Source organism: Actinopolyspora mzabensis, assembly GCF_900101095.1.
Classification (GTDB): Bacteria; Actinomycetota; Actinomycetes; order Mycobacteriales; family Pseudonocardiaceae; genus Actinopolyspora; species Actinopolyspora mzabensis.
This window is the reverse complement of the sequence record NZ_FNFM01000005.1, coordinates 1-115343: the sequence shown is the minus strand read 5'-3', so window position 1 is coordinate 115343 and position 115343 is coordinate 1. Positions and strand designations below refer to the sequence as shown.

Annotated in this window: 94 protein-coding genes and 1 pseudogene (1 of these 95 running past the window's edge); 25 read left to right on the top strand and 70 right to left on the bottom strand. The window is 68.1% G+C overall.

Annotated elements, in window-relative coordinates:
* Both BLR41_RS09595 and BLR41_RS09590 read left to right on the top strand, forming a co-directional pair.
* On the top strand, positions 1-194 hold the end of the coding sequence (locus BLR41_RS09595; protein WP_092627688.1) for a purine-cytosine permease family protein. 1474 nt of this gene lie to the left of the window's left edge; only the last 194 of its 1668 coding nucleotides appear in the window; the start codon falls outside the window, past its left edge; the stop codon is at positions 192-194.
* A 237-nt stretch (positions 195-431) separates the two neighbouring features.
* Positions 432-1085, top strand: a complete 654-nt coding sequence (locus BLR41_RS09590; protein WP_092627687.1) for a DedA family protein — start codon at positions 432-434, stop codon at positions 1083-1085.
* 28 nt (positions 1086-1113) lie between these two features.
* Here BLR41_RS09590 and BLR41_RS09585 read toward each other — a convergent pair whose 3' ends face one another.
* On the bottom strand, positions 1114-2142 hold the full coding sequence (locus BLR41_RS09585) for a DUF2157 domain-containing protein (protein ID WP_176797912.1): 1029 nt from the start codon (positions 2140-2142) through the stop codon (positions 1114-1116).
* 418 nt (positions 2143-2560) lie between these two features.
* On the opposite strand from BLR41_RS09585, the gene tkt reads away from it, so the two are divergent.
* The 6 genes from tkt (at position 2561) to pgl (ending at position 10959) form a co-directional block, all read left to right on the top strand.
* Positions 2561-4630, top strand: a complete 2070-nt coding sequence (gene tkt, locus BLR41_RS09580) for a transketolase (RefSeq protein WP_092627685.1) — start codon at positions 2561-2563, stop codon at positions 4628-4630.
* Between the two features lie 52 nt (positions 4631-4682).
* On the top strand, positions 4683-5789 hold the full coding sequence (gene tal / locus BLR41_RS09575; protein WP_092627684.1) for a transaldolase: 1107 nt from the start codon (positions 4683-4685) through the stop codon (positions 5787-5789).
* A gap of 258 nt (positions 5790-6047) precedes the next feature.
* Entirely contained in the window at positions 6048-7673 is a 1626-nt protein-coding gene (locus BLR41_RS09570; protein ID WP_092627683.1) for a hypothetical protein, read from the top strand.
* 27 nt (positions 7674-7700) lie between these two features.
* Positions 7701-9230 carry a glucose-6-phosphate dehydrogenase gene (zwf, locus tag BLR41_RS09565; RefSeq protein ID WP_092627682.1) on the top strand — a complete coding sequence of 510 codons (1530 nt, stop codon included), beginning with the start codon at positions 7701-7703 and terminating at the stop codon, positions 9228-9230.
* The gene (opcA, locus tag BLR41_RS09560; RefSeq protein ID WP_092627894.1) at positions 9227-10195 is read left to right on the top strand and encodes a glucose-6-phosphate dehydrogenase assembly protein OpcA; all 969 of its coding nucleotides are present in this window, start codon (positions 9227-9229) and stop codon (positions 10193-10195) included. Before zwf ends, opcA begins: the two co-directional genes overlap by 4 nt.
* Positions 10195-10959: a 6-phosphogluconolactonase gene (pgl, locus tag BLR41_RS09555; RefSeq protein WP_092627681.1), complete on the top strand. Its 765-nt coding sequence runs from the start codon at positions 10195-10197 to the stop codon at positions 10957-10959. The genes opcA and pgl overlap by 1 nt, the downstream gene beginning before the upstream one ends.
* A 121-nt stretch (positions 10960-11080) precedes the next feature.
* Here pgl and BLR41_RS09550 read toward each other — a convergent pair whose 3' ends face one another.
* The 4 genes from BLR41_RS09550 to BLR41_RS09535 all read right to left on the bottom strand — a co-directional run bounded on the left by BLR41_RS09550 (position 11081) and on the right by BLR41_RS09535 (position 14192).
* Positions 11081-11482 carry a VOC family protein gene (locus BLR41_RS09550; protein WP_176797911.1) on the bottom strand — a complete coding sequence of 134 codons (402 nt, stop codon included), beginning with the start codon at positions 11480-11482 and terminating at the stop codon, positions 11081-11083.
* Positions 11483-11713: 231 nt separating this feature from the next.
* Complete coding sequence (gene rraA, locus BLR41_RS09545) at positions 11714-12190, bottom strand: ribonuclease E activity regulator RraA (RefSeq protein WP_092627679.1); 477 nt, start codon at positions 12188-12190, stop codon at positions 11714-11716.
* 488 nt (positions 12191-12678) lie between these two features.
* Positions 12679-13326, bottom strand: a complete 648-nt coding sequence (locus BLR41_RS09540) for a 4'-phosphopantetheinyl transferase family protein (RefSeq protein WP_092627678.1) — start codon at positions 13324-13326, stop codon at positions 12679-12681.
* On the bottom strand, positions 13323-14192 hold the full coding sequence (locus tag BLR41_RS09535; protein ID WP_176797910.1) for a metallophosphoesterase family protein: 870 nt from the start codon (positions 14190-14192) through the stop codon (positions 13323-13325). The genes BLR41_RS09540 and BLR41_RS09535 overlap by 4 nt, the downstream gene beginning before the upstream one ends.
* 235 nt (positions 14193-14427) lie before the next feature.
* On the opposite strand from BLR41_RS09535, the gene hypF reads away from it, so the two are divergent.
* A complete protein-coding gene (gene hypF, locus BLR41_RS09530; RefSeq protein ID WP_218120040.1) occupies positions 14428-16812 on the top strand; it encodes a carbamoyltransferase HypF in 2385 nt (794 codons plus the stop codon).
* A 135-nt stretch (positions 16813-16947) separates the two neighbouring features.
* Here hypF and BLR41_RS22440 read toward each other — a convergent pair whose 3' ends face one another.
* From BLR41_RS22440 to BLR41_RS09515, 3 genes are all read right to left on the bottom strand, one after another.
* Positions 16948-17847: a hypothetical protein gene (locus tag BLR41_RS22440; protein WP_143013033.1), complete on the bottom strand. Its 900-nt coding sequence runs from the start codon at positions 17845-17847 to the stop codon at positions 16948-16950.
* Between the two features lie 161 nt (positions 17848-18008).
* Positions 18009-20402, bottom strand: a complete 2394-nt coding sequence (locus BLR41_RS09520) for a coiled-coil domain-containing protein (RefSeq protein ID WP_245694028.1) — start codon at positions 20400-20402, stop codon at positions 18009-18011.
* Positions 20366-20758: a type VII secretion target gene (locus BLR41_RS09515; RefSeq protein WP_176797909.1), complete on the bottom strand. Its 393-nt coding sequence runs from the start codon at positions 20756-20758 to the stop codon at positions 20366-20368. Before BLR41_RS09515 ends, BLR41_RS09520 begins: the two co-directional genes overlap by 37 nt.
* Before the next feature lie 262 nt (positions 20759-21020).
* On the opposite strand from BLR41_RS09515, the gene BLR41_RS09510 reads away from it, so the two are divergent.
* Complete coding sequence (locus BLR41_RS09510; RefSeq protein ID WP_143013032.1) at positions 21021-21632, top strand: DUF6518 family protein; 612 nt, start codon at positions 21021-21023, stop codon at positions 21630-21632.
* Positions 21633-21727: 95 nt separating this feature from the next.
* Positions 21728-22126, top strand: a complete 399-nt coding sequence (locus tag BLR41_RS09505; protein ID WP_176797908.1) for a hypothetical protein — start codon at positions 21728-21730, stop codon at positions 22124-22126.
* A 67-nt stretch (positions 22127-22193) separates the two neighbouring features.
* Here BLR41_RS09505 and BLR41_RS09500 read toward each other — a convergent pair whose 3' ends face one another.
* The 24 genes from BLR41_RS09500 to BLR41_RS09380 all read right to left on the bottom strand — a co-directional run bounded on the left by BLR41_RS09500 (position 22194) and on the right by BLR41_RS09380 (position 48693).
* The gene (locus BLR41_RS09500; RefSeq protein ID WP_092627673.1) at positions 22194-23018 is read right to left on the bottom strand and encodes an ESX secretion-associated protein EspG; all 825 of its coding nucleotides are present in this window, start codon (positions 23016-23018) and stop codon (positions 22194-22196) included.
* Positions 23019-23081: 63 nt separating this feature from the next.
* Complete coding sequence (locus BLR41_RS22830; protein WP_176797907.1) at positions 23082-24569, bottom strand: hypothetical protein; 1488 nt, start codon at positions 24567-24569, stop codon at positions 23082-23084.
* Positions 24570-25045: 476 nt separating this feature from the next.
* Positions 25046-25243 carry a DUF397 domain-containing protein gene (locus BLR41_RS09485; protein ID WP_092627891.1) on the bottom strand — a complete coding sequence of 66 codons (198 nt, stop codon included), beginning with the start codon at positions 25241-25243 and terminating at the stop codon, positions 25046-25048.
* Positions 25244-25815: 572 nt separating this feature from the next.
* Entirely contained in the window at positions 25816-26712 is an 897-nt protein-coding gene (locus BLR41_RS09475; protein WP_092627670.1) for an NADP-dependent oxidoreductase, read from the bottom strand.
* 149 nt (positions 26713-26861) lie between these two features.
* Positions 26862-27767 (bottom strand): hydrogenase nickel incorporation protein HypB, encoded by a 906-nt coding sequence (hypB, locus tag BLR41_RS09470; RefSeq protein WP_092627669.1) that lies wholly within the window; start codon positions 27765-27767, stop codon positions 26862-26864.
* Between the two features lie 60 nt (positions 27768-27827).
* A complete protein-coding gene (locus BLR41_RS09465) occupies positions 27828-28175 on the bottom strand; it encodes a hydrogenase maturation nickel metallochaperone HypA/HybF (protein WP_092627890.1) in 348 nt (115 codons plus the stop codon).
* Between the two features lie 347 nt (positions 28176-28522).
* On the bottom strand, positions 28523-29563 hold the full coding sequence (gene hypE / locus BLR41_RS09460) for a hydrogenase expression/formation protein HypE (RefSeq protein ID WP_342745357.1): 1041 nt from the start codon (positions 29561-29563) through the stop codon (positions 28523-28525).
* 191 nt (positions 29564-29754) lie between these two features.
* Positions 29755-30879 (bottom strand): hydrogenase formation protein HypD, encoded by a 1125-nt coding sequence (hypD, locus tag BLR41_RS09455; RefSeq protein ID WP_092627668.1) that lies wholly within the window; start codon positions 30877-30879, stop codon positions 29755-29757.
* 431 nt (positions 30880-31310) lie between these two features.
* A complete protein-coding gene (locus BLR41_RS09450; RefSeq protein WP_092627667.1) occupies positions 31311-31583 on the bottom strand; it encodes a HypC/HybG/HupF family hydrogenase formation chaperone in 273 nt (90 codons plus the stop codon).
* Positions 31584-31738: 155 nt separating this feature from the next.
* Positions 31739-31843, bottom strand: coding sequence for a DUF6893 family small protein (locus BLR41_RS23995; protein ID WP_425426900.1), 105 nt, complete (start codon positions 31841-31843; stop codon positions 31739-31741).
* The gene (locus BLR41_RS09445; protein ID WP_092627666.1) at positions 31843-32373 is read right to left on the bottom strand and encodes a hydrogenase maturation protease; all 531 of its coding nucleotides are present in this window, start codon (positions 32371-32373) and stop codon (positions 31843-31845) included. The genes BLR41_RS23995 and BLR41_RS09445 overlap by 1 nt, the downstream gene beginning before the upstream one ends.
* The gene (locus BLR41_RS09440; RefSeq protein ID WP_176797906.1) at positions 32370-33971 is read right to left on the bottom strand and encodes a proline-rich domain-containing protein; all 1602 of its coding nucleotides are present in this window, start codon (positions 33969-33971) and stop codon (positions 32370-32372) included. The genes BLR41_RS09445 and BLR41_RS09440 overlap by 4 nt, the downstream gene beginning before the upstream one ends.
* A complete protein-coding gene (locus BLR41_RS09435) occupies positions 33968-34609 on the bottom strand; it encodes a DUF6084 family protein (protein ID WP_092627665.1) in 642 nt (213 codons plus the stop codon). Before BLR41_RS09435 ends, BLR41_RS09440 begins: the two co-directional genes overlap by 4 nt.
* On the bottom strand, positions 34602-35324 hold the full coding sequence (locus tag BLR41_RS09430) for a DUF5947 family protein (RefSeq protein WP_218120037.1): 723 nt from the start codon (positions 35322-35324) through the stop codon (positions 34602-34604). Before BLR41_RS09430 ends, BLR41_RS09435 begins: the two co-directional genes overlap by 8 nt.
* Positions 35321-36262: a NifU family protein gene (locus BLR41_RS09425; RefSeq protein ID WP_176797905.1), complete on the bottom strand. Its 942-nt coding sequence runs from the start codon at positions 36260-36262 to the stop codon at positions 35321-35323. The genes BLR41_RS09430 and BLR41_RS09425 overlap by 4 nt, the downstream gene beginning before the upstream one ends.
* A gap of 317 nt (positions 36263-36579) precedes the next feature.
* On the bottom strand, positions 36580-38370 hold the full coding sequence (locus BLR41_RS09420) for a nickel-dependent hydrogenase large subunit (RefSeq protein WP_092627663.1): 1791 nt from the start codon (positions 38368-38370) through the stop codon (positions 36580-36582).
* 23 nt (positions 38371-38393) lie between these two features.
* Entirely contained in the window at positions 38394-39422 is a 1029-nt protein-coding gene (locus tag BLR41_RS09415; protein WP_342745356.1) for an NADH-quinone oxidoreductase subunit B family protein, read from the bottom strand.
* 106 nt (positions 39423-39528) lie between these two features.
* On the bottom strand, positions 39529-40239 hold the full coding sequence (locus BLR41_RS09410) for an SIS domain-containing protein (protein ID WP_092627886.1): 711 nt from the start codon (positions 40237-40239) through the stop codon (positions 39529-39531).
* 98 nt (positions 40240-40337) lie between these two features.
* A complete protein-coding gene (locus BLR41_RS09405) occupies positions 40338-40577 on the bottom strand; it encodes a HypC/HybG/HupF family hydrogenase formation chaperone (protein ID WP_092627662.1) in 240 nt (79 codons plus the stop codon).
* Positions 40574-41203, bottom strand: coding sequence for a D-sedoheptulose-7-phosphate isomerase (locus BLR41_RS09400; RefSeq protein WP_092627661.1), 630 nt, complete (start codon positions 41201-41203; stop codon positions 40574-40576). Before BLR41_RS09400 ends, BLR41_RS09405 begins: the two co-directional genes overlap by 4 nt.
* A gap of 367 nt (positions 41204-41570) precedes the next feature.
* Complete coding sequence (locus tag BLR41_RS09395) at positions 41571-43862, bottom strand: GmrSD restriction endonuclease domain-containing protein (RefSeq protein ID WP_092627660.1); 2292 nt, start codon at positions 43860-43862, stop codon at positions 41571-41573.
* A 63-nt stretch (positions 43863-43925) separates the two neighbouring features.
* Complete coding sequence (locus BLR41_RS09390; RefSeq protein WP_092627659.1) at positions 43926-46019, bottom strand: UvrD-helicase domain-containing protein; 2094 nt, start codon at positions 46017-46019, stop codon at positions 43926-43928.
* A 126-nt stretch (positions 46020-46145) separates the two neighbouring features.
* Entirely contained in the window at positions 46146-47792 is a 1647-nt protein-coding gene (locus BLR41_RS09385) for a serine/threonine-protein kinase (RefSeq protein ID WP_176797939.1), read from the bottom strand.
* Between the two features lie 538 nt (positions 47793-48330).
* Positions 48331-48693 (bottom strand): hypothetical protein, encoded by a 363-nt coding sequence (locus tag BLR41_RS09380; RefSeq protein ID WP_092627657.1) that lies wholly within the window; start codon positions 48691-48693, stop codon positions 48331-48333.
* 64 nt (positions 48694-48757) lie between these two features.
* Between BLR41_RS09380 and BLR41_RS09375 the strand changes: the two genes are divergently transcribed.
* From BLR41_RS09375 to BLR41_RS09365, 3 genes are all read left to right on the top strand, one after another.
* Positions 48758-49174 carry a hypothetical protein gene (locus tag BLR41_RS09375; RefSeq protein WP_143013031.1) on the top strand — a complete coding sequence of 139 codons (417 nt, stop codon included), beginning with the start codon at positions 48758-48760 and terminating at the stop codon, positions 49172-49174.
* 218 nt (positions 49175-49392) lie between these two features.
* Positions 49393-53478, top strand: a complete 4086-nt coding sequence (locus BLR41_RS09370; protein WP_092627655.1) for an AAA domain-containing protein — start codon at positions 49393-49395, stop codon at positions 53476-53478.
* On the top strand, positions 53475-54326 hold the full coding sequence (locus BLR41_RS09365; protein WP_092627654.1) for a hypothetical protein: 852 nt from the start codon (positions 53475-53477) through the stop codon (positions 54324-54326). Before BLR41_RS09370 ends, BLR41_RS09365 begins: the two co-directional genes overlap by 4 nt.
* Positions 54327-54458: 132 nt before the next feature.
* On the opposite strand, the gene drmC is transcribed toward BLR41_RS09365, so the two are convergent.
* The 3 genes from drmC to drmA all read right to left on the bottom strand — a co-directional run bounded on the left by drmC (position 54459) and on the right by drmA (position 61426).
* Entirely contained in the window at positions 54459-55247 is a 789-nt protein-coding gene (drmC, locus tag BLR41_RS09360; protein WP_092627653.1) for a DISARM system phospholipase D-like protein DrmC, read from the bottom strand.
* Between the two features lie 10 nt (positions 55248-55257).
* Positions 55258-57162, bottom strand: coding sequence for a DUF1998 domain-containing protein (drmB, locus tag BLR41_RS09355; protein ID WP_092627652.1), 1905 nt, complete (start codon positions 57160-57162; stop codon positions 55258-55260).
* Between the two features lie 331 nt (positions 57163-57493).
* Positions 57494-61426 carry a DISARM system helicase DrmA gene (drmA, locus tag BLR41_RS09350; protein ID WP_092627651.1) on the bottom strand — a complete coding sequence of 1311 codons (3933 nt, stop codon included), beginning with the start codon at positions 61424-61426 and terminating at the stop codon, positions 57494-57496.
* A gap of 1069 nt (positions 61427-62495) precedes the next feature.
* On the opposite strand from drmA, the gene BLR41_RS09345 reads away from it, so the two are divergent.
* Complete coding sequence (locus tag BLR41_RS09345; RefSeq protein WP_092627650.1) at positions 62496-63020, top strand: hypothetical protein; 525 nt, start codon at positions 62496-62498, stop codon at positions 63018-63020.
* 30 nt (positions 63021-63050) lie between these two features.
* Here BLR41_RS09345 and BLR41_RS09340 read toward each other — a convergent pair whose 3' ends face one another.
* From BLR41_RS09340 to BLR41_RS09315, 5 genes are all read right to left on the bottom strand, one after another.
* Positions 63051-63356, bottom strand: a complete 306-nt coding sequence (locus BLR41_RS09340) for a transcriptional regulator (RefSeq protein WP_218120034.1) — start codon at positions 63354-63356, stop codon at positions 63051-63053.
* Entirely contained in the window at positions 63353-63760 is a 408-nt protein-coding gene (locus BLR41_RS09335; RefSeq protein ID WP_092627649.1) for a hypothetical protein, read from the bottom strand. The genes BLR41_RS09340 and BLR41_RS09335 overlap by 4 nt, the downstream gene beginning before the upstream one ends.
* Positions 63761-64479: 719 nt before the next feature.
* On the bottom strand, positions 64480-66237 hold the full coding sequence (locus BLR41_RS09325) for an ATP-binding protein (RefSeq protein WP_092627647.1): 1758 nt from the start codon (positions 66235-66237) through the stop codon (positions 64480-64482).
* A 626-nt stretch (positions 66238-66863) separates the two neighbouring features.
* On the bottom strand, positions 66864-67187 hold the full coding sequence (locus BLR41_RS09320; protein WP_092627646.1) for a hypothetical protein: 324 nt from the start codon (positions 67185-67187) through the stop codon (positions 66864-66866).
* On the bottom strand, positions 67177-67584 hold the full coding sequence (locus BLR41_RS09315; protein ID WP_143013030.1) for a hypothetical protein: 408 nt from the start codon (positions 67582-67584) through the stop codon (positions 67177-67179). The genes BLR41_RS09320 and BLR41_RS09315 overlap by 11 nt, the downstream gene beginning before the upstream one ends.
* A gap of 286 nt (positions 67585-67870) precedes the next feature.
* Between BLR41_RS09315 and BLR41_RS09310 the strand changes: the two genes are divergently transcribed.
* Positions 67871-68683 carry a helix-turn-helix domain-containing protein gene (locus tag BLR41_RS09310; protein ID WP_245694027.1) on the top strand — a complete coding sequence of 271 codons (813 nt, stop codon included), beginning with the start codon at positions 67871-67873 and terminating at the stop codon, positions 68681-68683.
* A complete protein-coding gene (locus BLR41_RS09305) occupies positions 68680-68871 on the top strand; it encodes a DUF397 domain-containing protein (protein ID WP_092627643.1) in 192 nt (63 codons plus the stop codon). Before BLR41_RS09310 ends, BLR41_RS09305 begins: the two co-directional genes overlap by 4 nt.
* A 108-nt stretch (positions 68872-68979) precedes the next feature.
* Here BLR41_RS09305 and BLR41_RS09300 read toward each other — a convergent pair whose 3' ends face one another.
* From BLR41_RS09300 to BLR41_RS09280, 5 genes are all read right to left on the bottom strand, one after another.
* The gene (locus tag BLR41_RS09300; RefSeq protein ID WP_245694026.1) at positions 68980-69525 is read right to left on the bottom strand and encodes a DUF3558 family protein; all 546 of its coding nucleotides are present in this window, start codon (positions 69523-69525) and stop codon (positions 68980-68982) included.
* The gene (locus BLR41_RS09295) at positions 69522-69941 is read right to left on the bottom strand and encodes a hypothetical protein (RefSeq protein WP_139183022.1); all 420 of its coding nucleotides are present in this window, start codon (positions 69939-69941) and stop codon (positions 69522-69524) included. The genes BLR41_RS09300 and BLR41_RS09295 overlap by 4 nt, the downstream gene beginning before the upstream one ends.
* A 171-nt stretch (positions 69942-70112) precedes the next feature.
* The gene (locus BLR41_RS09290; protein ID WP_092627642.1) at positions 70113-74279 is read right to left on the bottom strand and encodes an Eco57I restriction-modification methylase domain-containing protein; all 4167 of its coding nucleotides are present in this window, start codon (positions 74277-74279) and stop codon (positions 70113-70115) included.
* Positions 74276-77422 carry a DISARM system SNF2-like helicase DrmD gene (gene drmD / locus BLR41_RS09285; RefSeq protein WP_092627641.1) on the bottom strand — a complete coding sequence of 1049 codons (3147 nt, stop codon included), beginning with the start codon at positions 77420-77422 and terminating at the stop codon, positions 74276-74278. Before drmD ends, BLR41_RS09290 begins: the two co-directional genes overlap by 4 nt.
* A gap of 265 nt (positions 77423-77687) precedes the next feature.
* On the bottom strand, positions 77688-79844 hold the full coding sequence (locus BLR41_RS09280; protein WP_092627640.1) for an N-6 DNA methylase: 2157 nt from the start codon (positions 79842-79844) through the stop codon (positions 77688-77690).
* Between the two features lie 242 nt (positions 79845-80086).
* Between BLR41_RS09280 and BLR41_RS09275 the strand changes: the two genes are divergently transcribed.
* From BLR41_RS09275 to BLR41_RS09265, 3 genes and pseudogenes are all read left to right on the top strand, one after another.
* Positions 80087-81313 (top strand): DNA sulfur modification protein DndB, encoded by a 1227-nt coding sequence (locus BLR41_RS09275; RefSeq protein ID WP_176797904.1) that lies wholly within the window; start codon positions 80087-80089, stop codon positions 81311-81313.
* Positions 81314-81857: 544 nt separating this feature from the next.
* Entirely contained in the window at positions 81858-82625 is a 768-nt protein-coding gene (locus BLR41_RS09270; RefSeq protein WP_092627639.1) for a DUF4190 domain-containing protein, read from the top strand.
* A 61-nt stretch (positions 82626-82686) separates the two neighbouring features.
* Positions 82687-82860, top strand: a pseudogene (locus BLR41_RS09265) (NADAR domain-containing protein); the annotation flags it as partial.
* 121 nt (positions 82861-82981) lie between these two features.
* Here the strand turns inward: BLR41_RS09265 and BLR41_RS09260 are convergent.
* From BLR41_RS09260 to uvrC, 9 genes are all read right to left on the bottom strand, one after another.
* Positions 82982-83335 (bottom strand): RNA polymerase-binding protein RbpA, encoded by a 354-nt coding sequence (locus BLR41_RS09260; RefSeq protein WP_092627638.1) that lies wholly within the window; start codon positions 83333-83335, stop codon positions 82982-82984.
* Positions 83336-83436: 101 nt separating this feature from the next.
* On the bottom strand, positions 83437-83676 hold the full coding sequence (gene secG / locus BLR41_RS09255) for a preprotein translocase subunit SecG (protein WP_092627637.1): 240 nt from the start codon (positions 83674-83676) through the stop codon (positions 83437-83439).
* 282 nt (positions 83677-83958) lie between these two features.
* A complete protein-coding gene (gene tpiA, locus BLR41_RS09250) occupies positions 83959-84750 on the bottom strand; it encodes a triose-phosphate isomerase (protein WP_092627636.1) in 792 nt (263 codons plus the stop codon).
* Positions 84747-85949 (bottom strand): phosphoglycerate kinase, encoded by a 1203-nt coding sequence (locus tag BLR41_RS09245; protein ID WP_092627635.1) that lies wholly within the window; start codon positions 85947-85949, stop codon positions 84747-84749. The genes tpiA and BLR41_RS09245 overlap by 4 nt, the downstream gene beginning before the upstream one ends.
* A gap of 98 nt (positions 85950-86047) precedes the next feature.
* A complete protein-coding gene (gene gap, locus BLR41_RS09240) occupies positions 86048-87058 on the bottom strand; it encodes a type I glyceraldehyde-3-phosphate dehydrogenase (RefSeq protein WP_092627634.1) in 1011 nt (336 codons plus the stop codon).
* A gap of 634 nt (positions 87059-87692) precedes the next feature.
* A complete protein-coding gene (whiA, locus tag BLR41_RS09235; RefSeq protein ID WP_092627633.1) occupies positions 87693-88709 on the bottom strand; it encodes a DNA-binding protein WhiA in 1017 nt (338 codons plus the stop codon).
* Positions 88700-89698, bottom strand: a complete 999-nt coding sequence (locus BLR41_RS09230) for a gluconeogenesis factor YvcK family protein (RefSeq protein WP_092627632.1) — start codon at positions 89696-89698, stop codon at positions 88700-88702. The genes whiA and BLR41_RS09230 overlap by 10 nt, the downstream gene beginning before the upstream one ends.
* Before the next feature lie 255 nt (positions 89699-89953).
* The gene (gene rapZ / locus BLR41_RS09225; RefSeq protein WP_092627631.1) at positions 89954-90832 is read right to left on the bottom strand and encodes an RNase adapter RapZ; all 879 of its coding nucleotides are present in this window, start codon (positions 90830-90832) and stop codon (positions 89954-89956) included.
* 3 nt (positions 90833-90835) lie between these two features.
* A complete protein-coding gene (uvrC, locus tag BLR41_RS09220) occupies positions 90836-93193 on the bottom strand; it encodes an excinuclease ABC subunit UvrC (protein WP_245694025.1) in 2358 nt (785 codons plus the stop codon).
* A 405-nt stretch (positions 93194-93598) separates the two neighbouring features.
* On the opposite strand from uvrC, the gene BLR41_RS09215 reads away from it, so the two are divergent.
* Positions 93599-94300 carry a hypothetical protein gene (locus BLR41_RS09215; RefSeq protein WP_092627630.1) on the top strand — a complete coding sequence of 234 codons (702 nt, stop codon included), beginning with the start codon at positions 93599-93601 and terminating at the stop codon, positions 94298-94300.
* Positions 94301-94385: 85 nt separating this feature from the next.
* Here BLR41_RS09215 and BLR41_RS09210 read toward each other — a convergent pair whose 3' ends face one another.
* From BLR41_RS09210 to rpe, 7 genes are all read right to left on the bottom strand, one after another.
* The gene (locus tag BLR41_RS09210; RefSeq protein WP_245694024.1) at positions 94386-95411 is read right to left on the bottom strand and encodes a beta/alpha barrel domain-containing protein; all 1026 of its coding nucleotides are present in this window, start codon (positions 95409-95411) and stop codon (positions 94386-94388) included.
* Positions 95412-95846: 435 nt separating this feature from the next.
* The gene (locus BLR41_RS09205; protein WP_092627629.1) at positions 95847-96308 is read right to left on the bottom strand and encodes a PH domain-containing protein; all 462 of its coding nucleotides are present in this window, start codon (positions 96306-96308) and stop codon (positions 95847-95849) included.
* Positions 96305-96805: a 6,7-dimethyl-8-ribityllumazine synthase gene (gene ribH, locus BLR41_RS09200; RefSeq protein ID WP_092627628.1), complete on the bottom strand. Its 501-nt coding sequence runs from the start codon at positions 96803-96805 to the stop codon at positions 96305-96307. The genes BLR41_RS09205 and ribH overlap by 4 nt, the downstream gene beginning before the upstream one ends.
* Positions 96802-98127, bottom strand: coding sequence for a bifunctional 3,4-dihydroxy-2-butanone-4-phosphate synthase/GTP cyclohydrolase II (locus BLR41_RS09195; protein ID WP_092627627.1), 1326 nt, complete (start codon positions 98125-98127; stop codon positions 96802-96804). Before BLR41_RS09195 ends, ribH begins: the two co-directional genes overlap by 4 nt.
* On the bottom strand, positions 98124-98774 hold the full coding sequence (locus BLR41_RS09190) for a riboflavin synthase (protein WP_092627626.1): 651 nt from the start codon (positions 98772-98774) through the stop codon (positions 98124-98126). The genes BLR41_RS09195 and BLR41_RS09190 overlap by 4 nt, the downstream gene beginning before the upstream one ends.
* A gap of 143 nt (positions 98775-98917) precedes the next feature.
* Positions 98918-99958, bottom strand: a complete 1041-nt coding sequence (gene ribD, locus BLR41_RS09185) for a bifunctional diaminohydroxyphosphoribosylaminopyrimidine deaminase/5-amino-6-(5-phosphoribosylamino)uracil reductase RibD (RefSeq protein WP_092627625.1) — start codon at positions 99956-99958, stop codon at positions 98918-98920.
* Positions 99955-100632 (bottom strand): ribulose-phosphate 3-epimerase, encoded by a 678-nt coding sequence (gene rpe / locus BLR41_RS09180; protein WP_092627624.1) that lies wholly within the window; start codon positions 100630-100632, stop codon positions 99955-99957. The genes ribD and rpe overlap by 4 nt, the downstream gene beginning before the upstream one ends.
* 174 nt (positions 100633-100806) lie before the next feature.
* On the opposite strand from rpe, the gene BLR41_RS09175 reads away from it, so the two are divergent.
* Complete coding sequence (locus BLR41_RS09175; RefSeq protein WP_176797903.1) at positions 100807-101295, top strand: nitroreductase family deazaflavin-dependent oxidoreductase; 489 nt, start codon at positions 100807-100809, stop codon at positions 101293-101295.
* Positions 101296-101397: 102 nt separating this feature from the next.
* Here the strand turns inward: BLR41_RS09175 and BLR41_RS09170 are convergent, their stop codons facing one another.
* The 7 genes from BLR41_RS09170 to BLR41_RS09140 form a co-directional block, all read right to left on the bottom strand.
* Entirely contained in the window at positions 101398-102828 is a 1431-nt protein-coding gene (locus BLR41_RS09170) for an amino acid permease (protein WP_245694023.1), read from the bottom strand.
* A gap of 176 nt (positions 102829-103004) precedes the next feature.
* A complete protein-coding gene (locus BLR41_RS09165; protein WP_092627622.1) occupies positions 103005-103457 on the bottom strand; it encodes a nucleoside deaminase in 453 nt (150 codons plus the stop codon).
* Between the two features lie 149 nt (positions 103458-103606).
* The gene (locus BLR41_RS09160) at positions 103607-104023 is read right to left on the bottom strand and encodes an OsmC family protein (protein WP_092627621.1); all 417 of its coding nucleotides are present in this window, start codon (positions 104021-104023) and stop codon (positions 103607-103609) included.
* A gap of 45 nt (positions 104024-104068) precedes the next feature.
* On the bottom strand, positions 104069-105490 hold the full coding sequence (locus tag BLR41_RS09155) for an RsmB/NOP family class I SAM-dependent RNA methyltransferase (protein ID WP_092627620.1): 1422 nt from the start codon (positions 105488-105490) through the stop codon (positions 104069-104071).
* Complete coding sequence (gene fmt, locus BLR41_RS09150; RefSeq protein WP_092627619.1) at positions 105487-106425, bottom strand: methionyl-tRNA formyltransferase; 939 nt, start codon at positions 106423-106425, stop codon at positions 105487-105489. The genes BLR41_RS09155 and fmt overlap by 4 nt, the downstream gene beginning before the upstream one ends.
* 2 nt (positions 106426-106427) lie before the next feature.
* Positions 106428-107093, bottom strand: coding sequence for a peptide deformylase (gene def / locus BLR41_RS09145; RefSeq protein WP_092627618.1), 666 nt, complete (start codon positions 107091-107093; stop codon positions 106428-106430).
* A 173-nt stretch (positions 107094-107266) separates the two neighbouring features.
* Positions 107267-108925 carry a putative glycoside hydrolase gene (locus tag BLR41_RS09140; protein WP_092627617.1) on the bottom strand — a complete coding sequence of 553 codons (1659 nt, stop codon included), beginning with the start codon at positions 108923-108925 and terminating at the stop codon, positions 107267-107269.
* A 185-nt stretch (positions 108926-109110) separates the two neighbouring features.
* Here BLR41_RS09140 and BLR41_RS09135 point away from each other — a divergent pair, with 185 nt between their 5' ends.
* A complete protein-coding gene (locus tag BLR41_RS09135) occupies positions 109111-110199 on the top strand; it encodes a polysaccharide deacetylase family protein (protein ID WP_092627616.1) in 1089 nt (362 codons plus the stop codon).
* A 72-nt stretch (positions 110200-110271) separates the two neighbouring features.
* Here BLR41_RS09135 and BLR41_RS09130 read toward each other — a convergent pair whose 3' ends face one another.
* Positions 110272-112323: a primosomal protein N' gene (locus tag BLR41_RS09130; RefSeq protein WP_092627880.1), complete on the bottom strand. Its 2052-nt coding sequence runs from the start codon at positions 112321-112323 to the stop codon at positions 110272-110274.
* Positions 112324-112617: 294 nt separating this feature from the next.
* Between BLR41_RS09130 and BLR41_RS09125 the strand changes: the two genes are divergently transcribed.
* Both BLR41_RS09125 and BLR41_RS09120 read left to right on the top strand, forming a co-directional pair.
* Positions 112618-113073, top strand: a complete 456-nt coding sequence (locus tag BLR41_RS09125; protein WP_092627615.1) for a tRNA (cytidine(34)-2'-O)-methyltransferase — start codon at positions 112618-112620, stop codon at positions 113071-113073.
* Between the two features lie 413 nt (positions 113074-113486).
* Positions 113487-114782: a serine hydrolase domain-containing protein gene (locus BLR41_RS09120; protein ID WP_092627614.1), complete on the top strand. Its 1296-nt coding sequence runs from the start codon at positions 113487-113489 to the stop codon at positions 114780-114782.
* 69 nt (positions 114783-114851) lie between these two features.
* Here the strand turns inward: BLR41_RS09120 and BLR41_RS09115 are convergent.
* Positions 114852-115343: methionine adenosyltransferase domain-containing protein (locus BLR41_RS09115; RefSeq protein ID WP_176797902.1), on the bottom strand; the 492-nt coding region annotated here is incomplete at its 5' end.

Genomic DNA, 115343 nt, shown 5'->3' with positions numbered 1-115343 from the left:
CGCCGGTGGCGACCTCGTATCGCTGCCACGTGTGCGAGCAGGACTTCGAACGACCCGACGTGCTGGCCTGCCCGAGGCACGAGGACGTCGTCTGCTCGCTGTGCGCCACCACGGACCGGACCGGAACGCATCTGCTGCCGCCGCAGTCGAGCGCGCCGTGCCGCGAACGGGACCGCGTGATCGCCGGGAGGTAAGCACTCGAACACGGTCGTCGTCGGGTTTCCGCCCGGCCGATTCTCATAATGCCGGGTGATCACCCGCGGCGGTTTGTCGTGCCTGGCCGCGGCGGGAGTCCGCGGGGGGTGCCGCCCCGGAAACGGCCACGAAAACCGGGGCGACGAGATCCTACTGAGAAACTGAATCGAAAGAGAGCCTGTGTAGGATCGTGCGGGAACTCCCACGCGATCACTACGTAGTTCTGGAGCACACGAATGCCGCTGGTCTCCGACGTGTTGGACACGCTTTCGTCGCTACCCGACGAGCTGCTCCTCGCCGTCGCGGGAGCCATGGCGTTCGTGGAGTCCGGACTGGGGATGGGGATGTTCATCCCCGGCGAGACCGGGGTGCTGATCGCGGGGGCCTCCGTGGACAACCGGGCACTGCTCGGGGTGATGCTGCTGGTCGTCACCGTGTGCGGCTCCGGGGGTGATCACGTGGGCTACCTGCTGGGCAGACGCTACGGGCCGGCGATGCGCTCCACCGCGATCGTGCGACGCATGGGCTTGGACCGCTGGGACCGTGCCACCGCCGCACTGGACCGGCACGGGGGCCTGGCGATCTTTCTGACCAGGCTGGTGCCGATAGTCAGGACCTTCACCCCCGCGGCGGCGGGAGTCTCGCAGCTGCGCTACAACCGCTTCCTGCTGGCCTCGTTGTCCGCGGCGGCACTGTGGTCGCTGGTCTACGTGAGTACGGGAGCGTTGGCCAGGGCCTCGCTGAAACGCGTGGGGGCGATACTCGGCAACGCCAGTTGGGTGGTCTTCGGCGTGCTGGCCGTCGGAATCGCGGGGTTCGTGCTCGTTCGGCGTGCTCGTGCGCGCAGCCAGCAGCGGGCAGCACCGGAGCACTGCTCCGAGGCCGAGTGAGCTCGTCCGAACCGGAACGCCGGGTGCGTCATTCCTCCGGTTCGGAAGCGTTCCCGGCAGCCCCGCCCCGCGCGGAACGCGAACCGGCGGGGTCCGGGCGGCGCATGGCGAACGCGCCGAGCGACATCGTCAGCGCCCCGAGCACCAGCACCAGCACCGCGAGGCCGACGCTTCCCATCAGGTCCGCGACGGTGTCGCGCACCCCCGCGATCAGCGCCACCAATCCGCCGACGAGCAGCACCAGGTCACGGCGCCACACGAATCCGGCCAGCAACAGGGCGGCCACGAGCAGGGCGAGGGCGTGGCCCCACCAGCTCTGTCCGACCGAGGAGACCCAGAAGGAACCGAGCAGCACGATGGTGACCCCGAGCGCCAGCGCGAAGGTCGGGGTGACCGTCACCCGACGCGCGGCCCACAGGCACCAGAGCGTGCCGAGCAGCAACAGCAGCAGTCCGGTCAATTCGCTCTGCCCGAACTCCGATGCCGGGGCACGCTCCGAGAGCACGTGGTCGAACCAGAATCCCGCGAACGAGTGCACCGTGGCGACGGCCGCCACGGCCAGCGCCGGCAGGCCGGGCGGGGCCGGCACCGCCAGCCAGCCGAGCAGCGCGAGTACCAGCCCGGTGACCATCGCGGGCAGCAGCACGAAGTCGGGCACCGCGACGCTGACCGCCGAAGCACCGGTGAGGGCGCAGAGCGCGAACAGCAGGGACGACAGTCGCCGCCGTGCTCCCGGCACCGTTTCCCGGGTGCGCGGGCCGGGCCGTCCGCCGAGCAGATACAGCCCGGTGGCGGCGAACAGCAGGCTCACCACGAGCAGGATCGCGACGCGTGTCGGCCGGGCCAGGGTGTCGTAGGTGAGTTCGGCCAGCAGGCCACCCCCGGCGAGCACCAGCGCGCCACCGAGGTAGCCCGCTGTTTCCCGCAGTATCCGGCGGGAGCCGGTGCGCGACTCGCTTTGCCGCAGCGCTTCGAGGGCTGCCTCGGCCTGCTCCGCGCTGAGCACCCCGTCGTCGACCAGCTCGTACAGCGCGGCGTGCCGTGTCCGGTTCGTCACTGTGCGTCTCCGGCTCGGGTTCTCGGTCCGGTCGGAACCACCCGAGCGGCGCATGCGCCCTCCCGACGGTTCCACCTGTGATCGGGTCATCATATTCACCGCGGCGTCGGCACCCGGTTCGTGGGAAACGAATCCGTGCTTTCAGCGGTTCCCCTCGAAGGCGGCAACCCCCATCGAAGTGATCACCGGAAGTGATGATCCGGACACGGAGAGCCCGTTTCGCGTCCTCATGCGAACGGGGGTGAGGCATCGAACGCATCCACGTGGCGGACGGGTCGCGACACCGGCCACACAACAGGATTACGCTGCACGTTGGACGAGGGATAACAGCGGAACGAATCGGTCAAGTTCGACCGGATTCACCGCGCGAGGGAAACTGGAGCCGCGAGGAGTGTCCGTCACAGACGACCTTGCCCGTTTGACCACCAAACGAGTTCCCGAGGACTGGACCGAGCTGGACCAACGCGCCGTGGACACGATCCGCGTGCTGGCCGCCGACGCGGTCGAGAAGTGCGGCAACGGCCACCCCGGTACCGCGATGAGCCTGGCCCCGGCCGTGTACGCGCTGTTCCAGCGGGTACTGCGCCACGACCCCAACGATGCGAGCTGGATCGGCCGGGACCGCTTCGTGCTCTCCGCCGGGCATTCGAGCCTGACGCTGTACCTGCAGCTCTACCTGTGCGGATACGGGATGGAGCTGGAAGACATCAAGGCGCTGCGCACCTGGGGCTCGGCCACGCCCGGGCACCCGGAGTACGGCCACACCACGGGTGTCGAGACCACCACCGGCCCGCTGGGCCAGGGACTGGCCAACGCGGTCGGCATGGCGATGGCCGCCCGGCGCGAGCGCGGTCTGTTCGACCCGGACTCCGAGCCGGGCGAGAGTGTTTTCGACCACCAGATCTACGCGCTGGCCTCCGACGGTGACATCGAGGAAGGTGTCACCTCCGAGGCGTCCTCCCTGGCCGGGACCCAGCGGCTGGGCAACCTCACGGTGATCTACGACGCCAACGAGATCTCTATCGAGGACGACACGCACATCGCCCTGTCGGAGGACACGGCCAAGCGCTACGAGGCCTACGGCTGGCACGTGGTCACCGTCGACGGCGGCGAGGACGTGCAGGGCTTCCTGGAGGCGGTGGAGGCCGCGCGCGCCGAGACGGACCGCCCGAGCCTGATCGTGCTGCGCACGGTCATCGGCTACCCGGCGCCGAACAAGATGAACAGCGGCAAGTCCCACGGCGCCGCACTGGGCGGTGAGGAGGTCGCCGAGGTCAAGAAGGCACTGGGCTTCGACCCGGACAAGTCCTTCGAGGTGGCCGACGAGGTGATCGCCCACACGCGCACGGTCGCCGAGCAGGGCAGGGCCGCGCACCAGAAGTGGCAGATCGCCTTCGACTCGTGGGCGGCGGAGAACCCGCAGCGCAAGGCGCTGCTCGATCGGCTGAGTGCCCGTGAGTTGCCCGCCGACTGGGCGGACGCGCTGCCCAGCTGGGAGCCGGACGCAAAGGGCATCGCCACCCGCAAGGCTTCCGCCGAGGTGCTGGCCTCGCTCAGGGACGTGCTGCCCGAGCTGTGGGGCGGTTCGGCCGACCTGGCCGAGAGCAACAACACCACCATGAAGGGTGCCGACTCGTTCGGCCCCGAGAGCATCTCCACGGAGATGTTCCAGGCACAGCCCTACGGCCGCACGCTGCACTTCGGCGTCCGGGAGCACGCCATGGGCTCGCTGCTCAACGGGATCGCGCTGCACGGCGGCACCCGGCCTTACGGCGGCACCTTCCTGATCTTCTCCGACTACATGCGGCCCGCGGTACGACTCGCGGCGCTGATGCGGGTTCCCACCATCTACGTCTGGACCCACGACTCGATCGGACTGGGCGAGGACGGGCCGACCCACCAGCCGGTGGAGCAGCTGGCGAGCCTGCGCGGGATCCCCGGGCTGTCGATGGTGCGCCCGGCCGACGCCAACGAGACCGCGGCCGCGTGGAAGAGCGTGCTGGAACGCCCCGAGGGACCGGCCGGGCTGGCGCTGACCCGCCAGGGCGTGCCGACGCTGGAGGGCACCGACAGCGAGGGTGTCGCGCGGGGTGGCTACGTGTTGGCCGATGCCTCCTCGGGTACACCAGAGCTGGTACTCATCGCCACCGGCTCCGAGGTGCAGCTGGCTGTGGAGGCCCGCGGGATCCTGGAGAGCGAGGGTGTCCCCACTCGCGTGGTCTCGATGCCGTGCGTCGAGTGGTTCGACGCGCAGGACGAGAGTTACCGGGAGCGGGTGCTGCCGTCCGCGGTGCGCGCGCGGGTCGCCGTCGAAGCGGGCATCGCACAACCGTGGTACCGCTTCACGGGTGACAGCGGCGAGATCGTCTCGCTGGAGCACTTCGGTGCTTCGGCCGACTACAAGACGTTGTTCGAGCAGTTCGGCATCACCACCGAAGCCGTGCTCGCCGCCGCCCGACGGAGCCTGAGCAGCGTGCGGTCGAACTGAGAACGGTCGCACCCGACCGAACCGCAACCGCTGCGAACGACGGAGGTAACTAGTGAGCGGCTACAACAATCTACAGGCACTCAGCGACGCAGGCGTGGCCATCTGGCTGGACGACCTGTCCAGGCAGCGGATCAACTCGGGCAACCTGGCCGAGCTGATCGCGAACAAGAACCTGGTGGGAGTCACCAGCAACCCCACGATCTTCGCGAGCGCGCTGTCCAACGCGGAGGACTACAGCGGCCAGGTACGCGAACTCGCCGACCGGGGTGCCGGGGTGGACGAGGCCGTCCGCGAGTTGATCACCAAGGACATCCGCGACGCGGCGGACGTCTTCCGCGAGGTGCACACCGCCACCGGTGGTGAGGACGGCCGCATCTCGCTCGAGGTGGATCCTCGACTGGCCCACGACACCGAGGCCACGGTCAAGGAGGCCCAGGAACTGGCCAAGGCGGTGGACCGCCCCAACCTGTTCGTCAAGATCCCGGCCACGGTGGAGGGACTGCCGGCGATCACGCGCACGCTGGCGGAGGGCATCAGCGTCAACGTCACGCTGATCTTCTCGGTGCAGCGCTACCGCGAGGTCATGGACGCCTTCATCACCGGGCTGGAGCGGGCCAGGGAGAACGGCCACGACATCAGCCGGATCTTCTCGGTCGCCTCGTTCTTCGTCTCCCGCGTGGACTCGGAGATCGACAAGCGACTGAAGCAGCTCGACGCCCCCGAGCACCTGTACGGCAAGGCGGCCATCGCCAACGCCCGGCTGGCCTACGCGGCCTACGAGGAGGTCTTCGCCGAGCAGCGCTGGCAGTCCCTCGAGCAGGCGGGAGCACACCGGCAGCGGCCGCTGTGGGCCTCGACCGGGGTCAAGGAACCCGCCTACTCCGACACCCGCTACGTCGACGAGCTGGTGGCGCCGCACACGGTCAACACCATGCCCGAGTCCACTCTGGAAGCGGTCGCCGATCACGGCAACATCCTGGGCGACACGGTAAGCGGCACCGCCGGGGTGTCGCAGCAGGTGTTCGACTCGCTGTCCGAGATCGGCATCGACGTCGACGACGTCTACACCGTGCTGGAGCGGGAAGGCGTGGAGAAGTTCGAGAAGTCCTGGGACGAGTTGCTGCGGACGGTTTCGCAGCTGCTCGAACAGACTCGGTAACGGTGCCTCACCCGTGTGGGGACCACTCCCCGCACGGGTGAAAACCGCGCGAACGCAGGCGGCCGCCCGGTCGGATCGAGGAATCCTGACGAGTGGGTGTTCGGCACGGATGACCGGCCGGAACACGGCGGTGGTACCGGGAAGTCCATCCCGTGCACCGCCCTCGCTCGTGAAAGGGCCTCACGAACCGGCGGTCGCCTGTAAACGTGTGCACCATCCGTCTCGTCGTGTGTTGACGAGTGAACGCGAAGGAACCATATGACGACTGAAACCTCAGCCGAGATCACCGATCCTTCGCTGGCACGGGAGGCCGAGCCCCTGGTCCAGCGGCTGGTCAACGACCGTGCCGCGAGCAGACTCGCCGCGCAGGATCCGACGCTGTGGGGTCCGGAAGCCGAGTCGGAGGCATCGATCCGGCTGTCGTGGACCACTCTGCACGAAACCTCGCGCGGCCTGGTCGCCGAGATCGACGCGCTCCGCGCCGAGCTCCACGAGGAGGGGCTGACCCGGGTCGTGCTGGCGGGCATGGGCGGCTCCTCGCTGGCCCCGGAGGTGATCACGTCCACGGCTGGCACCGCGCTGGTCGTGCTGGACACCACCGATCCGGCCCAGGTGCGGGACGCTCTGGAGGGCGAGCTGGAGCGCACCGTGGTGGTGGTCTCCTCCAAGTCCGGCACCACGGTGGAGACCGAGAGCCACCGACGCATCTTCGAGCGGGCGTTCTCCGAGGAGGGCATCGATCCCGCGCGGCGCATGATCGTGGTCACCGACCCGGAGTCCCCGCTGCAGACCACGGCGGAGGAGTCCGGCTACCGCAAGGTGTTCACCGCCGACCCGAACGTCGGCGGACGCTACTCGGCGCTGAGCGCCTTCGGTCTGGTGCCCGCCGGACTGGCCGGTGCCGACATCGCGGGCCTGCTGGACGACGCCGAGGCGGTCTTCCCGTCCGTGCGTGCCGACGAGGAGTCGAACCCCGCCATCCGGCTGGCCGCCGCGCTGGCGGCCGCCCACCAGTCGGGGGCGGAGAAGGTGGTACTCGCCGACAGCGGATCCGGGATAGTGGGCTTCGCCGACTGGGTCGAACAGCTGATCGCCGAATCCACCGGCAAATCCGGGGTCGGGCTGCTGCCCGTGCCGGTGGAGAACGTGGAAGCGCCCGGTTTCGCCACGGCGGGCGGCGACGCCACGCCGGTGGCGATCGGCCCCGCGGCGGGTGCCGCCGCGGTGGGCACGCACGGCTCGCTGGGTGGCCTGATGCTGCTGTGGGAGTTCACCACGGCACTGGCGGGCAGGCTGCTCGACATCAACCCGTTCGACCAGCCCGACGTCGAGGCCGCCAAAAAGGCGGCACGCGGCCTGTTGGACGGCCCGGCGGGAGGCCCCGTGGCCACCCCGGCCGCCGTGGACGGGGCCATCGAGATCCACGCGGCCGGTGAGTGGCTCTCCCCCGGTGTCGGCACCGTGGCCGAGACGCTGCGGGCGCTGCTCAACGCCGCCCCGACATCCGGTTACATCGCCGTGCAGGCCTACCTGGACCGGATCGACGACGCCTCGATCAGCGTGCTGCGTCCCGAGCTGGCTCGCCGCAGCGGTCTGCAGACGACTTTCGGCTGGGGTCCCCGCTTCCTGCACTCCACCGGCCAGTACCACAAGGGCGGTCACCAGAACGGGGTGTTTTTGCAGTTGACCGGCGCGGTCGGTGAGGACATGGAGGTTCCGGGACGCCCGTACACCCTCTCGGGGCTGCAACGTGCCCAGGCCCTCGGGGACGGTCAGGTTCTCGCGCAGCAGAACCGGCCGGTGCTCCGACTGCACCTCACGGACCGGACCACCGGACTGGTGGAGCTGGTCAAGGCGGTGCAGGATCTGCGTACGGCGGGCTGAGGCGCGAGCGGCAGGAAAGGAAAACACGTGAGCTCCCCCGAGCACAATCCACTGCGCGATCCGCGTGACAAGCGGTTGCCGCGCATCGCGGGCCCGGCAGGCCTGACGATCTTCGGCGTCACCGGGGATCTGTCCCGCAAGAAGCTGATGCCCGCCATCTACGACCTGGCCAACCGGGGGCTGTTGCCGCCGGGATTCGCCCTGACGGGAGTGGCCAGGCGCGACTGGGAGAACCAGGACTTCGGCGAGGTGGTCTACGAGGCGGTCAAGGAGAACGCGCGCACGCCGTTCCACCAGGCCGTCTGGGACCGACTGGCCGAGGGGATCCGGTTCGTCCCCGGCAGTTTCGACGATCCGAACACCTTCGACCGGCTCACCAGGACGGTCAAACAGCTCGACGCGGAGCGCGGCACCGGTGGCAACCACGCGTTCTACCTCTCGGTTCCGCCCTCCATGTTCCCGACGGTGTTGACCCACCTGTCCAACTCGGGACTCGCCGAGCAGACCGAGGACCAGTGGCGCCGGGTGGTCATCGAGAAGCCCTTCGGGCACGACCTGGAGAGCGCCCAGGAGCTCAACCGAATCGTCAACGAGGTCTTCCCCGAGGACTCGGTGTTCCGCATCGACCACTACCTCGGCAAGGAGACGGTGCAGAACATCCTGGCGCTGCGGTTCGCCAACCAGCTGTTCGAGCCGTTGTGGAACGCCCACTACGTCGACCACGTGCAGATCACCATGTCCGAGGACATCGGGCTCGGCGGTCGTGCGGGCTACTACGACGGAATCGGCGCGGCCCGCGACGTGATCCAGAACCACCTGCTGCAGCTGCTGGCGCTGACGGCGATGGAGGAACCGCTGTCCTTCGCGCCGGGCGACCTGCGCGCCGAGAAGAGCAAGGTGCTCTCGGCGACCAAACCGGTCGGCCCGTTCGCCGACACCACCGCCCGGGGGCAGTACACCGGCGGATGGCAGGGCGGCCAGCAGGTTCCCGGGCTGCATGAGGAGGGCGGTTTCGCCTCGGACTCCAAGACGGAGACCTTCGCGGCGATCACGCTGGAGATCGAGAACCGCCGCTGGGCCGGTGTGCCGTTCTACCTGCGCACGGGCAAGCGCCTCGGCAGGCGGGTCACCGAGATCGCCGTGGTGTTCAAGCGGGCGCCGCACCAGCCCTTCGACGACACCATGACCGAGGAGCTCGGCCAGAACGCCCTGGTGATCCGGGTGCAGCCGGACGAGGGCATCACGATGCGGTTCGGCGCGAAGGTTCCCGGCACCTCGATGGAGGTGCGGGACGTGACGATGGACTTCGGCTACGGCCACGCCTTCACCGAATCCTCCCCGGAGGCCTACGAACGGCTGTTGCTGGACGTGCTGCTCGGTGAGCCCTCGCTGTTCCCGGTGAACGAGGAAGTGGAGAAGTCCTGGCAGATCCTGGACCCGATCCTGGACTACTGGGCCGAACACGGATATCCGGAGAAGTACAAGGCAGGAAGCTGGGGGCCACCGTCGGCGGAGTCGATGCTGGCCCGCACTGGACGCGTATGGAGGCGGCCGTGATCGTCGATCTGCCCTCCACCACCACTTCGCAGGTCAACAAGAAAATGGTCGAGCTGCGCGAGTCCGGTGGTGCCGTCGCACTCGGCAGAGTGCTGACGCTGGTAATCGTCACCGGGGACGGGACCGAGACCGAAGAGGCGATCCAGGCGGCCAACGAGGCCAGCCGGGAGCACCCGGCGCGGGTGATCGTGGTCGCCAAGGGCGCCCGGCAGGCCGCGGCCCGGCTGGACGCCCAGATCCGCATCGGCGGCGACGCCGGGGCCTCGGAGGTGGTGGTGCTGCGGCTGTACGGCCCGCTGGCCGAGGAGGGAGCGGGCTCCGTCGTGCCGCTGCTGCTGCCGGACGCCCCCGTGGTGGTGTGGTGGCCCAACGACGCCCCCGAGTTCCCGGGCCAGGACCCGATCGGGGAACTCGCGCACCGGCGGATCACCGACGCCGCCGCCGAACCGGACCCGATCGAGGCGCTGCGCACCAGGGTCCGCTCCTACGTGGACGGCGACACCGATCTGGCGTGGACCAGGCTCACCTCGTGGCGTGCCCTGCTGGCCGCCTCGCTGGACCTGCCGCCGTTCGAACCGATCGAGGGAGCGGTCGTCAGCGGCGAGTCCGACTCGCCCTCCACGGATCTGCTGGCGGGCTGGTTGGCGGCCAGCCTCGGCATCCCGGTGCGCCGAGAGGTCCACCGGGGTCCGGGCATCGTCTCGGCGGTGCTGGAACGCTCGAGCGGGAACGTGGAGGTGGTTCGCCCCGACGGCAAGGTCGGCTACCTCACCCAACCCGGCCAGCAGGACCGCAGGGTGACGTTGAACCGCAGGGCGGTACGGGACTGCCTGGCCGAGGAGCTGCGCAGACTCGGCCCGGACGAGATCTACGAGAACACGTTACGCGGCCTCTCGGACGTGGTGCGGGGCGAGAGCTCCGAGAACGAGGAACAGGCGGAACCGGTCTCGGCGGGACAACAGTGATGAGCGACAACGAGATGATCGTGCACCCGGACGCGGATGTGCTCGCGGAGGCGACGGCCGCCAGGCTGCTCACCAGCATCGTGGACGCCCAGGCGGCCCGCGGTGTCGCCTCGGTGGTGCTGACCGGCGGGCGCACCGGGATAGGCGTGCTGGAACGGGTGCGGAACTCGACCGCCCGCTCGGCCGTGGACTGGTCGACGGTGAACCTGTTCTGGGGGGACGAGCGGTTCCTGCCCGACGGCGACGGGGAGCGCAACGAGACCCAGGCGCGCGATGCACTGCTGGATCACGTGCCGCTCGACCCGCGGCGCGTGCATCCGATGGCCCCGTCCGACGGCCGCTTCGGCGCGGACGTCGAATCGGCGGCGAACCACTACGCCGAGATGCTGCGCACCCTGGCGGGCACGGAGTCGGAGACGGGAGTCCCCAGGTTCGACGTGCTGCTGCTGGGCGTCGGGGAGGAGGGGCACACCGCCTCGCTGTTCCCCGACACGCCCTACGTACGTGAACGCGAGCGCAACGCGGTGGCGGTTCGGGACTGTCCGAAACCACCGCCGACGCGGATCTCGCTGACCCTGCCCGCGATCGAGGCGGCCTCCGAGGTGTGGCTGATGACCACGGGAGCGGGCAAGGCCGAGGCGGTGTCCCGGGCACTCACCGGGGCCGATCCGGTCGACATCCCCGCCGCGGGTGCCCGGGGGCGGGACCGGACACTGTGGCTGCTGGACCGCGAAGCGGCCCGGGAATCCCCCCTCGGCGACTGAGAACGCGTGCCGAGAGCTCGGCCCGCACGGGCTCGCCCGTGGCTTTCGAGCACGCGTCGCCGCCCCGGTACCGCCGGGGCGGCGAACCGCCGGGAACCGACCTAGCACCATCGGCGTCGAATCACGCCCCCCGTTCGGTGAGCCCGTAGAGCGTTCCCTCCGGATCGGCGAACTGCGCCCAGCGGGTTCTGCCCTCGGGGTCCCACGGCGCCGCGCGGGGTTCGACCGGGAACCGCACTCCCCTGGCCGTCAACTCGTCGAAGGTGGCGTCGAGGTCGTCGCAGTCGAACCAGACGTGGCTGAGCTCGCCCAGCCGCTGCAACACGAGATCACGCACCCGCGGATCCCCTTCGGCGAGCACCAGGTAGGTCTCGGCACTCGGCACGCTCACCTCTATCCAGCGCTGGCCGTCCCCGTAGGAGGCGTCGGTCCGGACCTCGAACCCCAGTTTCCGGGTACAGAAATCGAGCACGGTCTGCTGGTCGCTCACGTAGAGCACCACGAACTTGGGATTTGTGATCATCGAGCACCTCGCGTCCACCGGCGATGTCGAGGACCCCGAATCACGGGACCGGATTCGATCGGACATCGACTTCCGAACGGCAGTGAGACGGATCCCTCGCATCACGGTACGAGTTTTCCCCGGGATCACCAGTCGGTGCGGGCCGCCGCAGCGAGCGCTCCGATGTCGGAGCTCCGGAACTACGGTTCCCGCCGCCCGCCCACCGCCGAGGACCGAACCGCGGCCACCCGATCAGTCCAGCCGGGTCCGGCTGACCACCACCCCGTCTTGATCGCTGAGCAGGTACTCGCCGGGCACGAAGTCGATCCCGCCGAACTCGACGACGACGTCGGACTCACCGGCGCCGGCCTTGGAGCTCTTGCGCGGGTTCGTTCCCAACGCCTTGACCCCGAACTCCATCCCGTCGATCACGGCGGAGTCCCGGATCGCGCCGTTGACGACGAGTCCGTTCCAACCGTTGGAGCGCCCCAGTTCGGCGATCAGGTCACCGACCAGCGCGGTGTGCACCGAACCCGCCCCGTCGATCACCAGCACCCCGCCCTCACCGGGATCCGAGAGAATCCTCTTGAGCAGCGCGTTGTCCTGGAAACACCGCACTGTGCGGATCGGGCCGGAGAACACCTCGCGGTTGCCGAAGCTTCGCAGCTGCAGGTCGCAGCTGCGGACCTCGTCGCCGTCGCGGTCGGCCAGGTCAGCAGTAGTAATCATTTCCACTCCTTTCGTTGGTATAGCTGCACCACCTCGGCTGCCGAGGTGGTGCCGTGGCGGAACCTCTCGCACGGCTCTCGCTGCGGGAGGCCCGACATCGAGTAGCCACCTACGCCACGTCGGGCCTTCCTCGCGAGAGCCGCACGGGAGAACCCGCGGTCGGTACTGCTGCGAAGGTGGTAGGAGTTCGGCCTGCTTCGGTGGCCCGGCGATTTCGCTTCGCTTCAACCGGTGAATGCAACACGTGGCTTGACCTGGGGTTAGGGCGCATAGGCTGGCCGTCCATCGGGCAGTCACGACCTGCCCGGCAACGAGCCCGATCAGCGCCCTCACGAGGTCCCTGGTCGAGCCACTCCAAGCTGTTGCATTCACCCTTTGAGACCGCCCGAGAAATTGACGCCGACTGCGGGGGAGGTCTGGGTTCGGCTTGCGGGGAAAAGCAATCGAACGGAAACCGACCCGAGCGAACTCCGCAGCATGGGATGAGATCAGTCGGGGAAGACGGTCACGGCGGTGATCACCAGACCGGATTCGAAGCGGAACCGGCCGGAGAACCCGGTGAGTTCGCCCGCCGAACTCGGTGCGGGTGCTTCGACCAGCTCGGCGTGGAACTCACCCGGGGGATCGATCCGCACGAAGGCGTCCTCGAAACCGAGCCAGCGGCCGGTCAACGGGAACCACGCCTTGTAGACGCTCTCCTTCGCGCTGAACAGCAGCCGGTCCCAGTTGGCTCCGGCGGGCAACCCGGCCAGCAGGTCGCGTTCCCGCTCCACGGTGACCTGCCGCAGCACGCCCTCGGGCAGCGCGTCGTCGATCTCCGCGTCGATGCCCAACGAACAAACCACCGAGGTCGGTGCCACGGCCGCCGCGCAATAGCCCCGGCAGTGCGTGATGCTGCCGACCACGCCGTGCGGCCACTTCGGTTCCCGCCACTCCCCGCTGTGCACCGCGAAGTCGGGATGGCCGAGCTCGCCGAGCGCGCGCCGGGCACAGCTCCGGGCGAGGGTGAACTCGCGCCTGCGTCTTTCCACTGCCCTGGCGACGTACTGCTCCTCTTCCGGCAACAGCCGCGCGTGCGGGTCGTCGCCGAAGACCTCGGATGAAACGGCCGCCTCCGGCAGGATTCGTTCGATCACCGGTGGGCCCTCACCAGTTCCTCGAAGGTCCGCTCGGGCGCGGCGGGCAGGATGCTGTGCAGCGGATCGCCCGGTCCGCCCCGCCTGCGCCACTCCCTGGGGTAGCCGAGTGAGACCTCCTCGAAGGGCACACCGTCGACGCGGTCGGTCACCGGGATGTGCAGGTGGCCGTGCACCTCGGCCACGGCCCGGAACCGCAGGTGCCAGTCGGCGGTGAGCTCCGTGCCGCACCAGATGCCGAACTGGGGGTAGTACAACCGCCTGGTGGGATCGCGGTGCAGCGGCCAGTGGGAGATCAGCACCGTGGGCAGGTGCTCCGGGATGGCCTCCAGCCTCGGCAGGGTCTGCCTCACCCGTTCGTGGCACCACTCGGTGCGCGACTCGTACGGATCGGGGTGCAGCATCACCTCATCGGTGCAGACCACGTGGGTGTCGTAGGCGTGTGCCAGGGCCTGCTCGGCATCGAATTCCGGCGCCCGGAAGCTGTAGTCGTAGAGCACGAACAACGGTGCCACCACCACCGAGCGCTGCTCGTCACGCCACACCGGGTAGGGATCCTCCGGCGTGGTGACGTCGAGCTCCCGGCACATCCGCACCAGATGGTCGTAGCGCTCCACACCCCTGGCACGCACGTCGTCACCGGGGGGAGTCCACAGCTCGTGGTTGCCCGGGACCCAGATCACGCGGGAGAACCGTTCCCGCAGCTTGCCCAGCGCCCAGCCGATCGTCTCGGTCGTCTCGGCGACGTCCCCCGCCACGATCAACCAGTCCTCGTCGGTGTGAGGCCGAATCTCGTCCAGTACCGGGCGATTGTCGCGGTGCGATACGTGCAGATCGCTGGTCGCGAGTAACGACGGCGCCACCATGCGCCAGACCCTACCGGCCGGTCACCCCGTTGGGGAGGAGATGTGTCACACATTCGGAGAAAGCGGGAGGGCGCGGACCCGGTTTCCGCTGCTGGTTCCGCACCGGTCCGTCCGGTCCGGCACCGGTCCCGGCCCGCCGCACGGCCCGGAGGCGGCGGAACCGACCGCCGAACGGGTCCGGACACGCGGGGCCGTTCGAGTAGCCGCGCACCCTGCGGACGCGCAGACTGAGCGAGTGGACGATCGAGTTCGCGAGCACATCCGGGTGGCGGGTGTGGTGCAGGGTGTCGGTTTTCGTCCCTTCGTGTATACATTGGCGCGTGAACTGGGGTTGACCGGTTTCGTGGGAAACGACGTGCACGGGGTGTTCGTGTTCGCCGAGGGACCGCCTTCACTGCTGGCCCGGTTCCGCACGGCACTGTCGGAGCAGGCACCGCCGCTGGCGGTGGTGGACGAGGTCACCGCCACCGCGGTCGAGCCCCGTGGCGACGAGACGTTCGAGATCGCGCTCAGCGACTCCTCGGGGCAACGGGCCACCCTGGTCTCGGCCGACAGCGCGACCTGTGTGGACTGTCTGGCCGAGCTGGGCGACCCGGGCGACCGCCGCTACCGCTACCCGTTCCTGAACTGCACGAACTGCGGCCCCAGGTTCACCATCGTGACCGACGTGCCCTACGACAGGCCGCTGACCACGATGGCCCGGTTCGAGATGTGCGCCGACTGCGCGGCCGAGTACCACGATCCGGCGGATCGGCGGTTCCACGCGCAGCCGGTGTGCTGTCCGGCCTGCGGACCCGAACTCCGGTTGACCGACTCGACCGGAACCGTGTTGCCCGGCGATCCGCTGGACCGAACCGTTGCCGCGCTGCGCGACGGGGGGATCGTGGCGCTCAAGGGCCTGGGGGGCTACCACCTCGCGGTGGACGCGGCGAACCCCGACGCGGCGGCGACGCTGCGCAAACGCAAGCACCGCGAGGAGAAGCCCTTCGCCGTCATGGCCCCCGACACGGCGTGGGCACGCGCGCTGTGCGAGGTCGACGAGCACGAGCGGGAGCTGCTGGAATCGCGGCGCAGACCGATCGTGCTGCTCGACAGACACGCGGACGCGAGTGTGGCCGAGGCGGTGGCCCCCGGCAATCGGCAGCTCGGGATCATGCTGCCCTACACCCCGTTGCACCACCTGTTGCTGGCGGCCACGGGGCCGCTCGTGCTGACCAGCGCGAACCTTTCCGACGAACCGATCGCCTACCGCGACGCGGCGGCGCGGGAACGGCTGGCCGAGATAGCGGACGTGTTTCTCTGCCACGACCGAGGGATCCACATGCGCACCGACGACTCGGTGGTGCGTTCCTTCGAGGGCCGGGAACTGTCGGTGCGACGCTCCCGGGGCCGGGCGCCGGAGCCGGTACGGCTGCGGCGGGAACTCCCACGCCCGGTGCTGGCCTGCGGTGCCGAGTTGAAGAACACGTTCTGCGTTGCCAAGGGGGCGAACGCCTTCGTCTCGCACCACATCGGTGACCTGGAGAACTACGAGACGTTGCGCTCCTTCACCGAGGGCATCGAGCACTTCGAGCGGCTGTTCGACATCGCCCCGGACGTGGTGGCCCACGACCTGCACCCGGAGTACCTGTCCACCAAGTACGCCGCGGAGCGGGAGAACGTGGAGCTGGTGGGGGTGCAGCACCACCACGCACACATCGCCTCCTGCCTGGCCGACAACGGTGAGAGCGGTCCGGTGCTCGGGGTGGCCTTCGACGGGCTCGGGTTCGGCACCGACGGGACGATCTGGGGTGGTGAGTTCCTGCTAGCCGATCTGGCGGACTTCCGGCGACTGGCGCATCTGGAACAGGTGGCGATGCCGGGTGGGGACCGAGCGGTGAAACAACCGTGGCGGATGGCGGTGTCCCAACTGCTGTCGTGCTACGGAACCGAACCGCCCGGCGAGCTGGGGGTGCTGCGACGCAACGAACCACAGCTGGCGGCCCTCACTCGGATGTGCGAAGGCGGGGTGAACGCGCCGCGGACCTCCAGCGCCGGTCGGCTGTTCGACGCGGTCGCCGCGATCCTGGGACTCCGGGACGCGGTCAGCTACGAGGGCCAGGCCGCCATCGAGCTGGAGCAGCTCGCGGACCGGGAGGAGCGTGGCCACTACCCGGTGGCCCTGCCGGCTTCGGGAACACTGCCAAAATCGGACGCACTGCCGGATTCGGACGCACTGCCGGATTCGGAGGCACTGCCGGATTCGGTGTTTATCGACGACGGGGGTCCACCGCTTCCGGTGCCCGCCGGGCAGCTGGTCCGGGCGGTGGTCGAGGAGCTGCTCGGTGGGCAGCGGGGCGAGGTGATCGCCGCCAGGTTCCACAACGGAGTCGCCGAGCTGATCGCTCGGTTGTGCCAGCGCCTGCGGGATTCGACCGGTGTCGGCGAGGTGGCACTGTCGGGCGGGGTGTTCCAGAACATGCTGCTGCTGCGGCGGACCGTGGACGCGCTGCGGCGGCACGGTTTCCGGGTGCTGCTGCACTCCAGTGTGCCCACCAACGACGGCGGCATCTGTCTCGGCCAGGTGGCGATCGCGGGGGAACGTGACCGCAGAGGTGAATGCTCCCCGGAGCTAGGTTAGCGACTCGCCGGTCAGGACCTCGCGGACTCCCGGTCCGGGAGTCCGCGAGTGGAGTCGTGCCGCCGCCACGCACGTTGCCGGGGTCGCGGCCCTTGGATCCGGCTGCGTCGCTCCGGTAGCGTCACTCCGGCTGCGTCACTCCGGCAGCGGGCACTCGGCCCGCTCGGCGGCGGCACGGGCGAAGTGGTCCAGCAGAACATTGTTCGCGTGCTTATCGGAAAGCTGTTCACTCCACCGACTGGAGTCGTCCTCGCTGGGGGCATAAATCCGATAGGACACCGGCTTGCCGTGGCACATCACGTCGTACTCCGAGCGGGAATACTCGGGCAACTCATGCCGCATCTTCGCAAAGATTCCCTTGTAGATCACGAACGCCACCTTGGGGCGACCGGATATTTCATCGACGGTCAGATAATCTCCCTCCCCGACTCGGACGTCACAAACACTGATCAACTTACTGGGCAGCGGTGTTCCCATTGCCCAGACCTTTTTGTCAGCACTGCCGTAGAAAGGAAGGAACGACCGCATCTCGGGGGGACATGCCGTGTCACTGTCCCACTTCTCACTCACCGGTTTTGCTCTGTCCACCCCGAAATCAGGGATATCCGGCAGCTCACTCGGCAACGGCAACGCGTTCGCCGACTCCGCACAGCCGAACCGTGCACGCGCCTTGTTGGTCGTGTCCACCAACAACCGCGCCATCGCCAACCGTTCTTCGGGATTGTCAAGCTCGGTCGAATCGATACTGATCGAGTTTTTCAGGGTTATTTTTTTGGAATCCCTAGTACACGAAACATACAATCTTCCGTGATCGTGCATCACGAACCCCGGAAGGCCAGAAATAGGCACCAATAGCGGCCCAGGAGGACTATACCCACTGGCCATATAGCCAGCTTCAGCCGGATAGTTACCAACCCCAAGCTCATCCCCCCCTATTTGATTGCAATCAAAAGAGGGACGATCATTTTCTATTTCAACGCTTGCCCCCTCGGCCCTCGGTTCACCAAGGCCCGCAATCTGGATCAGATCGACCATCAACCTCGGACTCGTCATACCTTCGCACGACAAGTAGTCTGGCGGTGATCGCACCCACGCAGGGATCTCCGACTCCTCATCCGACCCCGAACAACCGCTGAGCACAAGCAGAGAGACCAAACAACCGGTGGCCAGTCGACTCCAACGCATGCGCATGCCCTTCATTCGGTCTCGCTTACCGACACGGGTCGATTACCGGTAGCATCGGAGTAAACTGCGGCGCCATTCTGGTAAGTATTCTGCACGACTTGCTGATCGAATCCATAAGGATTGTATTCGCTTATCCAGTCTTTCATGCTGCGCGGCATATTGCCTTCGGAATCGACTAGTCGGTTCGGGTTGTCGAGTTCCTCGGATCCAGGGGAGATGGGCGGTGGGTAGACGTCGTCCTGCCACATCCGGTGCTGCCACAAGGACTGGTTCAGCAGGTCGCTCGCATCGCTGGGACCGCTCTCCTTGATGGCGGCGGTATCCCTGGTCACGACATTGGAGCTGTCCTGTTTGAGCTGCTCGGCGATCTGGTTGACCGCCTCGCCACCCACCGTGCCACCGATCCCACCCGCGGCCCCGCCGACGGCACCACCAGCCCCGGTAAGAGCCCAGGAGGCCAGCGTGCCACCCGCGTCGATCATCGCGTTGTGGTCGGCATCCTCGTCGTCCTTGGCCTGATCCACCGCGTAGGTACGCGCCTCGTCCAGCGCCCCGAACACCGAGGCGGACTCCTTCGCCACCATTGCCATTTGGTCCCGCCGATCACCCATCGACCGACCGTCGTCGCCCGCGATCTCGTCGAGCCGCTGTCCGGTGTGCACCATGTTGGCGTCGCGCATCTGCGCGTAGGCCTCGGAATCGTAGGCCGCGGACCCCATCACCTTGTACACCTCGCCCTGGCTGAACCGGGGACTCATCTCCCCGGTCGTGCCCTTCGCCCACTCCGGGTCGTCCCCGTCCAGGCCCAGCGAACCGCTGCTGTTCGGGGACACCGACCCCGAGTCGTGCACCGCGTCCATGTTGTGCGCGAGCATGCGGCCGACGCTGTCGCGCATCGAGTTCGGCACCGTTCCCTCGCCGGGGTTCTTCATCGACTGCTCGGTGTTGGCCAACTCGTGCACCATCCCCGACATCACGCGGGCCCCTTCCGCGGTGCCCTGCTGTTCCCCGAGGGTCGCCGACTCCAATGCCTTGCCGAGCACGTCGTGCCCCAGTCCTTTTTCCCGCGGGTCGGGTGTGTAGTCGCTGCCCGGCCCCGGGGCGTGGTCGTAGGTGTCGACCGGCCAGTCCCGCTCGATCAGATATCCCATGTGGCCGGTTTCCCGCGCGGGGTCGAAGAAGGAACCGGCTGCGTCGGGGCTGTGCTCCATCGCCGTCATCAGCCCCACGAGCGGGTCACCGCCTCGGCCGCGATCGTCCACGTGGTTGAGGTCGTTGCTCTGGATCCGGTCGAAGGTGTCCTTCTTGTCGGACTCGATCATCGCGTCCCCGACCGGGTTCAGGAAGTCCGCGGAGTACTCGCCGCTGTGCAGCAGCATCCCCAGCGCGCGGTAGCCGGTGTCCTCGTGATCCCCGAAGCCGAGAAACCCGGTGTCCCAGTTCTCCGACGCCCGCACGAGCCGCTTGCCGTAGGTCTCGGCCCGGTTCTCGAGCTTGTCGTCCGCCCCGTCGCCGTGCAGGTCCTCGCCGAGGTAGCGCCTGCCGCTCTCGCTCGTACCGGCAGCCAGCGTTTCGCCGAGGTTCCGCTGCAGCTCGCCGATCAGCTCGGAGCGGTTCGGACCGGATTCCCCGTGGTGGCCGTCCCAGTGGGTCATCCCCATGTCCTGCAGGTGGCCGGTCAGTTCGAGCAGTTGTTTCGGCCGCACCCGCTCCAGGAACTCGCCCGCGAAGGCGGGGTCCTGCCCGTTCTCCCGCAGCAGGCGTGCGAGCCGCTCGCCTTCCGCGAAGTCCAGTTCTCCCGGTGGTTGCGAGGCCAGTTTGGCCGCCTGTTTGGCGGCCTGTTCCTGTTCGGCACGCTCCTCGCGCAGCACCTCGTCGAGATGGCCGAGTGAGTCGTCGGCTTCGCCGAGGGCGCGGGCAGCGTCCTGATCGGCCTGTTCCGCCCTGGAGAGCAACCCTTCGATCTCGGCGGCGTAGGACTCGTAGCGGGCCTGTTGGTCCTCGGGGTACTCGATCCGACCGTCGCGGTAAATCGTCCAGTGCTCGCCCTCGTTGATCTCGTCGGACAGCCGCTCCAGACGCGCCCGGCAGGTCTCGATCTCGGATGACGCCCGTTCCAGCGTCGTGGGGACCGACTCGATCCTGTCGAGGTACTCGCGCATCTTCTCGCGGATGCGTTCGGCGTGAGCGGTGGCGGCGTCCTTGGCCTCGCCGTGCCAGGCCTCCTCGTTGTCGAGCGGCTCCCGCACCTCCGCGTCGAAGTCCCCGAGAACCTTGTCGTACTTCCCGGCCAGCGATCTCCACGCATCGGCTGCTCGGGCGATCGCCGACGGCTCGGCTTCCATCAGCTGTCGGTAGTCCACGGCGCTCAGACCCCCACCCCTCGGAGCTTCGCGACCGCCCACTCGTCGGTCTCCTCGTAGTTCCGGGCCGCGGCCATCAGCCTGTCCCCCATGTCGTCGAGCCAGCGGCCGAACCCCTCGACGTTGTGCTCGCAGCTGGACTGCAACCGTTCCAGCGCGGCCGAGAACGCCCAGTCTCCGTGGGTGCGAACGGCCGCGGCGGAGTCCTCGGCCGTGGCACGCTTCAGTTCGAGCAACCTCTCTCCCAGATCGGCGGATCTCTCACCGATCTTCGTCAGCTCCTCGGGATGGACGGCGTAACGACCGCCATCGGCGGAACTCCCCATCTCGCGCCCCCAGGAAAACGACACAGCGCTGTTGCGGACCGAGAAACTACCGACGTACCGCGAGATCGTCACTCCGAAGTGATCGATCGCATACGGCGCGCGACGGGACGATCGAACGAGGCCCTGCGGCCGCTGGGGAGCCTTGACGGACTCGCGAAGCGGCTCGGGGACCGAACGTGAGACCTCGGCGTGTCGCTGCCACGGAAGTGACTGGTCACGGCCTCGATTTCCGCCATCCGGTAGCATTCGACTGTTCGGTGCCGGTCGTCCGAGAGAGTGAGCAGTGCCAGCCACAGTCGCGGAACGCGAGGAAACGCATTCCGATCGTTCGCTCGTGAAATCGACGGGTGTCCAGCTGGGAATCGTGGTGTCGGGAATGTTCTCCGGCGGGTTGGCCGCGATTTCCTACTACGCGCCCGGACTGGAGTGGCTGGCGCACGGTTTCCTGATCTGGATCGTGCTGGGAGTGACGACCACTGCGGGCCACACGCTGCGTACGGCGGTGCGGCGGGCATCGACAGCGCTGCTGAGTGGCGTGCTGGTGTTCTATCTCGGCAAGCAGTGGGTGCACGTGCTGCAGTACGCCGGGGCGGAGTACTCGGTCGACCCGGTACGAATGACCGCCTGGCTGGCCGTGGCGGTGCTGGCGGGTATCACCTGCGGTACCGTGTTCCGACACATCGGACGGGAGGGCTGGTCGGCGGCGATCGCCACGACCACCGCCATCGGGCTGTTGTCCGGTGACGCCGCCCGGGAGCTCTACCCCACGCTCAGCGCCGACCCGGTGTTCCTGGTGTGCACCATGCTGGTCGTACTGGTGATCCTGCTGCTGGCGGTGGTGTCGAAGCGGCAGTTCGGCAGGATAGTGCTGATGGCGCTGCCGTGCGCCGGTTTCGGGCTGGCCCTGCTGCTGGCCGCGGAGCTGCTCGAGCGCCTCACCTGGTAGCGAGGCTTCGCTGCTCGTGGCACGGCCCGAATGCGGAACAGGCCCGCGGGCAACCACGACCGTGGCGTAGCCGCATTTCGTGGCACGATCGGGGAATGGACGAGGCAGCCGGTCGGGACGAGCAGGACGACATCGAATCTTCCGGCCCCTCGGGCGCCGATGCCGGGAAAGACCGAAACGCCGGGCACAGCGACTTCGGCGAGTTGCTGCGCAGCCATTCGGCGGGTTGGCGGCTGCTGGCCGAACGGATGCACCCGGACCAGCAGCCCGCGCTGGAGAGACTGGACGAGATCGGCATGGACAGCGCCCTGTTGCGGGATGCCCTCGACGGGTTCCGGCAGCAGGCCCTGCTGATACACAGCGCCGTCTCCGCCCAGGCACGTGCCTACGAGGAGATGCTCGAGGCGGGCGGCCCGGACGATCCCGAGGCCTACGAGAACTACTGCCGAACGATCGAGTTCCTCCACGAGCTGCTGCCGGGTGGCAAGCACTGAACGAACCCGACCGCCGCGCTCCGGTGGCCACGGCTCCCGTGGTGACGGCTCAGCCGGGCCGAGCGGGTCACCTGATCTCGGTCACCAGCTCCTCGATCTTGCCGCCGAGCGCGCGTGCGTCCACCGGGGTGAGTGCGTAGACCCGCTCCCCGGTGTTTCCTCGCTCGTTGTGGTCGAGGTAGCGCCCGTCGGGTTCGACGTTGTCGAACCAGCGCACCACTCGGGAACGGGTGACGCGGCCGTTGCGGTCCCGGACGTTGGCGGCGAGCTGGCCCGCCCGGAGGTGTTCGGCCGCGCCGAGCGCGCGGTAGAGCGCCAACTGCCGGTCACCGCTGCCACCACCGGAGGACCCCGCGGCGGGACGCAGCAAACCGTGGGACTCGGAGTCCGCTTCGGACTCCTGCCCGGGGAAGGAGCTCTCGGGAACTCGCACCGGCCCCTGGTTGCCCGGTGGTGCCGGGGGCAGCGTGGGCAGCAGTGCCTGGGACAGGCTCACCCGGTCGTGGAGTTCGACGGTGAGCGGGCCACCGTAGCGTTCGGTCTCCCCCGGCGGTTGCACACCGAGCACCACCCGGTTGCCCGCGGTGACGGCGGCGACCGTACGCCACATCGGGTCCTCGCCGAACCTCGGCAACCACATCGAGTCGACCCACAGGTAGGGCTTCGCCAGCACGGCCAACGCGTGCGCGAGGCCGGGCTCCACCTCGTCGTCGACGATCAACCCTTCGGAACGCATCGTTTCGTACTCGCGCTTGCCCACCTCGGCGAACTGCTGCCGGGTGTGGGTGTAGGGCTCCACTTCCAGCGGAAGCGTCAGATCGTCCAGTCCGAGATAGCTGTGCAGGAAGTACAGGTGCAGCGGGTGCAACTGCCAACGGCCGGAGACGGCCACGGTGTTCCTCTCGTGCCGGGGCGCGCCCGAGCCCTTCCGGGGCCGGGCGCACCTTCGCTGCTGTCACTCGATGACCGGTGGAGCGGTTCTGGGCATGTCGTTGAACCACACGTCCTCCCACTCCTCCAGCCAGCTGGGACGCTCGTGCTCCTGATCCTCGTCGCTGCCCTGGCCGCGCCCGCCGGGAGCGCCCGCCATCGGCGCGCGTCCCCCTCCGGCACGCCCCGAGGTGGCGCCGGTGGCCGCGGTTCCGGAGGTCGGCGAGCCACCTCGGACCGGGGCGCTACCCGAACGGCCCCCCGATCCCGGCGTGGTGCCGCCCCGCCCCGAGGTGGAGGGCGTTCCGCCACCCGCTCCCCCACCGACGTAGCCACCGACTCCGCCGACACCTCCCGCGCCGCGCCCGGCAGCACCGCCGCCTGCGCCGGAGCCGCCCGCACTGCCCGGCCCGCCCGGAGTGGCGGAACCCCCGGGACCGGAGGTCCACGCGGACTCGCTGCCCGCGGAGCCGTTGGAGTAGTCCCCGGAGCCGGGCGACTGCCCCGGGCTGAAGCCGTTCCCGTGCTGTCCCGGCAGTGAGCCCCCGTTGCCGGACCCCCCGGAACCGGTTCCACCGGACCCCACGCCACCCCCGGAACCGCCGCCACCGGGGTAACCACCGGGCACGTTGCCCGGACCGGTTCGTCCCGGTGGCACGGCGGGCGGCACCGGCGGTGGTTCGTCACCGGAGGGAGTCGAGGGCGGAGTCGCCGGTTCGCCGTTCAGCTGCCGGTAGGCGGGCACGGTGGAGTCCACGTCCTGATAGGTCGCGCTCAGCACCCGGTTCATCGTCTCCTGGGCGTGGCGCTCCTCCTGCTGCCGTTCCTGCTGCTGCCGCTTCGCGTCCTGACCCGCGCCACCGGGTCCGCCCGCGATGCCCGCGACCATGGAACGGCTCACGTTGTAGTCGCGCGGCGGCGGGACCATCTCCTTGACCTGGCCCGCGGCCGTACCAGCCTGTGCGATCTTGTTACCGGTCATCCGGAAGCAATCACCGCTGCCACTGGCCCAGGTGGCCAGTGGTTGCGCGGATTGTTTGGCCGTCTCGGCCGCCTGCCCGGACCAGCCACTGTCGATCGCCTTGGCGGAATCGTTCTGCAGTCTTGCACCGAGCTCGCTCAGTTTCCCGCCGATGTCGCACCAAGCATCGCCCACGGCCTTCGCGTCGGAGTGGCTGAGCGTGCTCTGGTTGGTGTCGTAGATCTTTTTGTGATCGTAGGACTGCCAGTTCTCGTGCTGCTTGATGGACGGCGGGTCGTAGCCGGCGGGGGCGTCCAGTTTCCGGTTACGCTCTTCGAGCTCCTGCCGCTGCTGCTCACCCTGCTGCTCGGCGGCCTCGGCCTGTTCCTGCTGCCGGTTCTCGGCACGCGTGTCGTACCCCAGTAGCTTGCCCACGTCGTCGCGCAGCGTACCCGGAATATCGCTTATGGCCCCGGGTAGGTCTTTCACCACGCCGCCGATGGCCTCGTCCACCGACCCCATCTTCTCGTCCAACCAGGATCCGATACCCATGACAGCGCCCCCTTACGCCGGTTCCGGAACGTTCGGCTCTACCTTCTTCGCGTTCTCCGTAGCAACCCAGTGCTGCATGGTCTGCCGAAACAACTTCGTCCTACGGCGCGGCTGCTCCGAGAAGTGTCCCGGCAGTTCCGCCGCTCCGGCAGAACCGTTAGCTGTCTTAAACCCGAACTCGTTCGCCAACTGTCGCTCCGGCGGATAATCCCCCAAGCTCGGCACCTGTTGCGACCCGGTTGCGGAGTGAGCGAACCGATCAGCTTCCAAAGCCTCCCGCTCATGAATCGCGGCGGCACTGTCGGCGGCCTGCGGCTCCCTCGCGCCAGTGAATCCAGCGGTCCCGTCCGCCATCACAGCCCCTCCCAGCTCCGAACAAGCTCACCGCGACAGATGTCACCCCGACCGAGCGATCAGCCTAACCCACGCGTATGACCATCATCCGGCAAACCGACAAACCCGAACAGTGACCCACTTCACTCCAATGAGGACGGCGAAGCTGCCAGGAACTCGGCCCAGCGAGGACGATCCACCACCGTCATCCCGGCGTTCGGGGCCTTCGAGTCCCGTCCTGCTATCGCACCGGGCAAGGTAGTCACCTCCACGCAGTCGCCGTTGCCGCCGCTGTAACCACTCCGACGCCAGTACCTCGTGGACGGTTCCATCGCGTTCATCGACGCCACCACCTCGCGAGGGCTCGGGTACAGGCGAGGCAGTACCGCAGGACTAACCGAGCCGGAACGCGGAGCAAAAAGCCACTATCCGCGTTCACAAATACCACCGGACTCCTGGTGAAGTCATCAGCCGTACCGGTGACAGAGCGCTCCGCACCTCACTTCGAAAGCTTGGTCACGAACACGGCCCAGCGGCGACGGTCCACCACCAACACCCCCGGCAGGATCCTTCGAGTCCCGGATCTGTAGCAGGCAGGGAACCACGAGCTGCTCATAATCGAACTCACGAATCGCCTCACCCTCCGAGCCGAGGAAGAACGCGAACCACTCCTCGACCACATCTGAGTAAGGCGTCCACCCACCCGGCCCGGCCGGTCACCTTGCCCGCCCAAGACGCGACAACGGCCCGCGAGCGCCGGACCTGCCGACGAAATACGCACCTCGTCCGGCCGCACCAACCACCCGACCCGCACTGACTACAGCACAGCACCGACCACACGCGAAGACCGCCCGGCGCGCCGAAGCGCACCGGGCGGTCACATCTCGATTTTTTCGATGGCAGCCGGGAACGCTCAGCTCACTTCGAGGGTGATCTTGCCGCCGCTGTGGCCCGCCTCGCTGTCGTCCTGCGCCGCGGCCGCGTCGGACAGCGGATACGCCCGAGCGTGCTGGAGGTCCAGCTCACCCGCGACGACACGATCGGCCAGTTCGGACAGCACCTCCGGCGTGCGGTCCCACTCCTTGCCGCTGGAGAACGGTACGCCCGATTCGGCGGCGTTCGGGTCGGCGATGGTGATGATCCGCTCGGTGCCGCCGCGCAGCTCCACCGACTCCGGCAGCACGCCCTTGCCCGCGGCGTCGAACACGGCGTCCACTCGCAGCACCAACTCACGAACCCGGTCGACCAGGCCCTCGCCGTAGGCCACCGGAACGGCACCGAGCCCGCGGAGATCGTCGAACCGCCCCGAACCTGCCGTGCCGATCACCGTGGCTCCGAACTCGACGGCCAGTTGCACCGCGATCCGCCCCACCGCGCCGCTGGCACCGTGGATCAGCAGCACATCGCCGGAACCGAGTTCGAGCTCGCGCAAAACCCGCAGCGCGGTGGCTCCGGCCACCGGCAGCGCGGCAGCGTCCCCCCAGGACATTCCGGACGGTTTGCGTGCCAGGATCGTCGCCAGGGCGTACTCGGCGTAGGAGCCGGTCTCGGACCAGCCGAACACCTCTTCTCCCACCTCGAACGGAGCGGAATCACCGACCGCGTCGACGACACCGGACAGCTCCAGCCCCGGTCGGTGCGGCAGTGAAAGGCCGGGCATCACACCACGACGTAGTTTCCAGTCCAGCGGATTCACCCCGGCGACGCGAACGGCGACCCGGACCTGTCCCGCACCCGGTTCCGGCCGGTCGACCTCGTCCATCCGCAGCACTTCCGAGGAGCCGGTTTCGTAGAACTGGACGGCACGCATGAGAACTCTCCTTCGGTTTTCCGGTGCGGCCCACTCTGCCACCGGGCGTCGATTTCTCGCGAAATCGTCGTACCGGCACCGCCGTACGGGTGATGTCGATTTCTCGCGAAATTTACGCCGCGGGAGACTCCGGCCGGACCTCCCGGTGGTCAGACTTCCTGGTGCACCGGGGCATAGACCTGCCCTGCCAGCCAGTCGTACCAAGCCGGGAGTCCTTCGCCGGTGGTGGCCGACACCGGCAGGATCTCGACACCGGGGTTGATCCGGCGGGCGTACTCGGCGAACCTGTCCATCTCGAACGAGAGGTGCGGCAGCAGATCCGTCTTGTTCAGCAGCACCAGATCGGTGTGGGCGAACATGTTGGGGTACTTCAGCGGCTTGTCCTCCCCTTCGGTCACCGCCGCGATGACGACCTTGGCGTACTCGCCCAGGTCGAACAGCGCCGGGCAGACCAGGTTCCCCACGTTCTCCACCAGCACCACCGAGCCGGGTGCGGGCTGCAGCGCACGCACTGCGCCCCCCACCATCTCGGCGTCCAGGTGACACCCGGCGCCGGTGTTGATCTGCACCACGTCGGCACCCGCGCGGCGCAGCCGCATGGAGTCGCGCAGCGTCTCCTGGTCGCCCTCGATCACCGCCAACGGGACGGAGGAGCCGGAGTCCGCCAGGGTTCGCTCCAGCAACGTGGTCTTGCCCGCCCCGGGCGAGCTCATCAGGTTCAGCGCCAGCACACCCCGCTCGGTGAGCCACTGCCGATTTCGCTCGGCCAGCGTGTCGTTCTTGGCCAACACCTCGCGTTCCAGCTCCACCCGGCGAGTGGCACCGTCCTGCTCCGGCACATCGAGTTCCGAGTCGTCGGACGCGTGCGCACCGTCCTCGTGCGAGTGGCCGTGCCCGTGAGGATGCTCGTGATCGTGTTGGTGCTCGTGGGAGTGGGAATGTGGCCCGCCGGGGTGTTTCCCAACCCCGGCACCGGACTCGCCGGCCGCATCGACCGCGTTGCGGGCTCCCACCCGAGCACCGTTCTCGTCACCGCATCCACAGGTAGCGCACATCGTTCTTCCCTTCCCACAACGTCGAACCGAACAATCGAAAGAATCCGCGTACCCAGCAACTCACGAAGCGACGGTCCCGGATGCCACGTCCACCGCTCTGATCCGCAGTTCCCGTCCGGAGAGCACTTCGACATCGGGACTGCCGCACTCACAGACCGCGAGCAGGTCCTCGAGTACGAGGCGCCGGTCACAGTCCCGACAGCGACCGCCGCCCGCCGGAGTCACGATGTCCAACCGCGCACCGTCCAGCGCCGTGCCGGTGACCACCAGGTCGAAACAGAACCGCACGGAATCCGGCACCACGCCGGAGAGCTTGCCGATCTCCAGTTCCAACCTGGTGACGCGCGGCTCGGTGACCGCGTCGAGCACCGCGTCCACGACGCTCTGGGTGATCCCCAGCTCGTGCACCGCTCTCCCCTCCCACAACCACTTCACGGAAATCCGTTTCGGGCGGCCTCGATTTCTCGCGAAATCGCCGCTCCCGAGACCGCCATCGGGAAGCGACCATGCGGATGTGCAGCGCGGGTGTCCCCGGTGCGTGAGTCGGATGCGTCGTGAGCGGGTTTTTCACTCGGCGCGGCAGCGCCGAACTACCACGCACGCAACCGGCACCGCCGCGGGTTCTCCCGCGTCGCGCTCTCGCGAGGAAGGACCGATGTGGCGTAGTACCTACTCGATGTCGGTCCTCACGGAGCGAGAGCCAGCGGGAGGTTCCGCCGAGCGACCACCCTCGACACCCGACCGGGAAGTTGCGATCAACAGATCCGGGGTAGGGGGTCGCCTACCAGCAGATCCACGATCCGCGTCCCACCGAACGCGGTGTTGAGCATCACCAACCCGGGCGGGTCCTCGCCGATCCGGCCGATCACCGCCGCGTCCGAACCATGCGGGTGCCCGCGCATCGCCGCCAGCGCGGTGTCGACGGAATCACCGTCCACGATGGCCACCATCCGGCCCTCGCAGGCCACGTACAGCGGGTCGATGCCGAGCAGTTCGGAGGCACCGCGCACCTCGGTGCGCACCGGAACCTCGCCCTCCTCGACCACTACCGAGACGTTGGCGGCGGTGGCCACCTCGTTGAGGATCGTCGCCACACCGCCCCTGGTGGCGTCGCGCATAGCCCGCACACCCGGGGTTGCCTCCAGCAGTCCGGCGACCATGTCGTGCAGCGGGGCGGTGTCGGACTCCAGGTCGGCATCGATGTCCAGCTCACCGCGCTCCAGCATCACCGTGACGCCGTGGTCCCCCACCGGACCGGAGACCAGCACGGCATCGCCCGGCCGGACGGTTTCGATGCCGAGCTCGTGCGCGGTCCGGCGCACTCCCACCCCGGTGGTGTTGATGTAGCAGCCGTCGGCCTTGCCCTTCTGCACCACCTTGGTGTCACCGGTTACCACCCGTACCCCGGCCCGCTCGGCGGCCTCGGCCATGGACCGGACCACGCGCCGCAGCTCGGAGATCGGGAATCCTTCCTCGACGATGAACCCGGCGGAGAGGTGGAGCGGCGTGGCGCCGGAGACGGCGAGGTCGTTGACGGTGCCGTTGACGGCGAGCTCACCGATGTCGCCGCCGGGGAAGAACAGCGGGGAGACCACGAAGGAGTCGGTGGTCATCGCCAGCCGCGAACCGTCCACCGCGAACTCGGCGCCGTCCTCCAACTTCTCCAGCTGGGGGTTGCGCAGCTCCTCCAGGAACAGCGCCTCGGTCAGCGTCTGGCTGGCCTTGCCTCCGGCGCCGTGGGCGCTGGTGACGCGCTCTTCCTTGATCTTCGGCTTGCGGGCGCGTGCCTTCTCGATGCGATCGAGGACCTGCTGCTCCCTGCTGCGGTAGTCGCTGCCCGGTTGCGCGGTGCCGTGCGCGGGCTCGGCGGCACGGTGTACGGCTTCGGCAGGACCGTGGTCGGCTGCCGCGGCGGAGTGCTCGGGGGGCGTCCCGGCATCGGTCGCTGCGGAGATCGACTCCGTGCCGGTCTCGTTCTCGATGCTCACTACTTGCTCGCCTCCTTGACGCGTTCCCGGCTGAACCGGCCGAAGTTGTAGTAGGCGGCGCAGGCCCCCTCCGGGGAGACCATGCAGGTGCCGATCGGGGTCTCCGGGGTGCAGGCGGTGCCGAACACCTTGCACTCCCAGGGCTTGAGCACGCCCTTGAGCACCTCGCCGCACTGGCAGGCCTTGGGGTCGGCCACGCGCACGCCCGGCAGTTCGAAGCGGCGTTCGGCGTCGAAGTCGGCGAACTCCTCGCGCAGCCGGGTGGCCGAGTTCGAGATGAAGCCCAGACCGCGCCACTCGAAGTAGGGCCGCAGTTCCATGGTCCGGTTGATGGCGTCCAGCGCCACCTCGTTGCCGTTCCACGGCACGACCCGCGAGTACTGGTTCTCCACCTCCGAGCGGTTCTCGGCCAGCTGCAGCATCAGCATGTAGATCGACTGCAGGATGTCCAGCGGCTCGAAACCGGCCACCACCAGTGGTTTGCGGTAGTCGCGGGCGATGAACTCGTAGGGCTTGCAGCCGATCACCGTGGAGACGTGTCCGGGTCCGATGAAGCCGTCCAGCCGCAGGTCCGGCGAGTCGAGGATGGCTTTGATCGCCGGGATGACGGTGACGTGGTTGCAGAACACCGAGAAGTTCGCCAGCCCCTCGGACCGGGCGCGCAGCAGCGTCATCGCGGTGGAGGGGGCGGTGGTCTCGAATCCGATCGCCATGAAGACCACGTGCTGTTCGGGGTTCTGCCGCGCCAGCTTGAGGGCGTCCAGCGGGGAGTAGACCATCCGGATGTTGGTGCCCTCGGCGTTGGAGTCGAAGAACGACCCGTTGCTGCCGGGCACCCGCATCATGTCGCCGAAGGAGGTCATCAGCACCCCCGGCTGCCTGGCGATGTGGATGGAGTCGTCCACCCTGCCCATCGGGATCACGCAGACCGGGCAGCCGGGCCCGTGGATCAGCGAGATGTTCTCGGGGAGGTAGTCCTCCAGACCGTGCTTGTAGATGGTGTGGGTGTGGCCACCGCACACCTCCATGAACTTGTACTGCCTGCCCGGCTCGCACAGTTCGGTTATCTTGGCCGAGAGCGCACGCGCCTTGTCCGCGTCGCGGTACTCGTCGACGAACTTCATGGCACCTCCTCCGAAACCTTTCGGGTGAAATCAGACGAGACGAAAATCGATCGGCCACGAACAGCCCGAAACGGGAATCCATCGGATCAAAACAGTTCTCACATCACCGGATCGACCAACTCGACGAATTCATCCCACACGATCCCGAATACGCCCGACCGACACGCCCTGAAACGATCACACCCACTGGCAGTGCGTTTTCGAGTCTCGATGAGCTCGCCAGAAGTAGCGTCCCACCGGTTTTCTTCGGCACTCCCGCTTCCGGACTCCCACCACCCTCGCAATCGGCACCGCCGCGGGTTCTCCCGTGCGGCTCTGGCGAGGAAGGCCCGACGTTGTGTAGTAACTACCCGATGTCGGGGCACCCGCAGCGAGAGCGCTGCGAGAGGTTCCGCCACCCGAGCCCCCGCGAAAACGCGGACACAATTCGCTCAGTCGATGTAGGAGTCCTGCAGCGCTTCCAACTCGTCCTCGTAGGCCTTCCCGATGTCCTCCAGGAATTCCAGTGCGGCCTGCGCCTCCTGCTCGTCGATCTTGGAAAGCGCGAATCCCACGTGGATCAGAATCCAGTCACCGGCCACCGGACGGTCGTCGTCGAGCAGACCGATATTGATGTTTCGACGCACCCCGCTGACGTCCACCTTGGCCAGATCGGGCCGGTCCGGTAGTACTTCTACCACTTCACCCGGAATTCCCAGACACATTCACGTTCTCCTCGTTGCAGCTCGTTGTTCGCCTTGCTGGGGCGGTCACTCGGCGGAACCTCTCGCGGCGGTGCCGGTGGACGGTACGGCCGGTGGCGGCCACACCATTCGTCCGTCGATTTCTCGCGAAATCGCCGCGCCGAGAGCGCGGGCGGTCACATGCGGCTGATCCGCACGTAGCGCTTCACGTCCGGGCCGAACAACCACGCCAGCGTGGCGATCACTCCCACCACCAGCACCAGGAACAGAAAACGGCGCACTACCGATCACCTCCTTCGACGACTCCTCGTCCGAGTCCGGCCGACTCGGATCCGTCAGGTTCGGCGCGTACCAGTTCGTGAACCCGCCGTACCGCCGCCGGCACGGCACGTTCCACGATCCGGCTCAGGCCGATGCGCTGTTCCAGCTCGGCGGGTTCGCAGCCGAGCACGAAAACCCGTCCGGGATCACCGCCCAGCAGGGTGACCAGGTCCAGCACCACATCGGGCTGCATACCGTGCGCGTCGGTCAGCGTCGCGGTGTCCCGCCTGTCGGCGTGCCCGATGTCGGTGGGCCGTAGCAGGGTCAGCGTCCCCGGCGGATCACCCCTGGACACGGCGTCGACCAGCACGGTGGTCGCGTAACCGTCGAGCAGGTCGAACGCGAGATGCATCCCGCTGGTGCCGTAGTCGCCCGCCCAAACCCCCTCGGGCAGCTCGGTCTCGGCGAGCGCGCGACCGACCTCGGGACCGAACCCGTCGTCGCCGAGGAAGATGTTGCCGATACCCGCGATCAGCACCCGGCGGCTCATCGCCGCACCTCGTGCTCACCGGCCGGCGCGGCTTCCTCCGGTCGTCCGGACGGGTCCGCCGCACCTGCCAGCGGACTGACCTCCTCGGTGCCGAAGTAGCGGAACCGCCCGTTGGCACCCTGGATCTCCGCTCCCGGATCGTCGTCCAGGGTCACGGCGAGGTGACTGCCACCGTCCACGTCGAAGTACACGGCGCGCACCGTGGCGATGCGCCCGGTCAGGAACATGTCCTGCGCATCGCCGCCACTACGGGGCCGCAGGGTGACCTTGCTGCCGTTGGACACCGACTGCCCGTCCACCTCGACGCTGTCGTTCTCCGGCGAGACCGCGGCGTCGGCACCGGGATCCCACCAGGGGACACCGGGCTCGGGGAACGGTCCCGCGGCCTCGCCGGAGATTCCCGCGCCGGACGAACCGGGCGGGGCGGGGAGGTCCGTTTCCACATGCGGGCTCGACGGCGAAACCTCGTGCCGCGGGCCCTCGTGCTCCGGACTTCCCGGCTGTGAGTTCCGCTGCTGCGAACTCCGCTGCTCTTGTGGGCTTCCCTGATCCGGTGAGTTCCCCTGATCCGGCACCGACTCCCGCAGGTATCGCAGCGTGCCGTGCAGCCGTTCCAGCATCTCGGGCGGCATGTCGTCGACGCCGTCGATGATGTCGCGAGCTCGCTCGTCGGTCTGCCTGGCCTGCTGTTTCTCCTGCTCGGTCAGCGCCATGGTGCGCAGCGTCAGAATCTCGTCGATCTCGGTGGCGTCGTGCAGCTGCCGCGGGCTCTCCGGGGCCACCCGCGGATCGTCGTAGAGGATGATCGGAGCCGCCAGCACCGCGGCACTCCGGTTCCCGGGCCCCAACAGCACGGGCCAGCAGCGCACGTTCTCGCATTCGGCCACCGCGGCGGCCGCCCATTCCGGGGGGTCCATCGAGGACAGCAGCGACCCCTGATCCAGGCCGAGCAGCAGATGGGTCGCCACGAAGGCGTGACGCAGTGCCCGCTGCCTGTCGGCGTCCGCTGCCCGCCACTCGGAGGTGTTGACCACACTCACCCGCAGCCGCAGACCGCCGTAGGGGCCCGCGATCCGCTCGGCGTCGACCCGCAGCCTGCCCCGCAGCGGACGCAGTTCGCGAACGATCCGCCCGCGGAGCTCCCCTGTCTGGTCGCGGACCTCCTCGGTGCTGCGGGCGGCGTCGTCGCGAACGGCGAGCTCGCATCCGCCGTCGATCAGGTCACCGAGCCGGACCAGCAGGTCGTGTTCCTGCTCGACCGCCTCGTCGAACTCCTCGATCACGCGGTCGCCGACCGGCAGCGATGCGACCCGGCGGTACTGCCCCCGCTCGTCGAGCGATTCGACCGAGCGCTGCTGGATGCGCAGGAAGCGCAGCCGGACGTGCACCCGGGCGTCCTCCGGCGCCTCCAGCAGGCATTCGGTGCGCAGGTCGGTGTACTCCCCGATCGAGTCGTCGGCGTGGCTCGGCGGCATCAGCACCCCGAACTGCCAGCGCACCTGGTTCTTCGGTGAGTCGGCGGTGTAGGGGTAGAGCAGGTACCCCTCGTAGAGGACGGCGTCGGCCACCGCCCTCGCCTTGTCGAACAGTTCGGTCACGGGGTCACCTCGCCCGCGTTGTCCAGCAGCGTTCCGATGGCGGCGTCCCAGGTGGGGATCGCGTGCCGCGACTGGTAGCGCAGCAGGGCGTCCACCGTGTCGCGGTGCAGGCGGACCCAGTCGGCCCGCGGGAAGTACAGCTCCTTGAGCCGCTGCCACACCTCGATCGGCATGGCGTAGTCGGCCTCCAGCTCCCAGGGGACCTGGTGGACCCAGAAACCGTTGGCGCCCTTGCCGAAGACGGTGCCGCTGAACAGCAGCACCATCGGCACCGAACCGGAGCGCAACGAGTGCAGGTACTTTCCCGAGGCCACCTCCATGTCGAAGGTGCAGGGCACGGGAACGTCCACCCGGATGGAGTCGGTGAATCCGGGCACCTGCGTGGCCACGTTGGCGAACCGCAGGTTCCGCAGCGTGTGGCCCCAGCGGTCCCGCCCGCCGAAGAGGTGGCCGAGCAGTTCCTCCTCGGAGCCGTCGTAGTCCCGCTTGCGGGGCTCGATGTCGATGGCGCAGCGCAGCGATATCGCGTGGATCGGGTCCTCGCCGGACTCGTCGATGCGCAGCCGGAACAGCAGGGTGGGGCCGGCGCCGTAGCGTTCGCAGCGCACGTCCTCGCACGTGACGGAGAGGTCAGCCATCGCCGCGCTCCCATCCGGGCTGCGCGGAACCGACCCGCTCCCCGCGCTGCCGGAGCCCGGTGAAGAACTCCTCGATGTGCTCGCGGGCCTGGCTGCCGCCGTCGAAACCGCGCCAGTACGTGCGGACCAGCCCGACCAGCCGGTAGCAGGTGTCGATCGGCACCAGGAAACCCTCGAACTCGGTGCCGGACTCGCCGAGCTGGTTGATCAGCAGTGCCTCCACGTCCTCGGCGATGTCGGCGAAGGCCGGTTCACCGGCTGTCACCTCGTCCCAGTCCTTCGGCGGCAGCGTCGCCTCGGTGGCTCCCGCCGGGCTGGGGTAGAACAGCACCGGACCGGTGGTCGAGCTGCGGAAGGCGAAGGCCATGCCGACGGGTATGCCGGTGGCCTCCCACAGCGCGACGCCCGGCGGAAAGGTCGGTGCGTAGCGGTAGCGCTCCGGGACCGCGCGGTGTTTGCCGCTGCCCGCGCCCGGGTGGGTGAAAAGCAGGTAGCAGGCGCGGCAGGTGCACAGGATGCGGCGGTTTTCCACGTTGACCACGTGGGAGTGCCCCGTTTCCCACAGCTGTTCCGAACACATCTCGCAGCTGGTGCCGGGCGCGCGTTCGGCTCGGGCGGACTCCCCGCGAGGACGCAGGAAGCGGCGCAGCCCACCGGGGTCAGTGGTGCCCGCGGTTCCGGAGGTCGCGGAGGTGGGGGATGTCTCCGGTCTCACCGCGCGACCTCCGGAACCGCGAGGCGGACACCACCGTCGTCGGCCAGCAGCGGCAGCGGTTCCAGGTGCAGGTTCGACTCCTGCTCCTCCCGACCCGCCAGCCGTACGTCGTAACTTCGCGCGCAGCCGGGACACCGCAGCTCACCGCCGTGCAACTCCGCCTGCCCCAGTTCCGTCCCGCAGGCGGGGCAACGATCCCGGTAGGCGTAGAGCACTCCGGCCGCGTTGCACACCAGCACGCTCGCGCCACCGATCCCGACCGAGGTGAGCTCGCCCTCGGACAGGCTCACGAGCTCGTCCAGGTTCACCCACTCCGCGGTCTCGACCGAGGGCGTCGCGCCGTTGTCCGAACCGGTCGCCAGCGGCAGCAGCGGTCGGCCGCCGGGTCCGGTGGCGGTGGTTTCCGGTTGGGCCATGCCCTCCACGGCGATGTCGGCGATCTCCGGGGCCGCCTTGCGGACGGCGTCCTCGATGGCCAGTTTCACCGTGACGGCCGAGGACGGGCAGCCGTCGCAGTTTCCCTTCAACCGCAGCCGCACGACACCTTCCTCGTCGATGTCGAGCAGCTCCACGTCCCCGGAGTGCGAGCCGAGGTAGGGCCGCACGCTGTCCAGCGCGTCGGACACGCGCTCCCGCACCGGAACCGGGTGCAGATCGTGCAGCGCGAACAGTCCACCGACCAGCTCGTCGGTCGCCAACCGGTCGAGCAGCTCGGAGCCGGAACGGTGCTCGGCCAGCAGTGTCGTGATCCGTTCGATTCCGGAGCCGTAGAACCGCATGATGGTGGCGACGAGGTCCTCGGCGGCCTCGCGGACGCCGGGTGTCTCGACGTTGTCGAACTTGCCGAGCAGCTCGTCCACGCGGGCGGCGACCGCGCTCGCGTCGTCCTGCTGGGACTCCGCCCGCGGCGGTGTCCCCGTGGTGGTGGATTGCGTCATCAGTGGGGAGTCCTCGCGTGAGTGGGTCACGTCCCGGCGCCCGCCGGAAGCGTGGTCACCGGAACGATCGTTCGGAGTTGTACGACTGGTGTGTAACCGGGGTCTTCCGGAGCAGGTGGCGGATCGGGTGGTTCCTGCGGTGCGCGGCGCGATAATCCGCTCTCGCAGCCCAACCATCCGCGGGTTCTCGCGTGCGGCTCCCGCGAGGAAGGCCCGACGTGGCGTAGGTGCCTACTCGATGTCGGGCCTCCCGGAGCGAGAGCCGTGCGAGAGGTTCCGCTACCTGACCACCCCGCCAACCCGACCGGGAAACCCGATCAAGTCTGGCTGTCGAAGGCGTGGGGGGTGTGCGTCTTGTCCAGCTCGAAGCCGTCGCCGGTGTACATGTGCACCCCGCACGGCAGGCAGGGATCGAAGCTGCGCACGGCGCGCATGATGTCGATTCCCTTGAAGTTCTCCGGGGTGTTCTCCTCGAAGATCGGGGTGTTCTGCACCGCGTCCTCGTAGGGCCCCGGGGTTCCGAAGGAGTCGCGCACGCTGGCGTTCCACGGCGTCGGCGGGTAGGGGTGGTAGTTGGCGATCTTGCCGTTCTGCACCACCATGTGGTGCGAGAGCACCCCGCGCACGGCTTCGGTGAAGCCGCAGCCCACGCTCTCGTTGGGCACGTCGAACGGTTCCCAGGTCTGCGTGTTGCCGCCGCGGACCTCGGCCAGTGCCTTGTCCACGAAGTGCAGCGCCGCCGCCGCGCAGTAGGCCTGGAAGTAGGTCCGGGCCCGGTTGCGCTCGATGGCGTTGCTCCACTTCGGAATCTTCCACTCCAGCGTGCGCTCGCCCATGGTGGCGCTCTTGGGCAGGTTGATCTCCACACTGTGGCCGGTGGCACGGACGTTGCCCATGTCCACCAGCCCGGCCAGCGCGGTGGTCCACAACCGCGCGATGGGACCGCCGCCGGTGTCCAGCGCCAGGTGCTCGGAACCGTCGAACCAGCGCGGCGACATCACCCAGGAGTACTTGTCGTCGAAGTCCCGCTTGGCCGGTTTGGGAATGGTGTGCTGGTTCCAGGGGTGGCGCTGGTCGACCGGGTTGCCCAGCGGGTCGCGGTCGACGAACGTCTCCTGGCCCTGCCAGTCCTCGTAGTAGGAGCTGCCGAGCAGGATCCGGATGCCCAGGTTGATGTCGACCAGATCGGTGGTGACCAGCTGCCCGTCCACGACGATGCCCGGCGTGACGAACATCTTGCGGCCCCAGTTGTTCATGTTCTCGTACTGGAAGTCGCAGTGGTCCGGGTCGTTGAGGCTGCCCCAGCAGGCGAGCATGATCCGGCGCCTGCCGACCTCCTCGTAGCCGGGCATGGCCTCGTAGATGAAGTCGAACAGGTCGTCGTGCATCGGCACGCAGCGCTTCATGAACTCGACGTAGCGCATCAGCCGGGTGAGGTAGTCGGTGAACAGCTGCACCGTGGCGACCGTTCCCACCCCGCCGGGGTACAGCGTGGAGGGGTGGACGTGCCGTCCCTCCATGAGGCAGAACATCTCGCGGGTGAGCCTGCTGATCTGCAGTGCTTCCCGGTAGAACTCACCCTCCAGCGGGTTGAGCGCCCGCATGATGTCGGCGATGGTGCGGTAGCCGTGCTCGGAGGCGTTGGGGGCCTCGGTTCGTTCGGCCAGTTCCAGCACGCCGGGGTTGGTCTCGCGGATCATCTTCTCGCAGTAGTCGACCCCGACCAGGTTCTCCTGGTAGATGTTGTGGTCGAACATGTACTCGGCGGCCTCGCCGAGGTTGATGATCCACTCCCCCAGTTTGGGTGGCTTGACCCCGTAGGCCATGTTCTGGCTGTAGACCGAGCAGGTGGCGTGGTTGTCCCCGCAGATGCCGCAGATGCGGCTGGTGATGAAGTGCGCGTCGCGGGGGTCCTTGCCCTTCATGAAGATGCTGTAGCCGCGGAAGATCGAGGAGGTGCTGTAGCACTCAACCACCCGTCTGGCCTCCCAGTCGATCTTGGTGTAGATACCGAGGCTGCCGACTATCCTGGTGATCGGATCCCAGGACATCTCCATCAGATCGGATTTCGACTTTCCCGTCTTGGCGGCGGGATCGGTCTGTGTCATGTGGGTACCTTCCTCGGATCGGATCACCAGGTCGGCAGGTAACCGGTGTAAAGCTCACGTCCTTTGCCGCGCCAGGACGGTTCCTTGTCCGCGGTTCTGCGGGTGATACCGCGGAGTCTGCGGATCGCGGCGCCGTAGCCGCCGATCGCGGCGGTGGACAGCAGCGCACCGGGGGGTTCGTCCATGAACGGCATGAACTTGTCCGGGAAACCGGGCATGGTGCATCCGATGCAGATGCCGCCCACGTTGGGGCAGCCGCCGATGCCGTCCATCCAGCCGCGTTTGGTCACGTTGCACTGCACGACCGGTCCCCAGCAGCCGATCTTGACCAGGCACTCGGGGGTGCCGTAGTGCTCGGTGAACTGCCCCTGCTCGTAGTAGCCGCCCCGGTCGCAGCCCTCGTGGACGGTGATGCTGAACAGCCACTTCGGCCGCAGCGCGTCGTCCAGCGGGATCATCGGAGCCTGCCCGGCGACCTGGTAGAGCAGGTACAGCAGCGTCTCGGACATGTTGTCCGGCTGCACCGGGCAGCCTGGAACGCACACGATCGGCAGCCCGGCCTTGGACTTCCACTGCCAGCCCAGGTAGTCCGGCACCCCCATGGCCCCGGTGGGGTTTCCCGCCATCGCGTGTATCCCGCCGTAGGTGGCGCAGGTTCCGGTGGCCACGATGCCCAGCGCCTTGGGGGCGAGCCGGTCGATCCACTCGCTGGTGGTGATGGGCTGGCCGGTGTTGGGGTCGTTGCCGAACCCGCACCAGTAGCCCTCCTCCTTGATGGCCTCGTTGGGGATCGAGCCCTCGATGACCAGCAGGAAGGGTTCGAGCTCACCGCGGTCGGCCTTGTGGAACCACTCGATGAAGGTGTCCGCGCCCTGCTCGGGGCCGCTCTCGAAGTCGATCAGCGGCCAGTGCACCTGCACCTCGGGTAGCCCGGGAAGCGCCCCCAGCACGATTTCCTCGATGCTGGGCTGCATGGCCGCGGTCAGCGAGACGGAGTCACCGTCGCAGCTGAGTCCGGCGTTGATCCACAGAATGTGAACCGGCCCCGGCATGCCGTCTCCGGTCTCGCTCTCGGCCCCCGCCCCGCGGGTGGTCGGGTCCTGGTCGGGAACGGGTTTCATGTGTCGTTCGTTGGTCGGTGCCACGTCGGATCACTCCTCACTCACGCATCGAGGCCGGTGTGCCCTGCGGTGCCGCACCGTCCCGGTTCCGGGAGAGCGCGGATTGGGTGAGCTCCCAGAGCGCGTGGTAGAGCGTGGTCTGGGCTTCCTGAATGCGGTGCACGGAGGGTGAGGGCACCACGAACAGGTGATCGATGCTGTCCGATTCGGACATCTTGCCGCCCTCGTAGCCCGCGATGCCGACGGTCAGCATCCCCCTGCTCCTGGCCTCCTCGAAGCCCGCGAGCAGGTTGGCCGAGTTTCCGCTGGTCGAGATGCCGACGGCGATGTCGTTGGGGCCGCCGAACGCGCCGAGCTGCCTGGCGAAGATGACGTCGAAGCCGACGTCGTTGCACAGCGCGGTGACGACCGCGATATCGCTGGTCAGCCCGAGTGCGGGCAGCGCGGTGCCGCCCGCGTCGGGATGCAGGAACTGGCTCGCTATCTCCTGGGCGTCGGTGGAACTGCCCCCGTTGCCGAAGGCGAGCAGCCTGCCGCCCACGGCGAAGCGTTCGGCCATCGCTTCGGCGCAGCGGAGGAGGTTGGCACCGTCACGCCGGTGCACCTCGACCCGCAGCTCCCTGATCTCGTGGGCCTTGGCCTCGATGGAGTGACGCACCTGGTCGAACACGGCGTCGACGTCGACCGGCGCGTTGGTCAGGAACGGGTACAGCGTCCCCGCCGATCCGATGTCGCCCGCCGATCCGATGCCGCTCGCCGGTCCGGCGTCGGGACCGGTGCCGGTTTGAGTGGCGGGAGCGGGGTGAGCGGCGGGTCCGGTGTGGGTGTCGGTCTGGTCCACGGTGTTCACTCCTCGACGGTCGCGATGGCCTCGCCCGCGTGCACGAGCACCGTGTCGCCGACGGCGGCCGGAACCAGCGCGACACTGATCCGTTCGGTTCCCAGTTCGGTTTCCACGTCGGCCATGCCGTCCGCGAGCAGCCGCAGCACCGTGACGCGCACCGCCTCGTCCGAGCAGGTCACGCAGTGCTGTCCGTCGCAGCTCGCGCCGGAGGGCACCGGGTCGGGAAGCGGTTCCTCGCTCATACCGTCACTTCCGAGGTCAGTGCGCCGGGCTGCTCGAGGAAAACGTGCACCAGTTCCCAGAGGATGTGGTACATGGTCACGTGCACTTCCTTGACCACGCGCGGATCGGTGGCTCGCGCCGTGAGCACGTGGTCGGTGCCGGAATCCGCCATCGCCCCGCCGTCGCCACCGACCAGGCCGACGGTCAGCAGCCCGAGATCGCCGCTCTCCCGCAGTCCGCGCAGCACGTTGGCGCAGTTCCCGTCGGTGGAGATTCCCAGCGCGATGTCGCCCGGGTCGGCCAGGTGCCGGATCTGGTGGGCGAACACCTCGTCCAGCCCCTCGGCGCTGCCGGTGGCGACTCCGGTGACCGTGGCCACGTCGGAGGTCAGTGAGACGGCGGGCAGGGCTCGTTTGCCGACGATCACCGGATGCACGAACTCGACGGCGACGTGCTGCGCGTCGGTACTCGCCCCGCCGTTTCCGAAAACGACCAGTTTTCCACCCTCGTGGAATCTTCGGGCAACGGCATGACAGGCTCGGGCCACGTTCTCGGCGTTCGCCAGGATTTGATTGACGGGTTCGACACGACGTTCAAACAGGCGATCGACCGTTTCGTGTGCACCGTTGTCCGGGGACGATGACATCGGTGATCACTTCCTTGTGGTGGTATGCGGCATCACCCAAGCTAGAACAGAGTGAATCAGTTCACAACTTGATATTGGAATTCAGCAGCGCACCACGAATCGACGAGCGAAATTCGTGAAAACATTACCACGACGCGAACCGAGAAAATGAGACGGTTCCAGAATTGCACACGAAAACGTCGGAAATTATCCCGAAAAACCGGGAATCGGCGTGTCGTTGTTGACGAATCCCGCGGGATCCGGCACCGCCCCCACGTCCTCTGGTGACGCGATGCCGGATCACCGTGCGGGAGCGGCGGGTGATCCGTCGCGAGAGGCAACGGATCACCCACCGAGCATCACCACTGACCGACCGGCGGAACTCGGCTCAGGTGGCGTAGCCGAACTGGCTGAGTCGGTGCTCGGCCGTCCGCAACTCATCGGTCGAGAACAGCTCGGCGAACCGCGGCTCGGTGGCCAGTGCTTCGACGGTGAGGTCGAGCCTGCCGCGTTCCCAGAGCGCGGCGAACCCGTCGGAGACGCCCCCACCGGCGAGAAGTTTGTGCGCGGTGGACAGTCCGCCGTGCTCGGCGAGCATGCTCAGGAAGTACGTGGCGGTGTAGTGCGCCTCCTTTCGGCCTCGCTCGTACAGCGAACGCATCCGCTGCTCGAACTCGGCCACCAACGGTTCCCGCACGGGGTCGGGCTCACGGGACTGCTCGGTCGCGGCGGAGTCGGCATCGGAGTCCGGCTCGGGCTCCGGCTCGTTGCGGTTGCGGCGCCGCACGTAACCGCGCAGCGCGTCGACCGAGGTGAACACCTCGTAGCCGAGCTCCTCCAGTCGGGGCAGGTCGGCGTCGGCGGTGTCGAGTTCGAGTACCACCGGACTCCCCTGCCCGGTCTGCAACCCTTCGGGCCAGAACGCCTCGGCCACGGCCAACGCCCGACCGGTGCGGGGATCGGCGATCTCGGTGTCGGTGGACGGAGGTGCGCAGCCGAGCTCGACCAGCTCGGAGATGAGCCCGTTGACCTGGGCGACACGGGCGTCCATGTCGTCGTCCCCGGCGATGGACAGCGGTTGCAGCTCTTCCCGGTCGGCGGTCTCTTCCCCGGTGCGCAGCTCGGTCAGGAACGACTGCGCCGCCTCGGCCAGCAGCTCGCGCCGTGCCTGCAGGAAGTCGGGATAGCGTTCGATCTTCCACAGTTCCGGATCGTTGGGGATCCACTGCGAGGCCAGGACACCGGGGTGTTTCTCCTCTACCTCGGCGAAGTACTCCTCGGGCGGCCGGTTTCCCACCACGAGGTTGGTGTCCTGGGTGAGGAAGCAGAAGTTGGCGATTGCGTTGACCTGGGAACGCTCGTAGCCGGCCTGGTACAGCAGCGATTTGGGGAACAGGTGGTGCACCTGCAGCGAGGAGTTCCTGCCCAGCATGTCGGCGCGCAACGGCATACCGCTGCCGAAGTCGCAAGCCTGGTTCACCCTGGTCAGCATGTACAGCAGCGGGTAGAAGCGTGATCCCTTGGTCGACCCCTCGAAGTCGTGCGCGTGCACGTCGAGGTTGCCGCCGCGCCACCGCTCCAGCGAGGTGATCAGCCCGTCGATGCCGGACCGTTCGACGGTCTCGTAGTCCTTCTGTAGGAACGTCTCGGTGGAACCCGCGAAGCGCCCCCAGAGCGCGGCGTGGACGTACCAGTACAGCACCCTGTCCTGGTGGGAACGGTCGTCGAACCGGCCACCGTTGAGTTCCAACAACCGCGAGACCACCGGGAAGGCGTAGCGGGCCATCAGCACCCGGTCGTGGTCCAGGCCGAGCCGCCCGGAGACCAGGTCGAGGAACCGGCCGATGTAGCCGGTGGACCTGTACAGCGCGTCTCGGAAGTCCCCGGCCGAGACGTTGTCCAGCGCGGTGAACAGGGCTCGGCCGGTCGCCACCGCGTTGGCGTTGCGCAGCAACCAGTCCAGCGTGAAGTCGAAGCCCGCCTCCTGCCACTCCCGCAGCTTCTCGCGCATCTCGCCGCGCGCGTCGCTCCACTGCGAGCAGATCTTGGCCAGGGCGAGATCACCCTTGGACAACTTCGTCCCGCCCGAGTTGACCCGGTTGAAGATGTCGACCACCGTGTCCACGTTCTTGTCGTCACCGATGATCTTCTCGGCATGGAACTCGCGTTCCATCAGATTCTGCAGCCGGTTCAGCCGGTCGACATAAGCATTGAGGTTCTCCGGATCGTACTGGCTGAATGTCTTGACGTAGTCGCCGAAATTCTTCTCCAGGAACAGTTTGGTCACGTCCACCCAGCGGTAGTCGTCGGCCATCCTGGACGGCGCGTAGAACTCGAACTTCTCCTCGGCGACGTTGAAGTACAGATTGGTGAAGACCGACGGGTCCCCCTCGAAGAACGCCGGGGCTTTGCCGCGCACCACGCCGTACAGCGAGGTGATGCGCTGCTGACCGTCCAGCAACAGCAGATGGTTTCCCTGTTGGCCTCCCGGGTCACCCCGGACGGAAACCCCTTCGGCGTCGGTCTCCCACATCAGCAGTCCGCCCACGGGATGCCCCCGGTACAGCGACTGCATCAACTCCCGCACCTGGTCCCGGTTCCACACGTAGCCGCGCTGGAACTCGGGAAGCAGCACGGAACCGGAGTCGATCTGGTACAGCAGTGCGGAAAGCGTCGGCATGTTCTTCCTTCCTGTGGTCGTGGCGGGTCGCGCGGTGTACGGAAACCTCGGGCGCGACCGGTGTCAGTTCTGGGTGTGCAGGAACGGGCTCTTGCCGCCGTGCCAGGACACGGCGAGTTGTTCCCGGGCGCGGGTACAGGCGACGAACAGCAAGCACCGCTCGCGCTGGGTGTCCCTGCGGTGTGCCGAGGCGTCCTCCTCGGCGGGTGTGATCGCGCTGGGAGGCGGCACTTGGTGCTCGGTCACCCCGACCACCGCAAGGCAGCGAAACTCCAGCCCCTTCATCCGGTGCATGGTGCCCACCCCGACCGCGTCGTCCTCCTCGGTCGTGCCGCCCTGCAGTCGCACGCTCGGAATCCCGGCTTTTCCGAGTTCGTCCCCGACCGTTTCGACGAGTTTGTTGGAGCGCACCGCCACACCGATCTCGCCGGGAGCTATCCCGGTGTCGACCCATCCCCGCAGCGTGGTCACCAGCTGTTCGAGCTCGGCGGTTCTGGTGGGGAAACCGCGAACCCACGGGTGCTTGCCGCGTACCTCCGAGCGGCAGCCGGCGATGGCTTCGAGCCCCTCGTCCATGTCGTCGATGGTTTCGCCGCGCAACAGCCCGAGGCTCCAGGCGAGGATCTCGGCGGTGGTCCGGTAGTTGACGTTCAACCGGCTCGACCGCCCGGTCACCCGGATTCCCACCTCGCGCAGGCTCACGCGGTTGTTGTAGATGCGCTGGTGCGTGTCACCCGCCAGGAAGATGTCGTCGGGCCGCTCGGGGGCGGCGGCGCGCAGCAGCCGCCACTGCACCGGGCTGAGATCCTGGGCCTCGTCGACCACCACGTGCCGGTAGGGCTTGTCGGTTCGCTGTTCGAGCAGCCTGGTGGCCTCGACGCAGATCGTCTCGTGGGTCCACACGCCCCGCCGCCGCAGCTCATTCTCGAACTCCCAGATCGCCTGCCAGACCTGCGCCCGCTGCCGACTGCCGAGGCCACGTCCCCGGCCGTCGCGTTTGGCTCCGAGATACTGCTCGGCGCTGCCGACCCCCTGGGCGAGCACGACCTGCCGCCACTCCTCCGCCAGGAAGTTGGCCGAGAACGACACGTCCAGCTCGGTGACGATCGACTGCCACAGTTGCCGTTGCTCCTCCGCGCTCAGGATCGTGGGGGCTTCGTGGTGTTCGCGGAACACCCGATTGGCGAACTGGTCCACGTGGTGCACGTGGATGCGTTCACGCACCTCGGAGTCCTCCACGAGCAGTTTCACCCCGGTGTCGAGCGAGTCGGCCAGGGTCGAGGTGAAGGTGGTCATCAGCACCGGCCCCGTCCCGTTCACCGCCAGCTGGTGGGCACGGTGCATGGTCACCACGGTCTTGCCGGTGCCGGGGCCACCGGTGACACGCGCGGGACCGTTGTAGGAGGCCTCCACCGCCGAGCGCTGCACCGGGTGCAGGTAGATCCGCCACGTGGCCAGCGGGTGCCGAAAGACCGCCATGAGCTCTTCGGGTCCGTCGACGAGCACGACACGATCGGGGCTGCGCTCCACCGCCGCGTCCAGATCGTCCGGGTCGAACCCGGCGTCGCTGACCTCGGCGGCCAACTCCGCCCAGACCTGCTCGGGGGTGTAGCCGGTGGCCAGCCCGAACAGCACGTCCCACTGGTTGCCCGGCAGGAACGATTTGGCCGCGTCGAGCTGCGCCGAATCGGTGAGTGCACGCGCGAAGGCAAGGATTTGCTCGTCGAGGCCCAGTTGTCGTAGCTGGGAGTCCTTGACGTGGTCGAACAGGCGGCTGGGAGCGGTTTCGGCCAGTTTGGACAGCCCGGGCAGACTGTCCTCCACCGCCGCGACGTCGCGGATCTCGATCCGCCCGGTTGCCGCGTTGACCGAGGCCTTGCGCCGCTTCGCCCAGGCGTAGGCGTCGTCGTGCGGCAGCACGGTGAGCAGGGTGTAGCTGTCCCCGGAGTCCGGTGCGAGCACGATCCCGCGCCAGAAGTCGCTGATCCGGATGGAGCGGAACCGGGAATCGCGCGCGTTGGCGATCTTCTCCAGGTGTGCTCCGGCGTGGCTGACCTGATCGAATTTCGCCAGGGTCTGGCTCACCTTCTCCTGAACCTGCTTTTCGAGTTTGGTGAACTCGTGCAGGAAGTCCTTGTCTATGCCGAGTCGGGCCACTTGTGTCTCCGGTACCGCTGTGTGTCGTTGTCGATGTCGTCGGCGCCGCGTCGCCCGAGCAACGAAAGACCCCAGTCCGTCCGATTCGACCGTTTTCCCCGATGGGGCTCCGGACACCGCTGATGATCATCCTCCTCCACCCGGCAATCCGTCGAGCAGTTCGCGCACTTTGACGACGAGGGAGTGCTCGGGGTCGTGGGTGCGAAGCAGGTCGTCGAGCAGCGTGCTCAGGGTCGTCTCGGCTTCCTCCGGCTTGCCCGCCCCGAGCTGGAGCAACCCGATCTGGCATCGCAGGTCCAGGGTGCGGGGATGGTCGTCGCCGAAGACGCGTTGTTCGTCGGCCAGCAGGCTTTTCATGGCCCGGAGCGCGTGGCTGTGGTTACCGCCGAGCGCGTGGCAGCTCGCGTTGCGCAGTCGGCAGTGGAAGACGAGTTCGGTGTCGAGCCCGTCGCGCTGTGCCAGGTCGGTGGCCAGCGCATGGTATACCGGTCCGGCCCGCTGGTACTGGCCACCGTCGTAGAGCACTCGGGCCCATTCCAGGCGCAGTTCGATGACGTCACCGTCGGTGCTGCCGAAGACCCGGCTCGCTGAATCCACTGTGGCCCGCAGCAGTTCGGCGGCCTCGTCGTATCGGGAGTGCTGTACGCGGGAGTCAGCCCGGTTCTTGGCCGCCGCCAGCTCGTCCCGGGTTATCGCGGGAGTCTCCTCCGCCGCCGCACCGGGGTCGGGGTGGCCCGTTCGCTCACCGGTTTCCGGTGAGTCCTGGTTCGGCGGATCGGGGCGCTCCGAGGCGCTCCCCCGCCCGGAAGGCCTCTCGTCGGGAGCCACCTCGTCGGAAGCCGTGTCGGCCGGGGGCTCCTCCGGTGAAGGCGCGCTGTCGGAGGCCTTGCCCGCCGGCCTCGGGGACGGGCTGCCGTAGGGAAACACCCGACTCAACACCGAGGCGTACATCCGGGTGGGACTGGGAATCGCGGGGTTCGCGAGCGCTCCCGGCAGCGCTTCGACGTCCGCCGCGAACGGCAGCAGCCGATGGTAGACGGTGGGCGCGCTCTCCGGGCGATCCTCGGCTTCCTTCGCCAGCAGGTCGGTGACCAGCTCCGTCAGTTCCGACGGAACGTCCGGGCGGTACTCGCGTAGCGGTGCGGGCCGCTCGCCGACCTGCTTGCTCATCACGGCGTAGTCGGTGGGGCCCCGGAAAAGCCGCATCCCGGTGAGCGACTCGTAGAGCACGCAACCCAACGAGTAGAGATCGCTGCGGGTGGAGCTGGTGGCGTCCTGGATCTGTTCCGGAGCCATGTAGGCGGGAGTTCCGATGTGTTGGCCGGTGCGGGTCAACCGGGAGATGTCCGCCACGTCGAGCGCCACGGCGAGTCCGAAGTCGAGCACCTTGACGGTGCCGTCCGGTTGCAGCATCAGGTTGGCCGGTTTGAGATCGCGGTGCACCAGCTGTTCCTGGTGGGCGGCGGTGAGCACCGAGCAGGTCTGCGCGGCGATCGCCGCGGCCCAGCCGAGCGGTAGCGTGCCGTGTTCGGCGATCAGGTCGGAGACGCTGATGCCGTGGACGAGTTCCATGACCAGGTAGGGCCGCCCGTTGTGGCTGCCCACGTCGAAGATCGACGGGACACCCGGGTGCCGTAGTCGCGCGGTGACGCGGGACTCGCGGCGGAATCGCCGTACCAGTTCCTCGTCGTCATCCGCGTCGGGGAACCGGATGAACTTGACGGCGATCTCCCGCTCGAGTTTGGTGTCGCGTCCCGCCCACACTTCCCCCATCCCGCCCTTGGCCAGCGGAACGGCCTGGAGTTCGTAGCGATCGTTGATCACTGTCGGTTCCGCCACGTTTCCTCCCCGAAGCCACGTACGCGCGTCTCGCTGCTTTCACGGTTCCATCCGAACCCGCTGTATCGACGGTCGCCGGTGGACCTCACCGACGCCGGAATATTCCGCCACATCGGACGTAATCGTGAGTTCCGATCGGAACGTGGCCTCGAGTCGCCTGATACACGGGAAGCGGGAAACTGTCGAACGCGCCCCCGCCCGGTCGAGATCAATCGTTTGTCCCCTTTTCGGGCTGGTGCGGACCCCCATCGACGTAGTCCGCACACCCCGAGCTCTGTCACGGTTTCTCCCGTCGCCACAAGATAGCGCAGTCCGTTGTCGGACAGTTCACGCCACCGGAAAATCCATACGTTACCGAATTGTTTCCCGGATTCCGGTAACGCTTCCCGATGTCGATTACCGCACCCACCGGATTCTGCGTACTCGAGTCGGCAACGCGCGGAACCGACTCCGTGCCGGAAAAGTCGTTTCATCAGGACTCCGCCCGTTCGATACCCCGAAGTCTTTCGGGGTCCACCTCGCCGGTGACGAAGCCCTGTGCCGAGGCATCCGGAGTGTCCGCCACGCCGGTGATGCCGCTCAGCAGGGTGTTGTAGACGGCCGCGCGCTGCTGGTAGTCCCGCCACGACTCCGCCGCGTTCTGCCGCCCGGCCACTTCGTGGGCCCGCCGCGCCGCATCGTTGATCCGTTCGACCCACGGTTGTTCCAGCAGGTCCTCGTGCCGGGCGACTGCGCGCAGCGAGGCCTGTTTCCTGGCGCGGCCGGCGAACATCATCCGCAGCTTGCTGCCCGCACGTCCTGCCACCGGGCGGACCGAGTCGAATTCGACGGACAACGCGTCGATGCTGTCGCCGAGCTCGTCGACGGTGGCTTCGGCGGTTTTCTCCCCGACTCCGGGGATGTCGACGCAGCTGTTCGGGACGCGCGGACAGCACCTGGCGGACGTTGCGGTACCCGGCGCGTTCCAGCGCGTCGAGTCGGCTCCTGCTACCGGCCACCTCGCGCAACTTGTCCAGCGGAGTGTCCTGCAGCCGCGCGGCGACGGCACGGCGGTGGAGCTCCGCGTGCTGCTCGCGGGCTTGCTCCCGCAACCGTTCCGGTGCGGAGCGAAGCCGGTCGGCGGTGTTCCTCGTTTCGTCGGCACGGGACAACGTGCCACGCGCGAGCGCGCCGACGACCGCACGATCAGCGATTTCGGGAGCGGCGTCCGGCTCGTCGTCCGCAGCGGTCGGCTCGTGCAATGCGTCCCCCTCGGTTTGTTCCGACAATCACCGCTCGCGCGCCCCGCGATCGGAAAGCCCTCCATGGTCTCGTAAAGCCCACTACAGGAAATCCGCCGAAAAGGTGAATAATCCGGATTCCGGGCCGCCCGGAGCGGAATACCGTGTGCAGCACGTCACAATCACCCCGAGTTGATCTCACCCATTCGGTTTATGGCAACGCCTTACCCGTTGCGGCATCCTGAAGGGCTGATCACAGACAGGTCAGCCCGGAATCTCAACGGTCCAGGGCACTCTGATGGGGACTGCGGGGCATGTCGACCGAGAACGACCAGGAATTACAGGAACTGGTGCGCGCGAAAGCCGAGGAATGGGCGAACAAGCTCGTCGACCTCGGAAACACCAACACGCTGCTGCACTTCAAGAACAGGAAGAGGACGACGCTGGACCTCTCCTCCGCCGACCCCGATGCGTTGCGCGAGCTGCTCAGCGGTTCGGAAACGCGGTTGAGTTCGCTGTTCCGGGAAATAGACGTGAACAAGGACGCGAGCAAACGGATCCGCGACATAAGGCGCAGGATCAACGCGGCCGAGGAGGAACAGGGCGTCGAGGTGGGCAAGGTCGCCCAGGGATTGGTGCGAACCGAGCAACAGGTGCGGGGAAGCGAATCGGTTCCCGCTACCCGAGCACCGCTGCTGCTGCGAACGCTGCGGATCGAGTCCCGAACGGTCTCGGAGAACGACTTCGTGCTGCGGCTCGACGACGTCGAGATCAACCAAGTGCTGCTGTACGCCCTCGACCGCAAGTACGGCTTGGACATCGATCACGAGCGGTTCACCAGCGCCGTCGAGGATCGGTTGAGCCAGCACGAGGACCCGGGGGAACAGCTCGAGGGCGTTTACGGGGAACTGGCCGATCTGGCGGCGCGGCAGGACATGGGAATCGAGCTCGAACGTTCGGTGGTCATCGGCCTGTTCAACTACGAGAAACTGCCGATGGTCAAGGATCTCCGCAGTTCGACCGGACTGCTGGCCCAGCACGAGCTCGTGGCCGCCCTGGCCGGTCACCGAGCCAGTACGGAAGCGGTGCGGGAGGAGAGCACCGGTTTCGCTCCCCCACCACCGGACGAGATCGCGCCGAACACCGAGCACCCGGTGCAGGACGCGGACTCCTCGCAGCAGGGAGCGATCAACAGCGCCCTGTCGGACCAGCACGTGCTCGTCGAGGGGCCACCGGGTACCGGCAAGAGCCAGACGATCGCCAACATCATCGCGGGCGCCACCGCGCAGGGAAAACGGGTGCTGTTCGTCTCCGAGAAGCGTGCGGCCATCGAGGCGGTGACGAACCGACTGGCCGAGGTGAACCTGGCGGACCTGGTGTTCGATCTGCACCAGCGCAAGGTCGACAAGAAGCAGCTCGCGCAACAGTTGCAGGAGAGCCTACAAGCCACCAGCAGGCAACAACCGGCGGAAACCGGGGATCTGCACCAACGGTTGGCGGAACGACGCGATTCGCTGCGCACTTCGTCCGACGAGCTGCACGCTCGGCGTGATCCCTGGGAGAAGAGCGCCTATGAGGTGCAGCTGGAGCTGCTCAAACTCGGGGATCAGCATCGGACGGACCACTTCTTCCGTGGCCCGACGCTGCGCGCGCTGGACGCGGCGACGGTGCGCAGGCTGGAGCAGGAGCTGCATCAGTTCGTCGATGCGGGTGGACTGCGGATCCTCCGTAAGGAGTCACCGTGGTGGCAGGCCGACATCCGGGGCGAGGAGGACCTCGAACGTGTGATGGCCGAGCTCGACGAGCTGACCACCCGAACCCTGCGGGACGGTCAGCAGGGGATGCACGCCCTGCTGCGCCAGACCGGTCTCACGCCGCCCACCGATCTCGAGGGGTGGCAGCACGTGCTGGAACTGCTCGACGAGGTGCACAGCAGCGTCGAGGCTTTCGGTTCGGACGTCTTCGGCACCCGACTGGACGACTGGTTGCTCGCCACGGCGAGTCGTAAACAGCGTGCGCGATACGGCCGGAAGCTCGGGTGGCGGCAGCGCCGAACGCTGCTGAAGGAGGTCAGGCGGGCTTCGACGGACGGCATCACCAAGAAGTGGGCGTTGCACGCGAAGTTGTCCGAGATCGTGCGACAGCGTGACCGCTGGAACGAGCTGGGCGGTGGCCAGGTGCAACCGGCCGAGGTCGTGGACCTGCGACAGACCATGGAGACCTTCCACACGCTGCGAAACCAGCTCACCTCGGTGGCGATGTGCGCGCGGCTCACCGACTACGAGTCCCGCCCAACCGAGCAGGTCCAGGAGGAACTGCACGAACTCGCCGCCGACAAGAACACGATGTGGCAGATGCCCCGGATCAACGAGCTGCTGGACAGGTTCCGCGGCCTGGGCTTGGGGGAGCTGCTCGACGAGGCGGCCCGCCGCGACGCCACGGGGGAACAGACCTGGCTGCTGTTCCGGCACTGCTGGCTGAGGTCCCTGCTTGACGAGTTCAAGCTGCGGGTCCCGGCGCTGCGGGAGGTCAACGGCGAGCAGCGGAACAGAACAGTGGACGAGTTCCAGGAGGCCGACCGGGAACACCGTGGGACCTCCGCGCAGCGGGTGCGGTGGTCGGTGGCCGACGCGCTGCGCCGGGTGCGCGACGACTTCCCGGAGGAGACCGAACTACTGCGGAAGCAGGCGAACAAGAAGTCCCGGCATCTGCCGATCCGGCGACTGGTCGAGCGTGCCCCGCACGTACTGCTGGCGCTACGGCCGTGCTGGGCGATGTCTCCGCTGGTGGTCAGCAGCACGCTGCCCGCCGAGCGGCTGTTCGATCTGGTCGTGTTCGACGAGGCGAGCCAGATCGAACCGCACGACGCGGTCACCTCGCTCGCCCGTGGCCGCAGGCTCGTGGTCGCCGGGGACGACAAGCAGTTGCCGCCGACGAACTTCTTCAGCCGGATGCTCGAAGAACCCTCCGAGGCAGCGGACGAGGATGAGGACGAGGGCGATCTGCGGGACTACGAGTCCATCCTGACGACGATGCGTTCGCTGATCCCGCTCCAGCGAACGCTGCGGTGGCACTACCGGAGCCGGGATGAACGGCTGATCGCCTTCTCCAACGAGGAGATCTACAACAACAGCCTGGTGACCTTCCCCGGGGCCCGCTGGGACACCCCGGTCACGCTCGACGTGGTCGACGGGGTCGCCTCGCCGGGTCAGGACGGCTCGGCCCCGGAGGAGGTCGAGCGCGTCGTCGAACGGGTGTTGGAGCACGCCGAGTTCCGCCCGCACGAAAGCCTCGGGGTGATCACCATGGGCCAGAAGCACATGACCCGCGTGGACGACGCCATCCGAAAGGCGCTGCGGGACCGGCCGGAACTGCAGGACTTCTTCGACGAGAACACCGAACCCAGCAGGCGATTCTTCGTCAAGAACCTCGAACGCGTGCAGGGTGACGAGCGTGACGCGATCATTCTGACGCTGGGGGTGGCCAAGCGGGCCAACGGCACCGTGGCGCGCACCGGCTTCGGTCCGCTCAACAACGAGGGAGGGCCGCGCCGGCTGAACGTGGCGGTCAGCCGCGCCAAGACGAGAATGACGGTGGTCAGTTCCTTCGGCCCCCACGATCTGGCGCCTCGGGAGGAACGTACCGGCACCGAACTGCTCCGCCGTTATCTGGAGTTCGCCCAGAACCAGACGCGGATCGACCAGGTCGGAAGGCAACAGCCGGTCGAGTTGAACGGGCTGGAGCAAGACATCCACGACGCACTGCGCGAACGCGAGATCGAGGTGTACCCGCAGTGGGGGTATTCCCAGTACCGCATCGACTTCGCGCTGGCACACCGCGACGAGCCGGGCCGGATGATCCTGGCCGTCGAGGCCGACGGCGACAGCTATCACAGGTCGCACAGCGTTCGGGACCGGGATCGGTTGCGGCAGGCCCATTTGGAGAACCTCGGCTGGCGGTTCCACCGGGTGTGGGCCTCGGCCTGGTTCGCCGACCGGGAGGGCGAGACCGAACGCATCGTCAAGGCCTGGGAACAGGCCATGATCGATGCCGAACGCGAGCCCGCGCCTGCCGTTCCCGACAAACCCGATACCCCGGAGAGCACTGAGCACACCGGGGACACCGGGCACACCGGGGACACCGCGCCGCCCGAGGTCACCATCACCCGTGGCCCGCGTCCCGCGATCACACCCGGGTTGCGGATAGCGGATTACGGCGAGGAGGAGCTCGTCGAGCTGTGCGGTTGGCTGCTGACCGACCGGTTGCCCCTCGACCGGCAGGAGCGGATCGAGCAGGCGATGCGGGAACTCGGTTTCAAACGCAAGGGGTCGCGCATCGTGGAGCGACTGACCAGAGCCGTCGACATCGCGCAGCGACAGGCCGAGAAGGAGCAGAGTTGACGTTCCCGCTGGACGATCGGACCGCCGAACGAATCGCCGAGGTGATCGTCGACATCGGAGGTCCCTACGAGCGCAAGACGTATCAGCTGGAGAAGCTGCTGCGGCACGCGGGCTGGTCGGATCCGCCCGAGTACGACGGATCACCACGAATCGAGTGGCTGTCCGAGCAACTGATCGACCGCAAGGAGAACCGTTCCGACATCGAACGGTTACTGTGCCGGGTCTGCGATCCCCGGGAGTACGAGGACGGCGAGAGTTCCGCCGAGGAGTTCCGCGAGGCGATCAACACCAGGCTGGCGGCGGAACGGCTGGTGGTCTCCCAGACGGGAGGCCGTCCGGTGCTCGGCACGCTGGACTCCGACGGGGAGCAGGCGGTCTTCTTCGCACCCGAGGACCTGGACCGACGACTGCGGCTGTTGATCGAGGAGGAGGAAGCGGTCGACCTCCTGGTCAACCGGGTGAACGAGACCCGATTGTGCCAGGACAGCGGTGCCCACACCATGGCGATCATCGGTATCGGGAGTTTCGTCGAGGGACTGCTGTACGCGTTGCTGACCGAACGGGACGAGAAAATCCGGAAGAACGGTTTCGTCGGGAGGAACGGCAGGAACACCCCCGCCAACCGCGCTGGGTTGGAGCTCATGCTCGACACCGCACACGAGAAGGAGTGGATCCAACTCGACGCGAAGGACTTCATGGACAACGTTCGCAAGTACCGGAACTTCATCCACCCGCGTGCCGAGCTGGAGAAGCAACCGAAGTTCGACAAGGGCAGCGTGGCACTGTGCTGGGGCCCGGTGCAGGCGATCCTCAACGACATCGAGGAAAGCATCGAACCAGTCCGGTGACACCGACCGGTAGCACCTGATCCGTCGGATTCAGGGAACGCCCGGCGGTACTTGCGACTTTCCGGCGCGGTCGCCGAAGCCGGGGAGTCCGGGGCATTCCCGGAACCCGCCCCGGCTTCATCCGCCCGGGCTTCACCCGCCCTCTTGCTGCCGCGTCTCCCCCAACCGTTCGAGGATTCCCCGGGTCTTGAGTTCGGTGAGGTGCTCGGCGGCGCGCTGCGGGGCGGTCCCGCCGCGCACCCGCAGCCCCGCCTCGATGTTGCGGTCCACTCCGGACTGGGTGAGGTTGGCGCTGGAGACCAGCAGTTCGCGCCGGTCGGCGACCGCGATCTTGGCGTGGGTCCTGGAGTTGCGCTCGGTGCGCTGCCGCGGCGGCCAGTGCCACAACTCGATGCCGCCGATCCCGGCGAAGGCATCGGCCGGTTCGGGGCCACCGAGCGCACCCCGCGCGCCCCGCAGGGTCTCCACGACCACGGTGACGGCCACTCCCCGCTCGACCGCCGCGCGCAGCGCCCGCCGCAGCTGCTCGTGCGGCCGCGCCGAGTAGGTCATCAGCATCAACTCGTGGTTCGCCCGCTCGATGAGTTCGACCAGCACCCGCGCGGTGGCGCGCACCGGCACCGGGTGGGTGCCGGGGCCGCTCCAGACCGGTTCGACCGCGATCTCGGCGGCACGGCGGTTGTATCCGGCGGCCAGTCCGCGCAGGAACCCCGCGGTCTCCTCGGCCGAGCGTCCCTCCGTCGCCTGGGCGTCGAGGACGGCCCGCGCGGTCTCGGTGTATTCCTCCCCCGGCCCGGACAGCACGGCCTGTTCCGGCCAGCCCGCCTGGATGCGGTCGGCCAGCGTGCGCAGCGCGCTCGCGCCGAGGCGGGGTAACGCCTCGGCAGCGACACTTTCCAGCTCGGACGGTTCGCCGGTCATGCCCACATCCTCACGGCCGCTCGCGGTACAGCGCCAGGTCCTCGTGCTCGTCGACGGGGACCACGAACCTGCGGTCCAGGAAGCGGTTGCCGCGTTCGCAGGTGGTCTCGGAGACGAACAGGCAGACGTGGCAGGCCGCGCCGTGCAGGTGGTCGGCGGGCGGCTGCGGGAGTCGCTCGGCGCACAGCGGGTCGGAGGAGCAGCGCCGCGCCTCGCTCAGCGCGCGCCGGGTGAGTCGCACCAGCCGGTCGGGTTCGGCCTGCGAGACCAGCCCGCCGAGGGTGCCCTCGGCGTCGGGCACCGCGGTGTAGAGCAGGATGCCGCTGCGCGGATCGTCCTCGGTGCCCGCGTAGATGCGTTCGGACAGATTGGCCGAGCTGTAGCCGCACTCCAGGGCGATGGTGCGGATCAGCAGGTGCGAGAGGGTGTGCAGCGCGAGGTAGCGGGGGCCGGGCCAGTTGCGCATCTCGTCGAACTCGCCGGGGATGCGGTCGGAGTAGCGGTTCTTGCGGAACTCCGCGTAGGCCCGCCGGTGGCGGTACATCGCGTGCGACTCGGCGGCGCGGCTCTCCCAGTCGCGCAGCAGGTCCTCGGGCACGCGCAGGAAGATCCCCTCACCGCGCACCTCGCTGGCGGGCACCCACTGCGGCGTGGAGCGGGCCAGCGGGGCGCGGGTGACCAGCTTGGGGTCCTCCGGGTCGGGCGCGTCGAGCCGGGTGAACCCGGTCAGCGCGCGGACCTCGCGCAGCCGTTCGGCCTGCACCACGTCGGCGTAGTAACCCGCCAGTTCGGGGGGCACCTCGGCGCGGCGCAGCGTGAAGTCGTCGGTGGGTGCGGGCAGCTCGGAGGCGGCGAACACCTCCCACTCCGGGGTGCGCAGGTCGAGCTGCTCGGTCTCGCTGTCCTCCTCGCTCTCCTGCTCCATCCTGGCCCGCACCCGCTCGACCGCCGCCTCGATCTCGGCGTCGCTCCAGCCGGTGAGCTCGTGGAAGGCGGGCACGTTCTCCCGCGCGTAGGGATACATCGCGGCGGGCAGCGTGGACACCGCGTTCCAGTGCTGCTCGACCTTGGTCTCCAGCTCACTCGCCTCGGTGCGGGGAACCGCCAGCACCGAGAGGTTCTGCGGAAACCACTGGTTGGAGGCACCGACCGTGAGGACCTTGGGTGCGCACTTGCAGCCCTGCGGGTCGAACCGGTTCAGGTGCGGGTGCCTGCCCCGGCAGCGCGGCAGGTTCTGCTCGCCGCGCTGCCCCATGGCCTGGCCCATGTTGCGGTGCTCACCGCAGCTGACGCATTTGATCTCGACGTTGACGCCACGGTTGCCGCCGCGGTCCTCCATTCGCAGCCGGGGCTGTTTCACCTTGGGGCACTCGGCTCCGTGGTGGACGAACTCCGGGTAGGGGAAGTCGTCCAAGTGTCCGGCGGTGCAGGAGATCAGGAACCGGGAGGAGATCGCCAGCGGCGGGGCTCCACTCTTCTTGACGCCGCACCCCTGGTGGAAGAACCGGGCGTCCTGCGGCCTGCGGGGCACCTCGTTCTCGAAGCCGAACACCCGCGAGTCCACCGGGGCGAGCTCGTTGCAGGCGGTGCAGCGCAGCCAGGAGGGGAACGGCACGGTCGGCACGCCCACCCGGGAGGCCGGGCCCCGCGGGTCCTGGTCGAGGCCGTCCAGCCAGGGCGCGGGCAGCAGTTCCTTGACGTTCTTGCCGAAGATGCCCTGCACCGCGGACAGCAGCCGGGGTTCGGCGATCGGTTTCCAGTCGTGTCGGTCACGGACGTCGTTGTAGTTCCAGTCGTCGAGCCCGCGCACCAGCACGGAGAAGTTGGGCATGTCGACCAGCGCGCCGACCCCGCTGGTGAACATGAGGTGGCTCGGGCGGACCGAGCCCACGCGACGGCGATGATTAGTGGTCATAGAGCTCCTTTCCGGAGCGGGCGTCAGAAGTTGTGGGGGCTTGCCAGGACCCTCGCTTGGCGGAACCTCTCGCACGGCTCTCGCTGCGGGGAGGCCCGACATCGGGTAGCGGCCTACACAACGTCGGGCCTTCCTCGCGAGAGCCGCACGGGAGAACCCGCGGGTGGTCGGGCTGCGTGAGTGGTAGGAGCGCGGCCTGCGGGGGCGGTAGGTGCTCGGCACCGCGCCGAGGGCACGGCGATTTCGCGAGAAATTGACGCCACTGTGCCGGAGAGTCCAGTGCGTGCGGCACCGCCAACACCGGGGAGAGCCGAGCGAGGGTGGGGCGCTGTCACGGTTTGCGTTTGGTGGTGGGCAGTGCGGTGTCGCCGAGTTCGTCGCCCTCGGGGATCTCCTCGTCCTCGGCATCGGCCTCGCCGTCCGGTGCGGGCGCGAATGTCCAGGCGGGAGCGTTGTAGAGGGTCTGGAACAGCTCCTCCCCGCCGGGCACGAGCAGGTTGATCTCGTTCTCGGTCTCGCGCATCGACTGCGCCACGGTGCTGTCCCGCCAGGCGTGGTCGCCGGGTTTGGTCAGCAGCGCCCGGCGGGACTGCTCCCCGCGGCCCGAGGAACGACCGACGTAGCCGACCGAGTGCTCGCCGTCCTGCTCGCCGCTCCAGAGGTCCTTGGTGCGGCCGAGCCGTTCCGCCAGGTAGTCGCGCCCCCGCTGCCCCCGCACGGCTTCGGCGCGGTCGAGCATCCGTTCGGTGATGCGCTCCACCAGCGGGGAGTCCAGCGCCACTTCCTGTGCGTCGTTCTCCCCGGAGTGCGGCTCGGCGGCGTTGCGCACCGCCGCCACGAACGCGGCGGTCACTCCCCGGTCCAGCGCGCGGCGGGTGTAGGGGGTGACCGACAGCGCCTCGACCTGGCGATAGAAGGTGGCGTGGTAGTGCTCGAAGTCCTCGTAGTGCGCCAGGTCGCGGGGCCTGGTCCAGTTGTAGAGGGTGACGACCAACCCCGGCCCGCTGTCGGTGCGGCCCACGCGGGAGGACGCCTGGATGTACTCTGCGGTGTTCTTGGGCTGGCCGGTGACCATCATCAGCCCGAACCGGGAGACGTCCACGCCGACCTGCAGCATCGAGGTGGCCAGCACCACGTCGACCGGGTCGCGGCCGTCCTTGCGGCGCTGTTCGCGGCGCGCGCTGAGCGGATGCGGCTCGGGAACGTCCTTGCCGCGGGAGGATTTGCGCCGCTGCCCGTAGATCTCGCGCAGGTTCGCGCGGATGGCGTGGCGCCGCGTGGTGGTGTCGATCTCGGCGTCGAAGCCGTTCTCCAGGTGGGTGAGCACCTCGCTGATGTCGGCCGAGGAGATGCGGGAGGTCAGTTCCTGGATGTTGAGCATCGCGGCGCGGCTGGGCAGCCGGTCGGAGATGCCGCGCCTGCGGCCGTGGGTGCGGACGCGGGTGGCCACGTCGTCGTCGAGGGAGCGCCGCATCCCGGCGAGTTCCCTGGTGGCGTTGAAGTAGCCGACCAGCGTCATGTACGGATCGGCCGCCGCGCCGTGCTGGTCGAACAGGGTCTGCCCGGCCAGCAGCAGGATCTCGGCGACTCGGATCTCGGCGGATTTCAGCCGCACCCCGTGGGCGCAGATCCCGAGGTAGCGCCTGCCGGGTTTGTCCGCGGTGGACACCTGGTGTGAGAAGAACGTGTCGGAGACCTCGGTGACCTGCGGCGGGAACACCGCCAGGTCGCGGTTGAACACCCCGCGCACCTGCTCGCCGGAGCGTTTGGTGGTGGCGGTGGAGGCGATGATCTTCGGCCCGGCCTCGTTGCCGCTGGGGGTGCGCCAGCAGCACAGCTCGTCCACCGCGGACTCGAACAGCCCGACGGTGGTGCCCAGCGCCCCGGAGATCAGGTGCAGCTCGTCCTGGATGATCAGGTCGGGCGCGCGCAGCCGCGCCACGGGTTTGCTGCTCACATTCGGGTGACCGCTCTTCTGCTGGTGCTTATCGGCGCAGCCGGTCTCGGCGTCGAGGTCGGCGTGGCGGTAGCCGTGCCGGGGGCACCAGCGGCGCACCCGGCCGAACAGCATCCCGGCGTAGCCCTTCCAGGGCAGCTGGGCGAGCTTGTCCACTGTGGCGATGACGAGGCTGGGCAGCAGCCGGTAGATCTCCTCGTCGACGGTGAGGATGGGCAGGCCCTCGGGCGAGTGCGGTTTGGAGAACGGGCAGGCGTCGCTGCCCTCGGCGTTGGGGCAGTGCAGCAGCACCCGGCGGGTGGCGGTGTCGACCTCGGCGTCGCGGTGGGCGAGCAGCGCGGAGCCGCACCAGGGGCAGGCCAGGGTTTGCAGCACGTTGGCGCGTTTGCCGTCGCCGGCCTCGCGGGCGTCCCGGATCTGCTGTTCGGCCTGGCCGAACCAGTTGGGTGAGACGCTGCCGCCCACCCACAGTCCGATGCGGAACGGCTCGCCGCCCCAGGTGCCCTCGTCCTCGCGCCGGATCATCTCCGCCGCGCACACCAGCGCCGCGGCGCGCTGGAACTGCTGCGCGGTCAGCAGCCGCAGGGTGTAGCGCATCAGCACCGCCACCCCGGCGCCGCCGTCGCGGGCGTCCTCGCCGCTGCCGTAGAGGCCCTGCAACCGGCGGATGGCGAAGGTGAACGCGGTCAGCCCGAGGTAGGCCTCGGTCTTGCCGCCGCCGGTGGGGAAGAACAGCAGGTCGAGCACGGCGTTCGAGTCGGCGGCGCGTTCGGCGTGGTCCGGGTCGACCAGCGAGGGCAGGTTCAGCAGCACGAAGGCGAGCTGGAACGGCCGCCAGGAGGCCCCGGCGGCGCCGTTGGCCTCGACCCGCTGCTTGGCCTCGGGGTAGCCGATCTCGGTGGTCTCGCGCAGCCGCGCGAGGTCGGTGTGGCGGCGTTGGGCGGCCATGGCGCGGTTGGCGAACCGGAACGCGGCCAGCGCGTCGGCGTACCCGGGGTGGTCGGGGTCGGTGAGCAGGTCGATGCCCGCCTGCACCCGGTCGGCGGCGCGGCGTGCCTGGAAGACGGCGGACTCAGCGGTCTCGCGCAGCGAGTCGGGCAGTTCCCGCGCTTCGGACTCGCGCTGGTCGAGCCAGCGGCGGTAGCCCTCGGACAGCGGTGCCAGCCCGGTGCGCAGTTCGGACGGTTCGGCGGTGGCCAGGGTGTCCATGGCGAGTTCGGTGCCCGCCAGCGGGCTGCCTTCCCGGTTGCCGGGCGCGACGGTGGCGGGGACCTCGTAGGTGGGCAGCCAGGTGGTTTCGAGCTGGTGGGCGCGGCGGGCGCCGGGGTTGGTGTGCGGGTGCACGGCGACGTTGTGACCGGAGGCGTAGCGCAGCTGGCCACGGTAGAGCAGCCGCAGGTGCTGTTCCTCCGGGTCGTCCTCGGCGGTGCTGTCGTGCAGCGGGTCGTCGGCGGGTAGGAACACCGGGGCCGCGCCGTCGAGGGCGGTGGCGCGCAGTCGGGTCTGGAACATCCAGGACTCCTCCTGCGGGGTGCCCTCTCGTTGGGCGTTGACCAGGGTGAGTTCCACGACGCGCTTGCCGTCGCGGTCGCGCGCGGCCACGGCCAGCAGCACGCCGGGTTCCTCGGCGGTGTCGGCGGTCAGCGGCAGGCGGTGCGAGCCGGTGCCGTCGAGCCGCACCTCGCGGCTGACCGTGACGGGTTCGCGGGTCCAGAGCCTGCGTTTGGCGCCTTCGGCGGTCTCGGTGTCCTCCTTGGCGTAGCGGCCCCATTCGGCGGTGACGTGCAGCGCGGTGGTGTCCCGCGCGACGGTGCAGCTCAGCCCCATCGAGGAGGCCCAGATGCGGCCGAGGCTCTGCGGGCTGAGCACGTTGGGCAGTTCGCCGCCGCCCTCGCCGTTGGCCTCGCCGCCGGTCTCGGCCCCGGTGTCCGGCGCGGGTTCGGCGTCGGCGGTGGGGCGGGCGTCCTGTTTGGGGCCGAGCATCCCGACGAGGTAGCGCTCGCGGGGGCCGCTGGAGCCGTAGGGCAGCTGCTCGGCCTCGCCGTCCCACGGGCCGAGCAGGTCGCGCACGATGAGTTCCTGCAATCCGTCGCGCACTTGCGCGCCGCTGGTGTCGGGGAACCGCTGTTCGGTGTCCAGCAGCCGGGTCGGGTCCGGCCGTGCGTCGGCGTCCTCGCCGCCCGCGTCGGGCTCGCCCGTACCGGTGTTGCCGCCCGAGCCGCGCGCCGTACCGGTGGGCATGTCGAGGCTGCCCTGTTCACCGTTGGGGTTCATGAACAGTCCGTCCGAGCTGTCCGGGGTGGTCATTTACGGTTGTGCTCCCTCTCGGTGGCTCTTCTGGGGGCGGTGGCTCGCTATCGGTGGCTCGTGTCGGTCAGTCGGGGGAGACGGCTCCACGGACCGGGAAGCCGGTGCACCCCGCGCCGCGCCGGTCCGGCGGTGCCGCGCGGCACCGCTTCGCGCACGCGCCCGCCCGGCCCGGGGATCACGCGGTTCGGTGATCATCCCGATTTCTCTCACACGGGTCCGACACCGGTTGCCGCGCCGGGCGGCACGCCCGGACTCTCGTCGAACAAGGCGTCCAACGGCGGGGTGTCCTCGAAGTCCCGCCTATCAGGCGCGAAGATCGTTGTCCCACCAGCGGCAGAGGATAAACCAGCTCACGGCGGAGTTGGCCCGAAATTCGCATACATCGGATACCGATTGTTCAACGGACCTGACCCAGTGCGTACGGCGTGCCCGTACGGAGCTACTTCGGAGCCCGGAGTGATCGATAAGCGGTGGCTACTGTTGCTCCGTCCGGTAGCCCAGCCAGCTTCGCTCTCGGATGCGTGAGTTCACGTCGACATCTCCACGAAGGCTCACCTGTCATCAACACCCGACCACTGCCACCAAGCCCACCGACCAGATACGCGTCGAGGCCAATTCGATCGTCATTACACCCAAGCGCGGCAACACCCCATCCATCAATTGGTGGCAACCCAAGCACTGAAAGTCCGATTCAGCCATACTCTAATAATCGAGATTTGCCGGTCAGAGCAATTTCTCGGCATTCCCATTTTTAACAGTCAACCAAACATGGGATCATGTGATGATCTACACAGCTTGTTGTTCCAGTGATCATCAAACTCTATGGTGATCATTGCTGTGTTGATCACCTGATTGATTTTCAGGGGCACATCGCAGCAAAACCCAGGAAATCATATTGTTTACGGATAGAATCAAATTGATAGATCCTCAGAAGAGCTCGCTGCGTTCCGGAACAGCTACCACCCCACAGAAGGTGGGACGGAACGGTCTCGTCGTTGTCACGGCCATAGGAGTACTTTCCGGCATCGGGGCAGTCCCAGCTGCCGCTTCATCGGATTTCACGGAGGTGAGCAGCGCTCCGGAGGTTCAGCGAGTCACGACCCAAGCCGCGAGCAGTCAAACACTGGCCTCCGCTGACCCCGCCGAGATCGACCCTAGCGATGTTGAGGAGGTCGCTTCGTACCTCAAGCAGGTTGGCGCCGGTGAACTGTTGGGGCCTGACAATCGCTTTGACTATGAATCCGCGAAAGCCGCTTTCGGTGAAGACTTCGCTTCGCGGTTTCAAGAGCAATGGCAGAAACATATCGGTCGAACGGCTCAAACAACGGACGGCGTTACCACAGCGGCTTTGGCCAGAAGTTCCGACAGCTATGCCGCTTGTGTCCTGAAGGGTGTCGGCCTCGGCGGATTGGTCGGCGCGTCGACCGCGATCGCCAACGCCATCGCCGACAAGGCCTGGAAGAAAGCCGCTGGACTCATTTTGAAAGAAGCGGCGAAACGCGGTATCAAGGTAGCCGTCAAGGGCGGTGCCGTCGGCTTGGCGGGCGCCCTCGGTGGGTATGCCGTATGGTGCGCCACCCCCTGGTCGTAATCCAGGCTCGCCCGGCTGTCACCTGCGTCATTACTGCCCGAAAGCTACTTGGTGCAGCTCAGCGAGGTAGTTTTCGAAACGGGACCGCCCTTGCTCGGACAATCGGGCTCTGGTGATGGTGTGGCGGTGGCGCTGCACCTTTTTGATCTCGATCAGCTCCTCACGCTGCAACACGCCAAGCTGGCGTGACAGTTCGGCAGTGGTGATTTCCAGGCTGCGTTGCAGGTCGCCGAAATCGGCGGCCTGCACGTGCCGCAGCGCTCCGAGGATCGCCAGTCGCACCGGTGAGTGCAGGATGGTCGGAAGTGCTTCGCGGGGGTCTCGGGCCGTGCTCATCGGCGCCACCGCACACCGATGAAAACCGCCAGCATCACAGTTGCTACCGCCGAAGCGACCCAGGCGGATGTCCCACTGGAGCCATCGGACCAGAGCAATTCGTATACGGGAAACGTGCCCGCGAGCAGCGCCGCGCCTGCCAGGAGCGTGTCGATACGCCGCCACGGTGCGCGCCCCGGAGCACGCAACGCCGCCCAGTGCCACGAGAACGGAACAGCGAGGATCGCCAGGGCCGCCAACAGCGACCACACCAGCGGCGGATCGGATTGGATCAACCAACTCGCCCCGGCACTCAACGCACCGAGGCTGATCACCGCCAGTGCGATCTCCGCGACGCGCGGTCGCCGATACAACGAGGGGGCGTGACGGACGCTCTCCAGAGCCTCTCGTGCCTGGTCGGTCATCTTCGCTCCTTTCAGGGCTCAGCCAGATGATTCGATTTTCGCAACCAGTTACAAAAAACGCAACAGCACACCGGAGTCAACCACTACCCCACGAGCTCGTCGCAACGATCCGGTCTGTGATCACGTTCGAGGTGGTCGCCACGTCCAGCCACGAGGCTGGGCTGCTCACACCCCGGAAGCTGAGTGCCCCAAGCGATCCCCCTTGCAGCCCGAGCGGCACGCCGTGCCCGTGGGCATGTCGAGGCTGCCCTGTTCAGCGTGGGGGGGGGCGGTGGCTCGTCCGGGGTCGGTCGGGGGAGACGGCTCCACGGACCGGGAAGCCGGTGCACCGCCGCGCCGGTCCGGCGGTGCCGCGCGGCACCGCTTCGCGCACGCGCCCGGCCGGTACGGGGATCACGCGGCCCGGTGATCATCCCGATTTCTCTCACACGGGTCCGACACCGGTCGCCGCGCCGGGCGGCTCGCCCGGAGGCTCCTCGAACAAGGCGTCCAACGGCGGGGTGTCCTCGAAGTCCCGTTCACCGGGACGCGAAGATCGTTGTCCCACCAGTGGCAGAGGATAAACCAGCTCACGGCGGAGTTGGCCCGGAATTCGCATCTCACTCGGCATGCTTCCTGACATCTCACCGTAGTGCTCCGAAGCCGTCCTGAAGAAACAGCGAGGATCTCGATCCGCTGTGGTTCGTGAACACTCCACCCGAGGCCATCGAAAGGCTCGACTACTGTTCCGCTGCCTCGTCGAGCGTGCTCTGACCGGTTCTGCGGTAGCGAACGTTCGGACTGCGCGTGCTCGGTTCGGTCATCGCGAGTACTCCTTCTCGCACGAGATTACTGAGCCATCGGGAAACGGTTCGATCGGTCAGTCCGGTGCGGTTGACGAGTTCGGCACGGGTGCATTCCTCATCACCCAGCGCTCGCAGTAGTTCCTTCCGGCGGTTCGTGCGTTGACTTAAGGCACCGGCCTCGTCCTCGTGTTCCTCGGTGGCTTCCGGAACGAGCCCCTCCGCGAGGCGATACCGGGCATGGCGTCTACCACCGGTGGGAACGACCAGTTCACGTGAAACCAGGTCACCGAGCTCGCTCGTCGCGATTCGCGAGTCCAGGTCGTTGGCGTTTCGGTATGTCTGGTTGTTCAGCGTCTCACCGTGATACAGCATGGCCAGCCCGTGGCACTGGCTCTCGGTGAGCCCCGGCTCCTGGAGTGAGCCGATCCATCGCACGACTTCTTCGCCCATGAGGGTGTGGTTGGGGAACGTGACGGTGAAGGTGGCGATGTTGTCGTCGAATCGCGGCGGATTGAGACGGGCCTCGCGTAGCGCCGCGAGCATCGTGGGGATTCCCGATCCTCGGTTCTCGCAGATCGGCCTGTCCGAGCCGGGAAGCGGGACGTCTTCGAGAATCTTCAACAGTGTGGCGTTCCGGGCCGAGGAGGTCCCTTCCTCACCGAGGTTTTCCTCACTGACCGAACCGTGCAGTCCTCCGGGATTACGGATCACCAGCCGATCCGGGTACATCTCGACCTGGACCTGGGTGCCATGGGAGATGGCTGAGTAGTCCCGGTGTACGAGCGCGTTGACGATCGCCTCGCGCAGCGCTGCCTCGGGGTACTCCCAGGTGTCGGCTCGACCGGCACCAAGAACCGTGGAGCGACGGCTCATGTTGCGTCGTAGCGCGATAAGTGCCTCGTCCAGGATCACCGGAATAGGGCCTTCCGCCGCGACGTTATCGATGAACCGCGCTCCGCTGGAGGGCTCCGGTCCGGTCTTCGTAGGGTAGTGCACGAAGGTCAACATCAGTTGTGGGAAGAACTCCTGCGGATATTCGCCCAGTGCCAACAGTCCGGCGAGTGAGAGTTCGTCCGCCACGAGGACTTTGGCTCGACGAAGAGCCGCTGTGGCATCCAGGTGCGCGAACGCTCGCGCTCTTCTCCTGCGTATCCGGCTGAGGAACGTTTCGACGAGGGGTGTGTCGAGATGTTCGATGTTCGTTCCCGGGACCGCCTGCTCGTCCTCTCGTGGCTGACCCCGGTTGGCCAGCAGCACGTGCACCTCGTAGGGAGTCAGTTTTCGGTCGCCGTCGGCGACCCGGACGAAACTGCCTTGTGCCATGCTCGTCCCCCGGCAGTGAGCTGGTTTGGCGGCGGGATCGAGTTCGGCGACCTCGGCCACGAGAAGATCTACCCCTTCGAAGCGGTGGGTCTGGATGAGTGGGCGCAGGGGTGGCTCCATGTCCTCCGAACACATCGCACAGAGGTCGGCGGCCAGCTTCGCCGCGTCCTGCACTCCGGTGGCCTGGAACCCGGTGGCCTCATCGAGCCCCAGGACGAGCACCCCACCGCTGGTGTTGGCGAAGGCCGACAGTGTCTCGCGCACGCTCTTCGGCAGCTTCGTTCCGGCGCGTTTCGCTTCCACCGTGGCGTGGTCGTCCCCCAGCTCCCTGAGGTTTTCGATCATCTCGGCCAGCTCGTCATCAAGCATTACCCACCTCAGCTTCGCCACCTACTTCGCCACTGAATCCTAACGGCGAAGCAAGTGGCGAAGTTCGTGGCGAAGCTGACGAAGATCAGCACTTCGAGTAATGAATCTTCTACCTGTAGCAATAACTCCTGGTAAGAACCTCAGACTTGATCGTTCAAGCCCTTGCTCGACAACATCACGAAACCAGTGATATCGCACTCGCTCGGCATCCGAACCCTTCGAACCGCCTCAGAAGCACCCGTAACTTCGCCACTAGCTTCGCCACTTCGACCCAGTGGCGAAGCTAGTGGCGAAGCTGTGATGAGGCTCGTGGCGGAGTAGGTCCGCTGCCCTCCCGCCGATCCGACGACTCCCTACCGCGCAGCCGAGCGGGAAGACTCTTCCGCCGTCAGCGCGAAGCGCCCGCGAAATCGCCGCACCTGCGGTATTCCTGAAGTCAAAACCGAATATCCTCGCAGGCCGCACTCCAACCACTCTCGCCATCGGCGCCGACGCGGGTTCTCTGGTGCGGCTCTCGCGAGGATGGTCCCGACGATGTGTAGTAACTACCCGATGTCGGGGCACCCGCAACGAGAGCCGTGCCAGAGGTTCCGCCAAGCAACCACCTCAGCAAACCGGCCGGAAATTCATCTCCCTGATGCGGGGACGAGTTCGGAGCATCCGGACCAGCAGAGGTAGTCCTCGATGACCTCGGTGTCCTCGGCGATGAGGTCGTGGAAGGCGTTCTCGTCGGGTCTGTCGTGATGATCCAGCGGCATGATCGCGATCTGGTACATCCCGAACCGTTCTTCGGTGCGGTCGAGCACGGCCAGCGCCCATTCACGCAGCCGGGGCAAGGCTGCGGCGTCGTCGACGCGGTGCTCGGTGGGCTGGTGGTGCAGCAGCTCGGTGTAGGAACCCAGCGAGTCGGGATTAACCACCCGGTACAGCGTCATGGCGTTAGAAAACATGGTTGCCTCCTGATTCGTGACGGTCGGATCGTTCGGGCCGGTGGTAGGGGCATTCGCAGGGGCCGAGCGGGTCGAGATGCAGGTACAGCTCCCCGCTGGTGGTAAGGATCAGCGCGTCGAGCGGATAGCCCAGCGACAGCAGGTAGTGGTCGCCGCAGCTGTCCCGCGACTCGGTATCGGCTGGGGCAGGGCCGGTGGCGGTGTTGTGCCGCACCGCCACCGCCTCGCCGCGGTAGCGCTGCACGGTTCCGCCCAGCCAGGCCGCCGCGGCCTGCGGCGTGAACAACACCGCCACCGGCCGCCGCCTACGGCGAGACCTGGAACAACTGGCCCGCAGATCCACATGGGCGTGCCAATGCAACGCGAGATCGTGCCAAGCGCTTAGCGGCGGAGTCACCGGACCACTCCGGTAGAGGCAGCAACAGCCATGCGCCGCAGCGCGAATAGATGCCCGCAGCCCACACCCGCCACAACGGGCTCTTCCTGCGACGGAACGTACGGGGATCTGTCTCTCGTGAACATGGCGTTGCCTCCGAGATACCCAAGGACTTGTTGATTACCAGGCAAGTATTGGTTATCTGGTAAGCATCCAACAATCCTTCGATTGGGTGTTTGTCCGGTAAGCAACCGATGTCTACGCTAATTTCATGGCTGGTAACAACGAGCATCCTCCGAAAGCACGTGTGCTCGGCGCGGAACTACGACAATGCCGCGTTTCCGCAGGCATGAAGCAACGCGAACTCGCCGAGCGACTCAACGTGAGCTACGTTTCGATTTCGCGCTACGAAACCGGAGCGCGTACTCCGAATCCTGAGGATGTCGCTCAGATCCTCGCCACTCTCGGCATCACGGGGGCGAGATACGCGGAACTGGTCGACATGGCAAGGGATGCCGACCAGCCGAACTGGCTGGACACCGGCCACACCGGCGCTCGCCGTGAACTCACCACGTTGATCGAGTTCGAGCGCACCGCTCGGCGCATCACGGATGTCGCCACCATCGTGATTCCAGGGCTACTTCAGACAGCGAACTACGCACGAGCCATCCTCGGCGAGACCACCAGCGATCTCGATACCCGCGTGACCATGCGGGTCGGACGACGGGACGTGCTGTTGCAGCGCGAGGCTCCCGAGTTCATCGCGTTGATCTGGGAAGCCGCGCTGCGCGAACCACTCGGCGGCCACCAGACGATGGCCGACCAGCTGCAACACATCATGACGATGAGCGAGCGCCCGAACGTCACAGTGCGGGTCATTCCGATGGGAAGCACGCGATGGCATCCCGCTCACGCCGGTGCGTTCCTCGTCTTCCACTTCCCCAGGTCAGCACCGATCGTGCACGTCGAGAACTTCCACTCGACCACGTTCTTGCACAAGAGTAGGGATGTTGCCGCGTACGATACGGCGGCGACCACCCTGCAACAGTTGGCGATGACCCCAAAAGACTCGATCGGGCTCATCGCCAAAATCAAAGACGAGATGGAAGGGCAAGTATGACGATGCCCCCGCAAGGCTGGCGCAAGTCGAGCCGATCCCAGCAACGTACGAGCTGCGTCGAGGTCGGCCGGGTCGGCGACGGCGCGGCGGTACGCGACACCAAGGACCGCTCGCTCGGCTACTTCACCACCACGAGCACGCAGTGGCAGACGTTCCTGCACGCGGTCAAGAGCGACCGGTTCAGCTGAGACAGCCCCGGCGCCACAGCGCCTCCGCCAACACCGGAGGCGCTACCCCGCCCATACTCCTGCCAAGACCGAAGCGCGCCTGCCGGTGCATAGTGCCGCAACGCCCGCTCACGCGGGCTCAGGAACATTCGGCTCGATCTTCTTCGCGATCTTCAAAGCCTCAGCGCACTCATCCTCGTCGTCAGGCAAACGGATCTCACGGGCTCGGACTTGGACGATTCCTTCTCCCGCGTCGAACATAACGCCGCAAGCCCGCGTCTGTGTTGCTCCTTTGGTGATCACTCGGGCTCCGGAGCGACCATTGACCTCAAGACGCTCAAACTCAGCCCAAACTGATTTCTGCGCGGATGAATCCACCGTTTGACGGGTGTTTTTCTCCATCCTCACAGTGAACGGATCACCTTCGTAGTAGCAACCCGGCTTCCATGGTAGTTCACTTTTGGTCTTTCCCGGCACTTCCAGCCCGAATGAACTTAGGGTATCCGAGGAAAGCATTTCGCACGGTTTAACACTCGCTAATGCCTCACTGGAAGACGAGTTCCCACTCGTCTCTGACGAGCCGTCACCAGTACCTTCACTCGGCGAACATGCGGAAGCCGCAATCAACGCCGCCCCAGCAACAACGGTCAACAACGAGCGTGTCCACAATTTCACTGCGCACCCCTCCGCAGATCATCGGCAGCCTGTTCATCGGTAGCCTGATAGTTCTTCTTCGCCTGCTTGAACAGATCCGCCTTACGCCGCAGCTCATCAGCAAACTGTTCAAGCAGATCAGCTGCACCGTTCGAGCCGTTACGGGCCTTGTTCCCGAACTTGGCCGCCAACTGCTGCCCAGAGGTGTAGGCCCCGAGACCTGGTACCTGCTGAAGGCCAATAGCAGCGTCGATAAGTTCGTCGACTTTCCCGGCTTCGCGCAAGTACACCTCGGCTGCCTTGTCGGCGGCTTGGGGTTCCATGCTCAGCCCGCCGCCCGAGATCTGCTGCTGGATCCAGGAGTTCTCGTCCCGGATCGACTGCAACGCCGCACCAGCACCCACGAAACCGGACGCATCGGCACTCTGCTCCGCCATCACGGCTCCCTTCGCATCACAGGCACGCTGACCGTGCACGATCCCACTCGCTCACGATCACCCTAGCCGACCAAGCACCCACGTTGGCCCGCAATCGGCGGACCGGACTGTGGCAGCGATCCTGGCCACCAGGTTGATCGCAGCTTCGTTGCCGGTCAGCCGGACAGCCGATCAGAACAGGGCCTCGGTGCCGTTCTGCTGGCCGGAGTCGCGCGAGGTGTTCTTCTTGGTGGTCGCCTGCTTGTTGCTGCCTTTCTTCTTGTCGTGGAGGCCCTGGGCGACTTCCTGTTGGTAGCGCTCGTGGTTGAGTTCGAGCAGGCTATCCAGAATCTCGCGCTGGGCCGCGAGGCCGATGGTGTAGCGGGTCTCGCGGCCGACCGGATGGAAACCGTGGTCCAGGCCGCCGACCGCGTCGATGCGGTCCTGCCAACCGTAGGCGCGCACCGTGGCCTCGTCGATCTCGCGGTGAATCCGCCGCAGCTCCTCAATATCCGAATCGGTGCACTCCGGATCGAACACCAGGTTGTAGGTCTTGGTCAGCCCCGAATCCCGCGCGAGCATCACGTCTCTGCGGTAGCGATCCAACTCGTCGCCAAGGTCCCGGAGTTCCTGGGTGAGTTCCGGCAGCGGGAAGGTTTCAAAAGCATCGGTAACTGTGTAGCGAATTGTCAGCCCCAGAGTTGAAGAACGACTCGCTGTCCAGTAATAGTGGAACGAACTTGCCAACACAGAAAGAAATCCTTTGTTTTCTACAGCAAAAACGACGAGTGTTTCACCGAATACTTGATTCGCTTCAACAAACACGGGAGTTACAATCTTACCAACCCGTACTAGCACTACTACGTAAGCGAATCCGCTTATTTTCTCGTAAAGCTCTTCGCGGGGCGCCCAGTACTGCCACCATTTATCACGTATTCTGCGATATGCAGAACTTTTTAGTTTTTTCCTTTCAGGGTAAACACGATCCTTAACCCAGCCAAAAGGTTCACTATATTTTTGAACTTCTTTTTCTTCCATTTTTCGGAAGAAAATAGCGCTCCGAGAGGAGCGGAAATCGGGATTGTTTGCTACGTCTTCCCCTGCAAGAAAGGGGAGAACAACATCGGCATTCTTCGAATCAGCTTCTACCATACCCGATGCTTCCTCGTGAGGTACCACGAAACCAATCCCGTGCATAACAGATCCTTGATAAGCCAATTTTCGGTTGAAGAACAATCTTTCCGGGGTCCCACCAGAACGGGATATTTGATCCAGGGAAGTATTTATCCCCTGAACACCAGCATCATCTAGTATGCAGTTGGAGTAGCTTGGTTGCTGCGACCCAGTCAACCAGATAGCCGAATAGTCCAGATTCGCACTCTTGCTTGGCCATTCCTTGCTTTTTACGCCCCGAAAAATGATCCACCCGTTAGCTACCAGGTAATCCAGACCAATTTCACGAGTATGGCCTTGCCAGATGGTATTCGTAGCAATGAAACCTATTTTTCCACTTGTTGAACAAACCCCATCAGCACACAACAAAAAGAACGAAATCAGATCAGGCCGTTTCGCCTTCCGGCCACCCGCAACTACTTCCCCAAGATAATCTCTGTAAGAGAACCCCATCGTTGAGCTAATTTTTCCTCCACCCAAGAACGGCGGATTGCCGACCACGGCGTCGAAACCGCCGTCCTCGAAGACCTCGGGGAAGACGAGCGGCCAGTGCAATGTATCGCGGCCGAAGTTGCCCGCGGGCAGGTCGGTGTCCAGCCACTCGCGGGCCTGTTGGCGGGCGCGGGCCTCGTCGGTGTGCATCCGCCGCGCGTGGTCGGCGGCGGCGATGGAGCCGTCGCGCAATCCCCTCTCGCCGCGCCCCGCATGTGCGAGAGCGGCGCCGACGGTGAGATCCGCGGCCAGCTCGGCCCGCCTGCCCTTGAGGTTGGCCTCGGCCAGCAGCGCGCGCTTGCGGTTCAAACCTTCCAGCGTGGTGCCGTCGATCTCGCGCAGCTCGCGGCGCTGCTCGGCCACCTCGGACACCAGCGAACGAACATCGGCGGTGAAGTCCACAGGGGACCGCTCGTGGATCGCCCGCCCCTTCCTGGCGTCCAGGTGCATGTACTCCAGCTGCTCCAGCGAGGTGATCCCCAACAGCGAGTCCCCCGCCACAAGCCTGTCATCCAGGAAGGTGAACGGCCGCTGGGAGTCCATGGAAACCAGCCACAGCGAGAGCTTGGCCATCTCCACCGCCATCGGGTTGATGTCCGCGCCGTACAGGCAGTGCTCGATCACCTGCCTGCGCGCCTCCACCACCGCCGGGTCCTCCTCGCTGTCCCCGGCGTGCTCCTGCGGCTGGTACTCGCGCACCCGCTCGTCGTCCTCGGCGATCCAGGCTTCCAGCAGCCTGCCGCCCAGATACCGCGCCGCCGCCACCAGGAACGCGGCCGAGCCCATCGCGATGTCGGCCACCCGAAGCTTCAGAATCTGCTCGCTGGGCTTGAGCCGCCACTCGCGCTGCTCGGCCGTGCTGAGCGGCCCCGGCTCGTAGACCAGCGGCTCCAGCGCGTGGCGCACCACGTCCTCGGCCAGGAACCGCGGCGTGTAGTGCGTGCCGGTGTTGGCGCGCAGCGGCGACTCGGTGACGAACAGCTCCCCGCCCAGCACCACCACGGGCAGCTCGCGCAGGTCGTCGCGGATCACGCCCCGGAACGGCAGCAGCCGCTCGGTCAGCGCGGCATCGCCCCTGGTGACGCCGAGCAGCTTCTTGCGCCGCTCCTCCCGCTCCACCGCGTCCGGCGGGGCGAGCCGCTTGGCCAGCTGCTTGGCCGTGCCGATGCCGGAATCCTTGAACTCGGCCGCCAGCGTCTCGGCCAGCTCGGTGGCCTCGGCGCTGTCGGTGGCGAGCTCCTCCAGCCGCCGCAGCGGCACCTCGGCCTCCCTGCCCTGCTTGCCGACCAGTCCCACGGTGGTGTCCTCGGCGCGGAACCCGTCGTAGGAGAGCAGGCCCTCGTAGACGTAGCCGATCTGCTCCACGTCCAGCGAGCGGAACGACAGGGTGCGCCGCTCGCGCGACTTGCCGCTGCCCACCCAGACGTGCTGCACCGAGCGCAGCATGTGCAGCACGGTGCGGTCGTCGATGTTCAACGGCAGCCACGGGAACGCGTCCGGGTCGAACAGCGAACCGTCGTGCGGGTGCATCGTCAGCCTGGGATGGGTCACGCCCCGGTAGACCGCCTCGAACAGCGCCAGCAGCCGGTACCAGCCGGTGTAGGTCTGCTGCAGGTCCTCCTCGCTGGACTCCAGCTCGCGCCGCTCCAGCTCGTCGTAGAGCCGCCCCGCCGAGTAGGTGGTGGCATACAGCTCGTTGTCCGAGGGCAGCAGCCTGCGCTCCTCGGCGAACAGCAGGAACACCACGCGCATCATCACCGACACCGCGCCGCGGTAGACCTCGTGCGCGGCCACCGAGTCCAGTTCGGACTCGCCACGGCGGCGCTGCTCGGTGCTGGCGCGGCCGAACGCGGCCACCAGCAGCTCCACCGCCTCGCGCACCTGCACGCCCAGGGCCTCGGTGATTTCCTCCTGCGAGTCCTCGCTGGCCTTGAGCAGTTCGGGCAGCCGCTCGCCCTCCGGCACGGCGAAGAACCGCTTGCGCCCCAGCAGCGAGACGAAGGCGCGCACCACGTCGCGCTCGGCGGCCTCCGGCCACGGCACCGCGTCGAACACGGCCGTGGTGGTCACCCCGGTGCGCGGGGCGCGCACCAGCGCCCACCAGCGGCCGTCGGTGACCAGGCCGAGCTCGACGCCGTGGTGGCGGCACAGCTGGGCCAGCCGGTCGGCGGGCGTGGCGGCCCAGTTGGAACCGGCGAGGCGGGCGGTGGGCTGCTGGCCCGGCTCGCAGACCATGCCGAGCAGCCGCACCGCGTCCGGCTTGACCTGCTCTGCTGACTGGAGCTGCTCGTCTGATTCGGACCGCTCGCCCGGCTCGCCCCGCCCGTCCTGCTCGACGTGCTCCTCGGGTTCGACCAGCGCGAAGGAGGGCGCCAGCCGGGTGTCGTGCTCGGCCACGTCGAGCGAGAGCCCCTCCAGACCCTCGCGGCGCAGCCGCTCGCCCCAGCCGAGCAGTTCGCCGAGCACGTAGTCGATCCAGTCCCGCTGCCCGGCGGAGACGTCGGCCTGCCAGGCCGAATGCGCGCGGCGCAGCCGCTGCCTGGTGGGCTTGTCCAGCGCGTCCGGCCCGCTCGGCCAGTGCCGCTTGAGCACCGGCAGCGAGAGGAACGGGCCGCTGACCTCGACCAGATCCAGCCACTCGCGGTGCTGCTCGGCGGCGTCCGGTGCCTTGCGGTGGAACGGTTTCGGGCTCATCGGGTCGCCTCTCGCTTCGGCACGACAACGATCACGGCTACGGGGAAACGGTGCGGCTCCTGCTCGCGGTAGCGCTCGGCGATCACGCCGAGCTCGCGGTCCCGCTCGGTGGCGAGCTGGTCCAGCCGCTGCTGCCACTTCTGCCGGTCGCGGCGGTACTGGGCGCGCTCCTCCCGGCTGCGGCTGACGTCGGCGCGGCTGAAGAGCGCCTCCTCCGCCTGGTCCTCGTCCTCGGCCAGCTTGGCGCGCAGCGTGCTCGCGAACTGGTCGATGACGGTGTTGATGCGCTCCCGCTCGGCCTCCTCGCGCTGGGCCAGCGTGCGCCGCAGCGAGTCCCGCCGGGTGTTGGTGCGCCAGTCGATGGCCGAGAGCAGACCGTCCCGGACCTTCGGCCAGCGGCCCACGATCCGGTTCCACACCGGCGGGGGCGCGGGGGTGCCGTCGGTCAGCGCGCGGTCCAGGATGCCGCCGAGCGTGCCGAGGTTCTCCAGCCTGCGAAACCGCCCGTTGGCCGGGGCCCAGCCGCCCGCGTGGATGACCTCCTCGTGTAGCCGCACCCCGTCGGCGCCGACCAGCACGAACCGTGAGTACGCGCCGACGAGCACGTCCTCCAGTTCGGGGTCGTCGCTGACCACCGCGGTCACCCGGTGCAGCTCCGAGTTCTCGTTGGACACCGCCGAGCGCAGTAGGCCGGTCGACATCGACACCAGCGGGTGGTTGAGGTGGGCCAGCACCACGTCATCACGGCCCTCGGCCACGGCCGGGTCGAAGGTCACCGGCAGCTGGCGTGGCTGCTCGGCACGGTTCGAGTGATCGGTCTCGACCGGTTTCTCGGTCAGTCCCTCGGTGGCGCGGGTCCAGGAGCCGGTCAGCGCGGGCACGTCGTACAGCGTGCCGGGTACGGGAGCCTGGCGGTCGTCGACGTGCTCGCGCAGCGGCTGCTGCCCGGCCAGTTCCAGCGCGGTGTCGACCACGCGTTTGACGCGCCGCGGGGTGGTTCCCAGTTCGCTGACCGTGCGGTCGAGGTTCTGCCGCAGCTTGCGGACCTGCTCGCGCACGTTCGACTCCACCACGAGCCGGTCCTTCGTGCTGCCCGCGCTGTCCACCTCGTCGTCGCGGACGGTCTGGCCGAGCATCCGGCGCTGCACCTTGTCCGAGAGCACCGCGTTGACCGAACCCAGGTCCTCGGCCATGCGGGCGACCTTATCGGCCACCCGGGCGAGGAACTCCAGATCGGCCTCGTAGGAGTCCACGGCGCCGTCCCAGCCTGTGCCGACGAAGTGCCGGACCTCGGGGACCTGAGTCTGGCCGTAGCGGTCGATGCGGCCGATGCGCTGTTCCAGCTTGTTCGGGTTGAACGGGATGTCGTAGTTGACCAGCCGGTGGCAGTGCTTCTGCAGGTCGATGCCCTCGCTGGCCGCGTCGGTGGCGAGCAGGATGCGCAGCGGGTGCTCGCTCGGGTGCTTCTGGAAGGCCAGCCGCAGCCGCTCGCGCTCCTCGGTACTCATGCCGCCGTGCAGCTCGGCCAGCTTGTCACCGCCGAGGCCCTCCTGGCGCAGCAGGTTGGCCAGCCACTGCTGGGTGTCGCGGTACTCGGTGAACACCACGATTCGCTCGTCGGTCCAGTCCCGGTCCGGTTTGCACACCTGCTGGAGGTGCTTGATCAGTTCGCGGGCCTTGGCGTCGGGCTGGGCCTCGTGCGAGCACGCCCACTCCCGCATCCGCTCCAGCAGCCCGATCTCGTCCTCGGCCGGGTCCGGCTGCATCGGGCGGGTGCGGTCCAGCGCGTCGTCCTCGGCGTCGGCCATGTGCTCGTCGTCGTAGGTGGCGAGCTCGTCGAAGAACTCGTCCATCCACTCCGGAACGTCGTCGTCGAGCTGAGCCGAGCCGGACCGCGAGCGCAGCGTGTCCAGATACACCCCCACGGTGTGCTCGAACGCGGCGGGGCTGGAGAACAGCCGCTTCTTCAGCAGCAGCGTCACCAGGTCGGTGGCCTTGCGGCCCCGGCGGGAGGCGAGCTTGTCGCGGCGAGCGGCGGCGAACCGGGTCAGCAGGCCGTGGATCTCGCGCTCGCTGTCCGGGTACTCCACCGGGATCGCCATCGCGTGGCGGCGGGCGAAGCGCGGATTGCCGTCGGCGTCGGTGATCTCGGTCTTGAGCCGCCGCACCACGGTCTCGTCCACCGCCGCCCGATCCGGCTCCACACCACGGGCGAACCGCTGGTCGTCGAGGATCTCCAGCAGCGCGGTGAACGACGCCTGGTAGCCGTTGTGCGGGGTGGCCGAGAGGAACAGCCGGTGCGTGAAGTGCGGGGCGAGCGTGCGGATCAGCTTGGTCTGCTGCGAGTCCACGGCGTAGACCTGCTTCGGCGCGGCCGGGGCCGCGTGGTGGGCCTCGTCCAGGATGAGCAGGTCGAAGGTGCGCGGGTAGGTCGGGCCTCCGGCGGGCAGCACCTCGTTGAGCAGCCGCTGCGCCTTGGCGCCACGCAGCCAGGGCAGGCTGACGATGGCCTTGGGGAAGATGTTGAACGGGTTGGCCGCGCTGCCGTACTCGCGGCGCACCCGCGCGCAGCACTCGGAGTCGATGATCGTGAAGTCCAGGCCGAACTTCTCCGCCATCTCGTCGCGCCACTTGGCGGTCAGCCCGGCCGGGCAGACGATCATGATGCGCTTGCCGCGCTGGCGCAGCAGCAGCTCCTGGGCCACCAGCCCGGCCTCGACGGTCTTGCCCAGGCCCACGTCGTCGGCCAGCAGCAGGTTCACGCGCGGGGAGTCCATGGCGCGGGCGACCGGTTCGAGCTGGTAGTCCTCGATCGCCACGCCCGAGCGGAACGGCGCCTGCAGCGTCTTCACGTCGGCCGAGGTCACCGCCGACCAGCGCACCGCGTCCAGGAACGCGGCCAGGCGTTCCGGCGGGTCGAAGTCCTGTTCGGGCAGCTCCGGCAGCGAACCGGCGGGCAGCACCTGCCTGCCCGGTTCGAGTTCCCAGAGCACCTCCAGCATCTCGCCGTAGCGGCCGTCCTCCACGCTCTGCAGCCCCACCAGGGTGCTGGTCTCGCCCTGGTCGACCTCGCTGACGACCCACTTCTGCCCACGGACCGAGACCAGCGCACCGGTCTCCAAGCCCTCACTCGTTGTTGTCATCGGCTTTCCCCCGGCCGGGTCGGTTTCCCCACAGTCGTCGCACGAACGCGACCTGCGGAAATACTACTGACGAATGATCATTCACTGACAGGTGTTCGGGTATCGGATTCGCAACGACGAAGCCGGGGCGGTGTCGTTGCCGCACCGCTTCGGGGTGTCGATTTCTCGCGAAATCGCCGGGCGCGGGTTGGGGATTCCGAGCGGGATGCGGGCTCTGTGCGGGGTGGGGGCGGGACCGAGTCGGGCATCGCGGGGTTGCCGGTGGTCATCGGGAGTCCACATCGGATTCCGTTTCGGAGTCGTCGGTCGGCGGCAGCAGCGCGCCCTCGGTGAGTCCGGCGGTGGTCTCGCGGAGCGCCTCGGCCGCGATCCGGTCCACCGCGCGGGCCGACTCCCGCATCGCGTGCAGCCGCCGGAAGGCGTCGCCGTAGCCTTGTTGCCGCTCCGGCGGCACCAACGGCACCCGCAGCCGCTTGGCGTCCAGCCGCAGGATCGAACTGCCGGTGGTGGCGCTGTGCGTGTTCTCCTCCGAACCGAGGAAACCGGCCAAAAACCACGCGTCGAGCCGTTCCGGATCCGGCCGCAGCAGATACAACTGCCGCCCCAGCAGGGCACCCGCGTCCTCAGCCGTTGCCACGCGCACCGGCACCCGCCGCAGCCCCTTGAGCGTGTCCGGCAGGATCACGTCGCCCTCGGCGATCTCCACGGTCTCCGAGGGCGGCTGCCCGGTGCCCCCGGAAGGCCCCGCGTGCTCCCAGACGTCGGCGGAGGTGAGCACCCGCCACGCCACTTCGGCACCGGCGGTCTCCTCCGCAGCACCGGAGGTCGAGATCCGGTGCAGCTCCAGCGCCCCGCCTCGCAGCAGATCGGCCACAGTGGCCGACTGCCAGGCGACCGGCTCCGAACCGGCGGACCGCCACTCCGGAACGTCGAGCGAGTCGAGCAGTTCCGAACCGGCACGGTGCAGCTCCCGCCACGACCACAGCACCCGCTCGTGCCTGCGCGCCGGATCGACCGCCCCGGCACCGGTGTGCACCTGGCGTCGCGGCGTGAGATCGACGTTCTCATCGAGCACGTCCACGGCCGGGCGAGCGCAGACGACTCCCGGCACGGCCTCGAAACCCTCCGGATCGGCCAGGAAGTCGCGCCATGCGGGCAACACCCGCTCCCGCAGCGCCTCCCAGGACAACGCGGTACGCCCCGAGGCGCGCTGCTCGCCCGAGGAATCGGCGGGCGGAGCCGTTTCCTCGGCCGGTGGTTGCAGGAACAGCACGGGGGCGACCTCGCGGTGCTCGGGGTCGGGCGCGGCCAGCAGCCAAAGGTGCAGCCCGAGATGCGAGGGCACCGCCGCGCCCGGCGGCAACCCGATCACCGCCCGCAACGCGCCGGAACGCACCAGCTGGGAACGGATCCGACGCCCGGAGGCCCGTTCCGCCACACCGGGAGGCAGCAGCAGCACCGCCCGGCCGCCCGGTTCGAGGTGGGCCAGACAGTGCTGCACCCAGGCCAGTTCGGACTCCGATTTCGGCGGCAGCCCGTACACCCAGCGCGGGTCGTAGGCGACTTCCTCGTGGCCCCAGTCCCGCACGCCGTACGGCGGGCCGCAGACCACTCCCCCGGCACGCAGTCGTGGGAAGGCGTCCGCGCGGAGGCTGTCCCCAGTACGGATCAACCGCTCGGCCGAGGTCGCGAGGTCCAGCCGAACCGAGCTCAACGCCGCTAGCGGGTCGTGCACGTCCTGGCCGGACACCTCGGTGGCACCGGCTTCGGCCGCCGCGAGCAGCAACCCGCCCGCGCCGCAGGCCGGGTCGAAAACGGACTTCGGGAACCGCTCCTCACCGGGAGCGAGCAGCGACACCATCAGCTCGGCCAACGGCCGGGGGGTCGGGGTGGTGCCGGTCTCCGGATCCTCGGTGATCACCTCGGTGAGCACGTCCAGCGCGGCGAGCACGCCGTCGGCGGCCACGCACTCCACCAGGGCGCGCAGCACCGTCGCAGGGAACTCGTCCGGAAGCGGACCACGCGCCCCCGAGTCGTCGCTGAGGTGATCGGTCATCGCCCGGTCCAGCAGCTCCCGCTGCCGTGGTTCGGGTGAACCCGCGATCAGGGCGCGTTCGGAATCGTCGAGCCCGGCCAGCGCCGACAGCAGCGGCAGCAGTCGGACGGCCGGGCCGCCGATCTCGTCCCCGGCCGTGCGCAGCGTGGCGCGCAGTTCCTCCCGTGGCGTTCGCTGCGGGAGCTGGCCCCGCTCCGACAACCAACTCCGCACCTGTTCGGCGTCATAGGCGGGGCTGCTGTCGGTCCCACCCACCGGCGCCGGAAAGTCCGGGTGGCGTCGGCGCCAGTTGCTGACCGTCGCCCGCGTCACCCCCGCGATGCGGGAGATCTCGGCAGCGGTCAGCTGCGCGGCTGATTGGGGCATCGCGAGGTCCTGTCCTGTTCCGGGATCCGAGCCGTAAACAGCCTACAACACCGATCAAATCTGTAAACACGTTTGACAGTGCTTTCAGCTTGTGCTTTTATGATCACGCTTTCAACGCGGCCGGTTGTCAGGCGATCGCACCATCCAGAGCTGTTCCACGAGAGAAGCCAGAGCCGCTCGACTAGAGAGGCCAGAGCCCTTCACCGAGAGAGATCAGACCCGCTTTACGAGAGAGGAAAACCATGTCCATCCCCATGCCCACCAGCGAAACGGAGGGCATCCGGCTGCACGTCACCCCGTTCCGCCCGGAAGCGGTGATCGGTGCGCTCGGCCTGCCCACCCTGCTGCAGCTGGTCCCCTCCCCCAAATCGCAGGAGAACCAGCAGGCGCTCAAACACGCCTCCGGCACGCTGCGCAGGCACGCCGAAGTGCGCGGGCTGGTGCAGCGGATGCTGCGATCCACCAGCAAGGGCCGCAACGTCGCCTCCTACGCCGGCTACATGGCAGCCGGGGTGAAAGGCGATCTGGGGGCCGCGTGGTCGACACCCCCGGTCACGCTCTGGCTGGGTTCCCAGCTCGCCTCGATCGGTGAGGAACTCGTCGCGGGAACCGGCATGCGAACGGTGTCCATCGCCCCCGGCTCGCCCGTGGTGGCCATCGACGGCGAGACGCAGGTCGCCGCCTGGCACGAGCTCTACGACTCACCCGAGCGCTACGGACTCACCACCGACGAGCTGGCCCGGATACGGGTGCCCTTCGAACTGTTCTGGGGCCTGGAGGTCAAGGAGGCGCGGCAGATCTTCTACGACCGCAACGTCGAGGGCATCACGGTGGCCAAGAACCTGGCCATGTCGATGGACCAGCGCGACTTCGGCACCCGGCTGGCCCACCTGGTGATCGACAACGTGCGAGTGGAACGCGACGGCGAGTCCGTGCCGTTCGGCAAGTTCGTCGAGACCAGGGGCAGGCAGCTCAAGGCATCCTCGCCCGAGGTCGTCACCCTCTCGGCGTTGCGCGTGCTGGTGGTGTGCACGCTGTTCGGCAGGGTGGGGCTCGCGCGTTCGGGATCGACCCTGCGGGACGAGGAACTGCCCGAGGGGGTCACCGCCGAACAGGCCACCCGCAGGCTCGTGCCACTACTGTCGACGGTCATCTCGACGCTGCGGGAGCACTTCCTCGCGCGCTCGGCCGTGTCCGCCCCGGCGGTACTGGCGGGCATCGGCATCGCGGCACACCAGGCGACCGGCTGGGCCAACACCGGCGGCACGCTCACCGAGGACGAGCTGCTCCACCTGCTGTCCACAGTGCGCTGGGAACGCGAAGCCAGGTACTGGCACGGCGTGGCGGCCAGCGCCAACGCCAAGGGCACGCTGAACTTCGCGGGCGGAGCCAAAGACGCAGGGGGTCGGGTGGCCGACGCCATCGTGCACCCCGAGAGCCAGTACGGGCGAAGGATCCGCGGCCGATAACCAGAGTTTCTCGGTTCCGGTTGGCGCGGGGTTCACTTGGCGGAACCTCTCGCGGGCTCTCGCTGCGGGTGCCCCGACATCGGGTAGTTACTACACAACGTCGGGGCCGTCCTCGCGAGAGCACCACGAGAGAACCCGCAGCGGTGCGGGCTGCGTGAGTGGTCGTTTCGGCGCCGACGCGCCGAAGAACCGCCACACGGCAACGCATCCGACTCACGCACCGGGGACACGGGCGTGACGCCGCTCATCCTCCCGATACCGGAACAGTGCCGGTTCGAACCCGCAGCGGTGCGGGCTGCGTGGGTGGTCGTTTCGGCGCCGACGCGCCGAAGGACCGCCACACGGCAGCGCATCCGACTCACGCAGCTGGGATACCCGCGCCACTCAGTCGCATGGTTCCGCTTCGACAGCGGCACCGGTGCGACGACGATTTCGCGAGAAATCGACGAGCACAAAGCCACCTCACCCCAAGGGCGCGGCGATTTCGCGAGAAATCGACGCCCTTCGCACGGACAGTCCGCATCGAACGAAAGGCAAAAGCAAAATGACTTACACACCGGTACCACCGCAACAGCACAGCGGAAAGTTCTCCGGCCTCGCAGTGGCGAGCCTGGTGCTGGGAATCGTCGGCATATGCGGGTCGATAATCCCCATCCTGAACAACCTGACCGCCGTAGCAGGTTTCGTAGGTGTGATCCTAGGAGCCATCGCCCTGTTCGGAACCAGGAAAGTGATGGCCGGGATCGGAACCGGGCTGGGCGTACTGGGGATCGTGATCACCGTGGTGGTTCAGGCAGCGCTGGTCAGCACCATCGAAAGCGGTGGGGAAGCCGCGGGCACCGCCAACAGCGAGCCGGAAACATCCATTCAGCCCGCCCCGGCCTCGAACGGTTCGTCCGATTCACAGTCCGGTTCGTCCGACTCTTCCGAGAAACTCGGGTTCGGCGAGAAGCACGAATGGAGCGGGGGCGAAACGATCTCCGTCTCGAAACCCAGCCCCTACACCGAGAGCAACCAGTTCCTGCAGCCGGATGCGGGCAAGCGATACGTCCAGTTCGACGTCCACGTGGTCAACAATGGCGACGCCGAGTACAACGTCGCTTCGGTGAACATCACCGCACAGCACGCCGGCAAGGTCGCCCAGCAGAACTACGCCGCCGGTGACCAGCTCCCGAACACCCAACTGCCGCCGGGCGGCGACGTCACCTACACCATGGTCTTCACCATCTCCGAGGAACCGGGCGAACTGCAGGTCAGCGTGCAGCCCAACGTGTTCGCCGCGAACACGGTCTACTTCACCGGCAAGGTGTGACCCGCTCGATAAATGTAAGCCCGACGAAAGCCGAGCACCCCACTCACCTGACCACCGCAACACCGGAGAACGGGTGCTGGTCGAGGCCAGCCCGCGCGACAGGGTGTGGGGCATCGGTTTGGCCGCCGACGATCCGGCGGCGGGCGATCCGGAGCGGTGGCCGGGGCTGAACCTGCTCGGCTTCGCGCTCATGGAAGCACGCGAGACGCTGCGCGAGCGCGAGCAGATCGACTGAACACCGCCCGGCACGCACAGCGCGGGCGCATCGAAAACGCCCCGAGGGAGCCGAGCGGGGTCGGAACGGCCCCGGGGGACAGAACCGCAGCGAAAAGCGGTGGCGGGAGAGGCGCCCTCGCTCACCCCTCGGGGCGGCCGCGCTGCTGCCGCAGCTTGCGCAGCGCCTCGTCGAGCAGCTCCATGCCGTCCTCGTCGCTGCGTCGTTCCTTGACGTAGGCGAGATGGCTCTTGTAGGGCTCGTTGCGCTTAGGCGACGGTGGGTTCTCCCGGTCCCGCCCGGCCGGAAGCCCGCAGTGCGAGCACTCCCACGTGTCCGGAACCCGCGCGTCCACCGCGAACGATGGCTCGGTCAGGTGCTCCTTGTCACACCAGTAGGCGACCCGCTGTCGGGGAGCCGCCTCGCCACGCTCGACCTCGGCACCGCCCGAACTCGACCCGATGCGCATGCCGCGTATCGAGTTACCACCAGTCATCCGCTTTCACCCACCGTCCCACCATCTTCCGGTCGACATCGTGCGGACCGAGACCGCACGACTACGCGGCCGAGGCCGCGCCCCGACCGCGCGCGTGCTCGTCAGGAGGCACCCATCTTGATCAGCAAGCCGGTGCCGATTATGGAGATCACCCACAGCGCGATGACGAACAACGTCATCCTGTCCAGGTTCTTCTCCGCGACGCTGGACCCGGCCAGGCTCGACTGCATGCCGCCGCCGAACAGCGAGGAGAGCCCGCCGCCCTTGGCCCGGTGCAGCAGCACGAGCAGCACCAGCAGGATGCTGGTCAGCAGGACCATGATCTGCAACAAAAGTGTCATAACGTCCTCGTTCGCATCACGGTTCGTGGCAAGCCTACCGAACCGACTCGCCGCCGTGGACCACCGTCGGCATCGTAAACTCTCGATTCGCATCCGCCGGCTCGGTATTCCGCCGGTTCCTCGGCATTCCAGCTGCCGAACAACCCGCCCCCGAAACCGGGGTGAGAACCAGCGGGAGGTTCCGCCTGGACCCCGGGCGGCGTCGATTTCTCGCGAAATCGCCGCGCCGCCCGGTAACCCCGGTACTTCGCGCCTGACTCCCGGAAGCGGCCGGGAACGGGGTCAGGGTAGCGGTCCGCCCGCGGCCAGCGCGCTCATCTTGGCGAACTCGTCACCGTTGAGGCTGGCACCGCCGACCAGCGCGCCGTCCACGTCGTCCCGGCCGACCAGGTCGGCGATGTTGCTGGACTTGACCGAACCGCCGTAGAGCACGCGCACCTCCTCGGCGATCTCGGCGCCGTACTTCTCGGTCAGCGCGGCCCGCAGCGCCCCGCAGACCTCCTGGGCGTCCTCGGCGGTGGCCACCTTGCCGGTGCCGATCGCCCAGACCGGCTCGTAGGCGATCACCGCGCGCCGCACCTGCTCCTGCTTGAGCCCCTTGAGCCCCTCGATGAGCTGGTTCGTGCAGTACGAGACGTGGTCGCCCGCCTCCCGCACGTCCGAGCCCTCACCGACGCACAGGATCGGCGACATCTCGTGCTTGAGGACGGCGCGGACCTTGCGATTGATCAGTTCGTCGGTCTCGCCGTGGTGCTCGCGGCGCTCCGAGTGGCCGACGACGACGTAGTCGCAACCGAGCTTGGCCAGCATGGGGGCCGACACGTCACCGGTGTAGGCACCGGAGTCGTGCTGCGAGACGTCCTGTGCGCCGTGCCGCAGCAGCAGCTTGTCGCCGTCGATCAGCGTCTGCACGCTGCGCAGATCGGTGAACGGCGGGATCACGGCCACCTCGACCTTGTCGAAGTACTTCTCCGGCAGGGCGAAGGCGATCTTCTGCACCAGCGCGATCGCCTCGAGGTGGTTGAGGTTCATCTTCCAGTTGCCCGCCAGCAGCGGCTGCCTGGACTTGCTCATGCCCGACCCTCCAGTACGGCCACTCCCGGCAGGTCCTTGCCCTCCAGGAACTCCAGCGAAGCCCCACCACCGGTGGAGATGTGCGAGAACCGCTGCTCGTCCAGTCCGAGCGTGCGCACCGCGGCGGCGGAGTCACCACCGCCCACGACGCTGAACGAGTCGGATTCGGCGACGGCTCGCGCGACGCCCCTGGTGCCCTCGGCGAAGGCGGGGAACTCGAACACACCGGCGGGACCGTTCCAGAACACCGTGGCGGCCGAACCGAGGATCTCGGCGTAGCGCTCCACGGTACGCGGGCCGATGTCCAGGCCCTGCCAGCCCTGCGGGATCGAGTCGGACGGCACGACCTGCGTGTTCGCGTCGGCGGCGAACCGGTCGGCGGCCACGACGTCTACCGGCAGCACCAGCTTGTCACCGTGCTCGTCGAGCAGCTGCTTCGTCGTGGCGATCTGGTCCTGCTGCAGCAGCGAATCGCCCACCGAGTGGCCCATGGCGGCGAGGAAGGTGTAGGCCATGCCCCCGCCGATGACCAGCCGGTCCACCTTGGGCAGCAGTGCGTTGATGACGCCGAGCTTGTCGGAGACCTTGGAGCCGCCGAGCAGCACCACGTAGGGCCTGCGCGGGTCACCGGTCAGAGTGCGCAGCACATCGACCTCGCTGAGCACCAGCCCACCGGCGTAGGCGGGCAGCCTGGTGGCGAGGTCGTAGACCGATGCCTGCTTGCGGTGCACCACTCCGAAACCGTCCGAGACGAAGGCGGCACCGGTTCCGACCAGTTCGACCAGGGCGTCGGCGAGCTGCCCGCGTTCGGCGTCGTCCTTGCTGGTCTCGCGCGGGTCGAAGCGCACGTTCTGCAGTACCGCGACCCCGCCGTCGGCCAGTCCGTCGACCACCTGCTGCGCCGAGCTGCCGACCACGTCCTCGGCCAGCGCGACCTCGGAGCCAAGCAGCTCACCGAGCCTGCGCGCCACCGGGGAGAGGGTGTAGCGCTCGTCCGGGGCGCCGTCCGGCCTGCCGAGATGCGCGGTGAGCACCACGCGGGCGCCCGCGCCGGTCAACTTCTCGATCGTCGGCAGGGCGGCCCGGACCCGACCGTCGTCTGTAATGGTTTCGCCGTCCAGCGGGACGTTCAGGTCGGCACGCACCAGGACGTACCTGCCCCGAACCCCCTCGCCGAGCAAGTCGTCGAGATTCTTCAAGCCTGCAGCTCCTCGCCTGAATCACAAGGGGTGAGGGATCACAAGGGGTGATGGGACGATTCGGCCCCCGGGCGGGGTCGCCCGGGGGCCGATGGAGATCAGGAAAGCTTGGAACCGACGAGGTCGGCCAGATCGACCAGGCGGTTGGAGTAGCCCCACTCGTTGTCGTACCAGCCGACGATCTTGACCTCGTTGCCGATGACCTTGGTCAGCGGGGCGTCGAAGATCGTGGAGGCGGGGTCGCCCACGATGTCGCTGGACACGATCGGCTCCTCGGTGTAGCGGAGGATGCCCTTGAGCTGGCCGTCGGCGGCAGCCGCCTTGAACGCCTCGTTGACCTGCTCCTCGGTGGCGTTGGTCTTGAGGGTGGCGGTCAGGTCGGTGACCGAACCGGTCGGGACCGGCACGCGCATGGCGTAGCCGTCGAGCTTGCCGTTGAGCTCGGGCAGCACCAGGCCGATCGCCTTGGCCGCACCGGTGCTGGTGGGGATCACGTTGACGGCCGCCGCACGCGCCCTGCGCAGGTCCTTGTGCGGGCCGTCCTGCAGGTTCTGGTCGGCGGTGTAGGCGTGCACCGTGGTCATCATGCCCTGCTCGATGCCGAAGCTGTCGTTGAGGACCTTCGCCATCGGGGCCAGGCAGTTGGTGGTGCACGAGGCGTTGGACAGCACGGTCTGGGTGCCGTCGTAGGACTCGTCGTTCACCCCGAGCACGACGGTGAGGTCCTCGCCCTTGGCGGGTGCCGAGACGATGACCTTCTTCGCGCCGCCCTCGTCCACGTGCCTGCGGGCGTCCTCGGCCTTGGTGAACAGTCCGGTGGACTCGACCACGACGTCGACACCGAGGTCTCCCCACGGCAGCTTGCCCGGATCCTTCTCGGCGAGGATCTTGATGCTCTTGCCGCCGACCTCGATCCCCTCGTCGGTCACGGTGACCTCTCCGGGGACCTGGCCGAGCACGCTGTCGTACTTGAGCAGGTGCGCCATGGTTGCGACGTCGCCCAGGTCATTGGCGGCCACGACCTCGATATCGTGCTTGCTGGCAACTGCCGCACGCCAGAAGTTGCGTCCGATCCGGCCGAAGCCATTGATACCTACGCGAACGGTCACGCCGATCTCTCCTCGCGACTTACCCTGCCGAGTCGTCGGCAGGTGGCGGTCATATGGACTCGTCATCGACCCTATCGCCCGACTCGCCCCTGTTACGAACTCGGGAGACGCCGCACCACGGCATCGCCGCGCCACTCATCGGCTCGCGGGCCGACGGGCAGCGGAGTCGCCCCGGAACGAACGGCCGCCCGACATCGAATTTCCCACTCCACGGGACGGGTCGATCCGGACAGAACCGATGGGAAACACGACTGTAACGATTCACAAACATCGGTGGAAAATCACTTCCACGGGTGACGAACAGCCGTACCGGAAAGCACCCGCACCACTGTTACTCACCCGAAAGCATCATACGACGTGACGTCGCGCGGGCGAAACCGAACTCCGGTGAATCGACGCCGAGGTGTCACTGCCGACGAATCGCGGCCGGCGAATCGGAGGTTCACCGGCCGCGGGAGTCCCTCGGTGAGCTCTCGGGTGCCGCTCCGCCGGCGGGTAGCTCTCCGGTCGTGCGGCACCCGCGTACCGCGCTGTCGCCGCTGACATATCACCACCGGAAACGGTGATCTCGAAAGCGGGCGCACCCGAACGGCCCCGGTCACTCATGCGGCCCCGGCCACGCGAACGGCCCCGGTCAGTCGTGCTGTTCCTCGCGGAGCATTCCGTCCACACCGGACTCGAGCAGTTCGGTGGTGACCGCCGACTCGGTGTCGGGCAGGTTCAACTCCCTGGCCCGTTTGTCGGCCATCGCCAGCAACCGCCGGATCCGACCGGCCACGGCGTCCTTGGTCATCGGCGGGTCGGCGAGCTGACCGAGCTCCTCCAGCGAGGCCTGCCGGTGCGCCAGCCGGAGCCTGCCCGCCACCATCAGGTGTTCCGGGACGGAGCTGCCGAGCAGCTCCAGCCCGCGTTCCACCCGCGCGGCGGATGCCACGGCGGCACGCGCGGAACGCCGCAGGTTGGCGTCGTCGAAATTGGCCAGTCGGTTGGCCGTGGCGCGCACCTCGCGGCGCACTCGACGCTCCTCCCAGGTCATCACGCTGTTGTGCGCGCCGAGCCGGGTAAGCAGCGCCCCGATGGCGTCGCCGTCGCGGACCACGACCCGATCGGTGCCGCGCACCTCGCGGGAACGTGCCTGAACCTCGAGGCGACGAGCCGCCCCGACCAGCGCCAGCGCGGCCTCCGGGCCGGGGCAGGTGACCTCCATCGCCGAGGAGCGGCCGGGCTCGGTCAGCGAGCCGTGCGCCAGGAACGCTCCCCGCCAGGCGGACTCCGCGTCGCACACCCCGCCCGAGACCACGTGCGAGGGCAGTCCCCGCACCGGACGGCCGCGCGGATCGAGCAATCCGGTCTGCCGGGCCAGGCCTTCCCCGTCGCGTACGACTCGCACCACGTAGCGGGTTCCCTTGCGGAGTCCGCCGGAGGTGATCACGTGCACGTCGGAGTGGTAGCCGTAGAGCTCGTGCAACTCGCGCCGCAACCTGCGCGCGGTGGAACCGGAGTCGAGTTCGGCCTCCACCACCACACGCCCGCCGACGAGGTGCAACCCGCCCGCGAAACGCAGCAGCGAGGACACCTCGGCTCTGCGGCAGCACGCCTTGGTCGTCGGCAACCTGCTCAGTTCGTCTTTGACCGCCGCGGTCATAGCCACCGGTCCGTCCTCCTCTCCAGTGCGGCTGTCAGACTCGCCGCGAGAGCATCCGGTTCGTGCTTCGCCGAACCGGGTGCGGCAGCGACTCGATCAAGCAAAGTCTGCGCACCAAGTCCGGTTGCCGCAGCACGAAGCCGATCGGGCGTCGGTACCGCTTCGGAATCGGCCAATACCGCGTCTACCCGCAGTTTTGGCTCGTGTTCGGAGATCACGTCCAGATGTTGTTCCGGTGAGAAGTCCGCTGTTTCACCCGGTTGCGGGACAAGATTGAGTACCACGATCCGCTGAGCAGAAGTGTTGACCAAGGCGTCGCGCAGCTCGGGCACCAGCAGATGCGGCAGCACGCTGGTGAACCAGGAACCGGGCCCCAGCAGCACCACGTCGGCGTCCAGCACCGCCTGCACCGCCTCGGGAGCCGCACGCGGCTCGTGCCGCTGCCCGTCGACCGCGTTGAGCCGCACCCGTCGCACCCGGCCCGGCGTGCTGGCGATGGCCACCTGCCCCCGGATCGTGCGCACCGCGGCGGGATCCTCGTCCAGCCCGGTGACGTCGGCCTCCATGTCCAACGGCTCCGCGGACATCGGCAGCACGCGCCCCCGCACCTCCAGCAACCGGCACGCCTCGTCCAGCACGGCTATCGGATCACCCAGCACGTCCAGCAGCCCCGCGAACAGCAGATTACCGACCGCGTGGCCCGCCAGGGCACCGTTGCCACCGAAGCGGTGCTCGAACAGCCGCGCCCAGGTGTGGCCCGTCCCGGAGTCGGCCGCCAACGCCGACAGCGCCTTGCGGAGATCACCCGGCGGCAGCATGCCGAGCTCGCGACGCAACCTCCCCGAGGAACCACCGTCGTCGGCGACGGTCACCACGGCCGTGATGTCGGTGGTTATCCGCCGCAACGCGGCCAGACTCACCTGTAAGCCCCGTCCACCTCCGAGGGCGACGGCTCGCGGCCGATCCGGCCGCGTGGTCGTATCACTGGTCTCCACGCTGCTCCCTTCCACCCTCGAGCGGACCGACCGAGAACCCGGTAGCGGGCCGGGTTCGCGTGCCGCGCCGAGCACTTGACCGCGGGTCACGATCGGGCGACACACGAGACAACGAAACACGAGGCAGCGAGGTGTGACGTGCGCATCGCCCGGGACTTGATGAGCCCCGCGACCTCCCCGGCCCCGAACGAACCGGCCCCGAACGAACCGGGCCCGAACGAACCGGGCCACCGGGAAGCGACCGCTGTGGAACGCTCACTCGCGTCCCAGATCGCGGTGCACCGTCTTGACGGTCATCCCGTCGTCGTCGGAAAGTCGTCGCGCCAGCTCCTCGGTGAGCACCACGCTGCGATGCTTGCCGCCGGTGCAGCCCATCGCCAGCGTCAGGTAGCGCTTGCCCTCGCGCTGATAGCCGGTCCCCACCAACCGCAACAACCGCTGGTAGTTGTCGAGGAACTCCTCTGCCCCCTCCTGCCCCAGCACGTAGTTGCGCACCTCGTCGTCGTTGCCGTTGAACTCGCGCAACTCCGGTATCCAGAACGGGTTGGGCAGGAACCGGCAGTCCATGACCAGATCGGCGTCCATCGGCAGGCCGTACTTGTAGCCGAAGGACAGCACGGTCACCTGCGTTCTGGTCCCCGCCTCGGTGCCGAACGCGTCCTCGATCTTGGTCCGCAGCTGGTGCACCGACAACCCCGTGGTGTCCAGCACGAGATCGGCCTCGGCACGGAGCTTGGACAGCAGCGAACGCTCGGCGGCTATGCCGTCGGCGAGTCGACCCTGGCCCTGCAGCGGATGACCGCGCCGGACCTGTTCGAACCGGCGGACCAGCACCTCGTCGGTGGCTTCCAGGAACAGCACTTTCGGCTTGTAGCCCCGCGCGTCGAGATCCTTGATCACCGAACCGAGATCCTCGGTGAACGCCCGGCTGCGGACGTCCATGACCACGGCCACCCGGGTTATGGCATCGCTGGAACGCGCACCGAGTTCGACCATGGTCGAGATCAGTTCGGGTGGCAGGTTGTCCACCACGAACCAGCCCAGATCCTCCAGGCACTTCGCGGCGGTGCTGCGGCCCGCCCCGGACAAGCCGCTGACGACCGCCACTTCGATGCCGCCTTGTTCTTCGCTCACTGTTCAACCCCCTGCGGTACCGTCGCCGTCCCTCGCGGTGCCCGTTTCGGAGTCCCGGACGCCGCCCGTCGGTTCCGTGACGGTGCTGGAAATGTTCCGTCCCTGTGAGTCGTCGGCTCCCGACGACTCGGCCACCCTCCCCGCGAATGCGGTTCCGGTGGCTTCGTCCTCCGCGGTTTCGGCCCCCGCAGCATCCGATTCCGCTACATCCGCTTCCGCCGTGTCCGACTCCGCAGCGTCCGACGCGGCAGCATCCGACGCGGCCCCGGTCTCCGCCGCACCGGACAACGCGCCGTGCACCGCCTCGGCCGTTCGCCTGCCGAAACCCGGTACGGCGCTGATTTCCTCGATCGTGGCAGCCCGGATCTTGCGCAGCGACCCGAAGTGTTTGAGCAGCGCCTTCTTCTTGACCTGCCCCAGTCCCGGCACGGCGTCCAGTTCGGAGTCCGTCATCCGCTTGGAGCGCTGCTTGCGGTGGTAGGCGATCGCGAAGCGGTGCGCCTCGTCCCGCACCCGCTGCAGCAAGTAGAGCGCCTCGCTGGTTCTGGAGAGGACGAGTGGTTCCGGTTCGGCGGGCAACCACACCTCCTCGAGGCGTTTGGCCAGCCCGATGACGGCGACATCGGTGATACCGAGCTCGGCCAGCTCGTCGGCGGCGGCGTTGGCCTGCGGCGCCCCACCGTCGACCACCAGCAGGTTGGGCGGGTAGGCGAACTTGCGGGGTTTACCGGTGTCGGGATCCACTCCCGGCGGCTGCTCGTTCCCCGTGGAATCGAGCTCCTCGCTCTCCCCCGTGCTCTCGCTCTCCCCGGTGCCGTGACCGGCCTGGGCACCGTCGCTCGTCTCGATCGAGCCGGTGCCCGGAAGAGAGCCGGCGTCCACGACAGGACCCGCGTCCACCGCCTCCGCCGCGGCGCCGGGCCCCTGCTCGGTGCCGGTCTCGCGCAGATACCGGTTGAACCTGCGCCGAACCACCTCGGCCATGGCAGCGGTGTCCCCGCCCTCACCACCGCCCCGCACGGAGAACCGACGGTATTCGGACTTGCGGGCCACCCCGTCCTCGAAGACGACCAGCGAGGCGACCACATCAGTGCCCTGCACGTGGCTGACGTCCACGCACTCGATCCGCAGCGGCGCGCTGTCCAGCCCGAGCGAGTCCTGCAGCTCCTGCAGCGCAGCCGAGCGGGCGTTGATGTCCCCCGCCCTGCGCAGCTTGTACTGCTTGAACGCCTCCTGCGCGTTCGCGCGCACCGTCTCCAGCAGCGTTCGCTTGTCACCCCGCTGCGGGACGCGCAGTCCGACCTTGCTGCCACGCAGCCTGCCGAGCCACTGCGCCACCGCCTCGGAGTCCTCCGGCAGTTCGGGCACCAGCACCTCGCGGGGCACCGGGGTGCCACCCGCGTCGGCCTGGTCGGCCAACGCGGCCTGCTCGCCGTAGAACTGGGTGAGGAAATGTTCGACCAGCTCGGCGGTCTCGGTGCGCTCCACCTTGTCGATGACCCAGCCGCGCTGGCCCCGCACCCGACCGCCGCGCACGTGGAACACCTGCACCGCGGCGGCGAGCTCGTCCTCGGCGAAAGCCGCCACGTCGGCGTCGGTGCCGTCCCCGAGCACCACGGCCTGCTTCTCCATGGCGCGGCGCAGCGCCTCCAGGTCGTCGCGCAGTCTCGCGGCGCGCTCGAAGTCCAGCTGCTCGGAGGCCTGCTCCATCCGCTCCCGCAGCCTACGCGTGATCGCGTCGGTGCGGCCGGACAGGAAGTCGCAGAACTCGTCCACGATGCGGCGGTGTTCGTCGGCCTCCACCCTGCCCACGCAGGGGGCCGAGCACTTGTCGATGTAGCCGAGCAGGCAGGGCCTGCCCATCTGCGCGTGGCGCTTGAACACGTTGTTGGAGCAGGTGCGGGCCGGGAACACCCGCAGCAGCGTGTCCAGGGTGTCGCGGATGGCCCAGGCGTGCGCGTAGGGCCCGAAGTAGCGCACCCCCTTGCGCCGGGGACCGCGGTATACGTGCAGCCGGGGGAACTCCTCGTGCAGCGTGACCGCCAGCACAGGGTAGGACTTGTCGTCGCGGTAGCGGACGTTGAAGCGGGGATCGAACTCCTTGATCCAGGAGTACTCCAGCTGCAGCGCCTCCACCTCGGTGTTGACCACGGTCCAGTGCACCCCGGTGGCGGTGGTCACCATCTGCCGGGTGCGCGGATGCAGCGCGGAGAGGTCGGCGAAGTAGTTGGAGAGCCTGCTGCGCAGGCTCTTCGCCTTGCCGACGTAGATCACGCGGCCCTCGCCGTCGTGAAAGCGGTACACACCCGGGGAGTCCGGGATGGTGCCGGGAGCTGGTCGGTAGGTGGACGGATCGGCCACGCCCCCAGCCTACGTGCAGTTACCCTCCTCTTGACCAAGCCGGTAGGAATCCGCGGCGGTACTCGTGTGGCGTGGCCGGTTAGCCGGTACGTGAGTCGGCGCCTTGGGAGCGTTGGGCCGGCTCTTGAGTAGCGACCTACGCGGCGAGCGGCCCGGCCTCGCGATGCATCCGCCTGACGCACCGGGGACACCCGCGCTGCTCACGCCGCACGGTCGCTTCCCGACGACGGCCTCGGCGCGGCGATTTCGCGGGAAATCGACGCCACCCCGGCCACACCGCCGCACCCTCGCGGCGATTTCTTGGGAAATTGACGGGGCTTCGGAAGGCCGCGAGAGGTTCCGCCGAGGGAGCGCCCACCAAAATCGGGGCGACAACGGCGCGTGGTCGGGAGAAGAATTCGCGGGATGCGACTTCCGATCACGGTGCACCGGGCGCGGCTCGGCAAGCACTCCTACCGGGTGATCCGACCCAGACCCACCCCGCCGAACGTGGTGCTGCGGGACTTCAGGAACCGAGAAGGTGAGTTCGACATGCGGCTCGACGCCCGCGCCGCCCACCGGATCGGCATGGCGTGGCTGCTGGCAGCGCGATCACCGCGATCGCTGGTGCACTTCCCGCTGCGGGGCAGGCCGACGCCGGTCACGCCGCAGTGCTGCCCGCGATGCATCGAGTGGTGCTGTCCGCTGGCTACGGACGAACCGCAGCTGGACCTGCTGTTGCTGCATCGCGGTCTGCAGTTCCGCCCTTCGCGATGGAAGGAGGTGCGTGCCCGGTTGGACGACGGCAGGCCGGAGACGGCCGAAATTCCCGCGAGTGATGTTCCGGACGAGGAGAACGTGCTTCCATTCGAGGAGCACTGGATGGACCAGAACCCGCTGCGGCAGCACGTACACGCGGAAACACTGCTGCTCACCGGAAACGCACCGCTGTTCCGGGAGCTGAGCACGTGGTTCCTGGAACTCGCGACGAGAGGCCCCAGAATGCGCTCCCTGACGGGCGAAGCGCACCAGTGCAACGAGCTTCGCTTTCACGAGGATCCTCGCGAGGACAGCCAGCTACACATCACCTACGCCGACAAGTGGTCCGGAACCGACATCGAGCTCTGAGGGGGTGGGCAGGCACCTCGTGCTGCGGTGCCCGCAGCGGAGGACCACACCCGACTTACCCGGCACTCTGCTGACCCTCGGGAACTCAGCGCCTCGGGGGACGGTAGTTCTCGATCCGCCGCAGCAGCGCCCTGATGCGCATCGCGTACAGCGGGGACAGCGCGTAGCCCGGATAGCTGGCGAACCAACCGGCGCTGCCGAGGCTCACGGCGTCGGCACCGGCCCAGAAGTACTCCCGGCAGTCGTCGAAGTTGCGGATGCCGCCGGTGGCGATGATCGGCAGGGTCACCCCGGCATCGCGCAACTCGGAGACCACCCGCAGTCCGATCGGTTTGATCGCCCGCCCGGAGAGCCCGCCGAAACCGTTGGCCAGCAGCGGGTTCCCGGTCTCCGGATCCAGCCGCAGCCCTTTGACGGTGTTGATGGCGGTCAGCGCCGACACGCCGTGCCGGGCGGCCAGCCGGGCGTGCTGCAGGTAGTCGTAGTCCGGGGAGAGCTTGAGGATCACCGGGTGGTTGCTGCGCGGCACCGCCTCGGCGAGCACGGATTCGATGATCGCGTTGAAGTCGAAGTTGACGTTGTGGCAGGAGACGTTGAACTCCACCGCCGCGATGTCGCCCGCAGGAACGGCATTGTTGATCTTGTCCACCAGCGTGGTGAACTCCTCGGTGGAGAACCCCCCGACCGAGATGATCGTGTTCTGCCCGCGAGTGCGCGGGTAGTAGTCCCGCAGGTAGGAGTCGATACCCACGTTGCACCAGCCGAAGGCGTTGAGCCAGCCGCCGTCCACCCGCTGCAGCGCCCTGCCGTAGCGCTTCAGCAGGCCGGGCAGCTCCCGCAGCGGCCAGACGTCGCGGGTGGTGAAGTGCCCCTCGCGGGGTTCGACGGTGACCGTGCGGGTGGTTATGGCGCCGAACCGGTCCAGCGGCACGAACTGCGAGACGGGGCTCATGCCGTAGGGGATGAGTTTGGAGTTGGCCACGCCGTAGCCGAGTATGCTCGAAGAGGTCACCAGCCGGTTGCGGAGTCGGATGTCCCCGAGCCGGACGTGCGGCCCCGCCGTCTCGTCGGCACGGACCAACCGCAGGTTGCGCTCCTGAGCCAAGCTCACGATCTCTCCCCTCACCGTGTGCGCGGCGACCGATTCGATGTCACCGTGCTCATTCTCGCGCATCGGCGAGCGGCGGCACACGCGGTGGGTGCACAGGTAATTCCCACCCGAATCGTAGAGACGCCGTGCGGCGCGCAGGCGCTGTGGCATCCCCTTGGCGATGCTCCGACACCGGACATTTTCCGGAAGTACTCCGTCCGGAAGCACTTCGTCCGGCGGCGATGCGACCTCCCCGAGGCGCGACCGCGTGCCACGCATCGGCACGCACGCCGAACTCCACCATCCTCGCGATCGGCACCGCCGCGGGTTCTCCCGTGCGGCTCTCGCGAGGACGCCCCGACGTTGTGTAGTGACCACCCGATGGCGGGGGAACCGCGGCGAGAGCCGTGCGAGGGGTTCCGCCACCCGACCCTCTACGGGCCGGACGGGGAGTGATCACCCCTCGATGTGGCCGATCTCGCGCCGCAGGGCGCGGAGGTCTCGCATCGCGCGGACCGCGTGCTCCCCGTCGAAGGACTGAATGGCCGAGATGGACTCGTACTCGTCGTCGGGCAGTTCCAACCGTGCGCAGCTCGCCCCCTCGGGAAAGCTCACTCCCCGCACGTCGGACCAGGAGTAGCGGTGGGTCAGGATCGAGTTGCGCACTTCCACGCCGTTCTCGTCGGCGCGGAGTCGCGGCCGGAGCGACAGCAGGATGAGCCCGGCCAGCACCGCGCCGATGCCGACCATGGCCACCTGATCGGAGACCGTCAACAGCAACCCGTTCGAGGTGCGACGCAGCATCACCGCGGCCACGCCGCAGACCACGAACACCACGATCGCGGCGGGCACGGCCACGTTGCGCACCCGCTTGGGGCGCACCTGCACGAAACCGTTTGTACTGGTCGAGGCGCTCACAGGAAACCTCGCTCGCTGCTGTAGTCACCGCGGAGCTCACGCAGCACCAGCGCGGTCTCCAACGCGGCCGAGGTGGCCTCGAAACCCTTGTCCTCGATCGAGTCGTCGAACCCGGCGCGCAGCGTCGCCTGTTCGCGACTGTCCACGGTCAGCACACCGTTCCCTACGGCGGTGGACTCGTCCAGGGCGACCCGGGTCAGTCCCGATGTCACCGACTCGCACACGTAGTCGAAGTGCGGGGTTCCACCGCGAATCACCACTCCGAGCGCCACCACGGCGTCGTAGGCGTGGGTGAGCTGCTGGCAGACCACCGGAAGTTCCATGGAGCCCGGCACCCGAACCACTTTCGGCTCCGCGGTACCGGCCTGCTCGGCCGCCTGCAGGGCACGACGCAACATCTGCTCGGCGATGTCCGCGTGCCAGCGAATGGCCACGATCGCCGTTCGCAGGTCGGGTGCTTGAGGTACCGAGACCTGCGGTCGTCCTTCCCCGCTCATGCCGTCACCTCCGAGCCACCGCCGATCGAGGAGTCCTCCCCCTCATCCAGGTACTGCAGTTCGTGTCCCATCCTGTCCCGCTTGGTGCGCAGGTAGCGCAGGTTCTCCGCGTTGGGGCGGATGGGGAGCGGCTCGCGGCCGACGATACGCAGGCCGTAGCTTTCCAGCCCGACCCGTTTGTCGGGGTTGTTGGTCAGCAGCCGCATCGAGCGGACACCGAGATCGGCCAGGATCTGGGCCCCCTGCCCGTAGTCTCGGCCGTCCACGGCCATGCCCAGCGCCAGGTTCGCGTCGACGGTGTCGGCTCCCGCGTCCTGCAGCTGGTACGCCTGCAGCTTGTGCATCAGGCCGATGCCCCTGCCCTCGTGGCCGCGCATGTAGAGCACCACGCCCCGGCCCGCCTCGGCCACCCTGGCCAGCGCGGCGTCGAGCTGCGGGCCGCAGTCGCAGCGCAGCGAGCCGAGCACATCACCGGTCAGGCACTCGGAGTGCACGCGCACCAGCAGGTCCTCGCCGTCGCCGATGTCGCCGTACACCAGCGCCAGGTGCTCGATCCCGTCCAGCAGGCTGTCGTAGCCGAAGGTGCGGAAGGTGCCGTGCGCGGTGGGGATGCGGGCCTCGGCTACCAGCTGTACCTGCTTCTCGAACCGCCTGCGGTAGGCGATGAGGTCGGCGATGGTGATCAGCGCGAGTTCGTGGTCGGCCGCGAAGACCTCCAGCTCGTCGCGTTTGGCCATCTCCCCCTCGGCCTTTTCGCTGACGATCTCGCAGAGCACCCCGGCAGGGCGCAGCCCCGCCAGCCGTGCGAGGTCGACGGCTGCCTCGGTGTGGCCGGAGCGGCGCAGCACCCCACCCTCACGGGCACGCAGCGGCACCACGTGCCCCGGACGGTTGAGGTCCTCGGCCGTGGAATCGGGCGCGGCCAGCACGTTGATGGTGTGGGCGCGGTCGGCGGCCGAGATGCCGGTGCCCACGCCGGAGGCGGCGTCCACGGTGACGGTGTAGGCGGTGCCGTGCAGGTCCTGGTTGGCGTGGTACATCGGGGGGAGGTTGAGCCGGTCGCAGTCCTCGCCGGTCAGCGCGGTGCAAACGTATCCCGAGGTGTAGCGGACCATGAACGCCAGCAGCTCCGGGCTGGCCAGCTCCGCGGCGAAGATCAGGTCACCCTCGTTCTCCCGGTCCTCGTCGTCGACCACGACCACCGGCCTGCCCGCGGCGATGTCGGCCAGTGCCCGCTCGATGTCGGCGAAAGTCGTGTTGCCGACCTGCTCGGCGTCCCTGCTGTCCGGGGGACCGTCCGGGACGGAATCGTTCGAACTCACCGCGCCTGCTCCCTACTGTCACCATTGTCCGCCGCACGCGGTGTTCCCGTGCGGGTGAGCCGGTCGAGTTGTGGGGCCACCAGCCGCTCCACGTGTTTGGCGAGCGCGTCGACTTCGATGTTGACCCGATCGCCGGGTGAGCGCAGCCCCAGGGTGGTCACTTCCAGGGTGGTGGGGATCAGGGCCACGCTGAACCCGTCCTCGGTGAGCCCGGCGACGGTCAGCGAGATCCCGTCCACGGTGATGGAGCCCTTCTCCACCAGGTAGTGCGCCAGGTGGGGCGGAAGTGAGAACTCGGTGCGGCCGTCGGCATCGGCCGCGAGGAGGGTCGCGGTGTCGTCGACGTGGCCCTGCACGATGTGTCCGCCGAGCCGGTCGCCGAGCGCCATGGCACGTTCCAGGTTCACGCGGTCGCCCGCGGCGAGATCCCCCAGTGTGGAGCGGCGCAGGGTTTCGTCGACGACGTCGACGTCGAATCCGTCCTCGCTCAGCCGCACCACGGTCAGGCAGACCCCGTTGACGGCGATGGAATCGCCCGGCGAGGCGTCACCGGTCACCACCGAGGCGGCCAGCGAGAGTCGGGCGCCGTCGGAGGTTCGCTCGACCGCGACGAGCTCCCCGAGTTCCTCCACGATCCCGGTGAACACGTGGCACCCTCCTTTGGGCGTTCCAATCGGCCGTTCGGGGGACGTCGGTCGGGAGATTTCCCGTGCGGTAACCGTACCCAACGTGTTCCGAGCGAGAAGTCATTACCCGTACGACGTAGCGAACCCCGATCGTTGCCCCCACTTTAGCCCTCGGACGGAACAGCGCTGATCCACACGTCCCGCCCGCACATCCTGACCCGTTCGAAGTGGAAGCGCCACGCCTGCGAGATACTCGCCACGCCCGCCTCCCCGAGCGCGGCACTTCCCGAACCGAGCAGGGCAGGCGCCACGAAGGCTTCCACGAGGTCGATCCGGCCGGCACGCAGGAACGCCCCGGCCAGGGTCGGGCCGCCCTCCAGCAGCACCGCCGTCACTCCCCGTTCGGCCAGCGAGCGCAGCACGCGCTCCGGATCACCACCCGCGAGCCGGATCGTGGGGGCGGAGTCGTCGAGCACCCCGGCCGACTCCGGAAGCTCGCGATCGCCCACGACCACCCGCAGCGGTTGTTCCGGCAGCGCGACCCCTCGCTCGTCCCTGGCGGTCAGCCTCGGATCGTCGGCCAGCACGGTGCCGGTCCCGACGAGCACGGCGTCGCGGTGCGCCCGGATGCGGTGCACCTCGGCGCGCGAGGGCTCGGAGCTTATCCACTGGCTGGTGCCGTCGGATGCGGCCGAACGACCGTCGAGACTCGCGGCGTACTTCCAGGTCACGTGGGGTAGGCCGGTTCGCGCGTAGTGCAGCCAGGGGCGCAGCGCGCCGGTGGCGACCTCCTGCTCGTCGACGCCGCCCACGACCTCCACCCCGGCTTCCCGGAGCAAGGCGGCACCCCCGGAGGCGGTGGGGTTGGGGTCGGCCACCGCGTAGGCCACCCTGGCGATGCCGGCCTCCCGCAGCGCCACCGCGCAGGCCCCGGTCCTGCCGGTGTGAGCGCACGGCTCCAGCGTCACCACGGCCGTGCCACCGACGGCGGCCGCACCGGCTTCTCGCAGCGCCAGGACCTCGGCGTGCTCCCCACCGGCGGGGCGGGTCGCCCCGGTTCCGGCGACGTGCCCGTGCCGGTCCAGCACCACGCACCCCACGGCCGGGTTGGGGCTGGTGCTGCCGAGTACGCGCTGCCCGAGCTCGGCGGCCCGGCGCATGGCGTCGAGGACCACCGGGTCGCGGGACCACTCCGAGCCGCTCATGCGGAACCGTGCGCCGAGGCGTCCCTCGCCTGGGCACGCAGGCCCTCGACCGCGCGAACGGGATCCTCGGCCCCGTAGACGGCCGAACCGGCCACGAAGCAGTCCACGCCCGCCTCGGCCGCCTGCTCGATCGTGTCGTTGTTGATGCCGCCGTCGATCTCGACGAGCAGGTTGAGATGGCCGGTGTCGACCATGCGGCGTGCCGTCCGGACCTTCTCGAGCACCCGCTCGATGAACTTCTGGCCACCGAATCCCGGTTCCACCGACATCACCAGCAGGGTGTCGTAGTGTTTGAGCACGTCGGTGTAGGACTCCAGCGGCGTGTCGGGTTTGACGGACAGCCCGGCGTTGGCACCGGCGGCACGCAGGTTCTTGGCCAGCGCCACCGGGTCCTCGGCGGCTTCGGCGTGCACGGTGACGTTGTGCGCACCGGCTTCGGCGTAACCCGGTGCCCAGCGATCGGGGGCGTCGATCATGAGATGGCAGTCGAGCGGCGTGTCGGTACTGCGCAGCAGCGACTCGACAACCGGCAGGCCGAGTGTGAGGTTGGGAACGAAGTGTGCGTCCATAACGTCGACGTGCAGCCAGTCGGCCCCGCGACCGGGGCCGCCGACAGCGGCCATCTCCTCGGAGAGCCTTGCGAAGTCCGCGGACAGGATGGACGGCGCGATCATGGGCTGGTTCGACACAATCGGATGATAGCCCTCGGGTAGGGCGAGGGCGGTGCTCCCCGGTGGAATTCACCGGCCGCGAGGCGGAAGGCCGCGGAGGGTCCCGGCGGCCGAACCGTTCTCCGAGTCACCGCTAAGCGTTTCCGGCGAGTGAAACCGAACGGACGGAGGCGGGAAGTGCCCATCACGAAACACGGCCCCAGCGGGCTGCTGCGCGGGGCGTTGCGCGCCCCCGTCCGGCTGTACCGCAGGGACCTCGGCTGGCTGCTCGGCCACCGGTTCCTGTACCTGGTCCACCGCGGTCGCAACACCGGCGTGCTGCGGGAGACGGTCCTCGAAGTGGTGCGGCACCGACCTGACTCCGGGGAGGTGGTGGTGGTCTCCGGCTGGGGGGACAGATCCCAGTGGTACCGCAACATCACCAGGTCACCTGCCGTGGAGGTCCGGGTCGGCAGGCAGCACTACCGGTATCCGCAGCAGCGTGTGCTCGACGAGTCCGAAACCGCCGACCTGCTGGCCGGTTACGTGCGCAGACATCCCCACCTGGCGCGGGTACTGGCCAGGGCGACCGGTTGGCCGCTGCTGACCGCCGAGGGCCGGGCGGAACTGGCGCGGACGCTGCCCGCGGTCTCGTTCACCCCGCGCGACCACGTCGGCTCGGCCTGAACCGCGGCGCCGGGCCGACGGTGTCACGAAGCTCGTTCACGATCCGGTTCTCCGGGCCGGAGCGCTCGCCCCCTCCGGGGCGAGCGGGTTTCCGGGCGGGCTTCAGGTCTCCGCGCGTTGCTCAATGGGTCGACGACTCTCCCGGCGCCGGAGCAGCCAGTAGGCCAGCAGCAGCAACGCCACGAAGGGCAGTCCGGCCTTCCATGCCATGCCGAACTGTGCGGTGAACGGTGTGGTCAGCAGCACCGCGAGCACGAAGAGCATGGCGAGCACGGTGGTGTACGGGGCACCGGGCAGCCGCACCGGCGAGCTCGGCAGCCCGGCCGCGGCACGCTTGTGGCGGAAGGCGAGCTGGCTGGCGAAGATGATCAGCCAGGTCAGCAGCGCGCCGAACAGCGCGATGCCCAGCAGCACCGGGAAGGCCGAACTCGGCGCGAAGGCCGAGACCGCGGCTGCCAGCGCCAGCCCGACCGCGGAGAGCAGCAGCGCCCGACGGGGTGTGCCCTGCCCGCTGAGTCCGGCGAACCAGCGGGGTGCGTAGCCGTCGCGGGCCAGCGAGTAGGTCATGCGGGCGGTGACGTAGAGGTTCGTGTTCATCGCCGACAACGCGGCCGTCAGGATCACGAAGTTCATCACGCCCGCCGCGGCGGGAACCCCGGCGATCTCGAACAGCCGCACGAACGGGCTCCGCGTCAGCTCGTCGCCACCGGAGGAGCTGTTCCACGGCAGGATGGACACGATCACGAGCATGCCGAGCACGTAGAACAGCGCGAGCCGCAGCACCATGCCGCGGGCCGCCCGGGGGACGTCACGGGTGGGGTTGCGCGATTCCGAGGCCGTCACCGAGACGGCTTCGGTCCCCAGGTAGGAGAAGGTGACCACGGTCAGCGCCAGCCACACGGCGCCGATGCCGTTGGGCAGGAACCCACCGTGCGCGGTGAGCGCGCCCACCCCGGTGGCGTCCGCGCCGGGCAGGCCGAACACGATGTAGACGGCGCCGAGCAGGATGAACACCACGATCGTTACCACCTTGATCATGGCGAACCAGTACTCGAACTCGCCGAAGTAGCGCACGGCCGCCGCGTTGACCACGAGCATGATCACGGAGAAGGCAACGACCGGCAGCCACAGCGGCACGCCGGGGTACCAGAACCGGAAGTAGATCCCGGCCGCGACGACCTCGCTGCCGATGTTGACCACCTGCGCTGCCCAGTAGATCCACCGCTGCACGAATCCGGCCATTCCGCCGAGGTAGCGGTGCGCGATGGCTCCGAAGCCGCCGGCCTCGGGGTGTACCACCATCATCTCGGCCAGCGCGTAGGCCAGCGCCAGCGCGGCCAGCGCCGCCACCACGTAGGCGATCAGCACGGCAGGTCCCGCGATGGAGATCGCCAGCCCGGAGCCGAGGAACAGACCGGTACCGATCGCCCCGCCCACGGCGATCATCCCGACCTGTCGGCTGCTGAGATCCCTGCGTAATCCGCTCTCGGTCTCGTCGGCTCGCTGCCGCACCCCGTTTTCCTCCCGCATCATCGTCCGGAACTCGCGGAACAAACGGCCCACAATCTAAGGCAGGGAGCGGACGAACGGTTCCGCCGGGTGGACGTGTCTTCCCCGTTCGGGCGCGGTCTCCCGGCGGCCGGGCGTCGATTTCTCGCGAAATCGCCGGGCCGGGAGGGATTCGGTGGGACCCCGATTTCGGTGGGACCTCAGCTGCCCACGTCCTCGTACCACAGCCGCGGGGACCGCTCGATGAAGTCGGCCATCATGCGCACGCACTCGGCGTCGTCGAGCAGGATGACCTCGACGCCGCACTCGGCCAACCACTCGTGACCACCGTAGAAGTTGCGCGCCTCGCCGATGACGAGCCGGCCGATCCCGAACTGCCGCACCAGGCCACTGCAGAACCAGCACGGCGAGAGGGTGGTCACCATCGTCGTGGCGCCGTAACCACGGTGCCTGCCCGCCGCCCGGAAGGCCGTGATCTCCGCGTGGGCAGTGGGATCCCCGTCCTGCACCCGCCGGTTGTGGCCGCGCCCCATGATGTCGCCGCGCTCACCGACCAGCGCCGCTCCGATCGGTATGCCACCCGCCGCCTCCCCGGCACGGGCCTGCTCCACGGCGGCGGCCAACCAGTTCCGGTACTCGTCCAACCTCGTCACTGACTCCCTCGCCCGTCTTCCGCTCCGCGCCCGGTTACGAACGTCCTCCCCACCGGGACCACACCGGCTCACCAACCGTATCCGGCGGGGAACGATCGACGGCCGGACCGGCTGCGGCTCAGCTCGCCCACCGGTCAGCCCACGGGGGGTCAGCCCGGCAGCGTGAAGGTTATCGGAGTACCGCGCTCGACACTGCGACTGACCGTGCAGTGACGCCCGATGGCGCGTTGCACGGCTTCGACCAGTTTCGTCCGCTCGGCCTCGTCGGTGATCGCCGACAGATCCATCTCGAAGGAAACCCCCACCGACTCGAAGGTCGCGGGATCCTGCTCGCTGACCGTGCGCTCGGCCCGAGCGGTGATCGGCGTGTCTTCCCCGAGCCGCCGCACCAGCAGGTTCTGACCGGTCAGTTGGGCGCACCCGGCGATGGCGGCCAACAACAGCTCCCCCGGCGTGAACGCGTCCGGCATGCCACCGGCAGCGATCTCGACGGTGCCGCCGCGATCGTTGCTCGCGGTGAACCTGGACGCACCCGTTCGGGTGACCTCGACGGGACTGGAGGACATAACCACCTTCCGTAGCGATTGTTCGGCTGCGAGTACGAGAAACGGTCAGACCCGCAGCAGCGCGCAGAACATCGCGTCCGTGCCGTGCCGGTGCGGCCACAGTTGCACGGACGGCCCGTCCCCCAGCAGCGGGACATCGGGGAAGAACGGCCTGGCATCCAGCTGTCGCACGCCGGTCTCGGCGACGACCTCGGAGACCACACCGGTCGTCTCGGCGGGATGCGGGGAGCAGACCACGTAGGCCACCACACCGCCGGACCTGGTACGGCGCACCGCGGAGGACAGCAGTTCGCGCTGCAGCCGCACGAGATCGGCGACGTCCTCGGGCTGTCTGCGCCACCGCGCCTCGGGCCTGCGCCGCAGCGCCCCCAGCCCGGTGCAGGGCGCGTCCACCAGGACCCGGTCGTAGGTCCCGGACAGGCCGGGATCACGTCCGTCCGCGACGCGCACCTTCACCGACAGCCCCCGCGTGGCCGATCTGACCAGTTCGGCACGATGCTCGGCCTGTTCCACCGCGTCCAGCGTTCCGCCGTCCAGGGTGACCAGCGCGCCCAGCAGGTTCGCCTTGCCACCCGGACCGGCGCACAGATCCAGCCACCGGGTGTCCCGGCCGTCCAGCTCGACACCGGTCAGGGCCAACGCCGCGAGTTGGCTGCCCTCGTCCTGCACCGCGGCGAAGCCCTCCTGGACGGGCTCCAGTTCCCCGGGATCGCCCGCACCGGCTTCCAGATGGACCCCGTAGGGCGAGTAGGGCGCGGGATCACCGCCGGTGATCGCGGCCAGCTCGTCAGCGCTGATCTCGCCGGGGCGCGCCGTCAGGTGCACGGCGGGTCGGGCGTCGTCCGCGGCCAACGCGGCGTCGAGTTCCGCACCGGTGTCGTCCAGGGCATCGGCGAACGCCTGCGCGATCCAGCGGGGGTGGGCGTTGCGGAACGCCGTGTGGCCCACCGGATCGGACTCCGCGTCCGGAGCCAGCAGCTCGACCCACTCCGACTCCGTGCGCTCCCCGACACGGCGCAGCACCGCGTTGGCGAAACCGGCCAGTCTGGAACCGCGATTGCCGCGCACCAGGTCGACCGTCGACGCGACGGCCGCGTGGCTGGGAATACGGGTGCGCAGCATCTGGTAGGTGCCGAGCCGGAGGGCGTCCAGCAGCAGCGGATCCACTTCGTCCAACGCCCGATCACTGCACTCGGCGATGACCGCGTCCAGCAGTCCCCGCGCCCTGGCCGAGCCGTAGGCGAGTTCGGTGGCCAGTCCCGCGTCCCTGCCGCTGACCCGGTACTGCCGTAACAGGCCGGGCAGCACGAGGTTGGCGTAGGCGTCGCGTTCCCGCACGGCACGCAGTGTCTCCAGCGCCGCCGTGCGGGCGGGATCGTCGGTCGGCGGTTTCGCCCGCTCCGCGCGCCGGTTCGGCGGCCGGGAGTTCTTCGGGCGGGAGTTGGCGCCAGGACGCTTGCGGTTCACTTCAGCACGGTTCCTTGTTCGATATGCACACCGCGTGCCCAGTCGGTGGCGGGCATGCGCTTCTTGCCGATGGCCTGCACCTCACCGAGCCGGACGGGATCGGTGGCTGTGCCCACCAGCACTCGCTTGCGCTGTACGAGGAGCTCGCCCGGTCGCAGCGCACGCAGTTCCGGGGAGTCGGCCTCGACCACGGTAACCGGTCCCAGTTTGAGCCGGTGGTCCGCCAGCCAGGCCCAGGCGCCCGGGTCGGGGGTCACCGAGCGAATCACCCGGTCCACGGCCCGGGCGGGCATCTCGAAGTCGACCTTGGCCTGTTCGGAAGTGATCTTGGGGGCGTAGGTGACCCCGTCGGCCGGTTGCGGTTCGGCATGCGCCGTCCCGTCCTCGATGGCGTCGAGGGTCGCCACGAGCAGCTCGGCTCCGGACACTGCCAACCGGTCGAGCAGCGAACCGGCGGTGTCGTCGGAAGCGACCCCTTCGGTGACCACGCCGAACACCGGTCCGGCGTCGAGGTCGGGCACGATCCGGAACGTGCTGGCACCGGTGACGTCGTCGCCGTACCTGATCGAGGCGGGCACCGGCGCCGCGCCGCGCCAGGCGGGCAGCAGCGAGAAGTGCAGGTTGATCCAGCCGTGCCGGGGGATGTCGAGCGCCTCCTGCCGCAGCAGCGCCCCGTAGGCCACCACCGGGCAGCAGTCGGGCTCCAGTTCGGACAACCGCCGCAGGAACTCCGGATCCGAGGCCCGCGAGGGGGTCAGCACCTCGACGCCGTGCTGCTCGGCGCACTCGCGCACCGGCGAGGGGATCAGCCTGCGTCCGCGTCCGGCGGGAGCGTCGGGTCTGGTGACCACCGCCACGACCTCGTGCCGCGAGTCGAGCAGTCGGCGAAGTGCGGGCACGGCTGGTTCGGGAGTGCCCGCGAATACCACGCGCATGTCTAGTGTGATCCTCCGAAGGACGAGTACGGGTCCTGCTCCGTCACCGGCCGGACGCGATCGAACGAGCGATCTCCCCGGTCTTGCTGTGCGGGGTTGGGCTGGGCCGGATCGTGCTGGGTCGCTCGGGAGCGGGCCTGTTCGGGGTGGGCCTGTTCGGGGTGAGCCGGTTCGGGCTGAGCCGGTTCGGGCTGAGCCGGTTCGGGGTGGGGCGGACCGGCGGAACGTTCGTCGAGCCGGTCGAGGAAGACCACCCCGTCGAGATGATCGGTCTCGTGCTGCAGACAACGCGCCAGCAGGTCCGAACCGACGACCTCGACGGGTTCGCCGTGCATGTTCCAGCCCCGGACGAGCACGGTGCGGTACCGCGGGCACAGCCGATCGACCTCCGGAACGGACAGACACCCTTCGGGCCCCTCGTACGGCTGTTCGTCGAGCGGACGCAGCGAGGGATTCACCAGGTGCCCGGCGTGACCGGCGCAGTGATAGGCGAACACCCGAACCGGTTCACCCAGTTGAGGGGCAGCCAGCCCGGCACCACCGTGGCTCTCCATCGTGTCCCAGAGATCGCGTACGAGCGCGCGCAGTCCGCTGTCGAAGTCGCCGACCTCGGCGGATCCACCGCGCAGCACGGGGTCCCCGAGCAGCCGGATAGGCCGGACGCTCACGCGTGCTCTCCAGGATCGTGGGATGCCGGATCCAGTCTAACGGCCAGCCATCGTGTTCGGCGGGGCCGAACCGTCCGGACGCTTCCGGGGCCGTACTCGGCCCCGGCACGCCCGGACGGTCCCGGTGTCGCGAGAGCGACGCTCCCGTGGACAGCCCGCTCGAAACCCCCGAGTCAGGGAGCGGCCGAAAGGGCAGCCGCGGTGTAGTCACAGGTCGGCGACCACAGCAGGAAGGAATCGATGCCGTTGTTCTTGCTCGCATCGATCTGCGCCGACACCTTCCCGGGACCGTAGTGCACCCCGAGGCTGAAGTCCTGCAACCAGGGAATCACCTGGGACCCGGTTCCGTCCGTCGTGCCGAGCCAGTCCCGCAGCGATCGGTCGACGATCTTGTAGGGTTCGTTGTTGGGGTCGGCGACACCGTACTCACCCGGTCCCCAGTGCGAGGGGTAGATCATCGGGGACACGTAATCGACGTGTTCCGCGATCTTCGGAATGTTCTGACCCACCGACTCCGGCCTGGTCACGGTAATACCGAACACCGAGGCACCGAGATAGGCGTCGTGTTCCCGCAGTCGCTCACGGGACTTTCGGAGAAATCCGGCGATGCTCTCCGAGGGCGTTTTCTCCAACCCGGCGAAACGCATTCCGGCACGCTCGCCGTCCGGCCTGCGCACGTAGTCGTAGAGAATGTCGTCGAATCCGAGTCGGGCCGCTTCGACGGCGATGTCGATGTTGTAGTCCCGCACCGCGGGGTTCGCGAAATTGGTGAACGAGTAGTCGCCGTAACCACCGTTGTAGGGGCCACCCGCCGCGGTTCGGACGACCCGGTCGCGGTTGCCGGACTTCCATGCGGACTCGGCGAGAACGGGGTCCTTGAAAGCCACCAGTCTGCCGACCACTCGCACGCCCATGCCGTGCAACCGGTCGATGGCCTTACGAGCATCGAAGTAACCCTTGTCTGCACCGATCCGCTCGGCCAGCGGAACCGCGGAGTCGTACTGGATCTCACCACTCTCGTCCTTTATGTCCAGTTCCACGGTGTCGATGAGCCCCTCGCGGGCCATGCGCAGCACCGGCTCGCGGAGTTGGTCACTGGACCAGGCGAGGCCGGTCATGTGCACCGCACGCATACCGGGGTGATCCACCTCGATCCCGACCTCGGTCGAGGAGGTGTTGCCCGCCCGGTCGGTCGCTTTCACGGTCACGATCGACGCGGCCTCGTCGAGTTCACGGCTGAATTTTCCGGAGTCGTCGAGGGAGACCTGTTTCCCGGCGACGGTGACCCGCGAGGCCCCGTTCGCCTTTCCGGTAACGGTAACCGGATCCGAAAAGGACTCACTGCTGACTGTTTCCGGCAGCAGGATCTCGGGGGCGGTAGCGTCCACTTCGAAGTTCTCGCGCAGTGTCCTGGTCCAGGGCAGTGCTCCGGAGGGAACCTCCACCCGTAACCGGTGGGAACCCTCGGGCAACTCACCCGGCCGCAGTACGGCCGCACCATCCCGCACCAGGACGGTGACGGACTTTCCGTCCACATCGGCCGTGACATCGCTCGGGGAGTCGGTTTCCACCCGGATCGCACCGTCGGCGATCGCGGCCGGGGTAAGCGGGTGATCCGGCAGTCCACGCACGGCGGGACGCTGCATGGTGAACAGGTTCACCATCCAGATACCGCCCACCACGAGCAGCAGCCCACCCACGGTCAGTGCGACCTTCGTCCAGGGCGCACGCCTGCCACGCCCCTCACCGGATTCGGATCGCGGGTTCTCGTCGTGGTTCCCGGAGTCCGAGTTGTCGGTCTCGTCGCTGTCTTCTGGCGTCGGTTCAACCATCGTGTCACCTCATCTGATCCACCACGGTATGCCGACGCGGTGCCGCGCGCAGATCGCGGCAAAACGTCGTGATTCACGGTGGCAGGTAATACGGGGTCGAGCAATGACCGGCATGGAGTAACCAAAACCGGCCTGCCCTTCTCTACAGTGTGAAATCTATGGCACTTACGAGGGAATTTAACGGCATGGGCTTGTCATCCAGACATCTGGCACCCAACCGGCTGCGTGCGCTGCTCGTCTCGACCGTCGCACTCGGACTGCTGGCCGCGAGTGGCTGCGCCGCCGGCGACTCCCCACAAGCTTCGTCCAGCCCGGACGGAAACACCACCGCGCCCACCTCGAGCGCCACCTCGAGCGCGGCGCCCAGCTCGAAGCCACCCGCCCCAGCCGAGGTGGGAGCCAACGAACTGGGGAAGATCCCCATCCTGATGTATCACCGGATCACGCCCGACCCGCAGAGCGTCTACGACCGCACCCCCGAAGCGTTCCGGGCCGAACTGCAGCGGCTGGCCGAGGAGAACTACGTTCCGATCACCACGTCCGACTACGCCGCGGGCCGGATCGACACACCGGCGGGCACCCATCCGGTCGTGCTGACCTTCGACGACGCCTCCACCAGCCAGTTCCGGCTCGACTCCTCGGGAGAACCAGCGGCGAACACCGCCGTGGCCATCATGCGCGAAGTGGCCGCACAGCACCCCGACTTCCGAGCGACCGCCTCGTTCTACATCACCACCCCGCCCTTCGGGGGCAACAAGGTCGCGCGCAGCCTGCGCTGGTTGCACGAACACGGTTTCGAGCTGGGCAACCACACGCTGAATCACCCCACCCTCTCGGCGGAATCGCCGTCCGAGGTGAAACACCAGATCGCCGGCATGCAGCGGCGGATCACGAAGGCCACCGACGCGGAGGTCAGCACCATCGCGTTACCGCACGGGGTGCACCCCACGAGGGAGGAACTGGCCCGCTCCGGTGAGTCCGACGGCATCCGGTACGAGCACGACGCGGTGCTGCTGGTCGGCGCCAGGCCCGCCCCCGCACCTTTCACGCGACGTTTCGACCCGCTCAACGTTCCCCGAATCCGCTCCCAGGACGGCAAGGGTGAGTCCGCGAAGTTCGGCTCGAAGGTGTGGCTGGACAAGCTCGCGGCCAACCCCGCCGTGCGCTACACCTCCGACGGGAATCCCGACGTGATCTCCTATCCCTCGGACAGCTCCCGGAAACCGGCGAAGCGGTACGCCGAGCGCGCCGAGAGCTACCAACCACGCGAGTAGCACCGAGCCCGAGCCCCGCCTCACCCGACCATCGCCCCGCGTTCGCCCACCCGAGCCGGATAGCGCGGAACACTAGATCGGTTCGAGCGGATCCAACTGCACCCGTACCGGACCACCGCTGCCGCGTCCCCGTCTCACCTGCGCCTCGTACAGCGCGTCGGCCAACAACCTGCCGTGCGCGCGATCGACCCGCAGCAGGGCCCGCTCGCGTTCCGACTCGCCCTCCGCGTCGACCTCACCCAACGGCACCGGGCCCAGGATCTCGCCGCTGCCGGGCAGCTCGACACCGTCGAGCAACTCGTTGACCGCTTCCGGAGCACCGTCCACGGAGGCCACGCGCTTGGCGGGTGGATAGCCGAGTTCGGCGCGCCCGGCGAGTTCCCGCGCCGCGTACCAGGACGGATCCCAGCGCACCAGGGCCTGCACCGGCGGGAGTTCGGACTCGGCCAGCACCACGACACGCCCGCCGCGCTCCGCGGAACGCACCAGGCTCGCGGCGGCCAACCAGCGGCGAAGTGCCTGCTCCCCCGCTCGCAACTCGGGGCGGGAGAGCATGGCACGCGCGTCCAACAGCAGCGCCGCCCCGTAGCCACCCGCCGCCACCGGCTCGACCCCCGGGGTAGCGACCACCAGCGCGGGAGCGGCGGGAACACGAGCCAGCACCTCGTCACCACCCGAGGTCCGCACGGTCACCCCGCCGAAGGCCTTCCCCAGCTCCTCCGCGGTACGCGCCGCGCCGATCACGATGGCGCGCAGCCGGTCGGTTCCGCAGCTCACGCACCGAAAAGCGTGCTCGACCGCACCGCACCAACGGCAGGAGGGCGGTCGCGCGACATCGCTGGTCCCGACGGGAACAGCCAGCGGGCCCGCGCACCTCCGGCACGTGGCCCGTTCGCCGCACCGGGCACAGCCCAGCGCGGGCATGTATCCCCGCCGTGGGACCTGCACCAGCACCGGAGTGCCGTCGCGCAACGCCTGCCGGGCCGCCTGGAAGGCGATCGAGGGAAGTCGCGCGGAGCGGATGGTGGGATCCCTGGCGAGCTGCGCGTCGTCCTCGCCGATGGCGGTCACCCGCGGCGCGGCGGAACGCACCTCGGCCCGCCCCGCTACCAGCTCGCCCGCCCAGCCGGACTCGACCAGCATCTCCGCCTCCGCCGTGCGTGCGAATCCGCCGATCAGCAGCGCGGCCCCCGACGAGTGGGCGCGATGGGTCAACACGTCCCGAACGTGCGGGTAGGGCGCGGTCGGATAGAGGTGCTGGTCGTCGCCGTCGTCCCAGACGACCACCAGTCCCAACGGCGGCACCACCGGCGCGAACATCGCCGCGCGGGTGCCCACCACGATCCGCACGTCACCGCGCCGCACGGCCAGCCAGCGGCGGTAGCGCTCGGCCTGCCCCAGTTCGGAGGACAGCGAGACCACGCCCCGGTCACCGAGCAACGCGGCGCAGGACTTCGTCAACCGGGTCAGATCGCGGTGATCGGGCACCACCAGGATCGCCGAGCGCCGTTCGGAAGCCGCCGCGGCGGCGAGTTCGGCCAGCCTGGTCGACCAGTCCTCGTCGGGCAGTGCCTGCCACACGGCGCGAGCGGCTTTTCCCTCCCGTACCGCGTGCAGGAACGCCGCGCCGTGACCGTACCGGGCCCAGGCGGTGCTCGCCGGCGGCGACGGCGGCTCACTCGGTCCGGCCGCCACTGCTTCGTTCTCCACCCTGGCGTGGCGCGGTGGCACGGCCAACCGCGCCACGTCGTTCAGGGTGCCCGCGTAACGCCGGGCGACCGCGCGGACCAGTTCGAGCAGTTCCCCCACCAGCACCGGCTCGGAGGAGACGACCCGCTGCAGCCAGGCCAACCTGCCCGCGTAGTCCGACTCGGCGACCCGCTGCAGCAGGAAGCCGTCCAGCAACCGGCCGTTGAACCGCACGCGCACCCGGCACCCCGGCACGGCTTCGGTGTCGAAACGACTCGGCACCAGGTAGTCGAACGGCCGATCGAGATGATGCGGCGACACGTCGACCAGTACCCGGGCGACCGGAAGTTCGGCGGCGGGCTCGGCGGACCGCTTACGGGCTCCGGAGCCGGAACCGCCCTTGGAGCGGGCGCGTTCACCCCCGGTTGCCGACACGTCCACCTCCGACAAGTCCACCTCACGGCATCGCCACCGACCGACAGGTCACTCTATCGGTTCCCGGGAGGTGCTCCTCGTGGCACGCACGGCGAACTTTCGGAGCCACGCGAGCTTTCGGAGCCACGCGGGGAGGTCGACCCACCCGGGTCCGAACCTCCACCACCGAACGAAGTTCGCCGCCGGAGCACTTCTAGTATTGACGGGCGAACGGCCGCGCCGGTCCGAACGTTCGGTCGACGTCCGTGCGCCACCCCCACGGTTCACCCAGCTGACGGGCCGAAAGGAAGCCGAGTGTTCCACGTCGTCTTCTACCACCCCGAGATCCCCGGAAACACCGGAAACGCGATCCGAATGGTCGCAGGCGCGGGAAGCGCGCTGCACCTGATCGAACCACTGGGCTTCCGGGTCGGCGACGCGGACCTGAAACGCGCCGGGCTGGACTATCACGACAAAGCGGTGCTGCGAGTGCATCCCGATCCGGAATCCGCGTGGCGCGCGATCGAGCCGAGGAGGATCATCGCGTTCACCGTCCAGGCCGAGCGATCGTACGAGACGATCGACTACCGCCCCGACGACGTGCTGCTGTTCGGTCCCGAATCGGTCGGCCTGCCCGAGGGGGTGCTGCCGTCCGAACCCGAGACCGTCCGAGTGCGCATCCCGATGGTGCCGGGAATCCGCTCGATGAACCTGGCCAACTCCGCGGCGGTGGCCGTGTACGAGGCGTGGCGCCAGCAGGGCTTCGCCTAGACCAGCGGTTCGTCGACTCGTTCACCGTGGATGGTCAGGTGGCGGAACCTCTCGCGGGCTCTCGCTGCGGGTGCCCCGACATCGGGTAGGTACTCCGGCACAGCCCGTCGGGAAGTGACCATGAGCGAGGTAGCGGGATCGTCCCCGGCGCGTAAGTCGGATGCATTGCAAGGCCGGGCCGCTCGCCGCGTAGGTCGCTACTCAAGAGCCGGCCCAACACAGCAAGGCGCCGACTCACGTGACGGCTACGCAACCATGCTGTACACGCGAGCAACCATTGAGTCGAGAGGTTCCACCACAGCAGCCCCAAGCCAAGAACCCCTGATTCCCGCGACGTGATTCGGCGATAACGCTGCGGAACTGGTGGGAGATCGGTTTCAATCGGTAACGATCTCCCACGGATGAGGAGCGTTATGAACGGAATCAGCGGACTCCGACGCGGATTGATCGCGCTGGGACTGGCAGCGGCTGTGGCGCTGCCGGGCAGTCTCCCCGCGGTGGCGGCTCCGGCCACGGCCCCCGCCAACCCGCCGGACAGGGCCACCGAGGTGGGCTCGGCGGAACTCCGGGAAAACCTCGAAGCCGTACACGAGGCCGGTATGCCCGGCATTCAGGCCGCGGTGATCCGAAACGGCCGAACCCGGTCCGGTGCGGCCGGAGTGGCCGACACCCGCACCGACCGCCCCATGAAAGCCGGTTTCGGCCATCGGGTCGGCAGCGTCACGAAAACGTTCACCGCCACCGCCGTACTGCGGCAGGTCTCGGCGGGGCGAGTCGAGTTGGACGCCCCCATCGGGCGTTACCTGCCCGAACTCGTTCCGGGAGAACGGGGCGAACGGATCACGGTTCGAATGCTGCTGAACCACACCAGCGGTATCGCGGACTACTTTCCGGTGATCTTCAGCTCACTCACCCGCGGCTCGCTGGCCGATCTGGAGCGGAACAGGTTCCGCTACCACAGCCCGGAAGACCTGATCACGGTCGGACTGGAGGAACCCGCCACCAACGAGCCGGGACAGAGCTGGTCCTACTCCAACACGAACTACATCATCGCCGGTGAGCTGCTGCGCGAGCTGACCGGACAGTCGCCGGAGCGCTACATCACCCGCGAGATCATCCGGCCGCTCGGGCTGTGGGACACCTATTTCCCCCGCTTCAACCCGTTCGTTCCGGGACCGAACAGCAAGGCGTACGAAGCGCTGTACCACCTGCCGGAGCGGCGTGGCGAGTACAGTGTCTACAGTCCCACGGTGCTGGGTGCTGCCGGAGCACTGATCTCGACACCCACCGATCTGAACCGGTTCTACGACGCCCTGCTGAGTGGGGAACTGCTGGCCGAGTCGGCACTCGCGGAGATGCGCGAGACAGTGGCGGTTCCGAACAGTCCTACCCTGCGCTACGGCCTGGGACTGATGCGGTTCGAAACCCCGGCGTGCGGAACGATGTGGGGACACCAGGGCACGGTGCCGGGCATGTCCACACTGTCGCTGCACAGCGCTGACGGGAAACGGCAACTCAGCTACGGACTGAACCTGACCAAGTACCAGCGGCTGGACGAGAACGGCCTGCCGCTGATCCACCCCATCGACCGACGGCTCGGCACGCTGCAGGTCAACACCGTCTGCGATGCGAGCGACGCCGCGAGCACGGCAGCTCCCGAGGGCGCGGGAGTCGCGCTGCTCGCGGATCTTCACCGGCTGACCCGGTGAGCCGACCGAGCTGAGGAACTCCTACCGACCGGGAGCGGGGTGGCCACACCACCCTCCCGGTCGGAACGTTCACCGGTCGGCCAACGAGCGGAGCGCTTCGGTCCGGTCGGTGCGTTCCCAGGGCAGGTCCACATCCGTACGCCCGAAGTGCCCGTAGGCCGCCGTCGGCGCGTAGATCGGCCGCAGCAGATCCAGATCACGGATGATCGCCGCCGGACGCAGATCGAACACCTCGTTGATCGCCGCCTGAATCTTGACCGGATCCACGTTCTCCGTGCCGAACGTCTCCACGAACAGCCCCACCGGAGCCGCCTTACCGATCGCGTACGCCGTCTGCACCTCGATCCGACTCGCCAGACCCGCGGCCACCGCGTTCTTGGCCACCCACCGAGTCGCGTACGCCGCCGAACGGTCCACCTTCGACGGATCCTTACCCGAGAACGCGCCACCACCGTGCCGCGCCATACCACCATAGGTATCCACAATGATCTTGCGGCCCGTCAGACCACAGTCACCCATCGGACCACCCGTGACGAACCGACCCGTCGGATTCACCAGCAG

Excerpts from the sequence above, each read along its gene's own strand:
- BLR41_RS09295 (WP_139183022.1), bottom strand. The coding sequence starts at position 69,941 with ATGGCGGAGCAGAGTGCCGATGCGTCCGGTTTCGTGGGTGCTGGTGCG.
- BLR41_RS09425 (WP_176797905.1), bottom strand. The coding sequence starts at position 36,262 with ATGACGCAATCCACCACCACGGGGACACCGCCGCGGGCGGAGTCCCAG.
- BLR41_RS09325 (WP_092627647.1), bottom strand. The coding sequence starts at position 66,237 with ATGCTTGATGACGAGCTGGCCGAGATGATCGAAAACCTCAGGGAGCTG.
- BLR41_RS22440 (WP_143013033.1), bottom strand. The coding sequence starts at position 17,847 with ATGGTCGATCTGATCCAGATTGCGGGCCTTGGTGAACCGAGGGCCGAG.
- tpiA (WP_092627636.1), bottom strand. The coding sequence starts at position 84,750 with ATGAGCAAGTCCAGGCAGCCGCTGCTGGCGGGCAACTGGAAGATGAAC.
- hypB (WP_092627669.1), bottom strand. The coding sequence starts at position 27,767 with ATGTGCGCTACCTGTGGATGCGGTGACGAGAACGGTGCTCGGGTGGGA.
- ribD (WP_092627625.1), bottom strand. The coding sequence starts at position 99,958 with ATGAGCGGCTCGGAGTGGTCCCGCGACCCGGTGGTCCTCGACGCCATG.
- BLR41_RS09395 (WP_092627660.1), bottom strand. The coding sequence starts at position 43,862 with ATGCCGACGCTTTCCGCACTGCTGTACCAGATCGACTCCGGTTCCGTG.
- BLR41_RS09340 (WP_218120034.1), bottom strand. The coding sequence starts at position 63,356 with ATGAGCACGGCCCGAGACCCCCGCGAAGCACTTCCGACCATCCTGCAC.
- drmD (WP_092627641.1), bottom strand. The coding sequence starts at position 77,422 with ATGACAACAACGAGTGAGGGCTTGGAGACCGGTGCGCTGGTCTCGGTC.
- secG (WP_092627637.1), bottom strand. The coding sequence starts at position 83,676 with ATGACACTTTTGTTGCAGATCATGGTCCTGCTGACCAGCATCCTGCTG.
- BLR41_RS09160 (WP_092627621.1), bottom strand. The coding sequence starts at position 104,023 with ATGTCCTCCAGTCCCGTCGAGGTCACCCGAACGGGTGCGTCCAGGTTC.
- BLR41_RS09445 (WP_092627666.1), bottom strand. The coding sequence starts at position 32,373 with ATGAGCCGCCGGGTGCTGATCGCGGGTATCGGCAACATCTTCCTCGGC.
- BLR41_RS09400 (WP_092627661.1), bottom strand. The coding sequence starts at position 41,203 with ATGTCATCGTCCCCGGACAACGGTGCACACGAAACGGTCGATCGCCTG.
- BLR41_RS09535 (WP_176797910.1), bottom strand. The coding sequence starts at position 14,192 with ATGGTGGCGCCGTCGTTACTCGCGACCAGCGATCTGCACGTATCGCAC.
- BLR41_RS09335 (WP_092627649.1), bottom strand. The coding sequence starts at position 63,760 with ATGACCGACCAGGCACGAGAGGCTCTGGAGAGCGTCCGTCACGCCCCC.
- BLR41_RS09415 (WP_342745356.1), bottom strand. The coding sequence starts at position 39,422 with ATGCCGGGGCCGGTTCACATTCTGTGGATCAACGCCGGACTCAGCTGC.
- pgl (WP_092627681.1), top strand. The coding sequence starts at position 10,195 with ATGAGCGACAACGAGATGATCGTGCACCCGGACGCGGATGTGCTCGCG.
- BLR41_RS09550 (WP_176797911.1), bottom strand. The coding sequence starts at position 11,482 with ATGATCACAAATCCCAAGTTCGTGGTGCTCTACGTGAGCGACCAGCAG.
- BLR41_RS09135 (WP_092627616.1), top strand. The coding sequence starts at position 109,111 with ATGGGCTTGTCATCCAGACATCTGGCACCCAACCGGCTGCGTGCGCTG.
- hypD (WP_092627668.1), bottom strand. The coding sequence starts at position 30,879 with ATGAAGTTCGTCGACGAGTACCGCGACGCGGACAAGGCGCGTGCGCTC.
- BLR41_RS22830 (WP_176797907.1), bottom strand. The coding sequence starts at position 24,569 with ATGGGTATCGGATCCTGGTTGGACGAGAAGATGGGGTCGGTGGACGAG.
- rpe (WP_092627624.1), bottom strand. The coding sequence starts at position 100,632 with ATGATCGCGCCGTCCATCCTGTCCGCGGACTTCGCAAGGCTCTCCGAG.
- BLR41_RS09275 (WP_176797904.1), top strand. The coding sequence starts at position 80,087 with ATGTCCATCCCCATGCCCACCAGCGAAACGGAGGGCATCCGGCTGCAC.
- BLR41_RS09405 (WP_092627662.1), bottom strand. The coding sequence starts at position 40,577 with ATGAGCGAGGAACCGCTTCCCGACCCGGTGCCCTCCGGCGCGAGCTGC.
- BLR41_RS09215 (WP_092627630.1), top strand. The coding sequence starts at position 93,599 with ATGCGACTTCCGATCACGGTGCACCGGGCGCGGCTCGGCAAGCACTCC.
- BLR41_RS09120 (WP_092627614.1), top strand. The coding sequence starts at position 113,487 with ATGAACGGAATCAGCGGACTCCGACGCGGATTGATCGCGCTGGGACTG.
- BLR41_RS09280 (WP_092627640.1), bottom strand. The coding sequence starts at position 79,844 with ATGCCCCAATCAGCCGCGCAGCTGACCGCTGCCGAGATCTCCCGCATC.
- BLR41_RS09140 (WP_092627617.1), bottom strand. The coding sequence starts at position 108,925 with ATGGTTGAACCGACGCCAGAAGACAGCGACGAGACCGACAACTCGGAC.
- BLR41_RS09270 (WP_092627639.1), top strand. The coding sequence starts at position 81,858 with ATGACTTACACACCGGTACCACCGCAACAGCACAGCGGAAAGTTCTCC.
- rraA (WP_092627679.1), bottom strand. The coding sequence starts at position 12,190 with ATGATTACTACTGCTGACCTGGCCGACCGCGACGGCGACGAGGTCCGC.
- BLR41_RS09170 (WP_245694023.1), bottom strand. The coding sequence starts at position 102,828 with ATGATGCGGGAGGAAAACGGGGTGCGGCAGCGAGCCGACGAGACCGAG.
- ribH (WP_092627628.1), bottom strand. The coding sequence starts at position 96,805 with ATGAGCGGGGAAGGACGACCGCAGGTCTCGGTACCTCAAGCACCCGAC.
- BLR41_RS09590 (WP_092627687.1), top strand. The coding sequence starts at position 432 with ATGCCGCTGGTCTCCGACGTGTTGGACACGCTTTCGTCGCTACCCGAC.
- BLR41_RS09435 (WP_092627665.1), bottom strand. The coding sequence starts at position 34,609 with ATGGCTGACCTCTCCGTCACGTGCGAGGACGTGCGCTGCGAACGCTAC.
- drmB (WP_092627652.1), bottom strand. The coding sequence starts at position 57,162 with ATGACCACTAATCATCGCCGTCGCGTGGGCTCGGTCCGCCCGAGCCAC.
- BLR41_RS09475 (WP_092627670.1), bottom strand. The coding sequence starts at position 26,712 with ATGCGTGCCGTCCAGTTCTACGAAACCGGCTCCTCGGAAGTGCTGCGG.
- BLR41_RS09370 (WP_092627655.1), top strand. The coding sequence starts at position 49,393 with ATGTCGACCGAGAACGACCAGGAATTACAGGAACTGGTGCGCGCGAAA.
- drmC (WP_092627653.1), bottom strand. The coding sequence starts at position 55,247 with ATGACCGGCGAACCGTCCGAGCTGGAAAGTGTCGCTGCCGAGGCGTTA.
- BLR41_RS09385 (WP_176797939.1), bottom strand. The coding sequence starts at position 47,792 with ATGGGGGAAGTGTGGGCGGGACGCGACACCAAACTCGAGCGGGAGATC.
- drmA (WP_092627651.1), bottom strand. The coding sequence starts at position 61,426 with ATGACCACCCCGGACAGCTCGGACGGACTGTTCATGAACCCCAACGGT.
- BLR41_RS09260 (WP_092627638.1), bottom strand. The coding sequence starts at position 83,335 with ATGACTGGTGGTAACTCGATACGCGGCATGCGCATCGGGTCGAGTTCG.
- BLR41_RS09505 (WP_176797908.1), top strand. The coding sequence starts at position 21,728 with ATGGACGAGGCAGCCGGTCGGGACGAGCAGGACGACATCGAATCTTCC.
- BLR41_RS09450 (WP_092627667.1), bottom strand. The coding sequence starts at position 31,583 with ATGTGTCTGGGAATTCCGGGTGAAGTGGTAGAAGTACTACCGGACCGG.
- BLR41_RS09305 (WP_092627643.1), top strand. The coding sequence starts at position 68,680 with ATGACGATGCCCCCGCAAGGCTGGCGCAAGTCGAGCCGATCCCAGCAA.
- fmt (WP_092627619.1), bottom strand. The coding sequence starts at position 106,425 with ATGCGCGTGGTATTCGCGGGCACTCCCGAACCAGCCGTGCCCGCACTT.
- BLR41_RS09420 (WP_092627663.1), bottom strand. The coding sequence starts at position 38,370 with ATGACACAGACCGATCCCGCCGCCAAGACGGGAAAGTCGAAATCCGAT.
- BLR41_RS09375 (WP_143013031.1), top strand. The coding sequence starts at position 48,758 with ATGTCGACGCAGCTGTTCGGGACGCGCGGACAGCACCTGGCGGACGTT.
- BLR41_RS09290 (WP_092627642.1), bottom strand. The coding sequence starts at position 74,279 with ATGAGCCCGAAACCGTTCCACCGCAAGGCACCGGACGCCGCCGAGCAG.
- BLR41_RS09320 (WP_092627646.1), bottom strand. The coding sequence starts at position 67,187 with ATGTTTTCTAACGCCATGACGCTGTACCGGGTGGTTAATCCCGACTCG.
- BLR41_RS09570 (WP_092627683.1), top strand. The coding sequence starts at position 6,048 with ATGACGACTGAAACCTCAGCCGAGATCACCGATCCTTCGCTGGCACGG.
- BLR41_RS09485 (WP_092627891.1), bottom strand. The coding sequence starts at position 25,243 with ATGAACGCGATGGAACCGTCCACGAGGTACTGGCGTCGGAGTGGTTAC.